The organism is Micromonospora coriariae (assembly GCF_900091455.1).
Lineage (GTDB): Bacteria > Actinomycetota > Actinomycetes > Mycobacteriales > Micromonosporaceae > Micromonospora > Micromonospora coriariae.
Map to the genome: position 1 here is coordinate 5,690,812 of NZ_LT607412.1, position 111,822 is coordinate 5,802,633.

A 111,822-nucleotide genomic window follows, 5' to 3' on the forward strand; every position below is an offset into this window, starting at 1 on the left:
TCCGGGTCGCCTCGTCGGTCGGGTCGCCGACGGTGAACTGCTTCGCCGCCTCGACGGCCAGCGCCACGACCTCGTCCTGCCGGGAGGCGGGCACCAGCATCCGGGGCCACGCGCCGCAGACCTGGCCGCCGTTGGCGAACGACATCATCACGCCGGTGGTGACCGCCTTCGGCAGGTCGGCATCGTCCAGGATGATGTTCGCGCCCTTGCCGCCCAACTCCAGCGCGACCCGCTTGACGGTCGCCGCGGCCACCGCGCCGATCCGCTGCCCGGCCCGGGTGGAGCCGGTGAAGGAGATCATGTCGATGTCCGGGTGGGCGGAGATGGCCTCGCCGACGACCGCGCCGGTGCCGTACACCACGTTGAACACGCCCGCCGGCACGCCGGCCTCGGCGGCGGCCTCGGCGAGGATCCGCGCGGTCAGCGGGGCGTTCTCGGACGGCTTGAACACCATCGTGTTCCCCGCGAGCAGCGCCGGCGCGAGCTTGGAGACGATCTGCTGCAGCGGGAAGTTCCACGGCGTGATCGCACCGACCACCCCGATCGGCTCGCGGACGATCAGCGAGTTGCCGACCTCCTCGGTCCAGGCGAAGTCGTCGGCGAGGGCGGCGACGGATTCGATCACGGCGGCCGGGAAAGCGACCTGGGCGGTCCGGGACATGCCGATCGGCGAGCCCATCTCGACGGTGATCGCCCCGGCGATCTCCTCCTGCCGGGCGGCGAGGCCGGCGCCGAGGCGGCGCAGCACGTCCGCCCGGTACTGCGGGGTGGTCGCCGCCCAGGCGGGGAAGGCCGCCCGGGCGGCGGCGACGGCCCGGTCGACGTCGGCGGCGGTGCCGGCCGGCGTCTCGGCGACGATGTCGCCGGTCGCCGGGTTCACGACGGGAAGGGTTCCGGCCGAGCCGGCGACGGTCTCGCCGCCGATCCAGTGGCCGGTGACGGTGTAGGTGGAAGGTGTCATGCACCGACCGTGGCACCGGCGCCGAGCCCCAACCAGGTGCGGTCTATCCAGGGTTTCGCGATCCCTGGCTGGGGCCGGGCCCGGTCAGAGCGCGAGGACGACGCGGCCGGCCGCGGTGCCGTTGTCCTGCCGGGACCAGGCGTCCGCGACCGAGGCGAACGGCACGATCTCGTGGTCGACGGTGAGCCGACCGGCGGCCGCGTGCCCGGCCACCACGGCCAGCGACGCCGCTCGCTGCTCGGTCGACAAACCGTTGTTGGTGTAGCCGATCAGCCGCAACGAGCCGCTGCGCAGCACCGCGGACTCGATCGGCGCTGTCGCGCCCGCGGCGCTGCCCAGGTTGACCAGGCGGCCACCCGGACGCAGCACCCGCAGCGCCGCCGCTGCCGGCACGCCGAAGACCGGATCGAGGACGAGGTCGATCGGACCGTCGGCGGCGTCGCGTAGCCGGCCGGCCATCGACGCGACGTCGTCATCCGGGAACAGCGGGACGGCGACCGCGGCGCCGAGCTCCTCGGCGCGGGCCCGCGCCGAGGCGGAGCGGGCCACCGCGATCACGCGCCGCGCCCCGCCGAGCAGGGCCAGCTGAACGGCCGCCTGGCCGACCACGCCGCCGGCGCCGAGCACGATGACCTGTTCACCGGGCGCCAGGTCGCCGGCGCCGGTCAGGGCCGCGTGCGCGGCGACCGCGGAGAGGCCCAGGGCGGCGAGCAGGGTCAGCGGTACGTCGGGTGGCAGCGCCACCACGTCGGCGGTGGGCACCGCGACAGTGGTCGCCATGCTGCCGTCGACTCCGGGCCGCATGCCGGCCGAGGTGCCGAACCAGACGGGGGTGCCGTCGGCGAGCCGGCCGACACCCTGCACGCCCGGCACGTACGGAGTCGCCGGCGTGCCGAAGTAACTGGTGCCGGTGGCGCAGAGCACGTCGAGCGGGGTGATCGGCACCGCCTCGACGGTGATCATCACCTCGCCGTCGGCCGGCACGGGGGCCGGCCGCTCGGCGATGATCGGCGGAGTGCCGCAGGCGGTGAGCTGGGCCGCGCGGATCACGTCGCGATGTCCGGGTAGGGCATCGCGAAGTGGGCCAGCCGAGCGCCGTAGGACTTCTGGTACTCCAGCGGCTCGGTGTTGTCCCGCTCGAAGAGGGCGATGAAGAGGGTCAGCGTCAGGAACGGGTGCGCACCCAACTCGAACAGCTTCACGTGGTCGTGGGCCGCCAGCGCCTCGCGCTCGACGTCGTCGAAGCGCAGCCAGGTGGTCGACTCACCGGTGTGGCAGTTGAGCACCGCGTTGGCACGTTCGGCCTCCCACCAGGCGACCAGCTCGCGCGGCTCGCGCCGGTAGCGCTCGACCAGCACCGGATCGCGGTCGACGGTGTAGAGGAACTTGTTCAGCAGGTACTTGCTCATGCCGCCGGCGCTCCGTTCGGGTACCAGGTGAAGTACGCCTCCATGGTGTGGAACAGATCGAGGGTGTCGACGTAGTCGGCCTTCACGCCGGCCCCGGCCACACCCATCATGAGCATGAAGTCCATGAAGCCGTGGGTGGCGTTACCCGGCGAGTGCAGGCTGTCCAGCGTGACCTCGCGCAGACACCCGTCGAGGTCCCCGTTGGCGATCCACTCGACCGCCCGCTGGTCGAACTCCGGGTCCGGGCCGTGCGGGCCGAACTGCCGGGGCCCGCCCAGCTCGAGCGAGAGGTGGCCGGTGCCGATGACGGCGACCCGCAGGTGCGACGGCCACGACTCGACGATCTCCCGGATCGCCGCGCCGAGCTGGACGAAGCGCTTCGGCTGCGGCAGGGGTGGCGCGAAGATGTTCGTGTAGATCGGCACGATCGGCAGGTCGGCCTCGGGCCGCAGCGTGATGATCGGGCAGGTGATGCTGTGGTCGATGCGCAGCTCGTTGCTGAACGCGAGGTCGAAGCCGGAGTCGAGCCCCGCGCGCAGGATGTGCGCGGACAGGTCCTCCTGGCCCTTGAGCAGCATGCGGGGCAGGCCGAACTCGCGCTCCTCGTTGTACCAGTTGGCGTCGTAGAAGGGCGCCTTGCCGACCAGGAACTGCGGCATGTTGTCCAGCCAGAGCTGGTGGAAGTGGTCGGAACCGACCATCACCAGCACGTCGGGCCGGGCCCGGGTCAGGGTCTCCCGGAACGCCAGGATCTTGCTGGTCCACTCGTCGGCGAACGGTGGCCGGTCCTCGCCCGTGGCCGTGCTGGCCCGGTAGTAGAAGGGGTGGTGGGTGGAGGCGATGACCGCGACGATGGAGGCCATTCCCACTCCTCTCGGGGGCTGAAAAAGGGGGGCTCAGGGTTCGTAGACGGCGTTGCGGTCGACGGTGCGGTAGATGTCCATGCCGAGCGGCCGGCGCCGCTCCTCGGCGAGGTGCCCGAGCAGCCCCGCCGCGCGGGCCAGCAGGGCGAAACCGCGCAACATCTCGACCGGGAGCCCGAGGTCGGCGAGCGCTGCGCCGCAGACCCCGGCGCCGTTGAGCGGCAGGGTCCGGCCGAGCACCTGCGGGTGTACGCGTCCGACCGCCTCGAACAGCCGCAGGTGCGGGCCGTGCAGGCCCTCCTCGGTGGCGATCCTGATCAGCACGGGGGTGCGCGGGTCCTGCTCCTTGTGCACGGGGTGCCCGAGCCCGGGGACCAGTCGACGCTCCTGCTTGGCCCGGGTGACGGCGTCCAGCGCCACGGCGTCGTAGTCGGTCACCTCGCCGGCCTGGGCGAGTGTGTCGGCGAGGAAGCGTCCACAGTCCTCGGTGACACCGAGGAAGCGCGAGCCGCCACCGAGCAGGCCGGCGGCGAGCGCGCCCTGCAGCGACTCCGGCGCGGACAAGTAGGTGAGTCGGGCGGCGATCGCCGTCGGGGTGAAGCCGTGGTCGGCGAGCGCCACCAGCACCGCCTCGAAGACCCGCACCTCGCCCGGGGTGGGTCGGCGGCCGGCGACCAGCCAGTACGCCAGCTCACCGAAGCCGACCTTGCCCATCAGGTCGGCGGCCAGATCCTGCCCGAGCAGCGAGATGGTGGTCGGGTCGGACGTGCCGATCCCGGTCGGGAAGCTCAGCTCTTCAGCCACGCGCGGATCTCCTCGCCGTGTTCGTCGAGCCCGGGCGGCGGCAGCTCGTACCGGGCGGGGGTGTCGGAGAAGGTGATGGGGTTGCGGACCCCCGGCACGTCGCCGACGGCGACCACCGGGTCGAGCCCCAGCTCCTGGGCGAGCGCCACGCCGCCGTCGATGGTGTTGATCGGTGCGCACGGTACGCCTGCGGCGAGCAGGTCGCGGAACCACTCGTCCTTGGTCCGCTTGGCGAGTCGTTCGACGAGCAGGGGTCGCAGCTGTTCGCGGTTGGCGGTGCGGTCCTGGTTGCGCCCGAAGCGCGGGTCGTCGGGAAGGTCGGGCAGGTCGAGCACCTGGCAGAGCTTGCGGAACTGCCCGTCGTTGCCGGCGATGACGATCAGCTCGCCGTCGGCCGTGGGCAGCGGCTCGTACGGGAAGAGGCTGGGGTGCGCGTTGCCCATCCGGAACGGGACGGTGCCACCCGCGACGTAGCCGCTGGAGTGGTTGACCAGGCCGGACAGCGCCGAGCTGAGCAGGTTGACCTCGACGTGCTGCCCCTTGCCGGTCGCGCCCCGGTGGTGCAGCGCGGCGAGGATGCCGATGCTCGCGTGCAGCCCGGCCATCACGTCGAACACGGAGATGCCGGCCCGGTACGGCGGGCCGTCCGGGTCGCCGGTGAGACTCATCAGGCCGGAGATCGCCTGCACCATCAGGTCGTAGCCGGGGAAGTCCGCTCCGGCGCCGGTGCCGAAACCGCTGATGCTCGCGTAGACGACCTTCTCGTTGCCGGCGGTGACGGTGTCGTAGTCCAGGCCGAAGCGGGCCAGGCCGCCGGGCCGGAAGTTCTCGATCATCACGTCGGCGCGGCGGGCGAGTTCCTGCGCGGCCGCCAGGTCGTCCGGCTTCTTGAGGTCGAGGGCGACCGACCGCTTGTTGCGGTTGATGCCGAGGTAGTACGTCGAGACGCCGTCGCGGGTGGGTGGCATCCAGGTGCGGGTGTCGTCGCCACCGGGACTCTCCACCTTGATCACCTGCGCGCCCAGATCGGCCAGGAGCATCGTGGCGTACGGCCCGGCGAGAATCCGGGAGAAGTCCGCGACGAGCAGGCCGGCCAGTGGCCCCGTCGAATGCTGCACCATGTTTCCGCCCGTTCTGCGGACACCTGTCCGCAGAAACCAGCTTGCGTTACCGATCGTGGGCTGTCAACGGTCAGTTCATCGCGCCGAAACACGTCCTTGACACGACTTCGTGACCGGGACCACACTGGCGCCACTCGGGCTGGCCGCACAGCGGACAACGGTCCGAACCCCTCGTACCCGGAAAGGAATGGGTGGCGATGAGCGCAACCTCCCGGCCGGTGATCTTCCGCAACGGCCTGGTTCTCACCATGGACGACGCACACACGGTGCTGCCGGGCGCCGACGTGCTGGTCATCGGCGACCGGATCGCGGAGGTCGGCGTCGGCCTCGCCGCCCCCGACGACGCCCTGGAGATCGACGCCGCCGGCGGCATCCTGATGCCGGGAATGGTCGACACCCACCGGCACATGTGGCAGACCGCCATGCGCGGGTACGGCGCCGACTGGACCCTGACGCAGTACTTCGTCTGGTACTACCTGGAATCCGGCAAGCTGTTCCGGCCCGAGGACGTGTACGCGGGCAACCTGCTCGCCGCGATCGAGGCGGTCGACGCGGGCGTCACCACCACCGTCGACTGGTCGCACGGCCTCCAGACACCCGAGCACGCCGACGCGGCCGTCGACGCCCTCGAGGCGGTCGACGGACGGTTCGTGCTCGCCTACGGCAACATCCAGCAGGGCCCGTGGGAGTGGGCCACCTCGCCGGAGTTCCGCGACTTCCACCGGCGCCGGATCGACGGCGGCAAGCTGGCCGGATTCCAGATGGCGTTCGACGTCACAGGCGATCCCGCCTTCCCCGAGCGCGCCGCCTTCGAGGTGGCCCGGGAGTTGGGCGCCGCGGTGACCACCCACGCCGGTGTCTGGGGCGCCACCAACGACGACGGCATCCGGCTGATGCACGAGCACGGCTTCATGAACCCGTCGACCGTCTACGTGCACGCGGCGACGCTCACCCACGACTCGTACAACCGGATCGCCGCCACCGGCGGCTCCGTCTCGGTCTCCACCGAGAGCGAGCAGAGCGCCGGGCAGGGCTACCCGCCCACCTGGCAACTGCGCCACCACGACATCCCGGTGTCGCTCTCCATGGACACCAGCGTCTGGTGGAGCGGCGATCTCTTCTCGGCGATGCGGACCACGCTCGGCGCCGACCGCTCCCGGGAGCACCTGGAGGCGCACGCCAAGCAGGACACCATCACCCACTGCCACCTGCGGGCCGAACAGGTCGTCGAGTGGGCCACCCGGGGCGGCGCCCGCGCGCTCGGCATGGACTCCACGATCGGCGCCCTCACCCCCGGCCGGCAGGCCGACATCGTCCTGATCAAGAACGACGCCTCGCCGGTGATGTTCCCGATCCTCAACCCGCACGGTCACGTCGTCTTCCAGGCCCAGCGCGGCGACGTGCACACCGTGCTGGTGGGCGGCCGGGTCGTCAAGCGGGACGGCCGGCTGGTCGGCGTCGACCTCGCCGCCGCTCGGGACAGGGTGGCGGCGACGATCGACCACCTCCGCGAGACCATGGGGGAGGAGGCGTGGCTGCGGGGCATGAACCCGGACGTCCCCGAGACCGCGATCCTGGAGAACCCGTACCAGTACACCGAGTGGGACGCCGGCTCGGCGCAATGGAAGCATTAGGACATGAGTGACAACGGAAGGGGCGCCGGGCCCGACTTCATCGAGGCTCTCGCCCGGGGTCTCGACGTCCTGCGCTCCTTCCGTCCGGCCTGCCCGTCGATGACGCTCAGTGAGATCGCCGCCGCCACCGGCCTGGCCCGGCCCACGGTCCGGCGCATCCTCATCACCCTCGAATCGCTGGGCTACGTCCGCGCGGTCGGCCGTGGCCACACCCTCACCCCGCGCGTTTTGGAACTGGGAATGGCGTACGTCAACGCGCTGAACATGTGGGACGTGGCCCGTCCGCACATGGAGAAGCTCGTCGCGCAGACCAACGAGTCCACCTCGATGGCCCAGCTCGACGGCAGCGACATCGTCTACGTCGCCCGCGTCGCCGTACCGAAGATCGTCACGCTCGCCGTGACCATCGGCACCCGCTTCCCGGCCCCCGCGACGTCGATGGGCAAGGTGCTGCTCGCGGGGCTGCCGCCGGAGACGCTGGCCGACGTGCTCGCCGAGCCGACCCGCTCCGGGATCACGCCCCGCTGGCAGCCCTCGCCCGGCGAGCTGGACGCCGTGCTGCGCGAGGTGCGCGCGAAGGGTTGGGCGCTCGCCGACCAGGATCTCGCACCGGGGATCCGGTCCGTCGCCACCGGAGTCCGCGATGGCGACGGCCGTGTTATCGCCGCGATCAACGTCACTGTGCACGCCGCCGAGACGTCGCTGGAGACTCTGGTGGACGAGCACCTGCCGCGGTTGCTGCGCGCCGCCGCCGACATCGGGCACGACTGGGCGTTGACCGCCGCGGTGCCGGTCACCACCGCCTGACCGGTCGGCCGGTCCGCTCGGTGCGCGACACCCCGACATCCGGCTGCAATCGGGCGGCCGATCGGACGCGTCGCCCCGGTGGTCACGAAATCCGGCGGCGCACCGTCAGAGGGGACAGATAGTCTTCCTGCGCGCGTCGTCGCCTCGGTACGTCGCGTCCCGCGCCTGGTAGGCGCGGCACCGCCGCCACCGCCCACCATTCGCCGGCTCAACCGACTTCAGGAGAGTTTGTGACCCAGCAATCTGTCGCGACATCGGACAAACTCGACGCCGCGGTGCTCAAGGTGGCGGGCGTCGTCGTCCTCGGCGCGATCATGTCGATCCTCGACGTGACGGTGGTCAGCGTCGCGCTGCCGAAGTTCCAGAGCGAGTTCGACGCGTCCTACGCCCGCGTCGCGTGGACGATGACCGCCTACACCCTCGCCCTGGCCACGGTGATCCCGCTGAGCGGGTGGGCAGCCGACCGGTTCGGCACCAAACGCCTCTACATGGTGGCGCTGGCCCTGTTCACGATCGGGTCCGGGCTCTGCGCAACCGCCGACACGATCGGCGAGCTCATCGGCTACCGCGTCCTGCAGGGCCTCGGCGGCGGCATGCTCATGCCGCTGGGCATGACCATCATGACCCGGGCCGCCGGGCCGCACCGGATCGGCCGGTTGATGGCGGTCCTCGGCATCCCGATGCTGCTCGGGCCGATCTGCGGCCCGATCCTGGGTGGCTGGCTGATCGACACCGCGAGCTGGCACTGGATCTTCCTGATCAACCTGCCGATCGGCGTGATCGCGTTGGTCTACGCGCAGCTGGCGCTTCCGAAGGACGCTCCCGAGCCGTCGGAGTCGTTCGACTTCATCGGCATGCTGATGCTCTCACCCGGGCTGGCGCTGTTCCTCTACGGCGTCTCGTCACTGCCGGAGACGGGCACCTTCGCCGAGACGAAGGTGTGGGCGCCCATGCTGGTCGGCGCCGCGCTGGTGGTGGCGTTCGTGCTCTACTCCTTCAAGCCTCGGCACCCGCTGCTCGACCTGCGGCTGTTCACCAACCGCAACCTGACAATCGCCTCGGTGACGCTGTTCGTGTTCATCATCGCGTTCATGGGCGCCGGCCTGCTGTTCCCGAGCTACTTCCTTCAGGTGCGCGGCGAGTCCACGCTGGCCGCCGGTCTGCTGATGGCACCGCAGGGCATCGGCGCGATGATCACCATGCCGATCGCCGGCACGCTGGCCGACCGGGTGCCCATCGGTCGCACGGTCCCGTTCGCGCTGGCGCTCATCGTCGTCGGGTTCTTCAGCTTCACCCAGGTCGACCCGCAGACCTCGTACTGGCTGCTCGGCGGGTCGTTGTTCGTGATGGGCCTCGGCATGGGCGGCACGATGATGCCGATCATGACGTCAGCGCTGCGGACGTTGCAGGCCCAGGACGTGGCGCGCGGCTCCACGCTTGTCAACATCCTTCAGCAGATCGGCGGGTCGATCGGCGCGGCGGTGATGTCGGTGATCCTCACCAACGAGCTGAACGGGTCCCGGCCGATCCCCGGCCTGGTGGACCCGAGCGGCAAGCCGGTCACCGAGGCCGGGTTGGCCATCGCCGCCCAGCAGCGGCCGGAGCTGCTCCAGCAGACGCCGGTGGACCCGTCGCTCATCGAGCGCGGGCTCGACTTCGCCGCCAAGTCGTTCGCCACCACGTTCTGGGTCGCGTTCGCGCTGGTGCTGCTCACCTTCATTCCGGCTGCCCTGCTGCCGCGTCGGCGCCAGCCGGCGCAGCCGCTCGACGAGCAGGGCGAGCTGGTCAAGGCGCCCGTCGTCATCCACTGAGCGACCCGCCCGCCGCGCCCGACGCCCTCGTGGCGGCGGGCGCGGCGGCGCGGTGTTCAGCGAAGCGGGCCGTCCCCGGGCCCGTTCGGGTCCTCGACCAGGTGGATCGCAGCCTCCTCGGCGCTGGCGGCACCTCCATCGATCCCGACGTCCCACGCCACCGAGTCGGGCTCCTCGTCCTCGCGGAGACCGTCGTCGTCGGCGACGAGACGGCCCGCCCGCGCCTCGCGCTCGTATCCCCGTCGGGTCAGCTCATCCTCGTCGTCGACGCTCTCCGCGTACGGGTCGGTGTCCGGTTCCTCCTCGGCGAGGAGCTGCTCCAGAGACTCGCCCGCCCGCTCCTCGGCCGGCGTGGTGCCGAACCGGTTCGCCGCCGTCCAGTGGTCCTCGGCGATGATGCCGGTGTCGAGGGGGTCGCCGACCCGGTCGTCGTCGAGGGTGTCGGAGGCGTCCAGGACCCCGTCGTCCTCGGCCACGTTCCACTCGTCGACGGAATCCATCCGTTCGGTCTGGCTCACGGCGGTCTCCTCTTTGTCACGGTGCAGCAAAGTGTTCAGCCTATGACCGTGCAACGCGCCCGTACGCCGAGGCCTGCCCGCTGTGACGAACGACCTCGGGACGCGCTGTGCCGGGGTGGGTCACCGCTTCAGCAGCTCCGCCACGGCGTCGGTGAATTCCACCGGCTGCTCGATGTGCGCGAAGTGCCCGCTTCGCTCCAGCGGCACCAGCCGCGAGTCCGGAAGCCCCGCGTTCAGCTGCTCGGCCAGCGGGGGCCGCAGGTGAAGTCGTAGTCCCGACGATCACCACGACGGGCACGGTGATCTCACCGAGGTTGTCCCGCACGTCGAAGGGCGTGGGGTCCTGCGCGCCGGCCGGCGTCGAACCAGATCCGGACGGCCGCCTGAAACGGGGCGAAGTCGTCCCGTCGACCCCAGAAGTCCGCGAAGTACACCGGCAGGGCGGCGCGCAGCGCGGCTCCCAACGACCCGTCGTCCGTCGCGCCGCTGAGCTGCGCGAAGGCGGCCGGGACCGCTGTCGCCTCCGGCCGGTCAGGGTGCCGCTGCGGGTAGGCGGCGAGGCCGGCCATGGCCTCGGCCCAGAACTCGGCGCCGGTGACGGGTGAGGTGTCGTACCGGGCGAGGCCGGCGATCTGGTCCTGGTGGGCGAGCACGTACCGCTGGGCGACGAAACCGCCGTGCGAGTGCCCGAGGAGGTACACCCTGGGTTCGCCGAGGTGCTCGACGACGGCGTGCAGGAACCGGACATACGTGTCGAGACGGTAATCGTCGGGTTGTCGAGCTGTCCCGACGGGAAGTTCGCTCGGTCGGGAACGTTTCTTCAGACCAGCGCGGGGACGGGGCGGAAGAGGATGAGTTGGCGTACCCGGCCCTCGCGCAGCACCTGCAACCACAGCGCCGCGGGTGGGCAGTGCTCCGGGGCGTCGGGCGGGCTGATCAGGTCGGTCTCCCAGATCAGCACCTCACCGCTGGCCACGACGTTGCGCAGCCGCTGCCGTACCCCTTCCATCAGATCCTTCGTCATGCCCCGGACCGCCAGGTCGGTGCCGCCGCGCAGGCCACCTGGCGCGAGCATCTCCGCGTCCGGCCACCAGCTCTCGCGCACCACCCGGTCGAAGTCGCCGCGCATCGCCGTTGTGACCATGTCGCGGCCCTCGCGCCACCGGGCGCCGCTGGACGCGGTGACGTCGACGTGCGCCGCGGCCGCCGACGCCCGCAGGCCGTCGGCGAGGGTGCGGCGGGCGTGGCTGAGCCGGCTGCGGACGGTGCCGTTTTGGCCGCGCCGTCGGCCGTTCGAGCCTACGGCGGACCCTTGTGCGACAGCCCGGGCTGCCTACCCGGTTGTCGGGCCGGCAGCCCGGGTGGCCCGGGCGCCGATCTCGCGGAGGTACGCGATCAGCTCCAGCGGCTCGTGCACCTCGATGTCGCAGCCGAGGGTCAGCAGGCGCCACGCCAGCCAGTCCAGGGTGTCGGCGTGACTGCGCAACCGGCAGGAGGTGGCGTCGATCGGCTCCAGGTCGACCGAGGCGCCACCGAGCGGGCCGGTCATCCGCTCGACCGGTGCGTGCAGGGTCACCACCGCCCGGTAGACCGGGGTCATTTCGAGCAGCTTCTCCGTCACGAACGCCGCGGCGTCGGGGGCCGGCAGGGGACGAGGTGCGACACGGGACCGGGTGGATCGCAGCTCGCCCATCCGGTCCACCCGGAAGATCCGCCAGTCGCCCCGGTCGTTGTCGTAGCCCACCAGATACCACCGGTGGCCCGCTGACACCAGTTTGTGCGGCTCGACAAGTCGCTCACCGGTCGCGCCGTCGCGCCGCCGGTAGGTGAACCGGAGCTGCTCGCGGTTGGTGACGGCGGCGGCCAGGGCGGTCAGCTGCTCGGGGTCGACCGTCGGCCGGCTCCAGGTGAGCAGCGGTTCGGTGGCAGCGCCCAGCGCGCCGACCCGGTGGCGCAGCCGGGACGGCAGCACCTGTTCGAGCTTTGCCAGGGCTCGTACCGAGGCGTCCTCGATCCCGGCGACCGCGTGACCGGCGGCGGTACGCAGACCAACCGCGATCGCCACCGCCTCCTCGTCGTCCAGCAGCAGCGGCGGCATCGCCTTGCCGGCGACGAGGCGGTATCCGCCGATCGCGCCCATCGTCGCCCGCACCGGGTAGCCCAGGTCGCGCAGCCGTTCCACATCCCGGCGGACGGTGCGCAGGCTGACGCCGAGCCGAGCGGCCAGCTCGCTGCCGGGCCACTCGCGCGGGGTCTGCAGCAGCGACAGCAGACCCAGCAGCCGGGCGGGGGTGTCGGACATGGCCCCAGGATGCCAGTGATGTGTGACAGAACCTGACCTATATGGGTCGTAGCGTGGCCGGCATGACGCCATTTCGCATCGACATCCCGCAATCGGACCTCGACGACCTGCGGGAGCGGCTCTCCCGGACCCGGTGGCCCCGCTCGTTGCCCGGCGCCGAGTGGAGCCGGGGGGTGCCGGTGGACTATCTGCGTGACCTGGCCGACCACTGGGCGACCGGTTACGACTGGCGGCTGCACGAGGCACGGCTGAACGAGTTCCCCCAGTTCGTCACCCGGATCGACGGGCTGGACGTGCACCTGCTGCACGTTCGCTCGCCGGAGCCGGACGCGCTGCCGTTGCTGCTGACGCACGGCTGGCCGAACTCGGTGGTCGAGTTCACCGAGCTGATCGGCCCGCTGACCGATCCGCGCGCCCACGGTGCGGACCCCGGGCAGGCCTTTCACGTGGTGGTGCCGTCGGTGCCCGGCTACGGCTTCTCGCAGGCGCCACCGGCCGGGTTCACGGTCGACCGGGTCGCCCGGATGTGGGCCGAGCTGATGCGCCGCCTCGGCTACGACCGGTACGGAACCCAGGGCGGCGACCTCGGTGCGTACATCGCGCCGGAGGTGGCGACCGTGGCGCCCGAGCAGGTCATTGGCGTACACATCGACGGGGGGTTCGGCTTCCCGACCGCGGCCGACGTGCCGGGCATGACCGAGGCGGAACGCGCCGAGTGGAACCAGATGCAGCGGTGGATGAGCGGCGGCGTGGACCATCACGCGCTGCTGCGGGCCGCGCCGATGACCCTCTCGTACGCCTGGAACGACTCACCCGTCGGGCTGCTGGCCTGGATGATGCAGAAATTCAAGGAGTTCACCATGACGGTCCCGACGCCGGAGCAGGCCATCGACCGGGACCACCTGCTCACCAACGTGAGCCTCTACTGGTTCACCGGCACGTCGGGGTCGTCCTCGTGGCCGATGTACGAGCGCCTCACGCTCGCCGCCGACGGCGGCTTCGCCTGGCCGAAGGGGCAGCAGCGGGTGCCGTCCGGCGTGTACGGCGGCGGGTCCGCGCTGATGCGGCGCCTCGCCGAGCGGCACAACACCATCGTCCACTGGCCGGAGGGCAACCCGGGTAGCCACTTCGTGGCGATGGATGAGCCGCTGGCGCACGCGGCGGACATGCGCGCCTTCTTCGGGAGCCTGCGATGACCAGCCTGAGCTGGGATCAGGTGTGTGCCCGGCGCCTGGACCGGCACCGCCTCTCCGCGCCGACGTCGGCCGCCGGGTTGGCGCCGGAGGCCGACACCGTCGCCGCTGTGGTGTCCACGATGTGCGGCGCACACGCCCAGGTCGCCTCCGCCGCCGAACTGTCGGTCGGGCTGCGGGTCCCGGGCGCCACCCGTGCGCTGGTGCGTCAGGCGCTGTGGATGGACCGGGCCCTGGTCAAGAGCCGCGGGCCGCGCGGCACAGTGCACCTGCTCGCCGCCGCCGACCTGCCGATGTGGACCGGCGCACTCTCCGCGCTGCCGGTCGCGTCGCATGAGCAGAGCCTGCTGACCCCCGGGCAGACCGAGCAGGTCCTCGCGGCCCTCGCCGACGCGCTGGCCGAGGCCGAGCTGACCACCGACGAGCTGACCGAGCAGGTGGTCGCCCGCACCGGCCCCTGGGCCGGCGAGCGGGTCATGGACGCCTTCCAGGACAAGTGGCCGCGCTGGATCTCCGCGATGACGGCCGCCACCCGGGGCGGGGTGATCTGCTTCGGCCCGAACCGGGGCCGCTCCACCACCCACACCAGCCCAACCCGCTGGCTGCCCGGGTTCGCGCCGATGGACGGCACGCCCGCGCTGGCCGAACTCGTCCGGCGCTACCTGTACGCGTACGGGCCGGCCACCCCCGCGCAGTTCGCCCGGTGGCTGTCGGCACCCGCGACCTGGGCGGCGACGCTGTTCGAGTCGCTGGACCTGGCACCCGTCACGGTGGAGGGCACACGGGCGTGGGTGGCGGCCGGCGACACCGACTTCCCGGACGACCGGCCGTCGGGGGTACGCCTGCTGCCCTACTTCGACGCGTACACGGTCGGCTGCCACCCGCGCGACCTGCTCTTCCCCGGAGCCGCCGCCGACCGGGCACTCGCCCGTGGGCAGGCCGGCAACTACCCGGTGCTGCTGGTCGACGGAACGGTCGCCGGGGTGTGGCACCAGCGTCGCTCCGGTCGCAGGATCCACGTGACGGTCGAGCCGTTGCGGACGCTCGGCGCCAGTCGGCTGCGGGCGCTGGAGGAGCAGGTCGAGCGGGTCGGTCAGGTCCTGGAGGGAACAGCGTCGCTGACCATCGGCCCGGTACAGGTCGGTCCGCACGCCTGAGCCGGGGCAGGATGGGGGCGTGGACATCGAGCCGGTCGACGCCGCGCCCCGGCGCGGGTTCCCCTGGGCGATGTTGCGGCAGCGCTGGCAGGATCTGACCTTCCTGCACTGGCCCGTCGCACCGGAGCTCGTCGCACCGCTGCTGCCGGCCGGGACCCGCCCGGACACCCTGGACGGGGTCAGTCACGTCGGGCTGATCGGCTTCCGGATGGTCGGGCTGGGCCTCGGCCGCGGGCCGGGAGTGCCCTACTTCGGCACCTTCTGGGAGACCAACGTCCGGCTCTACTCGGTCGACGACACCGGCCGGCGGGCCGTGGTGTTCCGGTCGCTCGACGCGTCCCGGCTGCTGCCGGTGCTCGTCGCCCGTGCGACGCTGCGGCTGCCGTACCTCTGGTCGTCGATGCGGTTGGACCGCGACGGTGACCGGCTCACCTACCGGTGCCGGCGTCGTTGGCCCGGCCCGGCCGGCGCGACGAGCCGCATGGTGGTCCGGGTGGGGGAGCGGATCGCCGACCCGACCCCGCTGGAGCATTTCGTCACAGCCCGCTGGGGGCTGCACACCCGGGCGTACCGGCGCACGCTGCACCTGCCGAACTGGCACCCGCGCTGGCCGCTGCACCGAGCCGAGCTGCTGCACCTGGACGACGAACTGGTCGCCGCCGCGGGGCTGCCGGCACCGACCGGGCCGCCGGTCAGCGTGCTGTATTCCCCCGGCGTTCCGGTCCAGTTCGGCCGGCCGGTCACCGTGGGCCGGCCCGGCTGACCGGCGACCGCCGATCTGCCGCGCCCGTCGGGCCACGCGGTGCCGCGCGTCAGTAGCGACCACCTTCCGGCGCGGGCAGCGTGTCGAGGTCGGCCAGGTCCTCGGCGCTGAGCCGCACGTCGCCCGCCGCGCAGTTGTCCACCAGGTACCTGGGGGTCTTGGTGCCGGGGATGGGGATGACGTACCGGCCCTGGGCGACCACCCACGCGAGCGCGACCTGCGCGGGGCTGACGCCGGCCCGGTCGGCGATCTCGCGGACCCGGCCGACGATGGCGAGGTTGGCCCGCAGTGCCTCCTGCTGGAAGCGCGGCAGGCCACGCCGGAAGTCGTCGGCGGGCAGATCCTCGAACGAGGTGAACCGGCCGGCGAGGAAGCCCCGGCCCAGCGGGGAGAACGGCAGGAAGGCGATGCCCTGCTCGGCGCAGTACGGCAGCACCTCAATCATCGGGTCGCGGGTCCACAGCGACAGCTCGGACTGCACCGACGCCACCGGGTGCACCGCCTGGGCCCGCGCGATCTGGGCCACCGTCACCTCGGACAGGCCGATCTGCCGCGCCTTGCCCGCCGCGACGGCCTCCGCCATCGCGCCCCAGGACTCCTCGATGGGCACCTCGGGGTCGACCCGGTGCAGCTGGTAGAGGTCGACGTGGTCGGTGCCGAGTCGGCGCAGGCTGTCGTCGATCGCCGAGCGGATGTGCTCGGGGCGCCCGTTGTTGCGCATGGTCGGCGAGTTGCCGGGGCCGCCGGTCGTGGAGGTGACCACCAGCCCGACCTTGGTCGCCAGGACGGCCCGCTCCCGGTGGCCGCCGGCCAGGGCCCGGCCGACCAGTTCCTCATTGGTGTACGGCCCGTACACGTCCGACGTGTCGATCACTGTGGCGCCCAGGTCGAGCGCCTGATGGATGACGGAGATCGACGTGTCGTCGTCGCGGGGGCCGGTGATGTCGTATCCGTGGCTCATGCCCATGCACCCGAGCCCGATGACGCCGACCTCGGGACCTGCACTGCCCAGCGTGGTGGTTCGCATGCGCCCCACGCTACGGCGGGCTCCAACGCTCCGGCGAGCGTGTGGCGGCACCCAGGTTCCAGATGCGGTCGCTTCACCTCCGGCCCGGGCCCCGGGTTCCGCCCGCAGGTCTCCGAGGACGGCTTCCCGTTCACCGCGGTGATCAGAATCGAGCCGGCGGCCCAGGTCATCCAGGCCGGTCTGCTCGACAAGGTGCACGTCGACCTCGTCCCGGTCCTGCTCGGAGACGGCATCCCGCTCTTCGCCGACCTGAAGATCGCGCCGCTCCAGCTGGGAGCGGGCCGATCGGCGTCGTCGAGGGCAACGGGGTCACCCACCTGGCCTACCGGGTACGCCCAGCAGCCTGAGCACCTCGGGGCCGACGCCGGTCGGCGCCGGCCCCGAGGCCCGGGCGCGGTGCCCCCACCGTGTCGGTGCGGTGTGCTGAGCTGTCCCGTATGGAGACTTCCCGATTTCTCGACTGCCTCGCTGACGACTTCGCCCGGCTGCGGGCTGTCGCGCCGACCAACCTCACCGCAGCGGTGCCCAGCTGCCCCGGCTGGAGTGTCGCCGACCTGACCCGCCACGTTGGCGAGGTCTATCTCCACAAGACCCTGGCCATCCGCGACGGCGCCGAGCCCCAGCCGTGGCCGCCGGCGGAGCTGGCGACCGAGGAGCCGCTGGCCCTGCTCGACCGGACGTACGCCGGGCTGCTGGCCGAGTTCGCTGCCCACGACCCCCACGACCCGGCCGGCTCCTGGTACGCGCCGGGCCAGACCGTGGGCTTCTGGATGCGGCGGATGGCGCAGGAGACCGTCATCCACCGCATTGACGCCGAGTTGGGCGTCGGTGTCCCGGTCGCGCCCGTCCCCGATGATCTCGCCGTCGACGGTATCGACGAGTTGCTCAAGGTGTTCGTGGAGTATTCGGCGGCCGAGTGGGCCGACGACTTCAACAAGATCCTGGCCGACGCGCCAAGCCGGACGTGCGCCGTCCGTACCGATGGGGCGGCGTGGACGGTGCGTACCGAGCCGGGGCTGTTCCGTGTGACCGACGGCGTGGCCGACGCCGCCGACGTGACCGTGACCGGCCCGCCCGCGGCGCTGCTGCGCTGGGCGTGGGGCAGGGACGTGCTCGGCGAGCCGGGCGGCGTCACCGTCGAGGGCCCGGTCGAGGCCTTGACGCCGATGCGCCGGTGCATCGTGACCGCGACCCAGTGAGCTGACCGCCGGCGTCGCGCCGCGACCACCATAGAATCGATGGCGTTCACTGCCATGGGTCGGCGGTGTCGCTGGTGACCAGCGCGGAGGGCGGTGCGGGAGATGGGACCGGACGAGCGGGAACGGCTGTTCGAGCGGGCGCGGGAGGCGTCGACGCGGCAGGACACCTGGGCGGAGGCGGACCGACTCTGGGTGCGGGTGATCGACGCCTACCGGCAAGCCGTGCGGGGCTCGGGCCGGGTGAGCCGCCGCGACCAGCAGCAGTTGGCCCGGGCGCTGTGGCGGCGTGGGATGCTGCTGTCGGCGCGTGGCAGGGCCGCCGACGGGATGGCGCCCGGCGGTGAGGCGGTCGCCCTCTTCGAGCGGGTGCACGACGCGGTGGCGGCCGAGGGTGGCGACGTGGCCGCTCCGGCGCGGGACGAGGCGCTCGCGGAGCTGATCACCGCGTTGGTGGACCTGGCGGAGGTCGCGTTCGCCGCCGGTCAGCCCGTCACCCGGTTGGAGCTGGTGGAGCGGGCCGTGGCCGTGGGTCTGCTCACCGTTGCGTCCCCGCCGTCCGCCGGGCCCCGGACCAGGGAGGCGATGGGCACCGCCTACCACAACCAGGCCGTCGCGTTGCTGCACCGGTCCGTCACGCGACCCGCCTCGGACGACTCCGTCCGGGAGGCGGCGCTGGCCGCGTCCCGGGCCTGCGAGCTGCGTCAGGGGCTGCTCGATCCGCTGCGCCCGTTGAGTCTGTGGGAGATGGCCAACACGTACGGGGTGTACGCGCAGTGCCTGGCGCTGATCCGGGATTTCGACCGCGCCGCGATGGTGCTGGGGCTCGGCAATCGGCTGGTGGAGCTGCTGGGGCCGGCCGGCGCGCAGCCCGCCCAGGCCCTGCGCGTGGCGGCCGAGATGGTGGCCCGGGAGAGGTCGGCGTCCGGCGTGACCGCCTCGCGCCGATGGGGGTGGCGGCGGCGCTGACCTCCCGCGCCCACGCGCCGCCCCGGATGAACAACGCCAGGTCGGCGATGTCGGGGTATCCCGTCGGTTGGTTACCCCGACATCGCTGATCCCGTGTCGATCACGCGCCACTTCGCCGGGGCGGGTCGCTCGCGAAGTCGATCCGCATGACCACCCGCCGCAGCGTGGGGTGGCTGACCTCCGCGAACCCGGCGTCCTCGAAGATCTGCCGGACCCCGACGTGCGCCTCACCCCAGGTGATCTGCTTGCCCGCCTCGGCGAGCATCGGGTACGCCTCCAGCGACCGCGCGCCGCGCTCCCGCGCGAAGTCGATCGCGGCGCGGGCGAGGGGATAGGTGAGGCCGCGACCCCGGTAGCCCTTGCGCACCACCAGGCAGGTCACCGCCCAGACATCGCGGTCGTCCTTGTCCTCGTCGCGGCCCAGCCAGGGGACCCGTTGGTTGCGCAGCTTCGGGTACGCCGTCCTCGGCTCGACCGCGACCCAGCCCACGGGCCGGTCGTCGAGGTACGCGACCAGCCCACTCGTGGTCGGGGCGTCCGGCTCGTCGCAGCCGGTCTGCTCCCGGAACCTCGCGATCCGCTCCTCCTGGGTGGAGGCCCGCCACAGCCAGCCGGAGACCTTGAACCACTGGCACTGGCACCGGCCCGCGTCGGCGGTGCCGAGGATGTCCTGGAGGTCGTCCCACGACGCCTCGTTGGCGGGCACGATCCGGAGGTCCCGGGCGGCGATCGGAGCACCGCTCAGGTCGGTCATGTCCCCTCTCCCCGGACGCTCGGCTTGATCATGCTTCCCGATTCTGCCCTGGGAGCGCCGCGACCGCGACCACCCCCGCCGAAGGCGTTATCCTGCGCCGGTGGAGGTCACGGCGGAGGGCGAGCGGCTGGCCGCCGACCTGGGCCGCTGGCTGGACGACCTGACCTTCGTCGACCTGGACACCGACGAGGTCACCACACGGCTGATCGACTCGGTGGTGCGGTGGGCCGAGGCCCAGGGCTGGCGGGTCTACCGGCGCGCGCCCAGCGTCCTGCCTCTGCCGCCGCCGCTGGAGCAGCGGCACTCGGTCCTCGACGTGGCGTGCGCCCGCCCCGGCGGCCCGCCGGTCGTCGTGGAGGTCGACCACAGCGACCGGGCGCGAACGGTGCGGAAACTGCGGGCGGAGGCGGACGCCGGCCGCATGCCGATCTGGGTGCGCTGGGGCGTCGGCCGTTTCACCGCGCCGCCACCGCCGGTGCGGATGGTGACCTTCGAGGTGACCCGGCGCGCCGGGCCGGCGGGGCGGGGTCGGCTGCACAGCCGGACCAGCGACCGCCCCGCGCCGGCGCACTCCGTCGGTGGCGGCACGGCGGACGCGCAGGCGCTGCCGATCCCGTTGACCGACCCTGAGCCTCCGGCCTGAGCGACCGGTTACGGACGCGGTAAGGGCACCAGAAGGGAATCGTAAGGGCGAGCCGGCACAGTTCTGGGTGTCACGGAGAGCACGACCGACAGCCAGGAGATTCCGATGCGCAAGCTCATCAACTCGACCTACATCACCCTCGACGGCGTCATCGACAACCCCATGTGGACGTCGCCGTACTTCGACGAGGAGGCCATGAGCCTCGCCGCCGAGCAGACCGAGGCCGCCGACGCGATGCTGATGGGTCGGGCCACCTACGACGGCATGTCCGTCGCCTGGCCGCGCATGGACGAGAGCGACCCGAACACCGGCGCGGCGTACTTCAACAACGTCAAGAAGTACGTGGCCTCGACCACCCTGACCGACCCCACCTGGAACAACACGGAGGTGCTCCAGGGCGACCTGGTCGAGGCGGTCACCAAGTTGAAGGCACAGGAGGGCAGGGACATCATCCAGTACGGCTTCGGCTCGGTCACCGCGGAGCTGATCCGGGCGGGGCTGGTGGACGAGGTGCGGTTCTGGATCCATCCCGTGCTCGAGGGCGGCTCCAGCCTGACGGCGCCGCTCAATGACTTCAAGGCGTCCTTCGACCTGGTCGACACGCGGGTGCACAAGAGCGGCGTGATCATCGCCTCGTACCGGCCGGAGACGGCCGCCTGACCACCGATCAGAGCTGAGCCCGGGCCTCGCCCGGGCTCAGCTTCGCGCCCTCGGTGAGCAGCGTGTCGAAGCGTTCCCGCCCGAGCGCGGCCCGTACCCGTTCGGTCACCCGGTCGATCTCGTCGCGTTCGGCGGGTGCGGCCGGGGCCCGGGCGGCCAGCCGGGCGGCGGCGGCCGCGCCCAGCAGCCGGGCGGCGACCTCCGGTGGGCGTACGGCCGAGGCCATCCCCTCCAGGGTGTAGACCGCGTCCCGTGCGGAGGCGATCGCCTCGGCGACGTCGAAGGCCTCGACGTGCAGGGCCAGCGCGGCGTCCGGGTCGCCGCCCTGCTCGATCGCGTAGCCCAGCTCGACCAGGATCAGGGGCAGGTACAGCGCGGGCTGCGTCTCGCCGCGTCCCTGCTCCACGATGTGCGTGAGGTGGGTGACGGCCAGGTCGAGCTTGCCGTCGCGGCGGGCGGCCAGCCCGAGGCTCATCTCCGCGAAGACAAGCGCACTGGGCACGGCCTGTTCCACCGCCAGCTGGTACGCGCGCTCGGCCAGCTCCCGGCCCTGCGCGTAGTCGCGGGTCTGCACAGCGAGCCAGGCCAGCCACGACAGCTCGGCGCACACCTGCGGCCACAGCGCCAGTTCTTCGGCCCAGCGCAGCCCCTCCCGGTGCAGGGCGGCGGCGCGTTCGTGCTCACCGCGCATCTCAGCCAGCCCGCCCACCCACTCGGTCGCCTGCAGCCGGCCCCACCGGTCTCCGAGGTCCGCGAACAGCGCGGCGCTGCGGGTTGCTGTGTACTCCAGCGTGGCCTGGTCCCCGTTGGCGTGCGCGATCATCGCCCGGGAGCTGAGTACCGCGGCCTCGATCCACGGGTCGGCGGAGGAGGTGGGCAGCAGCTCCGACGCCAGGGCCAGGTCACTGTGGCCGAGCACCGCGTGGGCCGCGAACCAGGCGCCGCGGCCGTCCGGGTCACCGGCCAGCGCGGCGCGTACACCGTCCCTGTCGATCGGGTCGCCCTGCAACAGCGCGAAGCCGACCCGCCAGGCCGCCGCGCGTGCCTCCTGCGCCGGGTCGCCGGGCACCGCCAGCGCCCGCCGCGCCTCGGTGAGTCGGCCGCGCAGATACCAGTACCAGCTCAGCGCGATGGCCAGTCGCAGCCCGCCGCCGTGGAGCAGCGCCGTCCGCAGGTTCGCCGTCTCCGCGTCGAGCAGCGCGAGCCACAGCTGCTGGTCGGCGCCGCGCAGCCGTGGGTCGGCGCGTTCGGCCAGCTCGGTGTAGTACGCGGCGTGCCGGGCGCGTACCTCGTCGCCGTCGGTCAGGCGGTCAAGGCAGAACGCGGCGACCGATTCGAGCAGCCGGTAGCGCGGCACCACGCCGGAGTCGTCCAGCACCACGAGCGACCGGTCCACCAGCCGGGCCAGCGCGTCCAGATCGGTGTGGCAGACCCGCTCGGCGGCCTCCGGGGTGCAGCCGTCACTGAACACCGCCAGCCGGGCGAGCACAGCCCGGTCGGTCTCGTCGAGCAGGTCCCAGCTCCAGCCGATCACCGCGGTGAGCGTCCGCTGTCGCGGCGGAACGTCCCGCTGCTGGGTGGTGAGCAGCCGGAACCGGTCGTCCAGCCGGTCCACCACGCCGCGCACACCGAGGGCGCGCACCCGGGTCGCCGCCAGCTCCAGCGCCAGCGGCAGGCCGTCGAGACGGCGGCAGAGCTGGGCCACCGCGGGAGCGGTCCGGTCGTCGAGGCGGAAGCCACGCTGCTGCGCGGCGGCGCGGGCGGCGAACAACCGGGCCGCCGCCGAGCGCCGGACCACATCCAGGTCGCCGTCCTCCGGCACGGCCAGCGGGGGTACCTCCCAGAGCAGTTCCCCGGTGAGGTTGAGCGGCTCCCGGCTGGTGGCGAGCACGCTCACCTCGGGCGCGTCGCGCAGTAACCGGGCCACCAGGTCGGCGACCGGCTCGATCACGTGCTCGCAGTTGTCCAGCACGAGCAGCAGGTGTCGGTGTCGTAGCGCGGCGACGAGCCGATCGGTGGGGGACAGGCTCGTACCGGCGGTCTCGCGGGTGTCCAGCGCACCCATTACCTGCTCGGCGACGCGCGGGTCACCGGCGGTCAGCGGCGCCAGCTCGACCAGGTGCACACCGTCCGGAAGGGCCTGGGTGCGGGCCGCCTCGGTGGCCAGCCGGGTCTTGCCGACGCCGCCCGGGCCGACCAGCGTGATCAGCCGCTGCCGCGGCAGGAGGCCCCGCAGCTCGGCCAGCGCCTCGGCCCGTCCGACCAGCTCATCGAGCTGGGCCGGCAGGCTGTTGCGGATGATCGCGGCCTTCGGCGGCGGGCTGAGACCGATGTCCTGTTCGAGGATCCTGCGGTGCAGGGCGACCAGTTCCGGCCCGGGGTCCAGGCCCAGCTCGTCGGCGAGCCGGTCGCGCAGCTCGGCGTAGCTGTCCAGCGCCTCGGACTGGCGGCCGGCCGCGTACAGGGCCCGTAGCTGCACCGCCCGCAGGCCCTCGCGCAGCGGGTGCCGCGCGACCAGCTCCGCCAGGTCGGCGGCGACCAGGTCGTGTTCGCCCCGGAGCACCCGAGCCTCGGCCAGCCGCTCGTGCACGGTGAGTCGCTGCTCGGCGAGCCGGGTCGCCTCCGCCCGAACGAACTCGGCGTCGGCCGTGTCGGCGTACGCGTCACCGCGCCACAGCGCGAGGGCCTCGGTCAGCCGCTCGACGTCGGTGCACCGGGCCAGCTCGTTGAACCGGTCGGCGTCGATCGCGCCGGCCCGCAGCAGGTACCCGGGGGGCCTGGACTCGATCATCTCGCGGGCACCCGGCTCGGCGTCGTTGAGCGCCTTGCGCAACTGCGACACCCGTACCTGAAGGGCGCCGGCGGGATTGGCGGGGGCGTCCTCGCCCCACAGGTCGTCGATGAGGCGGTCCGCCGAAACCACCTGGTTGCGGTTGGTGAGCAGGTCCGCCAGCAGCGCCCGTACCTTGGTGCCGGGCACCACGACCGGCTCGCCGGCGTCCGTGGTGACGGCGAGCGGTCCGAGCACCCCGAACTGCACGGCGGCCATCCTAGCCTCGGTAAGGTCACCTGAAGCCGACCGTAAGCGCCCCGGCGCATCGTGTGGTCATGGACATTCACCACGAAGAGCACGGCAGCGGCGAAGGCCGCCCGCTGGTGCTGATCCACGGCGCGCTCTCCGGCATCGGCACCTCGTTCGGCACGATCCTGCCGCTCCTGGCGAAGACCCGGCGGGTGATCGCGGTCGAGTTGCAGGCACACTGTCACACGCCGGATGTCGACCGTCCGCTGACCGTGGAGCACTTCGCCGCCGACGTGGTCGAGCTGCTCGACCGGCTCGGCGTCGCGCGGGCGGACGTGTTCGGCTGGAGCATGGGCGCGGCGGTGGCCCTGCGCCTGGGCACCGACCACTCCGCCCGGGTCGGCCGGCTGGTGCTCGCCTCGGTGAGCTTCGACGACGCGGGCCTGCATCCCGGGCTGCTCGACGGGATCCAGGACCTGCGACCCGAGCACCTGCACGGCTCGGAGTTCCACGAGGAGTACCTGCGGACCGCACCCGACCCGGCGGGCTGGGCCAATCTGGTCACGAAGATGAAGGTGCTGGACGCGAACCTCCCGCAGTGGACCCCGGAGCAGATCGCCGAGATGGCCGCGCCGACCATGATCGTGCTGGCCGACGCGGACATCGTCCAGCCCGAGCACGCGGTGCGGATGTTCCGGCTGCTCGGCGGGGCGGTTCCCGGTGACCTGACCGGTCTGCCGGCCTGCCGGCTGGCCATCCTGCCCGGCACCACCCACACGTCGATCCCGCAGCGCGCCAACTGGCTGGCGCCGATGATCGACGAGTTCCTGGACGTCATCTAGGCGGAAGATCAGCGCGTGGGTCGAGAGGCGATGGCTGCCGCGCAGAGCCAGGTCCCGACCGGGGTCCGTCCATTCTCACCCGCGCGGACCGAAGTTCGCCGTCCGCGGTCATAGCGTGCGGCCGATTTACCAGGTAGAAACATGCCTACCCCTACGTCTCGGCCCAACCCCCGACCGGAGGGGTCAGAGAGCGCTCTCACGGCCCCAGCTGCGCCGGAAGTACTGTCCGGCCAGCGGAGAGGACGAACCGCATGACAACCCAGCCCCGACGGGTGCGCCGGCGAACCGGTCGCACCCTCTTCCTCGTGTTCGTGCTGACCACCGCGGTCACGGCGACCAGCACCGCCGCCACCGCCGGCCGGCCGACGCACCGCGCCCCGGACTTCGGGCCCAACGTCACCATCTTCGACCCGAGCATGCCGGTCAGCGAGATCCAGCAGACGCTGGACGCGGCGCACGCCCGGCAGGTCGACAACGAGATGGGCACCGCGCGGCACGCCTACCTGTTCAAGCCGGGCACGTACGGGACGGGCGAGCAGCCGTTGCAGGCCAAGGTCGGCTACTACACCGAGGTGTCCGGCCTGGGCGCCTCGCCCACCGACGTCACAGTCAACGGCAAGATCGAGGTGTACAACCGCTGCCTGGCCGACGGCGGCACCGGCAACTGCCTCGCGCTTGTCAACTTCTGGCGCACCCTGTCCAACCTCTCGCTCACCATCAACGCGGCCGGCCAGGACGGCTGCCGGTCCTCGGCGAACTTCTGGGCGGTGTCCCAGGCGGTGTCCATGCGCCGCCTGAACATCAGCGGCGGCGGGCTGTCCCTGATGGACTACTGCACCGCCGGCCCGCAGTACGCCAGCGGCGGGTTCATCGCCGACTCGCGGCTGCCGGCCACCACCAACGGGTCCCAGCAGCAGTGGCTGACCCGCAACAGCGAGGTCGGCAGCTGGTCCAACGCGGTGTGGAACCAGGTCTTCGCGGGGGTCGAGGGCGCGCCGGACGACGCCTCCTTCCCGGACCCGCCCTACACGACGCTGGAGACCACCCCGCTGAGCCGGGAGAAGCCGTACCTCTTCGTCGACGGCAAGGGCCGGTACAACGTCCGGGTGCCGGCCGCCCAGCGCGACAGCCGGGGCGTCTCCTGGGCCGACGGCCTGACGCCGGGGCGGACCATCGGAATCGACGACTTCTTCATCGCCAAGCCGTCCGATCCGGTGCACGTCATCAACAGCCAGCTCGCGCGCGGCAAGCACCTGCTGCTCACCCCGGGCACGTACGACATCGCGCGCAGCATCGAGGTCCGGCGCGCCAATACGGTCGTGCTCGGCATCGGGCACGCCACGCTCACCGCGGTGAACGGCGCCATCCCGCTGGACGTCGCCGGTGTCCCCGGTGTCGTCGTCGCCGGCGTCACGATCGACGCCGGCCCGGTCGAGTCGCCGGTCCTGCTACGCGTGGGTCGGCAGCACGGCCGCAACGTCAGCACGCCGGGCGACCCGACGACGCTGTCCGACGTGTACTTCCGGGTCGGCGGCCCGCACATCGGCCGGGCGAACACGGCGCTGGAGGTCAACAGCGACAACGTGCTCATCGACCACACCTGGGTGTGGCGCGGCGACCACGGCGTCGAGGGCTTCACCGAGGGCGTCAACGGCGACACCGACCGCTGGCGGACCAACACCGGCCGCTACGGCGCGGTCATCAACGGCGACCACGTGACCGCGACCGGCCTGTTCGTCGAGCACTTCCAGCGGTACAACACCGTCTGGAACGGCGAGCACGGCACGACGATCCTCTACCAGAACGAGCTGCCGTACGACCCGCCGACGCAGGCAGACTGGATGCACGGCGCCGTCGAGGGCTGGGCCGGCTACAAGGTCGGCGACCGGGTGCGGCACCACACGCTGTACGGCGGCGGGGTCTACGTGTTCAACCAGAACAATCCGTCGATCCACACCGAGAACGGCTTCGAGGTCCCGGTCGCTCCGGGCGTACGGCTGCACCACATCATGACCGTCAACCTCAGCGCCGGCACGATCGACCACGTGGTCAACGGCGTCGGTGACGCGGCCGACATGACCAAGGTCGGCGCACCGGTCTACGTCACGCAGTACCCGGCTCCGTAGGTAGCTCGGGCGTATCGAACGGGGGCCGGAGCCGGCGCGGCTCCGGCCCCCGCCGTCTCGTCGTGTCGCGCCACTTTTCGACACTCGTCTACTTGCGACTCTTTGCCAAATAATTCCATCGATCAGTTGAAGTCTTGCGGGCCGACGACCGCTACTGCCACGATGACCGTCAATGCCTTCCGTCCCGAAGGAGTGGTCGTCATGGCGGTCTCCCGCCGCAGGTTCGTCACGTCGGTGATGGCGGGGTCCGCCCTCGCCGCCGCCTCCACCACCGAACTGCTCACCACCGTCGGCAGCCCGGCGCACGCCGCGAGTCCCCCCGGGGACGTCGTCGGCAAGGTGACGGTCGGCTACCAGGGCTGGTTCAGCTGCCCCGGCGACTCGGCGCCCATCGGCGGCTGGTGGCACTGGAGTCGCGACCGGTTCCAGCCGCCCTCGCCCGGCAACACCACAATCGTGTCCTGGCCGGACACCCGTGAGTACACGCACACGTACACCACCGCCTACCCCAACCTCGGCAACGGCTCGCCGGCCACCCTCTTCTCCTCGTACGACCAGCAGACCGTGGACACCCACTTCCGCTGGATGCAGGAGCATGGCTGCGACACCGCCGCGCTGCAACGGTTCAACCCGATGGGCGACGAGGGCCCGACCCGTGACGCGATGACACAGAAGGTGCGCTCCGCCGCCGAACGATACGGCCGCAGGTTCTACATCATGTACGACGTCACCGACTGGCTGACGTTCCAATCGGAGATCAAGACCGACTGGACGACGAAGATGGCGGCACACACCGCGTCCTCCGCGTACGCCCGGCAGAACGGCAAGCCTGTCGTCTGCATCTGGGGTTTCGGCTTCAGCGAGCCCAGCCGGCCCTTCACCCCGCCGCCCTGCCTGGAGGTCATCAACTGGTTCAAGGCGCAGGGCTGCTACGTCATCGGTGGCGTGCCCACCTGGTGGCGGCAGGGCATCGAGGACTCCCGCCCCGGCTTCCTCGACGTCTACCACGCGTTCAACGCGATCTCGCCGTGGATGGTCTACCGGACCACCACCCTGGAGGGCCTCGACTCGTACTACAACAACGTCAACATCGGCGACATGGCCGACTGCGCGGCGCGCGGCATCGACTACCTGCCCTGCGTGATGCCCGGTGACCTCGCCGGGGGACACCGCCGGCACGGCGACTTCTACTGGCGGCACATCTACAACATGGTCCGGCTCGGCTCCCAGGGCCTGTACGTGTCCATGTTCGACGAGTACAACGAGGGCAACCAGATCGCCAAGACGTCCGAAACCCAGGCCACCACCCCGGCCGGCGCGAACATCCGCGCGCTGGACGAGGACGGCGTGGCCTGCTCCTCCGACTACTACCTGCGGATCACCGCCGACGGTGGTCGGATGCTCAAGGGTCAGCTCGCCCTCACCCCGGTGCGTCCCACGCCACCGATGGTCGGTGGTCCGCCCCCGCCGACCGGTGGAAACCTGGCCGCCGGCCGTCCCACCTCGGCGAGCAGCCAGAACGGGCCGTACCCGGCGTCTAACGCGGTGGACTCCGACGCCGGCAGCTACTGGGAGAGCGGCAACGGCGCCTTCCCGCAGTGGTGGCAGGTCGACCTCGGCGCCAGTCACCAGGTCGGACGGCTCGTGGTGCGGCTGCCCGCCGGCTGGGGGGCGCGTACCCAGACCGTCACAGTCCTGGGCAGCGTCGACGGCAACTCCTTCGGCACCGTCGTCCCGGCCACCGGCTTCACCTTCGACCCGGCGACCGGCAACAGCGTCACCCGCACGCTGCCGGCCACCGCCGCCCGCTACGTCCGGCTCAGCATCAGCGGCAACACCGGCTGGCCGGCCGGCCAGCTCGCCCAGGTCGAGGTGTACGCCGCGACCACCACGCCGGACACCCCGCCGACCGTGCCGACCGGCCTCACCGTGACCGGTCGGACGGCCACCAGTGTGTCGTTGGCCTGGACGGCGTCCACCGACGACGCCGGGGTGAGCGGCTACCAGGTGCGCCAGAGCGGCACGGTCGTCGCCACCGTCACGGGCACCACGGCGACCGTGAGCGGGCTCAGCCCGTCCACCGGGTACAGCTTCACCGTCACGGCGCGGGACACCGCGGGCAACACCTCCACGCCGTCGAACGCGGTCACGGTCACCACGGACGCGCCGGCCAACGCGGACCTCGCCCGTGGCCGACCCACCGCCGAGAGCAGCCACACCCAGAGCTACGGGTCGGGCAACGTGGTCGACGGCGACCCGAACAGCTACTGGGAGAGCGTCAACAGTGCCTTTCCACAGTGGGTGCAGGTCGACCTTGGCGCGACACGCACGGTCGGGCGGGTGGTGCTCAAGCTGCCGCCGGCGGCGGCCTGGGCGACCCGAACGCAGACCCTCGCGGTGCAGGGGAGCGCCGACGGCGTCAGCTTCGGCACGCTGGTCGCGGCGGCCGGGCGTACCTTCAACCCGGCCACCGGCAACCAGGTGACGCTCACCTTCACCGCCGCGCAGACCCGTCACCTGCGGATCACCGTCACGGGCAACACCGGCTGGCCGGCCGGGCAACTGGCGGCGCTGGAGGTGTACGCGAGCTGACCGCGCGGGCGGGCGGCCATCGGAGAGACCCGGTGGCCGCCCCGGTCGGGACCGGGTCAGCCCGACGGCTGCCGCATCCGGCGCACGTCGTCCGCCGGGTGGATGGTGCGCACCGGGTCCGGCACCGGCCCGCGCCGCCGCCACTCGCGCGGGTAGCCGAGCGAAACCTCCTCGAAGCGCACCCCGTCGTGGAACGTCGTACGGGGAATGTGCAGGTGCCCGTAGACCACTGTGGACGCGCCGAAGCGCAGGTGCCAGTCCCGGGTGCGCACGGTGCCGCACCACTGGGCGAACTGCGGAAACCACAGCACGTCGGTGGGTGCGCGTACCAGCGGGTAGTGGTTGACCAGCACGGTCGGCAGGGCCCTGTCCCGCTCGGCCAGCCGGCGCTCGGTCTCGGCGACCCGGGCCTCGCACCACGCCTCCCGGCTCGGGTAGGGGTCGGGGTGCAGCAGAGCCTCGTCGGTGCACACCACCCCGGCCTCGTACGCCAGGTCCAGCGACTGCTGCTTGGTGCTCGCCTCGGGCACCCGGAACGTGTAGTCGTACAGCACGAAGAGCGGGGCGATCGTGGCCGGACCACCCTCGCCGTCCCACACCGGGTACGGATCCTCCGGCGTGACGACCCCCAGGCGCCGACACAGCCGCACCAACTCGCGGTAGCGCTCCGCGCCGCGCAGCCGCACCGGGTCGTCGGGCGGTGTCCACAGTTCGTGGTTGCCCGGCGCCCAGACCACCCGCGCGAACCGGCTGCTCAGCAGCCCGAGCGCCCACTCGATGTCGGCGTACCGCTCGGCCACGTCGCCGGCGACGAGCAGCCAGTCACCGTCGTTGCCCGGGCGCAGCTCGCGCACGAACGAGCGATTTTCGGGATAGCCGATGTGCAGGTCGCTGACGGCCCGCAGCCGGGGCGGAAGGCTCACGCCCCGAGGCTAGGGCGTGTGTCAAAGCCCCTGCCCAGCCCCGGGGCGTACCGGGCGGCGGGGGCGGTCAGCAGAACCAGCCGTCCTGCACCCAGCCGCGCCGGTTGATGTGCCCGTAGGCGAAGCCGTAGATGTAACCGCCGCTGCGGGGACCCTCGACCAGGAAGGTCTGGCCCTGGTAGAGAGTGCCCATCCAGGCCCCGTTGGGCTGGGTGCGGACGAACAGGTCGCTGGCGCACACCGTCTCCCGCTGGCCGATGGTGCCGTTGGCGGCCTGCGCCGGGGCCGGCGCGGCGCCCAGGGCGGCCGTCGTCGCCCCGATGGCCAACGCGGCGACCCCGGTGCGGATCCGTCGAGGCATGCCCATCTCCCGTACGCCGAAACTTTCCTACCGGCGACCGTAACGGCGAGGTCGATAAATGTCGATGGAGTCGGCCGCCCAGCCGGGCCCGCGACCTTAGCCCGGGGCCAACGTGTGGGCCGGCATATCCGGCGATCGGGCGGGAAAGCGCTGACGTCCGATAGCCCGAAAGCGGAGCAGGAGAAGAACATGCCTTTCATCACCGTGGGTACGGAGAACTCCGCGCCCATCGACCTGTACTACGAGGATCACGGATCCGGTCAGCCGGTGGTGCTGATCCACGGCTTCCCGTTCAACGGGGCGACCTGGGAGAAGGAGACCACGGCGCTGCTCAACGCCGGATACCGGACGATCACCTACGATCGCCGCGGCAACGGCAACTCAGCCCAGCCGGCGTTCGGGTACGACTACAACACCTTCGCCGCGGACCTCGACATCCTGATGAACGAGCTGGACCTGCGCGACGCGATCCTGGTGGGTCACTCGATGGGCACCGGCGAGGTGGTCCGCTACCTGGGCAACTACGGCTCGCAGCGGGTGAGCAAGGCGGTGCTGCTCAGCCCGCTGCAACCAATGCTGGCCAAGGCCCAGGACAACCCCGAGGGCGTCGACAGGGGCCTCTTCCAGGGGTTCCAGCAGGCCATCATCAAGGACCGCTTCGCCTACCTGACCCAGTTCTGCGACGCGTTCTTCAACTACAGCGAGAACAAGGGCAAGCTGGTCAGCGAGGAGGCGTACCACGCGCACTGGCAGATCGGCACGATGGCTTCCGGCAAGGCCACCCACGACTCCGTGACCGCCTGGCAGGAGGACTTCCGGCCCGACCTGCCGAAGATCGACGTGCCGGTCCTGATCATCCAGGGCGACAAGGACAACGTGCTGCCCTTCCCGGTGACCGGCCAGCGGCTCGCGCCGATGCTGCCCACCAGCCAGCTCATCACGCTCAAGGGCGCGCCGCACGGCATCCCGTGGACCCACGCCGACGACATCAACAAGGCGGTGTTGAACTTCATCAAGCAACCGGCCAAGGCTCGGGCCTGATCCGTACCGGCATCTGATCGGACGCCAGCGCGGTGATCCCGCCGCCACACCCGGCCCACGCAGGCCCTCGGGCTCGCGTGGGCCGGGTGGCGTCGACGGTCAGGCTCGGCGGGCCACCACCGCGCCGTTGGCGCCGGGGGCGTCGAACGGCACCGTGCGGACGTCCACGAAGCCGGCGTCGGCGAGCCAGGCGGCGTACTCGGCGCCCGAATAGTTCCGGCCGCCCTCGGTCTCGACCAGCATGTTCATGCCCATCAGGGCCGCTTCCGGCGGCCCGGTGCGCTCATCGTTGAGCAGCAGCTCGCAGACGACGACCGCCCCGCCGGGCGGAAGCGCCGCGTGGCACCGGGCCAGCAACGCACGATTCGTCGGCTCGTCCCAGTCGTGCAGGATCATGCTGAGCAGGATGACGTCGTGCCCTCCCGGCAGCGCCGGGTCGGCGAGGAAGTCGCCGGGCAGCGTGCCGATCCGCTCAGTCAGGCCGGCCGCCGCGATCCGCTCCTCGGCCCGCGCACAGACGTGCGGCAGGTCCAGGACGGTCGCCCGCAGTCCGGGCAGGCGGCGGCAGAACTCGATCGGAAACGCCCCGGCGCCGCCGCCCACGTCGAGCAGCCGGTGATGCGCGGAGAAGTCGTACGCGTCGGCCAGCGCGCCGGCGGTGAAGCTGGACGTGGAGTACATGGCGTCCCAGAACTGCGCCAGCATCTCCGGATCGGTGGTGTCGAACATCGACTGCTGGGTCTGCGGGTCCCAGGTCAGCGGCCGGTCGGTGCGCAGCGCCTCCCCGATGCGGTGCCAGGGCAGGTAGGTACGCAGGTCGGAGTAGCGGACCTGGGCTCCGAAGTAGTACGGGCGACCCTCGACCAGGAACTGCTCGGCCAGGGCCGAGTTGCGGTAGCCGTCGCCGGCCTTCTCCAGCAGGCCGAGCGAGGCGCTCGCGGCCAGCAGCAGGTCCGCCGGACGGTCGGCCAGCCCGAACTCGGCGGCCGCCTGCTCGACGGTCACCGTCCGGCCGCCGGCGAGTCGGGTGAACAGGCCGAGTTCGACGCCGACCGCGAGGGTCTTGAACCCCCAGACGCCGGCCACCAGGCGCATGAGGTGAGTCGGAGTGATCATGGCCACATGAGATCACACGAAGGTCCGTCCACCATGGGCGGTCGACGACCGATCAGCGCGGCGCCCCTGGTCGCGGTCAGCGCACTTCGGCACGGCTAGCGGGTTCGGCGGGCCAACCGCCGGCTGGCCCAGTGCGCGCCGAGGCTCACCACCGTGCTGCCGATCGCCATCCCGACCAGCACCAGGGCCGCCCCGACGGCCCACAACCCACTGTCGTCGGACGACAACGCCCCCCACGACCAGGCCGCCGTGAAGGCCACCGTCATCACCGGCGCCACCAACCACGGGCTCAGCCGCGTGCCGGCGAGGACGGCGAGCAGCGCGAGGGTCAACACGCAGCCGATCACCTGCCACGGCTCGTACGGGCCGCTGCGCGAACCGGTCTGCGCGTCGACGTCGTACTCGGTGTCCCAGCCCAACCAGAGCAGCCACGCCCCGGCCGTGGCCACCGCCAGGAACAGAGCCCCGAGCTGTGCGCGCGTACCCCTCGTCACTGTCATCCGGGGATCATCCCCCGCGGTGACGCGGTTCGGGAATGGGCGGCGGTGCCGCCGACAGGTGCCCACGTCGCGCCGCCCGTCGCGCCGACGCTGCTGGCTCGGCCGCCACGGACAGCGGCCGGTCGCACTCAGGGCTGGACGCGGGCGAGGAAGTCGCGGACCAGCCGTACCACCTCGTCGAGGTGCGTCTCGAGCAGCCAGTGGCCACCGTCGAGCAGGTGCAGGTCGGCGTCGGGCAGGTCCCGCAGGTAGGCGTGTGCCGCGCCCGCCGGCATGTAGCCGTCGTGCGGTCCCCACACGATCAGGGTGGGTGGCCGGTGGGTCCGCAGGTACTCCTGCTGGCGGGGGAACCACGCGACGGTGCTGCCCTGGTCCGCGAGGAGCCGCAGCCAGGCGTCGCGTCGCCGCGGATCCGCGACCAGCGCCCCGGAGAGCCGCCACAGGTCCGGGCTCACCCGGTCGACCAGCCGGTCCGGCAGCTCGCCCAGGAACTCGCGCCGGAAGCCCTCCTCGTTGATCGCGGCGGCCAGCTGGTCCCGGCCCTCGTCGGTCGGCTCGCGCCAGAACCGTTTGAGCGGCTCGTACTTGGACCCGTGCTGGTCGGGGTAGATGTCGCCGTTCTGGATGATGAGACCCGCGACCCGCTCCGGCGCGGCCATCGCCAGGCGCAACCCGAACTGGCTGCCGTAGTCCTGAAGGTAGATCACGTAGCGGGTCAGCCCCAGCGTCCCGGTGAACCGCCGGAGCATGTCGGCGTACGCGTCGAAGGTGTACGCGAACCGGCCTGGATCGGGCGTGTCGCTGTAGCCGAAGCCGGGGTGGTCGGGCGCGATGCACCGCCACCGGTCGGCCAGCGCGGGCAGCAGGTGGCGGAACTGGAACGACGACGACGGGTAGCCGTGCGGCAGCAGCACCACCGGCGCGTCGGTGGCGCCGGCCTCCCGGTAGAAGATCGTGATGCCGTCGACCGCGACCGTCCGGTGGCGCACAGCGGTCTCGGCCATGGCGTCTCCTCAACCACGAGTGGGCGGACCCCTCGACGGTGCCAGAAGCGGTGGCGGATCGCTGCCGAATCCGACCGCCCCGCCCCACCGGTTCACGCCGTCGGCGGGGGACCGGTCGAGTCGCGGACGACCAGCAGGTGCCCCGTGGAGCGCCGTCGGGGACGCGTCGAGCGGGGCTTGAGTGCGAGGCTGAGCGCCGTACGACCCATCTCGGTCATCGGCAGCCGGATGGTGGTGAGGCTGGGCGCGAGGTCGGCCGCCACGGAGACGTCGTCGAAGCCGACGACCGACATCCGTCCGGGCACCGGGATGCGGCGGGACCGCAGCGCCGACAGCACCCCCATCGCCATCGCGTCGTTGAGCGCGATGATCGCGGTCGTGTCCGGGTGCTCGTTCAGGATCTGCTCGGTGACCGCCCGCCCGCCGCCCCGGGTGAAGTCGCCGTGCACGACGGCGAGGTCGGCCGGGGTCATCCCGCGCTGCCGCAGTGCCGACGAGACGCCGGCGAGCCGGTCGGCGACCGTGGTGAGACCGGCGCTGCCCGCGGCGACAGTGATCCGCCGATGGCCGAGATCGATCAGGTGGTGGGCGAGCGCGTTGCCGCCGGCCTCGTTGTCCGGCAGGACGGCGTCGACGCCGAGCGCGTGCCGTCCGATCGCGGCGACGCGGCCGCCGTGCGCCTGGAACGCCGTCAGTTCGGCCCGGGCCTCGGCCTCCACCCGGGGGTCGTCGTACCCCGAACCGCTGATCAGGATGATGCCGACCCGCTGGGCGATGAGGTGGCGGAGCTGTTGCAGCTCGTAGTCGGGGTCCCGGCCGGACTGGCAGATCTGCACCAGCAGCCCCTGCTCGGCGGCGAGCTGGATGACCCCGCCGGCGATCTCGGAGAAGTAGGGGTCGTCGACCTGGTGGACGATCAGGCCCACGGTGGAGCTGGCGCCGCCGGCGAGCGTGCGCGCGTACGGGTTGGCGACGTACCCCAGCTCGCTGGCGACCCGGCGAACCCGGTCGGCCACCTCGGCGCTGACCCCGTCGCGGCCGGCCAGTGCTCGTGAGGCGGTCGCCAGCGAGACGTCGGCGCGTTCGGCCACGTCGACGAGGCGCGGCCGCTGGCCAGCCCTGGGCATCCGCGACTCCCCGAAAACATCCATGTCACCCGATCTATTGCCAGTGACGCTGATCGAAGCCTAGGGTACGTAAGCGCTTACGTAAGCGCTTACGTAGCCGGCACCGGCGTGCCGTGAAATGAGGTGAACGCGATGTCCAGGGCCAGACGAGCCGCTGTCGCCACCGTCTCCCTCCTGGCGATCGGCGCACTCACCGGCGCGGGGGCGCCCCCGGCGCAGGCGGACCGGCACGGCCCGTCCGACGTCCACCCCGCCCTGCGAGCGCACCTGGTCGCCGCCTACGACTTCGACCACCCGGTGCCGGGCGACCCCGCGCTCGAGCGCGACCAGGGCCGCTCCGGCACCGAGATCGAGCTGGTCAACGGCGGTGCGGCCATGCGGGTGCGGGACCACGCCTACCAAGGCAGCGGCAACGCGGTGCAGACCCGGCAGGTCGACCCGGCGGTGGCCGGCAACGACGACTGGAAGGCCGGCACCTGGTCGGCCAGCGGGGTGCGCACCCTCCGCGCCTTCAGCGCGACCGCGGGCACCACAGTGATGGGCTGGTTCAAGCTGGAGATGGACAGCCCACTGCCCAACTCCACCACCGCCGACCCGAACGACCGGTACAACGCCATCGGCCTGGCCGGGGTGCTGACCGGCGACTCCGACGGCCACGGCGTCCGGGCCCTGCTCGAGCTGATCGACGTCAACGGTGAGCTACGCCTCGTCGCGCTCGGGCGGCGCCTCGACGGCGGCAACTCGCAGACGTTCGCGGCGAGCCAGGACTGGCGGGACCTGCTGCCGGCGGGGGAGTGGGTGCACCTCGCCGCCACCTTCGACTTCGGCACCGGCGCCCTCGCCCTCTACCGCAACGGCGAACCGGTCAGCGGCTTCTACACCCGCACGGACGACCCGTGGCTCGTGTCCGGGCCGGGCCCGCACGTGACCACGGCCTCCGACCCCCGGGGCATCAAGATCGGTGGAAGCTTCCCCCAGGACACGGTGGAGCGGAACCCGTGTGACTGCCGCATGGACGGCCTGATGTTCCTCGACAGCGTGGTCTCCGCGAGCGATGTGCGGAGGCAGTACCGCCACCTGGCCCGCTGACCACCCTCGGCACCGTCCCACCGAGAAGGAGACACGTGTGCTCATCCTCCACGACAGCGCCCGTAGGATCCGCAGATCCGTGTTGACGGCCGGCGTCACCGCCGTCGTGCTGATCCTGTCCACCGTGCTCGCGACGCCCGCCCGGGCCGCCGCCGGCGCGGTCTACGACCCGGTCCCCGAGATGCCGATCCAGTCCCGGCTCGGGCTGGTCCTGAGCGAGTACGCCAGCTTCCCGCAGTCGCAGCCGAACCCGGCCCCGACCGATCAGCGGCTCATGCGTACCGCCCGGATCAACACCATCATGGAGGTGCCCGACGGCTCCGGCCGGCGCGCGGTGCCCGACCTGAACGGCAGCCTCTACCTGGTCGAAGGCGGCGTGCCGCACGTCTACCTCGACGTGGCCGCGACCTTCGCACCGCAGTTCTTCTCCGGCCGTGGCCTGGGCCAGGGCTTCGGGTACGTCGCCTTCCACCCCGACTTCGGCGCCAACGGCCGGATCTACACCATCCACACCGAGCAGGCGTCGGCGACGACCATCCCACCGGACTACGCCCAGGCCGGCACGATCTACCACGGTGTCATCACCGAGTGGACGGCGACCGACCCGAGCGCAGACACGTTCGCCGGCACCCGCCGAGAGGTGCTGCGCATCGGCTTCGGCGGCCAGGTGCACGGCATCCAGGAGATCAACTTCAATCCCACCGCGAAGCGCCACGATCCCGACTACGGGCTGCTGTACCTGGCGGTCGGCGACGGCGGACTGGGCGTGCGCAACACCGACCCGCAGAACCTGGGCATGCCGCACGGCAAGTTGCTGCGGATCGACCCGCGGGGCACCAATTCCGCCAACGGGCGGTACGGCATCCCCGCGACGAACCCGTTCGTCGGCCGCGCGGGCGCGCTCGGCGAGATCTACGCCGTGGGCTTCCGCGACCCGCACCGCTTCAGCTGGGACCGGGCCACCGGTCGGATGTACCTCGGGCACATCGGTGAGCATGCCATCGAGGCCATCTACGAGGTCCGCGCCGGCGACAACTTCGGCTGGAGCGAGCGCGAGGGATCCTTCGTCTTCGACAAGGCGGCCACCAGCCCCTGCGACCGGCTCTTCCCGCTGCCCGCCGACGACGACCGGTACGGATACACGTACCCGGTCGCCGCGTACGACCACGACCCCGCCGCGGACTGGAACTGCACAGCGGACGTCGGCGTCGCGGTGGCCGGCGGGTTCGTCTACCGGGGACGCGCGGTGCCGGCGCTGCGCGGCAAGTACGTGTTCGGCGACCTGGTCGACGGCCGGGTGCTCTACACCGAGGCGAACGAGATGCGCCGCGGGCGGGGTCTGGCGCCGATCCACCAGCTCGCCCTGTTCGACGCGGCGGGCGCCCCGGTCCGGATGCGGGACCTCTCCGGGCCCGGCGCGCCCGGTGACCCCAACCGTGTCGACCTGCGCTTCGGTACCGACGCCGCCGGTGAGCTCTATGTGCTCGCCAAGGCCAACGGAAAGATCTGGAAGGTCACCGGCACCCGGGTCTTCGCCAGCGGTGACGTCGGGAACACCACCCTGCGCCGCACCTCGGGGGCATCGAACTGGGCGCCGGTGACCCCGGCCAAGTGGCAGTTCACCGACGACCAGGTCATCCTCGCCGAGGCCGGGGTCAGCCGGCCGGGCCCGCGCCGGCCGTTCGAGTACGCCGTGCTGACCGCCGGGCCGGCCTGGTCGTCGGTCGAGGTCGAGGCGCGGGTACGGCTCGACACGCCGGTCGAGGTCACCAACCGGGACGTGATCATCGTCTTCGGCTGGCGCTCGGACACGGAGTTCTACTACGCCCACCTCTCCACCGACAACACGATCTATCCGCACAACGGCATCTTCAAGGTCGACAACGCCGACCGGGAACGCATCGACCACCAGTGGAACGGCCGGTCGCGCGGCGCCAACCCGGCGATCACCGACGCCGACTGGCATCGCGTACGGGTCGTGCACCTGCCGGCGACCGGCGAGATCGCGGTCTATGTGGACGGGCGACGGGATCCGCTGATGACCGCGAAGGACAGCACGTTCGGCTCCGGGCGGGTGGGCTTCGGCTCGTTCGACAACGTGGGCCGACTGCGAAACCTGACCGTCACCGGCACACCGGCCTGAACCGGTCACGGTGGGAGTGATCAACTCTGGGTCGGCGATGTCGGGGTGTCAGAGTGCCGGCGATGCCCCGATGTCGCCGATCTGGAGTGGATCACCGCCGGTATCGGCCCGGAACGCCGAGCCGGCCCGGAGAGTGCCATCCGGTTCGTAGAATCGCTGCCATGCCCCAGATCGTCGAGTTGCTGGCCTCGCCCGTGCACCGCTTCGTGGGCCGGCCCGCCGACGGCCCGGCGCCGGCCCCGCCCGGTGAGCTGGTCGACGTGGTGCGGATCCGGGCCGGCCTCGGCATCGTCGGCGACCGGTACTTCGGCCAGCCGGCACATCGCGACGCCAGCGTGACGGTGATCGCCCAGGAGTCGCTGCCACCGGGCATCGGTCTGGCGGAGGTCCGCCGCAACGTCCTCACCACCGGCATCGCCGTGGACGAGCTGATCGGCAAGGTGCTGGTGCTGGACTCCGGCGACGGCCCGGTAAGCCTGCGGGTGAACCGGGCCGCCCGGCCCTGCGCCTGGATGGACGTCACGGTCGGCCCGGGTGCGTGGAAGGCGCTGCGCACCACCGGAGGCATCCGCTGCACACCGCTCAACGACGGGGTGCTGCGCATCGGCCCGATCGCCGTCACCGTCGAGCGGGCGTCCCCGTCATAGCGTCGGCTGAGGACGAGCCAGGTCCCATGCGCCGGGCAGGACGGTCCACAGTGTAGAGGTGGATCGGGCCGTCGTGGCCGCCGGCCGGGCGGAGTGAGGCCGCGGTACCCGTCGGTTAGGCTCGGCCCGTTCGGGCCTTGGGGAGGGCAGATGGCGGCGGATCCGGTCAGCGGCGATTTCACCCGCATGTTGGACGCGACAATGCAGGCGTTGGGGGCGGTCAGCGCACCGGCCGCCGGTGCCGACGGAGAGCCGGCCGAGCCGCCGGCCGGCGAGGCCGCGGACGGTCAGGTCCGCGCCGAACTGGGCCCGGACGGTCGGCTGCGCTCGCTCTGGGTGGAGCCCCGGCTGATGCGGCTCGGTTCGGAGGAGTTGACCGAGCACATCACCACTGCCGTCAACGCGGCGATCGACGCCATGCGGGGCGCCACGACGCCGCCACAGGCCGGCGACCTGTCGCAGCTGCGGGAGCAGTTGGCGGAGGTCCGGGACTCGGCGGTGCCGCGGCTCGGGTCGTTCCTGGCGGCGCTGACCGAGGCGCAGGACCGGCTGGCCCGGGGTGGCCCGCGATGAGTGGCAACGGGTTCGAGGTGGAGCCGCAGACGATGCGCGACGCCGGCGCGACGGTCTCCGACCTCGCGGGCCGCTTCCTCGACGAGTTGGACGGCTTCGAGGCGCAGATGACCGGTTACGGCGAGCCGTGGGGCGCCGACGACATCGGCTCGCTGATCGGGGTCGCCTACACCGAGGTCGCCGCGTACGTCTTCGACTGCCTCGGGCTCGCGGCGGAGGAGATCGGCTCGGCCGGTGGCGATCTGAGCTCGATGGCCGACGCGTACGACCGGGTCGACGAGGACGGCGCGGGCACGATGCGCTCGCTGGCCGGCGGGCTGGGGTAGCGCGATGGGCCTGCAGTTGCCTGGTGAGCTGGTCACCGCGCTCGGCTGGATCGGCTACACCTGGCCGGAGGGCGACGAGGAGAAGCTCTTCGAGATGGGCCAGGCGTGGATCGAGTTCGCCGGCCGGATCGGCGCCACGGCCGGCGAGGCGGACGCCGGCGCGGCCCAGGTGTGGTCGCAGAACCTCGGCCCGGCGGTGCAGGCGTTCCAGGGCTGGTGGACAGGTGAGCAGCACGGGCCGCTGGTGCTCCGGGACGGCGCCCAGGCGGCCGTCATCCTCGGCGCCGGCCTGATCGTCTGTGCGGTGATCGTCCTGGCGTTGAAGATCCAGCTGATCGTGCAGCTGGCCATCCTCGCGTTTCAGGTGGCGCAGGCGATCGTGACCGCGGTGGCCACCTTCGGGGCCTCGCTGGCCGAGATCCCGATCTTCCAGATGATCACTCGGGAGATCGTGGGTCTGCTGATCGACCAGGTCATCGGGCAGCTGCTCGATGCCTAGCAAGCCGAGGAGGGCGCGCGGCGCCGCCGCGAAGCCGGCCGCCGGCAAGATCGTCCGCAAGGCGGTCCAGAAACTGGACAAGCCCATCGTCCGGGTCACCGGGCCCGATCACAGCCTGCCCACGAAGGTAATCCAGGTTCAACGCAGGGACTTCCACGCGACCTCGCAGTTCCGGCGCAAGATGGCGGCGCTGAAGAAGCTCAGCGACGAGGGCAAGCTCTACAAGGCCACCAACCCCGTCGAGCGGGACAAGAACCTCACCGACGGCTACAAGGAGCGGATCCGGCAGAAGATCTGGGACAAGTACTGGCCGCACGACAAGGATCTGGCCAATCGGCTCAGCGAGCGGCTCAGCAGCTACCACCCGGACCACGTATGGGAACTGCAGCTCGGCGGGCCGGACACCGTCGACAACCTCAAGCTGCTGCATGGTAGAACCAACACGGACATCGGTTCGCAGATCTGGGGGCAGATCCAGACCTTGCCGGACGGGACCCCGATCCGAATAGAGGTGGTGGATTGACCCCCGAGCTGCACCAGCTCATCGAGGAGCTGCGGGCCGACCTGGCCGAGGACCAGCCGGCGAGCCTGGGGTACGCCCAGTTCGGCGACGGCGCGGCCACCGATGCCGTGCCGGCGGACCTCCCGGCCGACCTGCGGGATCTCCTGCTGGTGGCCGACGGGCTGCGCGCCGGCCGGATCGAGCTGGCGTCCACGTCCACCCTCGCCGGCATCCAGTACCACCTGGACTACGCGCCGGACTTCTCGGCCATCCCGGAGGACCGGGCGGGCTGGCTGGTGATCGGCACCCGCAGCGACGAGCCGATCTTCATGGATCGGGGCACCGGCGCCATCTGGTACTTCCCGCCGACCGGCACCGAGTGGTTCATGGCGGACGCATTCGAGGAGCTCGCCCCGGACCTGGATTCCTTCGTGCACTACTACCTGCTCGGCCCGGGCTACGCCGACCTGACCCCCGCCGACGACCGGTGGTACGCCTTCCTCGACGAGCAGGGCCTGCTCGACGACGAGGAGGACGACGAGTCCGACGGCGACGCCGACGCGAGGGACGGGCGGTGACCGTCACCCGCGAGGAGTTGGTCGCGCTGTGGGGCGAGCGGGGCGTCATCTACTTCCCGGACCAGCGCTTCGAGGCGATCCTCGGCCCGTTGGGGCCGGAGGTGTTCCCGCCGTACGGCGCCCTGCCGGTCGAGGTGCCGATCCTGTTCACGGTCGACGTTTCGGCACCCGACGTGGAGCTCTTCTCCACCCTGCGCATCGAGGTGGGCGACGAGGCGCCGCGCGCGTACATCGTGCTGGGCAGTTCGCCCGAGGACCCGATGTTGCTGTTCTGCCTGGATGCGGCGACCGGCGAGGTGGTGCTGCTGGATCTCCAGACGCCGAACCTGGAGACCGTCAACAGCAGCTTCGCGGCGTTCGTGGAGTTCCTGTACCGGCTGGGCCAGCTCATCGCCACCGACCCGGGCGGGCGGGAGCGGGCGGCCCGCGCCGCGCGGATCCGCGCCGGCCTGCGGGAGGTCGATCCGGCGGCGTTCGCCGAGTCGGAGTCCTGGTGGAACCTGGCGTTCGACGAACTGGAGTCCACGTCCTGAACTGGTCGCGTCGGCGATCACCCGGCCTGCGGGTCAGACCGGGCTGATGTGCGCGGCGAGCACCCGCCAGCCGTGCGGGTCGTCATGGATCCAGGTCCGGGTGTATCGCAGGCGAGCCGCGAACGGCCTGCCGTCGAACACTCCGGCCACCCGGCCGAGGAAGAACGTCACGCCGGTCGACCCGGCGACGAGCAGGTCCAGCTCCTCCTCGACCAGTTCCTCGATGACCGAGGTCCGGTCCCGGTGCGCGGTCAGGTCGTCCCGTTTGCTGTGCTTGTCGCCGTCCGGGCCGATGGCGATCAACTGGTCGACGAGCAACTGGTCGAGAGCCGCCACGTCGCCGGCCCGCTGCGCCGCCTGCAGGGTGCGCTCGGCATCGAGCAGTTCCGCCTCGCGTTCGCTGTCCGGCATGGTGCCGTCCTCCTGATCGGGGTCCACCCGGCGCCACCATCCACCCGGGCTGTCCGCATTGTGGCAGCCGGCGCGGCCCGAACGGGTGCGGATCGGCCCGCGGCGGGTCGCACCCGGGCGGCGGGCCTGTGTCGCCGAGGCGGTCGTGCGGGAGATCCTGGCGGTCGTCCCGGCCGGCTGCGCGACCTGCTGCACCACCCCAGCCCGGACGACGACACCTGCACGCTGGCCGTACGCGTGCTGCCCTGAGCCGCCCGGCTCACAGGCCCAGCCGGAGCCGCACCACCGTTCCCTCCGGCTCGGTCAGCACGGCGACCTCGTCGCAGACCTGCTCTACGATCGCCAGCCCCCGCCCCCGTACCGCGTCGGCCGGCGGCATGTCCCGGCCGAACGCCCGCACCGGCGGCCCCTGGTCGATGACGTCGCAGAACAACTGGTCCGCCTCGGCCCACAGCCGGACCCGGCCACCGCCGGTGGTGTGCTGCAACGTGTTGGTGGCGAGCTCACTGACGGCCAAGGTCAGCAGCTCCACGCGGTGTGGCGGCAGACCCCGCGCCAGGGCCGCGGCGCAGACGAACGCGCGCAGCGCTCGCAGGTCGGTCGCCACGTGGTACGCCATCGATTCCGGGGCGTGGGCGGACGCCGAATGCTCGGCCACGACCCGGGTCTCCCGCCGGCCGGCCGCCATCAGCCGGCCAACCGCGGGTCGTCGGCGGGCGGGCGCAGCAGGGTGCCGACGCCTGTGACGTCCAGCACTGCGGCGACCGGCCCGCTGGCGTTGACCGCGTACAACCGCCGACCGGCCGCGCGGGCGATCTGGTGGGCGGTCACCAGGCCGTGCAGACCGGTGGAGTCGAGGAAGCGCAACCCGCCCACGTCGACCACGACCACGGGCGCGCCGCGGACCGCCGCGGACAGCACGGTGGTCAGTTCCTCCTGCGTGGCCAGGTCGCACTCGCCGGACAGCGTGACGACGATCCGGCCGGGTGCCGTGGACGTCCGGGCCTCGAAGTGCGGCATCGGGCAGCAGCACCTTCCTCGTCGTGACAGCCGTTGTCGGCACATCATGTCACCCTCCGGTCTGCCGCCAGCGTCCTCCGTTCGGCGGCGTTGCGCGGCTGCCGTCCCGATCCGCCGGCGGGCCCACACCTCGTCCGGGGCGGCCCGGGGGCAGGGTCACGGGGCAGGCCTTCTCCGCATGCCCGGTGGACCAGGCGGTCACTACGGGCGGATGTCCAGGGCGCCGATCAGGTCGTCGCGCAGCGTGAACCGGTACCGCAGCTCGACCGGGCTGCCGGGAAAATCGCCCGACACCCGGGCGAGGACCAGGTACGAGTCGCCCGCCTGCGGCGTGACCGTCACCGGCTCAGCGGAGTAGGAGTAGGCCGCCATCGTCCGCTGGCGCCAGGCGCGGATCGCGGCCCGTCCCTCGTGCAGCCGATCCTCGTCGGCCACGCTCGCGGTGTCCGCGAAGCAGGAGACGAAGCCCTCCAGGTCGCCGTCGTCGACGGCCCGGAAGTACCGGTCGATCACCTCGGGCAGGTCGACCGCCATCTGCTCCTCCTGCGGCATGGGCCACCGTCGGGCAGCCGAGTTCCCCGTCCGACCTCACGGTACGAGACGGTCCCGGTGCCGCGCGGCCAACCGACGGAACCGGCCGTCGGCTCGTCGGCTGGCCGCCAGGGGGCGGGCGCGGGTCAGGGCTTGCGGCCGACGGCGCAGTAGCCGTCCAGGTCGGCCGGCGGGCCGTCCTGCTCGGGCCGCCAGTGGGTGAACGGCACAAGGCCGGGTTCGACCAGCTCCAGGCCGTCGAAGAACCGGGCGATCCGCTCCGGGCTGCGCAGGTGGTACGGCAGCGCGCCGCTCTCGTTGTACTGCCGGTGCGACTCGACGACCGCCGCGCTGGTGTCGGTGCCGTCGGACAGCGCCAGGTAGCTGCCGGACGGGACCGCGTCGAGCAGCGCGCGGATGATGGCGACCGCCTCGTCGTCGTCGCCGACGTGGCCCATCACCCCGAACAGCAGGACCGCGACCGGCTGGCTGAGGTCGAGGTGCTCGTCGGCCTGCCGGAGCACCGCCTGCGGGTCGTGCAGGTCGGCGTGGATGTACCGGGTCAGCCCTTCCGGGCTGCCGACCAGCAGCGCCCGCGCGTGGGCCAGCACCATCGGGTCGTTGTCGACGTAGACGACCCGGCTCTGCGGGTTGACCCGCTGGGCAACCTGGTGGGTGTTGTCGGCGGTGGGCAGTCCGGTGCCGACGTCGAGGAACTGCCGGATCCCGGCCTCGCCGGCGAGGAAGCGCACCGCGCGGGACAGGAACGCCCGGGACTCACGTGCCGTCTCGATCATCGCGGGAAAGAGTTCGCGGACCTGCTCGCCGGCCAGCCGGTCGACCTCGAAGTTGTCCTTGCCGCCGAGCCAGTAGTTCCAGATCCGGGCGGAGTGCGGGACGCTTGTGTCGATCTTGGTGCCGTCGGTGGCCGGGGGAGGGGCGGTTTCTGCCACGGGCGTCCTTCCGCTGAGGGATGGGGGAAGACACAGAGGACACTCATGCTCGCACAGCCCTGCCGTCCACAAAACGGACACCCATGCCGTCCGGACGCACCGGGACCGGTCCCGGGTTTGCCGCCGGTCCGCCCGGGTAGCCACGCGTCTTCCGGAACGAAGGGCGGGGGCATGGCTGAGCTGGCGTTCGTCGACAAGGTTGCGGCACGGGCGGGTGTCCCGCCCGAGCAGGCGCGACCGCTGACCGAGGCGGTTCTGCGTACCCTCACCGAGCGGCTCAGCGGTGGCGAGGCCGCCGCGCTGGCCCCCCACCTCGCCGCGGAGTTGAGCCCGCTGCTGGTGAAGGTCGCCGAGGCGCCGGAGGCGTTCGGATACGACGAGTTCCTGCGGCGTGTCGCCGAGCGTGCGGGGATCGACCGGCCGACCGCCGAGCGAGGCTCTCGGGCCGTGCTGCAGACGATGCACCGGGTGGTCGGGCACCGCGAGTTCGAGGATGCCCTGTCCCAGCTCCCGGCGGACCTGAAGGAACTGGCCCAGCCGCTGCCGCAGGGCCCCTGACCGGCGCCCCGGCCAGCCCGGGGCGTGTGGCGTCGCACGGCGGGCTCGCCGGTGCGTTGGCGCCGCACAGAACGCCCGATGCGAAGGTGCCCCGGCCTACCGCCGCCCGCGCCGGGCGGGCCCACCAGCACGGTTGCCGGGTTTGCGGGCCCCGGTGCCGGATCTGCGCGCCGGACCGGCGGTCCGGCGGGTCGAGGTGGCCGTGCCACGCGCGGCGGGCTGGCGGCGGGCCGCCACCAGCACGACGGCGGCCACCACCACGACGATCAGGGCTGGCACCAGCCAGGGTGGCCACCCGCCCCCTCGTGTCTCTTCCGTGGCGCCGGCCGGGGCGCTCGCCGGGACACCCGTCGTGCCCGCGTCGGCGCTCGCGCCGGCCACGCCGGGGCTCGCCGACGGGGTGCCCTCGATGAGGGCGAGCAGGGCCGGCGCCGGCCCGTCCGTGGGCGGCGTCCAACCGGCCGGCGCCGCCGTGCTGGCCCCCTGGTAGTCGAAGGTGACGGTGCCACGCACTGCCTCGCCGTCCGAGGCGACGGAGAGGTAACTGGCGGTGTATCGCCCCTTCGCCGGCCAGTGCGCGACGGACACCATGGCCGGGAAACCGGTGTGGTACAACCGCGGCTCGAAGACTCCGTTGACCATGAAGTACTCCTGAACCGGCTTGTCCAGCCGCTTCGGCTCGCCGTACGACCAGCCGCTGTCCACCCGGGACCCGCTCGGCCCGGTGACTGTGAAGTGGGCGTTGGAGGCTGGCTTCTCGGTGAAGTACAACCCCAGCTGTGTCAGTGGCTCGCGGACCACTGTGCCGGTCAGCGGGGCGGACGTCGCCAACTGGCCGTGCGCGGACGCCGGAGCGGCGGGCAGCAGCAGTGACACCGCCAGGGCCGCCACCAGCGCCGCCACCGCTCGGCTCCAGACGTGACGGGCAGTGACCAGCCTCGATCGCATCCGTTCATCATGGTCATTTCCCCGCCGCCGAACAAGACGTAGAGTTCTCCTCCCCGACGATCAGTTCGACACCCGTCCCCCGCGTCGTTCGGAGTCCGCCCGTGTTCCTCCGTACCCCCGGTTCCCGCGTTCCCGTCGTCCTCGCCGTCGTCCTCGTCACCGCCCTGCTCGCCACCGGTTGCGGGCAGGACGACGACCCGTCCGTGGCCAACCCCTCGACGCCGCCGACGGCCGCCGCGCCGGGCAGCGCCACGACGGCGCCCACCTCGTCGGGCAGTCCCACACCCAGCCCCAGCGCCAGCACACCGGCCGTGGACCGGCAGATCACCGTGACGATCGCGAAGCGGCGGATCGACCCGCCCACCGGGCGGGTCACCGTGGGTAAGGGCGAGCTGGTCCAGATCACTGTCACCTCGGACGTCTCCGACGAGCTGCACGTGCACGGCTACGACCTGGGCGCCCGGCTTCCGGCCGGCACGCCCGGGTCGGTGGAGTTCCGCGCCGACAAGACCGGACTGTTCGAGGTGGAGACGCACGAGTCCGAGCTGGTGCTGTTCCAGCTCGTCGTCCGCTGAGCGCCATGACCGGCGCCCCGGCGGTGCTGGCGCACGGCGTCGGCGGCCGCCAGGACCTGCCGATCACACTGCCGCAGCTCGTCGTCGCCGCGGCCCTGACCCTGGTCGTCACGTTCCTCGCGCTGGGCCTGCTGTGGCGCGAGCCGCGACTCGACCGGGACGCGACCGGCGGACGGCCGGTGCCGGAGCGGCTGGCCCGGATCGTCGACGCGCCCGCGTTCCGGTGGGCACTGCGCGGGCTGGGTCTGCTCGCCGCCGGCTGGTTCTGCGTGGGCCTGCTGGGTGGGCCGGACACCCCGGACAACCCGACGGCCGGTGCGCTCTACGTGCTGCTCTGGGTCGGGCTGGTGCCCGTGTCGCTGCTGCTCGGCCCCGTCTGGCGGGCGATCAACCCGCTGCGTACCCTGCATCTGCTCGCCGCGCTGGTGGCGCGCCGGGACCCGGAGCGCGGCCTCCGCGAGCTGCCGGCGGGCCTGGGGCTCTGGCCGGCGGCTGTCGCCCTGTTCGGGTTCGTCTGGCTGGAGCTGGTCGCACCCGACCGGGCCACGCTGCCGGTCATCACCGCCTGGCTCGGCGGGTACGCCGTGGTCATGCTGGCCGGGGCGGCGCTGTTCGGCGCGGGCTGGTTCGACCGGGCCGACCCGTTCGAGGTGTACAGCGGGCTCGTCGGCCACCTCGCCCCGGTCGGCCGGGCGGCGGACGACGTGCTCGTGTGGCGCAACCCGCTCGACGGGATCGCCGGGCTGCGGCCCCGCCCCGGGCTGGTCGCCGTGGTGATCGTGCTGCTCGGCTCGACCATGTTCGACAGCCTGTCCAACGCGCCGGCCTGGCTACGCTTCACCCAGGAGTACGGCCTGCCCCCGGTGGTCACCGGCAGCGCCGGGCTGCTCCTGGTCATCGCCGCCGTCGCAGTGGCGTACCTCGCCGCCACCGGAGCGGCGACCCGGATCGGCCGCGCCGGACCCGCCGAGGTGCCCGGGCTGCCCGGCGAACTCGCCCACTCGATCGTGCCGATCGCGGTGGGCTACCTGGTGGCCCACTACTACTCGCTGCTGATCCTGGAGGGCCAGCGCACCGTCGCGCTGCTCTCCGACCCCCTGGACACCGGCGCGAACTGGCTCGGCACCGCCGGCTGGGAACCGCACACCGGCCTGGTCACCCCGTCCGGGGTGGCCACCCTCCAGATCACCGTCATCATCCTCGGGCACCTGCTCGGCACGCTGCTCGCCCACGACCGCGCCCTGTACCTGTTCCCCCGCGCCCGGGCGGTGGTCGGCCAGCTCCCGCTGCTGGCGCTGATGGTCGCCTACACCGTCGCCGGCCTGCTGCTGCTCTACGCCGGGTAGGTGCACCGGGGGACCCGCATCGGAGGCGCCGAGGTTCACCGGTGAGGATGGGGCGTGGATTCGGATCTTCGGCGCTACCTCGACGAGCTGGTCGACGGCGCCCGCGACGTGCTCGGCGACGACCTGGTGGGCGCGTACGCGGCCGGCTCGGTGGGGCTCGGCGCGTACCAGGCCGGCCGCAGCGACGTGGACGTGGCGCTGCTCTGCGCCGGGCCGCTGACCGAGGCCGACAAACTGGCGCTGGTGGCGCGGCTGCGGCACGAGGCGCTGCCCTGCCCGGCACGCGGGCTGGAGCTCGTCGCCTACCGGCGGGAGGTGGCCGCCTCCGGCAGTCCCGAGCCCGGCTTCGAGGTCGAGCTGAACACCGGCTCCGAGATGCCGTTCCGGTGCACCCTCGACCCCGCCGACCGCCCGGCGGCCGACGGCCGGTTCTGGTACGGACTCGACCGCAGCATCCTGCACCAGAGCGGGCTGCCGCTGCTCGGGCCGCCGGCGGGGGAGGTCTTCGCCGACCTGGCCCCGGCCGACCTGCGCCGGCTGCTGATCGAGGCGCTGTCGTGGTGGCTGGCCCTGCCGACGCCGCCGGACGACCAACCCGCGCCCGGCGCGGAGGACGCGGTGCTCGGCGCCTGCCGGTCCCTGGTACGCCACCGCGACGGCGTCTGGCTGTCCAAGGCCGCGGCAGGGCAGCGTTTGATCGACGCCGGTGACCCGGCCGAGGTGATCGGCCGGTCCCTCGCCGCGCGGCACGCTGGGCCGCCGCCCACCGGCGCCCAGGCGCGTGCCTTCCAGCACCGGGTCCGCGCCGAGATCGCCGGCCAGCCGACTAGCGGACCGGGCGGGCGTGGAGCGAGGCGAAGAGCAGGTTGAGACCCTCGGTCATCGTCGGGTGGGTGATGACCGCGTCCCGCAGTGCGGTCCACGGCATCCCGGCGAGCATGGCCAGCTGCACCGAGGTGATCACCTCACCGGCTTCGGCGCCGAGCAGCGCCGCGCCGAGGATCTGGTCGGTCCCGGCGTCGACCACCGCCTTCCACGTTCCCTCGGTCTGGCGCAGGGTGCGGGCCCGGGGGATCGCGGCGACCGGCAGGTGGGCGACCTGGACGTCGTACCCGGCCCGGCGCGCCTCGGTTTCGGTGACACCGACCCGGGCCAGCTCCGGGGTGGTGAAGACGGTGTACGGGATGAGCCGACCGGCGGTGCTGCGCAGCTCACCCGCCAGGTTCGCCCGGATGATCCGGTAGTCGTCGAGCGAGGCGTGGGTGAACTGCGGGGTGCCGGCGACGTCCCCCGCCGCCCAGGTCCGTTCGGCGCTGGTTTGCAGGTACTCGTCGACCGCCACGAAGCCGCGGTCGTTCAGCCGCACGCCGGCGGCGTCCAGGCCGAGGCCGTCCGTGACCGGCTCCCGGCCGACCGCGACCAGCACGTCGTCGCCGGTCACCAGGCTGCCGTCGTCCAGCGTCACCCGGACCGTGCCGTCGGCGTTGCGGTCGACCCGGGCGACCGTCATGCCGGCGCGCACGTCGATGCCGTCGTCGAGCAGGATCCGCAGCACCGCGTCGCCGACGTCGGGATCCTCGCGGGTGAGCAGCCGCGGGCCACCTTCGATCAGGGTCACCGCACTGCCGAACGACGCGAACATCTGCGCGAACTCCACCCCGACGGTGCCACCCCCGAGCACCACCAGTCGGGCCGGCAGCCGGTCCAGGTGCAGCAGGGTGTCACTGGTCAGCACCGAGGCCTCGGCCATCCCGGGGACCGGCGGCAGGTGTGGGCGGGTACCGGTATTGATCACCACGTCGGCGCCGCGCAGGATTCGTTCGCCGCCGTCGGCCAGCGCCACCCGTACGGTCCGGGGGCCGACGAACCGGGCCTCCCCGATCACCAGGTGCAGGCCGGAGTCGAGGAACTGCTGCCGGTTGGCGGCCACCATCCCCTCGACGACGTCCTGCTTGTGGGCGCGCAGCAGGTCCACGTCGACCCGGCCGCCCTCGACCACCAGGCCGAGCGCGGCCGCGCCGCGTAGCTGGCGGGCCGCCCGCGCGCTCGTCACCAGCGCCTTGGTCGGGATGCACGCGACGTTGATGCAGCTGCCGCCGATCATGCCGCGTTCGACCATCGCCACCCGCCGGCCAGACCGGGCGAGGTCCATGCTCAACGTCTTGCCGGCCTTGCCGCCACCCACGACGAGCAGGTCGAACTCCTCCGGTCGGTCGGTCACCGGGTGCTCCTCTCGGTCGCCGGGCCGGTGCCGCCGCCGGTGCAACGGCGGCCAGACCAGCCTGTCAGCTCCGATGCACCATCGGCCCCGTTCCGAGCAGAACCGCGACCTCCGCGCCGGGCCCGCCGCGAGCTCAGTGCCGGGCGGCGCCGTTCTCGCTGACCGGCTGCCCGAAGGGCAGGAACGGCACGGGCGTCGGTTCGGCGGTGTCGCCGGGTCGCGTGAAGGTCGGGTCGGCGTCGCCGGTGGGTCCCTCCGCGGCGGCCGTACGGTCGGCAGCCGCTGCCGGCTCGTCCGTGGTGGACGGGGTGCCGCCCGGTTCCGCACCGGACTGGTCGCCACCGGGCCGGTCCACGCGCTCGCCGTGCCGACCGGCGCTCGGCCGCTCACCACCCACCGGCTCCACGTCGGTCCGCTCGGCACCCGGCCGCTCGACGCTGGAGCGGGTGCCCACCATCGGGTACTCGGCGGTCTCCGTACCGCCCGCGGCGGCGGCCATGACGGCGGCGGCGGCCAGGTCGGCCACCCGCTTCGCCTCCCGCTGCACCCGGGCGCGGACGTCCTTGGCGTGCCGCTCGGCGGAGTCTCCGGCGCGCCGGGCCTCGTCCAGCCGAGCGCTCTCGGCGGTGAGGTCCCGACGGACCTCGCCCAGCCGCTGCTGCACCCGGGACAGCTCGTTCTCCAGGGTCTCGCCCTCCTCGCGCACCTCGGCGAGCTGCTGCTGGGCGGCCTCCAACTCGGCGTGCAGCTGGGCCGACTCCTGCCGGCGCTCCTCGATCTCCTTCTGCAGGGCGGCGAGTTGCTCCTGGTGGGTGGCGGCCTGCTCGTCGGCCCGGTTGCGCAGGTCGGTCACGTGCTGCTGCGCCTCGGCCAGCAGCGCGGCGATCTGCTGCTCGGTCGCGCTGCGCTGCTCGGCCAGCTCCCGCTCGGCGGCCGCCTGCTGCTCTGCGATCTCCTGCTCGGCGGCGCTCCGGCGGTCGTTGACGTCGCGTTCGATGCCGGCCTGCCACTGGGCCAGCTCCTGCTGGCTCTTGGCCCGGGCCGCCTGGAGCTCCTGCTGGATCTGGGTGCGGGCCGACTTCATCAGTGCGTCGGCGGCGACCCGGGTCTGGTTGAGCTGCTGCGCGCTCTGTTCGGTGATCCGCTTCGCCTCGTTCTGGGCGCGCTCGTGCGCGGCCTCACCGTCGGCGCGCAGCTGCTCCGCGTGCTCCCGGATCGCGGTCAGCTCGGCCTCGGCCACGCTGCGCCGCTCCTCGTGCGCCTGCTCCTGCTCGGCCCGCCGCGCCGCCAGCTCCTCCGCCAGATCCTGGCGCGCCTGCGCGGTCCGCTCGCGGGCGTCGGCGAGGATCCGCTCCGCCTCGGCGCGCAGCTCGTTGGCCAGGTCCGTGGCGGAATCGTTGATCATGGCGGCCTGCTTCTCCGCGAGGGCCAGGATCTCGCCGACCATCGGGCCCAGATCCTGGAACGAAGCGCGGTCCACCTGCACCGGCTGGTCGCGCAGCTCGGCCAGCTCGGCGCGCAGCCGCTGCACCTCGGCGGTCAACTCACGGACCCGGACGGCGGAGCGCCCATGCTCTCCGCTCAGCATCGCGATCTGACCGTCGAGCTGCTCCAGGTGCCGGTCGACCTGGCGTTTGTCGTAGCCGCGCAGCGTGAGCTCGAAGCTCGGCCGCGAGGCCGCGTCGTCGCGTGCTGCGAGCGGCTCAGCGCCGATGGACATGCACCATCCTCCGTACGATCGGGGCGCCAGGGCCGGCGGTCTACCGCCCCGCGGGCCGTGAGTGTGGCGCAACGCTACCGCCGAGGCGGCCCGGTGCGAAGTCCCGCCCCGTCTCTGTCCGGCCGGCCCTCCCTTCCTCGGTCGATCATGGAGTCGTGGTGCCCGGAAGACCCTGATCCGCGGCTCTTGTGATCCACCACAACTCCATGATCGACGCGGTGGGAGGGGGTCAGCGGCGGCGGGCTACCAGGACCGCGTCGTGCAGGGTGATGTTCTTGCCGTCCGGGTCGGTGGCTGGGCGGGGACGCGCCTCGGCGGTGCGCACCTCCCACTGGGCCGGGTCCAGTGCGGCGGCCACGTCCTCGGCGGTGTACATCATGTCCGGCAGGTGCATCCGGTGCGCCGACGTCCACAGGTCCGACGGGTGGTGCCCGACGATCAGCAGGGTGCCGCCGGGCGCCACAGCGGCGGCCAGCCGGGCGAACAGCTCCCGCCGCTGCGCCGGTGGCAGGTGCATGAACTGCGCGGACACCAGGTCGTACGCCTCCTCGGCGGGCGGCTTCTCGCGCAGGTCGGCGTGCGTCCACTCGATGCGCTCGCCGACGCCGGCAGCGTCGGCGTGCCCGGCGGCCCTGCTCAGCGCGGTGGTGGAGATGTCCACCGCCGTCACCCGCCAGCCGCGTTCGGCCAGCCACACCGCGTCGGCGCCCTCGCCGCTGCCCACGTCGAGCGCCCGGCCCGGGACCAGATCGGTGGCCTCGGTGACCAGCTGCGGGTTCGGCCGGCCGCTCCACACCGCCGGCCGGGACCGGTAGCGCTCCTCCCACGCCGGCTCCTCGAAGGCCGTCGCGAGGACCTGCCGGTACGCGGTCACCGCGTCGCGGGTCTCCTCGGCGATCAGGTCGGCGTTGATCGCCGCCCCGGCGGTGAGGCCGGCCGCGGCGGACGCGATGACCTGGCCGCGGACGTCGGCCACGTTGCCGGCCACCCACACGCCCGGGACGGTCGTCGCCCCGGTGGCGTCGGCCGGGATCTGGGTGCCGATCACGTGCCCGCCCATCGTCACCTCCTCCGGAGCCAGACCCAGCCCCACCAGCATTCCGGCGCGGGCCACCGGTCGCGCCGTCACCACCACGGCGTCGAGCGCCACCACCCGGCCGGAGGCGAGCCGGACGCCGGTCAGCGCATCGCCGGTGACCTCCAGCCCGGCCACCGGCCCGGGCACCACGGCGATGCTCCGGGCGGCGAGCCGCTCGGCGGTCTCCTCGTCCGGCGCCGGGGCGTCGTGCAGCAGGAGCAGCACGTCCGAACTCCACTGCCGCCACATCTCGGCCTGGTGCACGGCCAGTGGACCGGTGGCGAGCACGCCGATCCGCCGGTCCTGGACCTCCCACCCGTGGCAGTACGGGCAGTGCAGCACGTCGCGCCCCCACCGCTGCGCCACCCCGGGCACGTCGGGCAGCTCGTCGGTGAGCCCGGTGGCCACCAGCAGCCGACGGGCCCGCACCTCGCGCCCGTCGTCGAGGCCGAGGTGGAACCCGTCGTCGTCCCGGGTGACCGCCTCGACCCGCCCGTCCAGGAACTTCCCGCCGTACCCGGCCACCTCGGCACGCCCGGCGGCGAGCAGCTCGGCCGGAGGCGTTCCCTCCCGTGCCAGGTAGTTGTGCACATGGCCGGCCGGCGCGTTGCGCGGCTCGCCAGAGTCGATCACCAGCACCGACCGTCGGGCCCGGCTCAGCGCCAGGGCTCCGCTGAGCCCCGCCGCGCCACCGCCCACCACCACCACGTCATATGTCTCGTCCACCGGAATCTCCCCTTGCTCGTCGGCTGAGCCCACCATCCGCCGACACCGGCCAGGTGGCAACTATCCTTGCCGTTATGGCAAACGACGACAGTGCGGCGCTGGCCGCGGTCGGCCCACGGTTGCGTGCCCTGCGCCACCAGCGGGGTACGACGCTGGCCCAACTCGCCGAGCTGACCGGCATCTCGGTGAGCACCCTGTCCCGGCTGGAATCCGGTAGCCGCCGGCCGACCCTCGAGCTGCTGCTCCCGCTGGCCCGCGCCTACCAGGTGCCGCTGGACGAGCTGGTGGACGCCCCGGCCACCGGCGACCCGCGAGTGCACCCCAAGCCGATCGTCCAGCACGGCGTGACGTTCCTGCCGTTGACCCGCCGACCGGGTGGCGTGCAGGCGTTCAAGCAGATCCTCCCGCCCAACACCCCCACCGGGGAGCACACCCAGCAGACCCATGAGGGGTACGAGTGGATCTACGTGCTCTCCGGCCGCCTGCGCCTGCTGCTCGGAGAGCACGACCTGACGCTCACCCCGGGCGAGGTGGCCGAGTTCGACACCCGAGTCCCGCACCGGGTTTACAACCCCGGCCCCGGCACCACCGAGGTCCTCAACCTCTTCGGGCCGCAGGGGGAGCGGCTGCACGTCCGCGCCCGTCCTGCCGCGTCCGACAGGGGATAGGGCCTTGGCGGGTCACCCGGGAGGGCGGGCTACCTTACCTGCGGTGCTTCGAAGCGCGTGACCGGAGGAGTCGATGCTCAGATGACGGCAGAGCGACCGATGCCCACACAGGACGACGTGCTCGGGTATTTCAACACGCTGTCCAACTGGGGACGGTGGGGCGACGACGACCAGCTCGGGACGCTGAACCACATCACCGACGACGTCCGGCTGGCGGCGGCGCGGGCCGTGCGGCACGGCAGGAGCGTGTCCTGCGCATGGGAGGTCGCCGCACCGGGAGACATGGAGCGGTCGACGACGACGTGCCCGTGCACCGCCGACATGCCGGGTGCGGAGAACATGCCGCCCGCCTTCCACGCCGACCGGCGCTGGGGCTTCTCGTCCGAGCGGCTCGGCATCTCGTTCCACGGCAACACCCTCACCCACCTCGACTCGCCGTGCCACATCTTCTGGGACGGCACGATGTACAACGGGCGGTCGCACTCGTTGGTCGACGCCGCAACGGGCTCGGCGTGGGCAGCCGTCACGGCGGCCGCGAACGGGATCGTCACGCGTGGTGTCCTGCTCGACGTCGCGGCGGCCCGCGACGTGGCGTGGTTGGAGCCGGGGCAGGGGGTGTCTCCCGACGATCTCGAGGAGGCCGAGCGTCGCCAGGGTGTCCAGGTGCGACCCGGCGACGCGGTACTCCTGCGGACCGGCTACGGGCGCTTCCGGCACGAGAACGGCGCGGCCCACGGTTTCACGCAGGCCGGCTGGCACGCGTCCTGCCTGCCGTGGCTGCAAGAACGGGGGGTGGCGCTGATCGGCGCTGACACCCCCCAGGACGTTCAGCCGTCGGGGTACGACGACGTGTTGATGCCGGTCCACGCCGTGAGCCTCGTCGCGATGGGTCTGTGGCTGCTCGACAACTGCGACCTGGAGGCCTGCGCGACAACGGCTGCCGAGCTCGACCAGTGGGACTTCCAGCTCGCAGTCGCGCCGGTCCGCTTCGCCGGTACGTCCGGCAGCCCGGTCAACCCGATCGCCACATTCTGACCGCTCGCCGTCTTGCGCCTGGCGCGTCTGATCGTGGTTGAGGGCGGGGAGCCGGCGTGCGTCTCCGGTCATCGGACCGGTGCTGTGCGTACCTCGGTGAGGTGTTTGGTGATGCGTAGCAGCACCTGGTCCGGTGGCCCGGCGACGAAGGCCGCCGTGTCGGCGAGCGCGGCGATCAAGGGCAGTCCACGGCCGCCGACGGTGAGCGGGGCGGGGAGTTCAGCGTCGAGTCCGGCGCCATCGGGGGCACGGCCGCGGTTGCCGACCTCGAGCAGGCAGACGTCGTTCTCGATGATGATGGTGATGTCGACTGTGCTGTCCGGGTCGGCGTGCACCACCGCGTTGGCGCATGCTTCGGTGATCAGGACGGCCAGGTGGCCACGGGAGTCCTCGGCGGCGTCGGTGAGGTTCAGCAGGGTGGTGAGTACCTGGCGGGCGCGGGTCACCGAGGACGGTTGTCGCGGGAGTGACAGCGTCATGGCCACGCGCATCGCGCAGTTCCTCCTCAGCCCGTGCGTGACCGCGCCGGACTCGTGTGTCACACCCAGGGGCGGGACGCTCCCGTAGTGATCGGCACTACCCGGGGTCTGCTGAGGTGAAACGGGTGAGGGTGCCCGGCACAGGTCCCGGGCGCTCAGCGGGGCGCGGCGATCGGCGGTGTGGACGGCCCGAAGGTGGTCAGGAACCGGTCCCGGAAGGTGTCCATCGGCCATACCGGCGCCCCCGGACCGGGCCGCAGGCCGTCCTGCCACCCCCAGCCCGCCACCCGGTCCAGCACGGCCGGATCGTGGGCGACGATGGTGATCGGCACGTCCCGGCTGGCGCCCTCGCCGGTGACCACCGGGGCGGGCTGGTGGTCGCCGAGGAAGACCAGCACCAGGTCGTCGTCCCCGTAGGTCCGCACGTAGGAGATCAGGGTCTCCAGCGAGTACGCGATGGCCTTGCGGTACCCGCCGCGAATCTGGCCGGCGTTCCGGTCGTCGGCGTCGCCGCTGTCCTCGTCGACCGCGGAGCTGTGGTAGATCGAGCCGTCGCCCACCTCGTCCCACCCGATCATCTCGGGCACCGCCGTCCACGGCGAGTGACTGGAGATCAGCGGGATCTCCGCCATCAGCGGGCGGTCCGCGCCGGCCCGGATCCGCCGCTGGAAGAACGACAACGTGTACTGGTCGGGCATCGGGGCGTAGCTGAACTTCGGTCCCCGGTAGCCGAGCGCCTCCGTGTCGTAGTAGCGGTCGTAGTCGAAGAACCCCTGCTCCGGCCACGGTTGGGTGGCCGCCGGCAACACGCCGACGGTCTGCCAGCCGGCCCGGCGGAACGCGCCGTTGAGGGTGAGCCGGTCGCTGGCCAGCAGGGTGCGGTGTCGCCGCTCGTTGTCCGTCCACAGGCCGGACAGCAGCGTGTCGTGCGCCAACCAGCTGCCGCCGCCGAAGGTGGGGGAGGTGAGGAAGCCACTGCGGGCGTGGTACCCGGCCGTGCGCAGCCGCTCCGTTCCGGCGTCCAGCACCGCGTTGACCTGCGGCGCCAGCTCCGGGTCCTCCACCGCGTCGCGCCCGTAGCTCTCCACGAACGCGACGATGACGTCCTTGCCGCGCAGCCCCGTCAGCAGTTGGTCGCCCGGGGTGTCGCGGAACGGGTCGGCGTTGATCTGCGCACCGAACGCCTCCCGGTCGTGCAGCCGCGCGTCCACCTGGGTCGCGTGGGCGCCGACCAGCGCGGTGGTTCCGGCGTCGGCCACCGGCACACCCGGTACGACGCGCACCCCGACGACGGCACAGGCCACCCACGCGACGGTCAGCGCGGCCACCGCCCGGGTCGCCACCCGCTCGTGCCGGACCAGCAGCGACGCCAACCGCCGCAGCGCCAGCGTGAGCACCACCAGCAGCGCGCCGACCAGCAACAGGATGCCGACCGCCGCGCCGACCGCGCCGGCCCGACCGGCCGAGTCACGGACGAAACCGAACGCGTCGTCCAGCAGCAGCCAGTCCAGCACCAGGTCGAACGGCCGGTCGAGAGCCGTACGGAAGCCCAGGTCGGCGAGCTTCACGATGGCGAGCAGGCCGAGCAGCGGCCCGACCACGGCCACCGCCACCCGCCGGGTCCGCGCCGGCAGGGCCAGCAGCAGCGCGGCGACGAGCAGCCCCTCCAGCGGGATGCGCAGGAAGGCGCCCGGCGTGAGCAGGCCGAGCCGGTCCGGGCCGACCAGCACGGCGAACACCAGCAGCACCGCCAGCGCGCTGCCCACCCCGCCCGCCACCCGCCGCGCCGGGCCGCGCCCGGCCGCGGCGGACACCCCGGGAGTACGCGCCGACACCCCGCCCGGGGCAGGGGGGCGCGAACGGAACCGGCCGGCGAGCCGGCGTACCCGGGCGGAAAAGGTCATCAGAGCCTCCAGTCGGAGTGGACCGTACCGCCCGAGCGGGCCGCCATCGCCCGCGCGGGAGCGGGCACCGGCAGCATGGGCGGCAGCGCCACCGTGGACGGCGCGACCACCGGCAGCAGAGTCGGCAGCGCCACCGGCCCGGAAACCGGGGCGGGCACCGGCGGCGCGTTCCGCACCGGCGCGGGCGGCATCGGGAGGGCCCGCCGGGACACCGGTCGGCGCCGCCACAACCACGCCACGTCCCGGCCGAACGACTCGACCAGCAGCGCCAACGCCACCACCAGCACCAGCGTGGTCCACGGATCGGGCAGCACCCCCGCCGCGGCCACCGCCAGCAGCACCCCCTGCGCCGCGGCCACCACCTTGCGCCAGAACCGCGGCGGCAGTGACCCGCCCAGCCAGGGCAGCACCGCGCTCGCCGCGACGAACGCGTACCGCATCACGCCGATGGCCAGCACCCAGTCGCCGGCGACCGGCGCGACGTGCACGCTGAGCACCAGGATCAGGAACGCGTCGACCTCCATGTCGAAGCGGGCGCCGAGCGCACTAACCGTGCCGGTGTGCCGCGCCACCTGCCCGTCCACCGCGTCCAGCAGCAACGCCACCGCGCTCACCGCGACCAGCAACCCCACCGGCGCGGTCCGGCCGAACGAGTCCGCCACCAGCGCGGTGACCGCGCCGACCAGGACGGCCCGGGTCAGCGTCACCCGGTCGGCCGGTCCCAGGCGGGACGCACCGGCCCGGTGCAGGCCCCGGCTCAACGCGAGGCAGGTGACCACCGCGTAGCCGGTACCGACCAGCCAGCCTGCGCCATCCAGCCCCACCGTTGCGGCCAGCACCGCCAACACGACCAGTTGCGCGCTCAGCCCGATCATCGGACCACTTCGAACCGTGGGCACCGTACCTCCGTGTTTATGATCGACGACCCCGACAGGGAACACGGAAAACGTGGCCGTTCGGTTCGGCCGGGAGCAAAGGTGAGGTGCGCGACGGTGATCCGCGAGGCGTACGCCTGCTGGGTGCGTGAGCCCGGCGCGGCGGAGATCCGGCCGGTGTCGTTGCCCGTCCCGGGCCCCGACGAGGTGCTGGTCCGAGCGCGCTACTCGGGGGTCAGCCGGGGCACCGAGACGCTGGTCTTCACCGGCCGGGTGCCCGCCGACCAGCACGCCGCGATGCGCGCGCCCTTCCAGGAGGGCGACTTCCCGGGCCCGGTGAAGTACGGCTACCTCAGCGTCGGGGTGGTCGAGCAGGGCCCACCGGAGCTGCTCGGGCGCACGGTCTTCTGCCTGCACCCGCACCAGAGCGCGTACGTCGTGCCGGCCACCGCGGTGGTGCCGGTGCCCGACGACGTGCCGCCCGCCCGCGCGGTGCTCGCCGGCACGGTGGAGACCGCCGTGAACGCGCTGTGGGACGCGGCGCCGCTGGTCGGCGACCGGGTCAGCGTGGTCGGCGCGGGCATGGTGGGCTGCTGCGTCGCGGCGTTGCTCGCCCGCTTTCCCGGCGTGCGGGTCGAACTGGTCGACACCGACGCCCGCCGCGCCGGGGTGGCGGGCGCGCTCGGCGTGGGATTCGCCCAACCGGCCGACGCGGCCGGCGACCGGGACCTGGTCGTGCACGCCAGCGCCACCGCCGACGGTCTGCAACGCTCGCTGGACCTGCTCGCGCCGGAGGGTACGGTGATCGAGCTGAGCTGGTACGGCGACCGCCCGGTGCAGGTGTCGCTCGGTGGGGCGTTCCACTCGGGGCGGCTGACCGTGCGCAGCAGCCAGGTCGGCATGGTCGCGCCCGTACGGCGGGGGCGGCGCAGCTACACCGACCGGCTGGCGCTCGCCCTGGACCTGCTCGACGATCCGGCCTTCGACGCGCTGATCACCGGCGCGTCCCAGTTCGAGGAGCTGCCCGACGTCCTCGCTCGACTGAGCACGGGTGACCTTGCCGCGCTCTGCCACCTCATCACCTACGACGACGGGGAGTGACCGTGTTCAGCGTGACCGTTCGGGATCACATGATGATCGCCCACAGTTTCCGGGGCGAGGTGTTCGGCCCGGCCCAGCGCCTGCACGGCGCGACCTTCGTGGTGGACGCGACGTTCCGCCGGCCCGACCTGGACGCCGACGGCATCGTGGTCGACATCGGCCTGGCCACCGAGCAGCTGCGCGCCGTGGTCGGCGAGCTGTCCTACCGCAACCTCGACGACGAGCCGGCGTTCGCCGGGGTGAACACCACCACCGAGGTGCTGGCCCGCACCGTCGCCGACCGGCTCGCCGAGCGGGTGCACGCCGGTGAGCTGGGCGACGGGGCGCGCGAGCTGGTCGGCATCACGGTCACCCTGCACGAGTCGCACGTCGCCTGGGCCAGTTACGAGCGGGCGCTGTGATCGTGGCGGGCCGGGCGACGCCGGTCGACCGGCCCGCTACGCCCGGCCGTGCGGTGCATGTCGTCCTACCCGGTGACATCGACGATCCGGCCACGCCCAGCGGCGGCAACTTCTACGACCGGCGAATCTGCGCGGGGCTCGGCGGGCGGGGCTGGTCGGTGCACGAACATTCGCTGCCCGGCGCCTGGCCGCACCCCGACCCGGCCGAGCGGGCGGAGCTGGCCCGCCTGCTGGCCACCACGCCGGATGACGCAGTGGTGCTGCTCGACGGCCTGATCGCCTCGACCGTTCCGGACCTGCTCGCCCCGCACGCCCGGCGGCTGCGCCTGGTCGTCCTGGTGCACCTGCCGCTGGACGACGAGGCCGAGGCCCGCGCGCTGGCCACCGCCCGGGCGGTCGTCACCACCAGCGAGTGGACGCGCCGCCGGCTGCTGGACCGGCACCCGCTGCCGCCCGACCGGGTCCGGGCCGCGCCGCCGGGGGTGACGCCCGCTCCGGCGGCGCCCGGCTCGGTCGCCGGCAGCCGGCTGCTCTGCGTGGCGGCCGTCACCCACCACAAGGGACACGACGTTCTCGTGGACGCGCTGTCCACGCTCGCCGGGCTGTCGTGGACGCTGGTCTGCGCCGGCACGCTCGCCCGGGAGCCGGAGCTGGTGCACCGGCTGCGTGAGCGGCTCGCCGGGGCGGGCGTCGCCGATCGGGTCCGGCTGGCCGGCCCGTTGACCGGCGCCGCGCTGGACGCCGCGTATGCCGCCGCCGACCTGCTGGTGCTGCCGTCGCGGGGCGAGACGTACGGGATGGTCGTCACCGAGGCCCTGGCCCGAGGCGTGCCGGTGCTGGGAACCGAGGTGGGCGGCCTGTCGGAGGCGCTCGGTCGGGCCCCCGGCGGTGACCGATCCGGGCTGCTGGTTCCGCCGGACGACCCGGCCGCGCTGGCCGGCGCGCTGACCCGCTGGCTGGGCGACGACACGCTGCGCGCCCGGCTGCGGCGTGCCGCTCTGGCCCGGCGGGACACCCTGACCGACTGGCCGGTGACCACGGCGCTGCTGGCAGCCGTGCTGGAGGAGGTGGCGGCATGACCGTCGAGGAGACCCTGTCGTTCGCCGACTGGCTGCGGCTGCGCGAGCCCGCCGACGCGGCGGCCCGCGCCGAGGACCTGGTGGACGTGGTCCGTACCCGGCTGGCCGGCGAGGCTCCGACAGTGATCCACGACCTGGGCAGCGGCACCGGCTCGATGAGCCGCTGGCTGGCGGCCCGGCTGCCCGGACCCCAGCACTGGGTGCTGCACGACCGGGACGCCGACCTGCTGGCCCGGGCCGCCGAGGGCATGACCGGGGTCACCGCCGCCGACGGCGCACCGGTCACGGTCAGCACCCGGTGCGGCGACCTCACCCGACTGAGCGCCGCCGACCTGGCCGACGGCGCGCTGGTCACCGCGTCCGCACTGCTGGACATGCTGACCGCCGAGGAGGTCGAGCGGGTCGTCGCCGCCTGCGCCGACGCGGGTCGGCCCACACTGTTCGCGATCTCGGTCACCGGGCGGGTCCGGCTCACCCCGGCCGACCCGTTGGACACGCTGGTCGAGGCCGCGTTCAACGACCACCAGCGGCGTACCGTCGACGGCCGGCGGCTGCTCGGCCCGGACGCCGTCGCCGCCACCGCCGCCGCGTTCGCCCGCCGGGGCGTCCCGGTCCTGGAGCGGCCCAGCCCGTGGCTGCTCGGCCCGGACCAGGCCGACCTGACCGCCGAGTGGTTCCGGGGCTGGCTGGGCGCGGCCTGCGACGAGCGCCCGGAACTGGCCGGCCCGGCCCGGGCGTACGCCCAGCGCCGGCTCACCGACGCGGCCGCCGGGCGGCTCGGCGTGCACGTCGAGCACCGGGATCTCCTGGCCGGCGGATGAACCGCTCGCGCCCTGGATACGTGCACTAGGTCAAGTGGACGATCTTCAGAGAGGACCGGCGCCGATGTTCTGGGCCTGGGCACGAGTGGTCGGCGGGGTGGGTCTGCTCGCCACCCTGCTGTGGCAGGTGGGCGGCGGCCCGTTCCTCGCCGGGGTGCGGCTGATCGACGCGCCGGCGTTGGCCGCGGCGCTGCTCATCGGCGTGCTGACCACGGTCTGTGCGGCCTGGCGGTGGAGCCTGGTCGCTGGCGGCCTGGGCGTGCGGCTGCCCCTGACGACCGCTGTGGCGCACTGCTACCGGGCGGTGTTCCTCAACGCCACCCTGCCCGGCGGTGTGCTCGGCGACGTGCACCGGGCGGTACGGCACGGCCGGGACGCCGGTGACGTCAGCCGGGGCATCCGCGCGGTGGTCTGGGAACGTGCCGCTGGCCAGGTGGTTCTGGTGGCCGTCGCGCTGGTGGTGCTGGCCGCCTTCCCGTCGCCGGTACAGCCGTACCTGCCGGCCGCCGTCGCGTTGCTGGTCGCCGCTGGGCTGGCGGCCGTGCTGCTGGCGCGGGTCCTGCCGCGGGCCGGCCGGTCGCGCTGGGCTCGAGGACTGCGCACCGCCGTGGCGGACGTCCGGGCCGGCCTGCTGGCCCGGCGGACCTGGTTCGGCGTGCTGGTCGCCTCCACCGTGATGGTCGCCGGTCACCTGGCGACCTTCCTGGTGGCGGCGCGTACCGCCGGCTCCGACGCCCCGCTGTCCCGGCTGCTTCCGTTGACCCTGCTCGCGCTGCTGGCCATGGGCCTGCCGCTGAACATCGCCGGATTCGGGCCGCGCGAGGGAGTGGCCGCCTGGGTGTTCGGGGCGGCCGGCCTCACCGCGGCCGAGGGGATCGCCACCGCCACCGTCTACGGTGGGCTGGTGCTGGTGGCCAGCCTGCCGGGTGCCGCCGTGCTGCTCGCCCGGCGTGCTCGGACTCCGGCTCCCGGTCGGGAAGCCGCCTCCGGTAGCGGCTGTTGAGCCGGTTGTGAGACGGTACGCGCCACCGCAGGTGGTGGCGCCGGACAAAGGAGTCCCATGCCCGAAGCATTGCCGGTCGCCACGGTCCGTACGCAGGTCACGGTGCCGCTGACCTTCCCCGACGGCTACGCCACGACCGCCCGGGTGTTCACGTTCAAGGGTCTGGTGGACGGCCGGGAGCACCTCGCCCTCGGCCTCGGCGACTGGGCCGGCGCCCTGGACCGGCTCGCCTCCGACGGCGAGCCGGCACTGGTCCGTCCGCACAGCGAGTGCCTGACCGGTGACGTGTTCGGCAGCCAGCGCTGCGACTGCGGTCCACAGTTGCGCGAGGCGGTGCAGCGGATCGCCGAGAGCGGCGGTTTCCTGCTCTACCTGCGCCAGGAGGGCCGGGGCATCGGCCTGTACGCCAAGCTCGACGCGTACGCCCTGCAGGACGCCGGGCTGGACACGTACGAGGCCAACGTCGCGCTCGGCCGGGGCGAGGACGAGCGGGACTACACCGCCGCCGCGCAGATGCTGGCCACCCTGGGCGTGCCCCGGATCCGGCTGCTCAGCAACAACCCGGACAAGGCCGAGCAGTTGACCCGCCTGGGTGTGGCGGTCGCCGAGCGGGTACCCACCGGCATCTTCCTGTCGCCGGCCAATGCCGACTACCTGGCGGCGAAGGCGGCCAAGGCCGCGGAGACCGAGGCGGAGTCGGCGGACGCGGCGCCGGCTGGGCGTACCCCCGATCGGCCCGTCGCCCCATGAGCTGCCGGCCGGCGCTGGCGCGGCCGTACGTGCTGCTGAGCTGCGCCACCTCGATCGACGGGTACATCGACGACGCCTCCGACCAGCGGCTGCTGCTGTCCAACGCGGACGATCTGGACCGGGTCGACGCGGTCCGGGCCAGCTGCGACGCGATCCTGGTCGGCGCCGGGACCGTCCGCCGCGACGATCCCCGGCTGCTGGTGCGTTCGGCCGGGCGGCGGGCCGAGCGGGTGGCCGGCGGGCGGCCCGCCTCGCCCATCAAGGTCACCCTGACCGCCCGGGGTGATCTCGACCCGACGGCTCGGTTCTTCACCGCGGGCGACGCTACCCGGCTCGTCTACTGCGCCAGCGACGTGCTGGAGAAGACCCGGGAACGGCTCGGCCGGCTGGCCACAGTGGTGGACGCGGGCGAGCCGGTCGACCCCGGATGGCTGCTGGCCGACCTGGCCGCCCGGGGCGTACGGCGGTTGATGGTGGAGGGGGGCGGGACTGTGCACGCCCAGTTCCTCACCGCCGGCCTCGCCGACGAGCTGCACCTGGTGGTCGCCCCGTTCTTCGTCGGCGACGGCCGGGCGCCCCGGTTCGTCGGCGAGGGCCGCTTCCCCTGGCACCCGGGCCGCCGGGCCCGGCTGGCCGAGACCCGCCAGATCGGCGACGTGGTCCTGCTCCGCTACGCCCTCTCCGACCGCTGCGGCGAGACCTGACCTCGACCTCGACGGCGCCGCGACGTGTCCCTGGGTCGGTGGCACCCGGACCGACCTGACGACCTGCGCTCGGACCTGTGGCGGAGTGCGGCAAACGACCGAGTGATCAGCGGGTCGGTGCCGGCTGCGTACCATGCGGGGCTGGGTTCCCCTCGTCGTGGCGGAGGTATCGGGTAGATGGCAGGCCAGCACGAGGGCTTCGCCCTCGGCGTCGACCTCGGCACGTCCAACACGGTCGCGGTACTGCGCTGGCCGGACGGGCGGACCCGTCCGCTGCTGATGGACGGTCAGCCGGTCAGTCCGTCCGCCGTGTACGCCGACCCGGACGGCACGCTGCACGCCGGTTGGGACGCGCGGCGGCTGGCGCAGGCCGATCCGGCCCGGTTCGAGGCGAACCCGAAGCGTCGGGTGGACGAGCCGGGCGTGCTGCTCGGGGACCGCTCGTACCCACCGGCCGAGCTGCTCGCCGCGGTGCTGGCGGCGGTCGCGCGGGCCGCGGTGGGCACTGTCGGCTTCCTGCCCCCGGCCGTGGTCACCTGCCCGGCGGCCTGGGACGCGACCCGCCGTCAGGTGCTCGGCGACGCCCTCATGCGGGCCGGCTGGCCGCAGGCGGCCGAGCACACCCTCGCCGGGCCGACGCCGCCGGGCACCCGGTTGCTGCGCGAGCCGGTGGCGGCCGCCCGCTACTACACCCAGGTGCTGCACCGGCCGGTGCCGGTCGGCGGCGCGATAGCGGTGTTCGACTTCGGCGGCGGGACGCTCGACGTCGCGGTGCTGCGCAACGAGGGCGCCGACCCGTGGGGTGACTCCGGCTTCAGCGTGGTGGCCGACGGTGGCCTGCCGGATCTCGGTGGCCTGGATCTCGACGCCGCGCTGGTGCAGCGGGTCGGCGAGCTGGTCGGCGACCGGCACGCCGCGCAGTGGGCCCGGCTGATCCACCCGACCGACCCGGCGCAGCGCCGCGACCAGGTCCGGCTCTGGGACGAGGTCCGGGGCGCCAAGGAGACGCTGTCCCGCTCGATGGTGGCGCCGGTCGCCGTACCCGGCGTGGCCGAGGCGGTGCGGCTGACCCGGGCGGACGTCGAACGGGTGGCCACGCCGTTGCTGCGCCGCGCGGTCGAGCGGGCCCGGGAGGTGATCGCCGCCGCCGGGCTCAGCCCCGACCAGCTCGCCGGGCTGTTCCTGGTCGGTGGGTCGTCGCGGATCCCGTTGGTGGCGCGGATGCTGCACGCCGAGCTGGGAGTGGCGCCGACGGTGCTGGACCAGCCGGAGCTGCCGGTGGCCGAGGGAGCGCTGACCGACCTGCCACTGCGCCGGCAACTGTCCGCCCCGGCCTACGCCGGACCGCCGCTCGCCCCGCCCGCCCCGGCGGGAGCACCCGCGCCGCCGGCGCCGATCTCACCTGCCGTACCGACTGTCCCCGCCGCAGCCGGTTCGACCGCGCCGACCGTTCCGGCCGCAGCCGGTTCCACAGCGCCGACGGTGCCGTCGCAGCACGGGCCGGTGTCGACCCTGCCTGCCGGGTCGTCCGGGCCGGGGGCGCCGACGCCGGCCGTGCCAGGGCCGGCGAACGTACCGGCCACCCTGGTCAACGGCTCCAACGCCACCCCGCCGCCGACGCCCACCTCCGCCCTGGGGACGCGCTGGCGGCGGGCCCGCTGGGTGGTGCTCGGCGCGGTGCTCGCCCTGGCCGGGGCGGCCACCGCGGGGACGCTCTATTTCCTCCGCGACCGCTACCCGGACCTGGAGTTCCGACCGCTCACTGAGCTGTCCCGGCCACATGCCGGCGCCGAGCGGCCGAGCGGCATGTGGACGGCGGTGCTCGAGGATCGCGCCTACCTCGGGTACCCGCTGCCGGACAAACGGCTGGAGGTGGTCGCCGTCGACACCGGCACCGGCGACGAGCTGTGGCGCAAGCAGACCAATATCACCGCCGACGACTGGACGGGGCTGGTGGCCCTCCCGGGGGCGGTCGCGGTCATCGCCGACGCGCCGGGCGACAGCACCCCGCGCCAGCTGGCCGTCCTCGACGGTCGTTTGGGCGCGCAGCGCTGGAACCGCGCGATCCGTGGCGACGACAGCGTGTACTTCGCCGACGGCGTGGCGGTGCTGGTGGACCGGGCCGGCGGTCGACTGGTCGGCCTGCGCCTGAGCGACGGCCACGAGACGTGGACCAAGCCCAACCCCCGCGACCAGTACGACGGCCGCCGCACCGTCGTCCGACCGGTGGGCACCGATGAGGCCGCCGGCGGGCCGGCCTTTTTCGACGGCACGCCACGGAACCCGTGGGCGAGCAAGGGGCGGCAACTCGTGCAGATCGGTGCGGACCGGTCGGCGCGGTTGCTCGACATGGCCTCCGGCTCGGTGCTGCGCCAGTGGGGCAACGTGGCGGACCTCGACGACCTGGTGGTGGCGCACGAGGACCGGCTCTACGTGGCCGCCAACGACGGCGGGTACCAGCTGCTGGCGTACGACCTGAACTCCGACGCCACGCCGGTGGTGCTCTACCGGGCCGGGAACGACCAGCGCCGGCCGAAGGACCTGGTGGCCTGCGGTGAGCGGCGGGCCTGCCTGCTGGAGGTGCCGAACAGCGAGGCCGAGCGCACCGAGGTGGTGGCGGCGACCGAGGGCAGGAGCCCGGTTCGGTGGGCGGCGCCGGGCGTGACAGGCCTGGTTCCGCTCGGCACCCAGCTGCTCGCCCAGCGGGAGAGCCCGGAATCCACAGTCAGCCTCTTCGACGCCGACGGCAAGCGGGTGCTGCGGGAGCACCGCGGCGTGGCGGTCCGCCTCGACGAGGGCAACCTGCTGCTCTTCGCCAAGGCGCCCAGCACGGTGGCGGACAACCGCGTCCTGGCCGGTGTGTGGGCCGAGTCGGGCGAGGTCGACCCGCTGGGCGAGCTCGAGGACGTCCGCAGCGCGTCCTGCTCATGGAACACCCGGGTGATCGCCTGCGGCGCGGACAAGGACTTCGTCCTGTACAGCTTCGTCGACGACTGAGCCTCGGTGGCCGGCCGGCCTCGGCGGGGTCAGGCCCGGACGATGTTCGTACCGTCGACCCGGACCGGGATCTCGGTGAGCCCGCGCGTGGCGGGGCCGGCGAGGCGGGTGCCGTCGCTGGCCGAGAAGGTGGAGTTGTGCGCGGGGCAGGTGATCACCCCGTCGCGGGGTGCGCCGACCCGCGCGCCCTGGTGCGGGCAGGTCGTGTCGTACGCGGCGAAGGCGCCGGCCTCGGGCTGGACCACCAGCACACCGTTGACGACCGTGCCGCCGCCGACCGGCACGTCGCCGGTTTTGACCAGCACGGTGCCGGGTGCGGCGGCCGCCTGACCGCCGGGGGAGTCAACGGCGCCGCAGGCGCTCAACAGTCCGGCCGCGCCGACCGCACCGGCCCCGCTCAGCAGCGCTCGCCTGCTCAGGCACCAGCGGTCGTCGCGGAGGAACTCCTGCCCGTCGTACACCGTCGTCACCTCTCCGTCGGCGGACCGGACCGCCGTCGTCCGGGCGCGGTCGCCGGTGTCGGCGGTGGCGCACCCGGACCGGTCCGGTGGCTCGCCGGGCCAGCCTGCCCCACCCGGCTGGGCACGCGGTGCGAGCCAGCTGAATGATGGCTGGGCGCACGTCCGCCGACGCCGACGCGCCCGCCGCCGGGACTGCCCGTACGATGCTGCGGTGATTCTTCGGGGTACGGTCCGGGCCGATCGTCCGCTGGTGGTGCTCGCCGTCGAGGAGGAGGCCCGGTACCTCCCGCCGGAACTGCCGGTGCTGCTCACCGGGATGGGCAAGGTGAACGCCGCCAGCGCGGTGGCGGCCGTGCTGGCCGCCGGCCCGCGCCCCGCCCTGCTGCTGAACCTGGGCACGGCGGGGGCGTTGCGCACCGGCTGGACCGGCATCCACGAGGTCGCCACGGTGCTCCAGCACGACCTGGACACCGCCCTGCTGCGCACGCTCACCGGCCAGACGTACGGCGCGCCGCTGCCGCTGGCCGCCGAGGGCGCGGTCCTGGCCACCGGGGACACGTTCGTGGCCGACGACGCCGCGCGGGACCGGTTGGCGCAGCGCGCGGACCTGGTCGACATGGAGGGGTACGCGATCGCGTGGGCCGCCAACCAGGCTGGCGTACCGTGCCGGCTGGTCAAGCAGGTCAGCGACGAGGCGGGGGATGGCGCCGCCCGGACGTGGCGGGAGTCGGTGGACGCCTGCGCCCGAGACCTCGCCGACTGGGCGGGGCGGCACCTCGACTGACTGTCGCGGGTCAGTCGCCGCCTTGCCATGGTCGCAGCCCTGGCGTGGTCTCCCGGAGCAGCCAGGCTACTCGCCGCCACGGCACGACCGCGGACACCAGCAGGGTGAACAGGACGCGGCCGAGCACGAACAGCGTCGGGCCGGCGTCCTCCGAGGATTATCGGCGGCACCGGCGCGGCCCGTCCCCGGATCGACGATTCCGCCGACCCTGGCCACCAGCGCGACCGGGCCGTCCGCCCGGCACCTCGCCGGACGGTCGCGGGTCAGGCGTCGGTTCGCCGCCACTCCAGCCCCGGCTTGGTCTCCCGGCCGGCGCCGGGGGTCAGGATGTGACCGGCCAGCCCGACCGCCACGACCACTGTGACCAGCAGCGGCGGCCAGCCGCCGGCCCACGGCAGCACCAGCAGCGCCGGAAGCTGCCAGGCCAACCGCCGCCACGGCACGTTGTTGGTCACCAACCAGGTGAACAGGATGCGCCCGAGCACGAACAGCAGCGGACCGCCGACGATCAGCATGAGCCACCGCACCGGCGTCTCTCCGGTCGGCTGGGCGGCGACCAGGTCGAACGACGCCGCTGTGCCGACCACGCCGGCCAGCATCACCAGATGGGTGTACGGAGCCAGCCGGGACGCCTGCCTCGCCTCGGCCCCGGCCAACAGGAACTGGCCGGCCCGGAAGACGTAGATCTGCCAGAGCAGCAGCATGATGGTGAAGGCGCAGAGGAGGGCGGTGAGCCGGAAGAGGTCGAACTGTGTCCGGCTGACCTCCAGGGTGGGCACCAGGATGATGTCGCCGAGGGCCAGGATGATGAACTGCTGGTACCGCTCGGCCAGGTGCCCGGTGGTCCGGTCGTACTGCTCGATGGGCACCTGACCCAGCCAGGGCGTCGGGTACCGGACCGCCGCGGAGATCAGGTCGATCGCAATCGCCACGGCCCAGAGTGTCCAGTCCGGCGCGCCGGTCACCGCCCCGGTGATCCAGAAGACGCCGGAGACCACGAACCAGAACAGGAACCGCGTGGCCCGTCTCTTGGCCGCCTGGTGCCGCTGCCTGTGCAACGAGGTGATCAGGACGACGCCGCGCACCACGTGTGTGGTGACGTACGCGATCGCGAAGACCATCGCGTGCCCGGCCGAGAGCATCGGCAGGGCCGCCGCCATCCCCACCGACCCCACCATGGCGACCATCAGGATGACCTGGATCGGGCGCTGATCCGGGTCGTAGAACTCGGTAGTGGTCGAGGTGACCGACCAGGTCCACCAGATGGCCGTCAGCGTCAGCAGCACCGCCGCGGCGCCGGTCCAGGATTCACGTTCGGCGATCAGCTTCGAGACCAGGGCGAGGGCGGCCACGAAAACCACGTCGAAGAGCAGCTCCAGCAGGGTGGCCCGGGCCGATCCGTCCGTGCGGCGTACCAGCGCCGCAGTGCCTCCGGTGGTCATGCCCGGCCTCCCGCCGCGTCCTTCGAGGATTATCGGCGGCGCCGGCGTGGCCCGTCCCCGGATCGACGATTCCCGCCGACCCCTGGTCATCCGCGCGACCGGGCGTGGTTGCCATGGCGACAGCCGCCGGGCGATGCTTGACAGCATCCACATATCTCGATCTCTTCGGAGGTTCGGATGCGCCGCAGCCCGCTCGTCGCCCTCGTCCTGACCGCACTCCTGCTCGTCGCGCCCGGCGCGGCGCAGGCCGCCGTCCCCGACCGGGCCGCCGCCGCGCCCGCCGCCGAGCCGGTGGCCGCGCTGGCCGGCGTACGTACACCCGGCACCGCCTGGGGCCTCGATCCCGCCACCGGCCGGATGACCATCACCGTCGACGACACCGTGGCTCCCGCCCAGGTGGCGGCGCTGGGGGCGGTGGCCGACCGGGCCGGCGCGCTGCTGCGCCGGGAACCCGGAACGCTGCGCACCCTGATCGCCGCCGGACAGGGCATCTACGGCGGTGGCAGCCGGTGCTCGCTCGGCGCGAACGTGCGCAGCGGCAGCACCTACTACGTGATCACCGCCGGGCACTGCACCACCGTCTCCAGCGCCTGGTACGCCGACAGCGCGCAGACCACCGTGCTCGGCACCCGTGCCGCCACCAGCTTTCCCAGCAACGACTACGGCCTGATCCGCTACACCGGCCGGATCGCCCATCCCAGCGCGGTCTACACCTACCCCGGACTGCTGACGATCTACGGCGCCGGCAGCGTGTACGTCGGTCAGGCGGTGTGCCGCAGCGGCGCCACCACCGGGGTGCGGTGCGGCACCGTCACCGGCCTCAACCAGACCGTCAACTACGCCGGCGGCAACGTGGTCTCCGGCCTGATCCGCACAAACATCTGCGCGGAGCCGGGGGACAGCGGCGGGCCGCTCTACGTGGCCGCCACCGGCACCATCATCGGCATCCTCTCCGGTGGCAGCGGCAACTGCACCTCCGGCGGCACCACCTACTACCAGCCGATCGGGGAGGTGCTGGCCGCGTACGGGCTGACGCTGCCCTGACCCTCGTCGGGACGGGTTGCTCGTCCCGCGCGACGCGCCTAGGCTCGGCGCACCCCGAACCCTCGCCCGGAGGACGTGTGCCGACCCCCGACGCCCGACCCGACCCCGCGACCACCCCGGCCGGTTCCCCGTCGATCGAGGTCGCCACGGTGGGGGAGACAATGGTGGTGCTCTGCCCCGCGCCGGGCGAACCGCTGGAGCACGCCGAGCGTGTCGCCGTCTCGGTCGGCGGCGCGGAGTCCAACGTGGCCGGCTACCTCGCCCGGCTCGGGCACCGGGCGGCCTGGGTCAGCCGGGTCGGCGACGATCCGTTCGGCCGGGCCGTCGTCCGACACGTCGCCGCCGCCGGCGTCCGGGTGGATCTGGTGACCGTGGATCCCGCGGCCCCCACCGGGCTGTACGTCAAGGACCCGGGTCCGGCGGCGACCGAGGTGCACTACTACCGGGCCGGCTCGGCCGCCTCCCGAATGGACCCCGGCACCTTGGCAGACCAGCGGCTGGCCGGCGCCCGGGTGCTGCACCTGTCCGGGATCACCCCCGCGCTCTCCGCCCCCTGTCGAGCACTGGCCGAGCACGCGGTGACCGACCGGCCGCTGCCGGGGGCGCTGGTCAGCTTCGACGTCAATCACCGGGCCCGGCTCTGGCCGGCCGACCGGGCCGCGCCGGTTCTGCGCGACCTGGCCGACCGCAGTGACCTGGTCTTTGTCGGTCAGGACGAGGCGGACGCCCTGTGGGGCACCGCCGACCCGATGGCGGTGCGCCGGCTGCTGCCGAGGCCGGAGACGGTGGTGGTCAAGGACGGCGCGGTGGGGGCCACCGCCCTGGGCCGCGACGCCGAGTCGGTCTTCGTCCCGGCGCCCCGGGTGGCGGTGGTGGAGCCGGTCGGCGCCGGAGACGCGTTCGCCGCCGGCTACCTCGCCGGGCTGCTGCGCGGCCTCGACACCGTACGCCGGCTGCGTCTCGGGCACCTGGTCGCGGCCCAGGCGCTGGGCAGCAGCGGCGACAACGCCCCGGTGCCACCGTGGGCGTGGTTCGACCAGCTGCTCGACGCCCCCGTCGAGGCCTGGTCGCCGCTGGACCTGCTCTCCCGCGATCTCGGATGGAATGGATCATGATTACCACTGATTTCGACGATGTGTTCGGCACGGCCCGGGTGATGGCGATCCTGCGCGGCCTGCCGGTGGCGGAGACCGTGCGGCTCGCCGGCCGCGCCTGGGACCTCGGCATCGACGTGGTGGAGGTGCCGGTGGCGACCGCCGACGCGGTGCCGGCGCTGCGCGCGGCCGTCGAGGCGGGCGCCGAGCGCGGCCGGATCGTCGGCGCCGGCACCGTGCTCGACGTGGAGCAGGTCGCGGCGGCGGCCGACGCCGGGGCCGCGTTCACCGTCGCGCCCGGCCTGGATCTCGCGGTCGCCGACGCCGCTGCCGCGCGTGGCCTGCCGCACCTGCCGGGCGTGGCCACGCCGACCGAGGCGCAGCAGGCGTTGCGACACGGCCTCACCTGGCTCAAGGCGTTCCCCGCCATCTCCCTCGGGCCGGCCTGGTTCCGGGCGGTCGCCGGCCCGCTGCCGCAGCTGCGGTTCGTTGCCACCGGCGGCCTCGATGCGGGCAACGCCGGTGCGTTCCTCGACGCCGGCGTGCGGGTGGTGGCGGTCGGCTCGGCGCTGGCCGACCCCGACCAGCTGGATCGGCTGTCCGAGCTGGTCACCCGCGCGGTGCCCGCCCGCTGATCCGGGTCGCCGCACGGCGTCAGGTGGTGGCCGCCGGCCGGTCGAGGAAGAGCAGCCGGGCGCGCTTCTCCGGCAGGTCGATCAGCGGGCCGGGTCGGAAACCGGTGCGCACGAACCGGTCGATGCCCTTGTCGTTGCGGGCGTCCGGCTCCATGACGACCCGCAGCCGGCCCGGGTCCGCGAGGACGAAATCCAGAATCGCGCCGAACAGGGTGCCCGTGAAGCCGCGCTCGACCGCCACCGGTGGCCCGATCAGCAGGTGCACGCCGACGTCACCGGGTCGCACGTTGTAGCGCTCGCCGACCGGGTCGGCCTCGGGCTGGTAGGTCTGCGCCAACGCCACCGGCACGCCGTCGCGGTGCACCAGGTACGCGTGGTGGGTGGCCAGCGAGTCCAGGTACGCGTAGATCTCGTGCACCCGCTCACGGCTCGCGTCGCGCATGCCCCAGAACCGGGCCCGCTCCTGGGTGACCCAGGCGTGCAGCAGGTCGACGTCCTGGTCGGGCCGCACCGGCCGGATGGTCACCACGCCGAAACCGGGAATGTTCCGCCGGTAGTGGTGCGGGCCGGTGGTCGTCGCGTCAGTGCTCATCTCGCTCCTCGGTGAGCTGCTCCCAGTCCGTGGTCACCGGCAACAGCTCCCCGGCCAGCCAGGCTGGGCTCTGGTCGACGTGGTGGGGGTCGCCAGGCACCCCGCAGGCGCCCAGCGGGACCACCCAGCGGCTGTCCTCCCGCCGGGCCAGGTCCCAGACGAAACGCGCGGCCGGACCCCGGAAGCACCGGTGGGTCACCCCGGGCACGCTGGAGGTCGCCAGCACGCAGTCGTGGTCGCCGGCCAGGCGGGGGCCGGGGCCGCCGTCCGGGTCGGGCAGCGCCCGCCACGGCGCCAGCCGGTGCAGGTCCCCCCAACACACCTGCCCGTCCGCGGCGCCGGCGACCTCCTCGGTCGCCGCGCGGACCAGTGCCGCCACGTCCAGGCCGGCCACCCGGGCCTTGCCGAGCAGGTGCTCCAGCGCGTAGCCGACCCGCGGCGTCAGCGCCAACCAGGGCGCGAACACCTCCGGGTACGCCGGCGGCTCGGCCAGCGCGGCCAGGGCCGGGTGGGCGGCGAGCCGGCGTACGACGGCCTCCCGCAGGATGGCGAAGTCCGCGGCGTCGGTGCTGTCGGCGGCCATCCGCCGGTCCCAGCCCAGCAGCCGTTCACGCAGAGCGTCGGCGTCCGGACCGAGCCCGGTCATCCCGGCCAGGAGCGCCAGCAGCGGGCCGGCCGACGCCAGGTACGTGTCGGTGTGCACGGCGGCCAGCCGCTCGGCCGTCCAGTCGCGGCCGGCGTCGAGCAGCTCGGCGATCCGGTGGGCCCGGTGCGGCGGGGCGAACTCGACCCCCAGCGGTGCGGCCAACCCCCGCTCGTTGGCCATCACCGCGCGGCCAGCCACCTCGGCCCGGGGCAGCGGCGCGTACCAGCCACGCCAGGCGTACTCGGCCCGCCAGGCCGGGACCACCCCCCTGCCGTTCTCCGGATCCCGTACCGGCACCGCGCCGGCGACCCGGTGCAGCAGCCCGCCGGCGGTGTCCGCGGCCTGCACCACGTTGACCGGCTCCACCCAGTGCCGCAGCGCCCGGTCCACGTCCGCCACGCTCCGGGCGCGCAGCAGCTCCGGCAACGCCGCGAAGCCGAGTTCGGCGCGGACCCGGGGTGGGTAGCGCAGGCTGATGGCGATGAACTCTTCCGGCCCGCCGGCGATCACCGGGCCCCGCTCGGTCTCCACCACCTCGACCTCGACCGGGTCCACCCCGGCCACCTCGATCGTCTCGACGTGGGTGTGTGCCGGACGCCAGCCGTCCGGGCCGAACGCCTCGACCACCGGGCCCCGCCGGCGCAGCCGCTCGGCGTACAGGTCCTGGTAGTCGGCCATCGCGTTGGTGATCGCCCAGGCCACCGCGCCGGTGTGCGCGAAGTGCCCGATGCCCGGCACGCCCGGCATCGCCAGCCCGACCACGTCGTACTCCGGGCAGGCCAACCGGATCTGCTGGTAGACGCCGGGATCCTCGATGAACCGGTGCGGGTCGCCGGCGAGCAGCGCGGCCCCGGTGCCGGTCCGTTCGGCCGCGAGCAGCCATCCGTTGCTGCCGGCGACCGCCGGCCCGTCGGTGGCGAACAGGTCCCGCGCGTCCGGGCCGAGCCGGCGCGCCACGTGCTCGCGCCAGAGCTTGCTGGGGAACCCCGCGAAGAGGATGTGGTGACCCAGCCAGATCGCCAGCGGTGTCCACGGCTGCCACCGGCCCGGACTCAGCCCGGCGGCGGAGAACTCGGGTGCCCGGGCCGCCCCGGCGGCGAGGCCGGCGTTCACCCCGGCCACGTACGCGCCCACCCAGGCGGCGGTCGCCGGGTCGAGCGCGGCGTGGCAGCGACGGGCGGTGTCGTCGAGCCGGACCTGCCGGGCGAACCGGTCCCAGCCGAGCGCGTCAGCGCCCAGGAAGGAGGCGCTGGTCCCCTGCGCCCGGTGCCGTTCCACCTCGATCTGCCAGGCCCGGTCGTACGCGGTCACCCGGCCCTGCGCCGTCGCCAGGGCGAGCGGGTCGTCGGCCCGCAGGTGCGGCACACCCCACCGGTCGCGGAACCGCTCCGCGCTCACGCCGGCTCCGGGGCGGGCACGGTGGCCCGGCGCCGGGCGGCGGGGATGACCAGCGGGGTGCCGGTCTCCGGGTCGTCGATCACCCGGCAGGGCAGCCCGAACACCTCGGCCACCAGGTCCGCGGTGACCACCGAGGCCGGCTCGCCGGCGGCCACCACCCGCCCGTCGCGCATGGCGATGAGGTGGGTGGCGTAGCGGGCGGCGTGGTTGAGGTCGTGCAGCACCGCGACCAGCGTGCGCCCCTGCTCCTCGTGCAGCCGGGCACAGAGGTCCAGGATCTCGATCTGGTGGGCGATGTCGAGGTAGGTGGTCGGCTCGTCGAGCAGCAGCAGCGGGGTCTGCTGGGCCAGCGCCATGGCGATCCAGACCCGTTGCCGCTGCCCGCCGGAGAGCTCGTCCACCGGCCGGTCGGCGAGGTCGGCGACCCCGGTGGCGGCCATCGACTCCTCGACGACCCGCCCGTCCTCCCGGGACCACTGCCGCAGCAGCCCCTGGTGCGGGTACCGGCCCCGGGCCACCAGTTCGGCGACGCTGATGCCGTCCGGCGCGATCGACGTCTGCGGCAGCAGGCCGAGCGTGCGGGCCACCTTCCGGGCGGGCATGTCGTGGATGTCCCGCCCGTCCAGCAGCACCGCGCCGGTGGTCGGACGCAGCATCCGGGACAGGGCACGCAGCAGGGTCGTCTTGCCGCAGGCGTTCGGGCCGATGATCACCGTGAAGGACCGGTCGGGCACCGCCACTGTCAGGTCCTCGGCGATGGTGCGCCGATCGTAGGCGAGGGTCAGCGCGGTGCCGCCGAGCCGTGAACTGCCGGGGTGCATGGGTGCTCCTTCGAAGGCGTCGCGGGTGTTCACAGCCGACCTGCCCGGCGTTCCATGGCCAGCAGCCAGACCAGGTAGCCGCCGCCGATCACCCCGGTCACCACACCGACCGGAAGCTGGTGCCCGGTGAAGGCCCGCTGGGCCAGCAGGTCGGCACCGACCAGCAGCGCCGCGCCGACCGCCATCGAGGGCACCAGGTTCGGTCCGGGCGCGCGGGTCAGCCGCTTCGCCACGTGCGGCGCGACCAGCGCCACGAAGGACACCGGCCCGGCGGCGGCCGCCGCGAACGAGACCAGCAGCACCGCGGCGGCGAGCAGCGCCAGGCGCAGCCGGCGCACCGGCACGCCGAGGGCGCTGGCCGTGTCGTCGCCCAGTTCCATCATCCGCAGTGCCGGGGCGCAGCCGATGAGCACCAGCGGCGCCAGCACGGCCAGGACGGCGAGCAGCGGCCCGGCGTTGGCCCAGCCCCGCCCGTCCAGGCTGCCGGTGAGCCAGAGCACGGCGCGGGCGGCGTCCATCAGTGGCGCCCGGGTCAGCAGATAGCCGTTGACGCCGGTGAGGATCGCGGCGACGCCGATGCCGACCAGGATCAGCCGGTAGCCGTGCACCCCGCGCCGCCAGGCGAGCGCGTAGATCAGCAGGCCGGTACCGAGCCCGCCGGCCACCGCCGCGCCGGCCAGTGCCAGGCTGCTGCCGCCGAGAACGACCACCACCAGCGCGCCGGTCGCCGCGCCCTGGGTGAAGCCGAGCACGTCGGGGCTGCCCAGCGGGTTGCGTACCAGTGACTGGAACACGGTGCCGGCCAGCGCCAGCGCCGCGCCGACCAGCAGGGCGGTGACCAGCCGGGGCAGCCGCAACTCGCCGACGATGAACTGCTCGGCCGGGGTGCCGCCGCCGGTCAGCGTGCGCAGCACGTCGGCCGCGCCCATCGGGTAGTCGCCGCTGCCCAGGGCGACCAGGCCCAACCCGGCGGCGAGCAGCGCGGCACCGGAGCCGACGACCAGCGCGCGGGGGCGGAAGCGCAGCGAGAGCCCGCCCGGAGTACGGAGGATGGTCATGGGTGGGCCACCCGTCCGCGGGTGACCAGCCAGAGGAAGAGGGGACCGCCCAGCACTGCGGTGACCATGCCGACCTGGAGTTCACCCGGCCGGCCCAGCACCCGGCCCAACACGTCGGCGCCGAGCAGCAGCACCGGCGCGAGCACCGCGCAGTACGGCAGCAGCCAGCGCAGGTCGGGGCCGGTCAGGGCGCGGACCAGGTGCGGCACCAGCAGCCCGACGAAGACGATCGGCCCGCAGGCGGCGGTCGCCGCGCCGCAGAGCAGGGTGACCGCGACGATCACGGTGGCCCGGATCAGCGCGGGTCGGGCGCCCAGGGCGCGCGCGGCGTCGTCGCCGAGCGCGAGGGCGTTCAGCGGGCGGGCGGCGCCGAGCGCGACCAGCAGGCCGACCAGGATGAACGGCAGCACCCGGGTCACGGTCGTGGAGTCCGCGCTGGCCAGTGAGCCGACCGTCCAGAACCGCAGCCGCTCCAGCGAGGCGGTGTCCAGCAGCATCACAGCGCTCACGTACGAGAAGAGGGTGGCGTTCAGCGCCGCGCCGGCCAGCGCGAGGCGGGCCGGGGTGGCCCCGCGCCCGCCACCCACGGCGTAGACCAGCGCGGTGACCACCGCCGCGCCGAGCAGCGCGAACCAGACGTACCCGCCGATGGCCGTGACGCCCAGGAACGCGGCGGCGGAGGCGACGGCGGCGGAGGCGCCGGCGTTGATGCCGAGCAGACCGGGGTCGGCCAGCGGGTTGCGGGTGAGGGCCTGCATCACCGCGCCGGCGACCCCGAGCGCCGCGCCGGCGATCAGCCCGAGCAGGGTGCGCGGCAGGCGCATCCGGTGCACCACGGCGTACTCGGTGGCGTCGCGGTGCAGCAACCCGGACCAGACGTCGCCGAGTGACATGGACTTCGCGCCGACCGCGATGCTGAGCAGCAGGACCACGCCGAGCAGCGCCACGGCGCCGATCAGGCCTGCGGCGCGGGCCGCGTCGCGACCGCGTCGCACCGGCGGTGGTCCGGGGGGTGGTGCCGCCAGACCGACCGGCACGCGTGGTGCCGGTCTGGTGGCGGAGGGTGTGGCGTCCAGTGTGGGCTCCGGGGTGTGGCGACACGACGTACCGCTGTTGACAACGAACGAGGTTAGGCTAACCTAACCCCGCTGTCCTGGTCGACCCGGCCGTCCCCTGATCGAAAGACAACACCATGCCCGATGCCCTGTCCGCCCGTCGCCTCTCCCGTCGCGGTCTGCTGGCCGCCGGTGGCGCCGCCACGCTGGCCACCCTGCTCGCCGGCTGCGGCAAGGACGACGCCGCGAAGCCCGCCGCCAGCAACGGAAACGGCCCCTGGTCGTTCACCGACGACCGCAACCAGAAGGTCGAGGCGGCCGCTCGTCCGACCCGCGTGGTGGCCTTCACGGGGGTCGCGGCGGCGCTGATCGATTTCGGTCTCGACAAGCAGGTCGTTGGCGTGTTCGGCGAGACCAAGCGCGCCGACGGCACGGCCGAACCGCAGGCCGGCGACCTGAACATCGAGACCGTGGAGATCCTCGGCAACGTGTGGGGCGAGTTCAGCCTGGAGAAGTACGCGGCGCTGCGCCCCGAACTGCTGGTCACGCACATGTACGACCCGGACGCCCTCTGGTACGTGCCGGACGAGAGCAAGGCCAAGATCCTGCCGCTCGCGCCGAGCGTGGCGATCACCACCGCCCGGGTGCCGATGACCAAGCCCATCGAGCGGTACGCCGCGCTGGCCGAGTCGCTCGGCGCGGACCTGTCCGCGAAGAAGGTCACCGACGCGAAGGCCCGCTTCGAGGCCGGTGCCGAGGCGGTCCGCCAGGCCGTCAAGGCCAACCCGGGGATCAAGGTCATGGCCTGCTCCGGCAGCCCCGACCTGTTCTACGTCTCCAACCCCAAGGTGAGCACCGACCTGATGTACTTCGCCGAGCTGGGAGTGGACATCGTGGTCCCCACCAAGCTCGAAGCCGGCGACTACTTCGAGGCGCTGAGCTGGGAGAACGCCGGCAAGTTCCCGGCCGACCTGATCCTGCTGGACAACCGCAGCACCGCCTTGCAGCCCAAGGACCTCACCGCCAAGCCCACCTGGCAGCAGCTGCCGGCGGTCAAGGCCAACCAGGTGACCCCGTGGGACACTGTGCCCCGCTTCTCGTACGCCGGCTCCGCGCCGCTGCTGGAGAACCTCGCCACCGCCATCCGGAACGCGAAGAAGATCAGCTGACGCCGTGACCGCCTGACCGGCGACCCATTCGAAGGCAGCACCGCCCCCGGCGCTCGAGCGCGCCGGGGGAGGGTTCCGGCTGCCCATCGTCGAGAACGTGGAGGACATCCGTGACCCTGCCGACGTACCCCGTCGAGACCACCGCGCCGCCGTCGGCGCCGGCCACCGTGCCGGCCGTCGCGCGGGCACAGCTGCTGCACGGCGACTCGGTCGAGCAGTACCGGCGGACACTCGCCGACGGCGTCGACCGGATCGCCCGCCGGGTGGCCACCGTGGACCGGCCCGGCACCGGGATCAGCCCCGCCGAACTGGCTCCCGTGGTCGACCGCGTCGACCTGGACCGGCCACTGGGCGACGCGGGCGCCGCGCTGGACGAACTGGAGGACGTCTACCTGCGCGACGCCGTCTGGTTCCACCACCCCCGCTACCTTGCCCACCTCAACTGCCCGGTGGCCATCCCGGCGCTGCTCGGCGAGGCGATGCTCACCGCCGTGAACTCCTCCCTGGACACCTGGGACCAGAGCGCCGGGGCCACCCTCATCGAACGGCGTCTGATCGACTGGACCGCCGCGCGGGTCGGCCTCGGCCCCACCGCCGACGGTGTCTTCACCAGCGGGGGAAGCCAGTCCAACCTCCACGCGCTGCTGCTGGCCCGGGAGGAGGCGTGCGCCGCCGCGACCACCCCGGCGGCCCGCGCCGACCTGCTGCCCCGGCTGCGTGTCCTCACCTCCGCCGCCGGTCACTTCAGCGTGCAGAAGTCCGCCAAGCTGCTCGGCCTGGCCCCGGACGCGGTGATCGCGGTGCCCACCGACCCGCAGCGGCGGATCCGCCCGGCCGCCGTCCGCGCCGAGATCGCCCGGTGCCGGCAGGACGGGCTGGTGGTCATGGCGGTCGTCGGCACCGCCGGCACCACCGACTTCGGCTCCATCGACCCGATCGCCGACCTGGCCGACGTCTGCGCGGCAGCCGGCGTGTGGCTGCACGTCGACGCCGCGTACGGCTGCGGTCTGCTGGTCTCGCGGACCCGGCGGCACCTGCTCGACGGCATCGAGCGGGCCGACTCGGTGACCGTCGACTACCACAAGTCGTTCTTCCAGCCGGTCAGCTCCAGCGCGCTGCTGGTGCGCGACCGGCGGGTGCTGCGGCACGCCACCTACCACGCCGACTACCTCAACCCGGCGCGGATGGTGGAGCAGCGGATCCCCAACCAGGTCGACAAGAGCCTGCAGACCACCCGTCGCTTCGACGCGCTGAAGCTCTGGCTGACCCTGCGGGTGATGGGCCCGGACGCGCTCGGCGCGCTCTTCGACGAGGTGGTCGACCGGGCCGCCGACGCCTGGGAGCTGGTCAGCGAGGATCCCCGCTTCGAGGTCGTGGCCCGCTCCGAGCTGAGCACGGTGGTCTTCCGCTACCTGCCCATCGGCCCGGGCCGGGAGCTGGCCGACGCGGCCAACCTGCACGCCCGGGAGGCGCTGGCCGCCACCGGCGCCGCGGTCGTCGCCGGAACCCGGGTGGACGGGCGGCACTTCCTGAAGTTCACCCTGCTGAACCCGGCCACCACTCTCGACGACGTCGGCCACGTGCTCGAACTGATCGCCACCCACGCCGGCCGGTACGTGCACGACCGTACCGCCGCCGACCTGACCTGCCACGTCGGCTGATGCCGGCGAACCCGCGCCTGGAGGGCCGGATGTCCACCCACGACTTCATCGCCATCGGGCTGGGCCCGTACAACCTGGGTCTGGCCTGCCTCACCGCGCCGATCGAGGAGCTGGACGGGGTGTTCCTGGAGGCCCGGCCGAGCCTGGCCTGGCACCCCGGCATGCTGCTGGAGTCGGCCCGGTTGCAGACCCCGTTCATCGCCGACCTGGTCAGCCTCGCCGACCCCACCTCGGCGTACTCCTTCCTCAACTACCTCAAGGAGATCGGCCGGCTCTACCCGTTCTACATCCGGGAGAGCTTCTACCCACTGCGCAGCGAGTACGACGCGTACTGCCGGTGGGCGGCGGCGAAGCTGCCGAACCTGCGCTTCGGCCAGGCGGTCACCACCGTGGAGTACGACCCGGCCGACGAGCGGTACGTGGTGCGGGCGGACACCGGCGCGGGGGAGAGCGTCGAGTACCGCGCCCGGCACCTGGTGCTCGGCACCGGCACCCCGCCGCACCTGCCGCCCGCCGTCGCCGGGCTGCCCCGCGACGCGGTGCACAACTCGCGTTACCTGGAGCACCGGGACGCGCTGCGCACCAAGCGCAGCATCACAGTGGTGGGCAGCGGGCAGTCCGCCGCCGAGATCTACCACGACCTGCTCGGCGACCTCGGCCGGTACGGCTACCAACTGAACTGGGTCACCCGCTCGCCGCGGTTCTTCCCCCTCGAATACACCAGGCTCACCCTCGAGATGACCTCACCGGACTACGTGGACTACTTCCACGTGCTGCCCGAGGCCACCCGCTACCGGCTGGAGTCCGAGCAGAAGGGGCTGTTCAAGGGGATCAACGCCGACCTGATCAACGACATCTTCGACCTGCTCTACGCGCACAGCGTCGATGGGCCGGTGAACACCCGGCTGCTCACCAACACCGAGCTGACCAGCGCCGACCACCACGACGGGGCGTACACGCTGGGGTTGCGCCAGGTGGAACAGGAGCGCGACTTCACCCTGCGGACCGAGGGCCTGGTGCTGGCGACCGGCTACCGCTACCGGGTGCCGGAGTTCCTCACGCCGGTGCGCGACCGGATCCGCTGGGACGCGCACGGCCGCTTCGACGTGGCCCGCAACTACAGCATCGACCACACCGGCCGGGGCATCTTCCTGCAGAACGCGGGCACCCACACGCACAGCATCACCTCACCGGACCTGGGCATGGGGGCGTACCGCAACTCGTGGATCATCCGGGAGCTGCTCGGCCGGGAGCACTATCCGATCGAGAAGAGCATCACCTTCCAGGAGTTCGGCGCGCCCGCCGGGGTGGCGTCGTGACCGTCGTCTTCACCCGCATCGACGACGGGCTCGGTGAGTTCGCGCTGCGTACCCTCGACCCGGACGCCGACGCCGCGCTGCTGCACGCCTGGGTGACCCACCCGAAGGCGGCGTTCTGGCTGATGCAGGACGCCGACCCGTCCGGGGTGGCCGAGGAGTACCGGCGGATCGCCGCCCACCCGCACCACGACGCGTACCTCGGCCTGTGCGACGGGCGTCCCGCCTTCCTGGCCGAACGCTACGACCCGGCGCGCGTCGAGCTGGTCGGCCGGTACGACGCCCAGCCCGGCGACGTGGGCATGCACTTTCTCTGCGCACCCACCGACACCCCGGTGCACGGCTTCACCCGAGCGGTGATCACCACCGTCATGGCCTGGCTCTTCGCCGACCCGGCGACCCGCCGCGTTGTGGTCGAGCCGGACGTGCGCAACACCGCCGTGCACGCGCTGAACGCCGCCGTCGGTTTCGAGGTCGTCGGCGCCATCGCCAAGCCCGAGAAGGAGGCGCTGCTGAGCGTCTGCACCCGGGCCCGCTTCCGCGCCGCGACCGACCGGGCCGCCACCGACCGCGCTGCCGCCACCCGAACCGAAGGAGCCCCGGCGTGACCGCCACCGCCGTCCCCACCCAGTCGTCCCCCGCTGCCGCGTCGGCCGCCGTCGACCCGGTCGGGCATCTCACCCCGCAGCGCTGGGCCCGGGCCAACCGGCTGCTGGTCCGCAAGGCGCTCGCCGAGTTCGCCCACGAACGCCTGATCACCCCGGAGCCCGTCCCGGCCAGCACCGACGACCGGCAGTGGTACGAGGTCCGCAGCGACGACGGCGCGGTCACCTACCGGTTCGCAGCGCGGGTACTCGCCCTGGCGCACTGGCAGATCGACGCGGACAGCATCACCCGGCACCGCGACGTGGTCGCGCTGCCGCCCGACGCGGTCGACCTCATCGTCGAGCTGCGCGACACGCTCGGGCTCTCCGCGCGGGTGCTCCCGGTCTACCTGGAGGAGATCACCTCCACCCTCGCCGGCACCGCGTACAAGCTGGCCCGACCCGCGCCGAGCGCCGCCGAGCTGGCCGGCGCGGACTTCCAGACCATCGAGACGTCGATGACCGAGGGCCACCCCTGCTTCGTGGCCAACAACGGCCGGCTCGGCTTCGGCGTCGACGAGTACCACAGGTACGCCCCGGAGGCCGCCGCGCCGGTCCGGCTGGAGTGGCTGGCCGCGCACCGGGACCACTCGACGTTCAGCAGCGCCGCCGACCTCGACTACGACACGCTGATCGAGAGCGAGCTGGACGCCGACACCCGGACCCGGTTCGCCACCACGATGGCCGACCTCGGGCTGGATCTCGCCGACTACCACCTGATTCCCGCGCACCCGTGGCAGTGGTGGAACAAGCTGGCGGTCACCTTCGCCGGCGAGCTGGCCGAGCGTCGGCTGGTGCACCTCGGCCCCGGGTCCGACCAGCATCTCGCACAGCAGTCCATCCGCACGTTCTTCAACGTCACCGAGCCGGGCCGACACTACGTGAAGACCGCCCTTTCGGTGTTGAACATGGGCTTCATGCGGGGACTGTCGGCCGCGTACATGGCGGCCACCCCGGCCATCAACGACTGGCTGGCCGAGCTGATCGCGGGCGACGAGGTGCTGTCCGGCACCGGGCTGACGATCATCCGGGAGCGGGCCGCGGTGGGCTACCGGCACCGGCAGTACGAGGCGGCCACCGACCGCACCTCCCCGTACCGCAAGATGCTCGCCGCGCTGTGGCGGGAGAGCCCGGTGCCCGGCCTCGCGCCGGGCCGGCGACTGACCACCATGGCCGCGCTGCTGCACGTGGACGACGAGGGCGGCTCGCTGGCGGCGGAGCTGATCGCCCGGTCCGGGCTGGCCCCCGAGGTGTGGCTGCGCCGCTACCTGGACGGCTACCTGACCCCGCTGCTGCACAGCTTCTACGCCCACGATCTGGCCTTCATGCCGCACGGCGAGAACGTCATCCTGGTCCTCGACGAGCGGAACACCGTCGAGCGGGTGATCTTCAAGGACATCGCCGAGGAGATCGCGGTGATGAGCACCGAGGTCGAGCTGCCGCCCGCGGTGGAGCGGATCCGGGTCGAGGTGCCCGACGACACCAAACTGCTGAGCATATTCACCGACGTGGTCGACTGCTTCCTGCGCCACCTCAACGCGGTGCTGGTCGAGGCCGGAGTGCTGGCCGAGGAGACCTTCTGGCGTACGGTCGCGGCGTGCGCCGCCGACTACCTGGACCGGGTGCCGCACCTGGCCGAGAGGGCCCGCCGCTACGACCTGTTCGCCCCGGAGTTCGCGCTGTCCTGCCTCAACCGGCTGCAACTGCGCGACAACCAGCAGATGATCGACCTGGCCGACCCGTCGGCCGCCCTCCAGTTCGTCGGCACGCTGACCAATCCGCTGGCCCGCTACGCGCCGGCCCGGTGACAGCGGGGCGCGCTCCGGCCGGGTCGGCGAGGCGGACATCCGGCCGGAGCGCGACCGCGAGACGCTCGCGTATGCGCCCAACGCTGTGACGCCGTCTGCTTCGGGCTGCTCGCCTGGGCCCTGGTCGGGCTCGGCCGGCTCAGCTCGTCGTGAGGCGGCGGGTGGTGCCGTCGCCGACGGCTCGGAGCTTGTCCGGGTTGGCGACGTTGTGAATGGTGGTGATGCGGCCGTCCGCGTCGATGTCGAAGGTGACGGTGGCGATCACCCGGCCCGCACCGCTGAACACCACGCCCGGCCCGTTGTTGATCTCGACCAGGGCGGCGCGCATGTCGTCGGGCCGGACTCCCTGGTAGGTGACGGTGCCGATGGCCGCGAACCAGGCGGCGACCGTCTCCGCGCCCACGATCGGGCGCAGGGCCTGGCGGACCTTGCCGCCGCCGTCGGTCCACAACGTGACGTCCGGCGACAGCAGCTCCAGCAGGGTGTTGATGTCCCCGCCGCTCGCGGCGGCGAGGAACCGCTCGGTGACCCCGCGCTGCTGCGACCGGTCAGCGGTGAAGCGTGGTCGCCGGGCGTGCACGTGCTCCCGAGCACGGTGCGCGGCCTGGCGCACGGCGGCCTCGGAGCGTTCCACCGCCGCCGCGATCTCGGCATGGCTGAAGTCGAAGACCTCCCTCAGGACGAACACCGCGCGTTCGAGCGGACTGAGCGTTTCCAGCACCACCAGCATCGCCATCGACACCGACTCGGCGTCGGTGACGGCGTCCGCGGTGTCACCATCGGTCAGGACAGGCTCGGGAAGCCACGGCCCCACGTAGGTCTCGCGTTGGTGCTGGCTGGAGCGCAGACGCTGCAACGCCAGATTCGAGACGATGCGTGCCAGGTACGCCTTGGGGTCGGCCACCTGGGCGCGGTCGGCCCCGGACCACCTGATCCACGCGTCCTGGACGGCGTCCTCGGCGTCGGCCGCGGAGCCGAGGATGCGGTAGGCGACCGAGAACAGCAGGTTGCGATGGCGGTGAAAGACTTCCTGGTCGGCGTCCGACTGCGGGCGGGTCACCGCGCGTCCCGGAGGCGGGTGAAGCGACCACCGCGCGGCCAGAACGCGCCGGAGGACGGCAGCTTCACCATGCGGCGGTACGTCGGCCAGGGGGATGCGCTCACAGTCTCCTTGTACCAGACCGCCGCGCGGCCGGTCAGACACACCCGGCGGGGGCTGTCGTCGGGGTGGGTGAACTGCACGACCGCGTCACGCCGTCCGAGGCTCACCGGGGTGTGGTAGTACCCGAACCGGAACGGCCGGGGCCGCCTGCCGTCCAGCGCGCGGGCGATCGACACCGCCGCGTGCACGCCGGTCGGCATTCCGCTCTGGCAGGTGCCGTGCATGACGCCGTAGCCCTGCCGGATCGCGGCCGCGTCGCCGATCGCGTACACGTCCGGGTGCGACACCGACCGCAGTGTGGCGTCGGTGACGACGCGACCGCCGTCGTCGACGGTCAGGCCCGCGGCGGTCGCCAGCGGTGACACCCGCGTACCGCCGGTCCACAGGACGACGTCGGCCGCGATGGGCGTCTCGCCGGCCAGCTCGACCGAATCGGGCAGCACCTTCGTCACCGCCGTACCGCAGCGCACCCGGACACCGAGACGATCGAGCGCCGCCCGCAGATAGGCCCGGGCCCTGGGGTTCAGGGTGGCGCCCGGTTCCCGCCGGCCCACCAGGACGACGTTCAGCTCCGGGTACCGCTCGGCGATCTCCGCGGCCGACTCGACCCCGGTCAGCCCACTGCCGACGACCACCACCGTGCCGTCGGCGAGCGGCGCCAGCCGGTCGGCCAGCGACGCCGCGTCGTCGGCGCTGTCCAAGGTGTACGCGTGTTCCTCGACCCCCGGCACCAGCGCCGTGTCGGCCACGCTGCCCAAGCCGTACACCAGCGTGTCGTAGTGCAGCACCCGGCTGTCGTCGATCCGGACGGTCTTCGCGTGCGCGTCCACCGCGGTGACCCAGCCGCGGACGAACTGCGCGCCCGTGTCGGCCAGGAGCGCCGGGATGTCCATCTCGCGCAGGTGCTGCCCGGTCGCCACCATGTGCAGCCGCAACCGTTCGGTGAACCGCTCCTGCGCGTTCACCAGGGTCACCTGCACGTCGGCGCGCCGCCTGGTGCGGGCGGCGAGCTGGATCGCGGCGGCCATGCCCGCGTATCCCGCGCCCAGGATCAGCACGCGGTGGGTGGTGGCCGTGCCGGCTTGGTGCGATGTGCTCATCGTCTGGCCTCTCTCGTTGGGTGACGACCACGAGATGCGCGTCGCCCGACGATTCGTGACATGGGTTGGTGTGACGCCCGGCACAGCGGATGCCGGGCGCCCGCGCCCACTACCCTCGTCGCCATGAGTCGACCTGCCGGTGCGGTCCGGCTTTCGCTGTGGCGGGACCGCACGTTCGGCACGTACTGGATCGCGCAGTCGCTCTCCGCGGCCGGCGACTCGTTCGCGTACCTCGCGGTGCCGCTGCTGGTGCTCCAGGCGACCGGGTCGGTGGCCCGGATGGGCCTGCTCACCGCCGTCGCGGGCGCGGCGTCGGTCGTCGCCGGCATCTTCGGCGGTGTGCTGGTCGACCGGTACGACCGGCGGACCCTGATGATCGTGACGGACCTCGCCCGCCTCGTGCTCTACGCCCTGGTGCCACTGGCCTGGCTCGCCGGGCCGCAGGTCTGGCTGCTCTTCGTCGTCCTGCCGATCTGCGAGGCGGCCGGGATGGTGTTCCAGGTCGCCGCTGTGACCGCGGTCCGCAACCTGGTCGACCGGGACCGGATCACCGAGGCCAACGGTCGGTTGCAGGCGACGTACGCGGCAGCGGCCGTGCTCGGGCCGTTGCTCGCCGGCGTGGTGTCGGCCCGGTTCGGTCCGGCGGTGGCGATCGCCGTCAACGCGGCGAGCTTCGCGATCTCCACGGTGGGCCTGTGGTTGATCCGGCTGCGACCCGCCCAGCCCGACGACGCCGCCCCGGTGACCCGGCAGCGACCGCTGGTCGAGTTCCTGGCCGGGGCGCGGTTCCTGTGGCGCCAACCCGTGCTCCGCGCGCTGACCGTGCTGCTGTCGGTCTTCATCTTCCTGACCTACGGCTTCACCGACGTGCTGATCTACCACGTCACGCATGACCTGGGCGGCTCCGAGGGCACTGTCGGCACGGTGCTCGGCCTGGCGGCGGTGGGCACCATCGCCGGGGCGCTCCTGGTGGCCCCGCTGCGCCGCCGACGCGGCTTCGGCGTCACCTGGATCGGCGCGCACGCGATCTGCGGTTTCGCCGTGGCGGGCGTCGGCCTCGCGACGACGGTGCCGACGGTCACCGCGCTCACCGCCGTGTACCTGTGCTGCCTGAGCGTGGGCGGGATCTGCTCGATGTCCCTGCGCCAGGAGATCACTCCCGATCATCTGCTCGGCCGGGTCACCTCGGCGTTCTGGAGCACCCACTACGCCCTCGGACCGGCCGGTGCGGTCGCGCTGACCTGGGCCGCCGCCCGGTACGGCGTCGCTGCGGTCGCCGTCGTGGCGGGGGCGGGATGTCTGCTGGTCGCGATCGGTGGCCTGTTCACGCCGATCCGCCGAGCCGGCTCGGAGCCGACACTCCCGCAAGAACTCCAGCCTGCGCCAGCCGGCGGAACCGTTGTTGGTTGAGACCCTGTCGAGTTGATGTCGTCAACGATTCAGTCAGGCGCGGGAGAGCGGTGAGTCGTCCACGACATCAGCTCGAAAGGCTTCGAGCGGCATCCCGGCCGGCCGCCGAGGAGGGCCGAGACCCGGTCAGAACTCCTGGTAGATGACGTGCAGACCGACCCGGCCGAGGGTGGGGTGACGGAACGACGAACTCCCGAATCCGCACCGGAGCAGGCTACGCGCGGTCAGTCCGTGCCGAGCGCGGCGAGTTCCGCATCGAGCAGGGCCGCCAGCTGGGCATGTCGGCCCGGATGGCTGCGCGCGGTCATGCCCCGGCTCGGCATCTCCACCGTCATCAGCAGGTACAGGTGCAACCGGTAGAGACCGAGTCGGCGGCGGGCCGCGGCGTCCAGCACCAAGGGCTCGGGGGCCGCGGCACGGTAGCCGCGCAGCAGCGGATGTTCCGGCTCGTCCTCCACCCGCCGGTAGAGCAGCGGCGAGACCAGATCCAGCAGCGGATCGCCGTGCAGGAACCGTTCGCCGTCCACCAGTCCGCTCAGCCGTAGCCGGCCGTCCGGGCCGGGCGCGGTCAGCACGTTGCCGTCCCAGCAGTCGAAATGCAGCAGCGCGGGGCGACGCACCTCGTCCAGCGCGCCGGCGTGCCGCCCGACCAGCGTGCGCAACCGGTCCGGGGTGACCGGCAGCCGGACGTCCCAGTCGGCGGCGTCGGCGAGGAGCGCGTCGAGCATCGCCGTGAACGCCGCCGACCAGGTCGCCCCGCTGGCCCGCTCGCCCTCGTAGCCGAACCGGTCGCCCGTGACCCGGTGCACAGCGGCGAGGGCAGCGCCGAGGTCGTACCGCGCCGGGCCGTCGTCGATTGTCGCCCCGGCCTCGGCCAACTCGTACAGTGACCGGCCGGGCAGCATTCCGGTGACCAGCCACTCGCCGTACGCCGGGTCGGTGCCGTGGTGCAGCACCGGAGGCACGGGCACCTCCGGGGCCTGCTCGGCGACCAGCCGGAAGTACCGGGCCTCGGCCGCGCAGAGCCCGCGCTCGTAGCGCAGCAGCGGCGTACCTGCCGGCGGGGCCAGCTTCAACACCACCCGGCGGTCGTCGGCGAGCAGGATCCACCAGACCGTGGCGTAGCCGCCGCCGGTCAGCGGGCCGCAGTCACGTACCCGTGTGTGCGGGCCGAACGACGCGCGGACCAGGTACGTCACGTCGTCAGTCGTGAGCGGACGCTGTGTCGGGCTCGCCACGGTCACGAGCGGACGTCACCCTGACGCGGGCGGGGCGCCGCCCCGGCTTTGTCCCGTGCGGATCGCGGGGCGGGGCCGGCGGTGTCCCGGCGGATCAGCTCGGCGGGGAGCACCTCGACCCGCGGCGCCGGCGCCTCCGCGCCGAGCACCAGGGACATCGCGCGGACCCCCATGTCGACCAGCGGCAGCCGCACGGTGGTCAACGCCGGAGTCACGTCCCGGGCGATCGGCATGTCGTCGAAGCCCACCACGGAGACCCGCTGCGGCACGGCCAGCGAGCGCGACCGCAGGGTGGCGAGCGCGCCGATCGCCATCGAGTCGTTGAGCGCCACGATCGCGGTCAGCTCCGGGTCGGCGTCGAGCAGCCGGGCCGTGGCCTCGGCGCCGCCGTCGCGGTCGAACTCGGCGTACCGGATCCGCCGCTCGGGCAGGTCGCGGCCCTGCTCGGTCAGGGCCTGCCGGAGCCCGGCGAGCCGGTCCGTGGTGGTGGTGAGGATGCGCGGGCCGGCCACCACGCCGATCGCCCGGTGGCCCAGCTCGCACAGCTCCCGCCCGGCGAGGTAGCCGCCGGCCCGGTTGTCCGGCATCACCGCGTCGCCGGAGTGCTCGTGTCGGCCGATCACCGCGACCCGGCCGCCGGTCGCCTCGTACGCGGCGAGCTTCTCGTTGAGCTGCCGGGTGAACGCGTCGTCGTGGTAGCCGGAACCGGCCAGGATCAGTGCCGCCACCTGGTGGCCGCGCAGCAGCTCCACGTACTCCAACTCGCGGTCCGGGTCCCGGTAGCTGTTGCAGATCATCAGCAGCCGGCCCTTGTCGGTGGCGACGCGTTGCAGCCCACGGGTGATCTCGGCGAAATACGGGTCGGAGACGTCGTGCACGATCACGCCCACCGCGCTGCGGTGCGAGCGGGCCAGCAGCTGGGCGTGCGCGTTCGGCACGTACTGCAACTCGGCGACGGCGGCGAGCACCCGCTCGCGCAGCTCGTCGGTGACGGGCTTACTGCTGCCGTTGATCACTCGGGAGGCGGTGGCGGGCGAGACGCCCGCGCGTCGCGCCACGTCGGACAGGGTCGCCATGGCCCGCCCCCTCGGTCTGTTGACGGCGTTTCGCCGTGCCGGCTAGCGTCACGGTACCGCAGAGAAAGCCCTTTCCCGCAGGGAGGCCGGCCGTGTCCGAACGCTTCGCCGCCCCGCTGCCCGGCGGGATCGGGGTGTCCCGACTGCGCGTCTACGACACCGTGGCCTCGGACGGCCTGGTCGGCGGCACCCCGCACGTGCACCTGTGCTGCACCGAGGGGTACGTGGTGACCGACGGCGAGGGCGTGGTGCAGACCCTGACCACCGCCGGCTTCCGGGAGACGCCGCTGCGGCCGGGTGCTGTGGTCTGGTTCGAGCCGGGCACCGTGCACCGCCTGGTCAACGGCGGCGGGCTGACCATTGTGGTGCTCATGCAGAACAGCGGCCTGCCCGAGGCCGGCGACGCGGTGCTGACCTTCCCACCCGAGGTGCTGGCCGACCCGGCCGCGTACGCCGCGGCGGCGGCGTTGCCCGACGGGGGAGCGCCGGGCGCGGACGTGCACGCCGCGTACCGCCGGCGGGATCTGGCGGTGACCGGCTTTCAGGCGCTGCGCTCCGGCGGGCCGATGGCGCTGGCCGCGTTCCACGCCGCCGCGATCGCGCTGCGCCAGCCGTTGGTGACACGGTGGCGGCAGCGGTGGGAGGACGGCGCGGGCCGTGCCGCCGCCGACACCGCCGCGCAGCTCGACGCCCTCAAGCGGGGGGATCCCGGGCACCTGGGTGACGCCGGGGTGTACGCGGTGGACGAGCCGGTCGAGCGCGGCCGGTTGGGTATGTGCGGCCTCCTCGACACCTACCCGGCCAGCAGCTGAACATCCGGTATGGACTGTCGCGCGGCTGCGGTTGAGCCGGTCGCAGGGGCGGAAGAAACAGATCGAGGAAAGGCCTTGCCCGGGGTGAGGGTGCCGCCTACGCTCCAGGAAAGCGTTTGCCTGATACGCCGACCGGCCCGGTGCGCGGGTGTCGTGCCGGGTCCCGAGGAGGTTCCGCGTGACCGAGAACGCTCTGGACACGGCGGGCCAGCAGGCCGCCGCCGCGAGGGCGGCCGGTGCACCCGCCGCATCGGCGGCGACCGGGTCGACCGACGCCGGTCAGCCGTCCGCAGTGGTCGGACCGCCACCGGGGACCGGCGGCCGACCGTCACGACCGACGCTCGGCCGCCGTGCGCTGGCCCTCGCCGACTCGCTCTGGCGCCCGGCGCTGGTGCTGGCGGCGTTCTTCGCCGCCTGGTGGTTCGTCGCCGCCCGGGAGTACGTGCCCAACTATCTGGTGCCGACCCCCGGCCAGGTCTGGACCACGATGACCGAGCAGTGGTCGGAGCTGGTTCGGCACACCATGGTCACCCTCTACGAGACGGTGCTCGGCTTCGTACTGGCCGCCGCGCTGGGGCTGGCCGCCGCGGTCGCCATCGCATACTCGCGCACCCTGGACAAGGCGCTCTACCCGATCGTCCTGTTCGCACAGGTCATTCCAAAGATCGCCATCGCACCACTGCTTGTGGTCTGGTTCGGCCTCGGCCTCACCCCGAAGATCATCCTGGCGGTCCTCATCGCGTTCTTCCCGGTGGTCATCTCCGGCGTGGCAGGGCTGCGCTCCACCGACCCGGAGCTGCTCGACCTCGCCGCCACGATGGGCGCCGGGCCCTGGCGCACCTTCCGCAAGATCCGCTTTCCGAACGCGTTGCCACATCTGATGGCCGGCCTCAAGGTGGCGGTCACTCTCGCGGTGGTCGGCGCCGTGGTCGGTGAGTTCGTCGGCGCCAGCGAAGGGCTCGGCTACGTCCTGTTGCTGGCCAACGGCAACCTCGACGCCCCGCTCCTGTTCGCCGATCTGATCCTGATGTCCGCCATCGGCATCGTCCTGTTCGTCCTGGTCGAGATCGCCGAGGCACTGCTCATTCCCTGGCACGCCAGCCGTCGGGCCGGCGTACCGCTCACCACCTCCTGACCGACCCCATCACGGAGGCACCGATGAAACGCACCGCCACCACCATCCTGGCCACCGTCGCCCTGCTGTTCGCCGCCACCGGCTGCGGCGGGGACGACTCCTCCGACGGCGGCACCGGCGCCGACGGCAAGAAAGAGGTCACCCTCACCCTCAACTGGGTGCCCTACGGCGAGCACGCCCCGTTCTACTACGGGCTCCAGAAGGGCTTCTTCTCCGCCGAGGGCATCGACCTGAAGATCCTGCCCGGCAACGGCTCCGGCAACACCGTCAAGCAGGTCGCCCAGAAGCAGACCGACTTCGGCTGGGCGGACAGCCCGGTGCTGCTCAAGTCGGTGGCCAGCGGGATGCCGGTGCGCAGCCTGGGCGCGTACCTGGAGAAGGGCCCGTCCTCGGTGGAGTTCTTCACGGAGGAGAACATCAAGACCCCGGCCGACCTCAAGGGCAAGACCGTCGGCGGCACCCCCGGCGACGCCCTCTACGCGACCTTCCCGGCCTGGCTGGAGAAGAACGGCCTCAAGAAGGACGACGTCAAGGTCGTCAACGTGGACGCCGCCGGCAAGATCGCTGCACTGGCCGAGGGCAGGGTCGACGCCATCATGGGCTTCTTCCACGACCAGGCACCCACCATCGAGAGCAAGACCGGCAAGAAGGTCGACGTGCTGCTCTTCGCCGACTACGGCATGAACCTGCTCGGCACCGGCCTGATCGCCAACACCCAGACCCTCCAGAAGGACCCGGAGCTGGCCCGCAAGTTCGTCCGGGCCACCCAGAAGTCCTGGGCCGAGGCCGCCCGCGACCCGGCCGGCGCGGTGAGCGCGATGACCGCCCTCGCCGAGAACGAGCCCGCACCCGAGGTGCTCACCAAGCAGCTCACCCTCAACCTGCCGCTGATCGGCGCCGACGGCCCGCCCGGCGTGAACACCGAAGCCCAGTGGACCGAGACCATCGACCTGATGTCCCGCTACGCGGAGCTGAAGGACCCGGGCGCACCCAACGCGTACTGGGACGCCTCGTACGCGGCCCAGGGGTGACCCGGTGACCGCCGCGCCGGCCCAGGCCGGCACCGCCATCGGCATGTCCGGTCTGACCGTCCGGTTCAGCTCGCGGCGGTCGCAGACCACCGCGCTGGACGACGTGTCGCTGGACATCCAGCCGGGGGAGTTCGTCACCATCGTCGGTCCGTCCGGCTGCGGCAAGTCCACCCTGCTGAAGATCATCGCCGGGCTGGTCCGGCCGACCAGCGGCACGGTGTCGCTGCTGGACCGCCCGGTACGCGGCCCGCAGAAGGAGATCGGCTTCGTCTTCCAGAAGGCCGCACTGCTGGAGTGGCGCGGGGCGCGGGGCAACATCCTGCTCCAGGCCGAGATGCGCGGCATGGACCGGGCGCACGCGGCCCGCCGGGCGGACGAGCTGATCGAGATGACCGGCCTGACCGGCTTCGAGAAGGCGCTGCCGCACGAGCTCTCCGGCGGCATGCAGCAGCGGGTGGCGCTCTGCCGCGCGCTGCTGCACTCCCCGCCGGTGCTCCTGATGGACGAGCCGTTCGGTGCCCTGGACGCGCTGACCCGCGAGCAGATGAACGCCGAGCTGCACCGGATCTGGCGGGAGACCGGCACCACTGTGGTGCTGGTGACCCACTCCATCGCCGAGGCGGTCTTCCTCGGCACCCGGGTCGTGGTGATGAGCGCCCGGCCCGGCCGGATCATCCGCACCTTCCCGGTCGAGCTGCCGGCGCACCGGGACTACGCACAGGTGATGTCGGATCCCCGCTTCGACCGGCTCGCCACCGACCTGCGCGGGTTGCTCGGCAGCGCGGCCGCCAACCACTGAGCCCGCATCGGCACGACCAGCACGACGGAAGGAACATCATGACCCGCAGGTCGATCGGCATCATCGTCAACGGAGTGACCGGAAGGATGGGCTACCGGCAGCACCTCGTCCGCTCGCTGCTGGCCATCCGCGAGTCCGGCGGCGTGACGTTGGCCGACGGCACGACCATCTGGCCGGAACCGGTCCTGGTCGGGCGCAACGAGACGAAGCTCCGCGAGCTCGCCGAGCGGCACGGGCTGCCCGACTGGACCACCGACCTGACCTCGGCGCTGGCCCGGAACGACGTCGAGATCTACTTCGACGCCCAGGTCACCCAGCAGCGGGAGAAGGCGATCCGGCAGGCCATCGAGGCCGGCAAGCACATCTACACGGAGAAGCCCCTCGCTGAGGACACCGCGGGCGCGCTCGACCTGGCCCGCGCCGCCGACGCTGCCGGGGTACGCACCGGTGTCGTGCAGGACAAGCTCTTCCTGCCCGGGCTGCGCAAGCTCAAGCGGCTCATCGATGGCGGCTTCTTCGGCCGGATCCTGTCGGTGCGCGGCGAGTTCGGCTACTGGGTCTTCGAGGGCGACTGGCAGCCGGCCCAGCGCCCGTCCTGGAACTACCGGGCCGAGGACGGCGGCGGCATCACTGTCGACATGTTCCCGCACTGGCACTACGTGCTGGAGGAGCTGTTCGGCCGGGTCAACGCCGTCTCCTGCGTGACCGCCACCCACGTGCCCGAGCGGGTCGACGAGGACGGCCGCACCTACCCCGCCACCGCCGACGACGCCGCGTACGGCATCTTCGAGCTCGACGGTGGGGTGATCGCGCAGCTCAACTCGTCCTGGTGCGTGCGGGTGTACCGCGACGAGTTGGTGGAGTTCCAGGTCGACGGCACCGAGGGCAGCGCGGTGGCCGGGCTGCGCCGCTGCCGGGTGCAGCACCGGGCGGTCACCCCGAAGCCGGTGTGGAACCCGGACCTGCCGGTCACCGAGGACTTCCGGGCGCAGTGGACCGAGGTGCCCGACAACGAGGAGTTCGACAACGGCTTCAAGGTGCAGTGGGAGGCGTTCCTGCGGCACGTCGTGGCCGGTGAGCCGTTCCGCTGGGACTTCCTGGCCGGCGCACGCGGCGTGCAGCTCGCCGAGTTGGGGCTGCGCTCGGCCCGCGAGGGCGTCCGGGTCGAGGTGCCGGAGCTGACCTCATGACGCCCGAGGTGGTGCTGCCCGGGGGGCGGCGGCACCGGCTGGCCGGAGGGAGCGGGTTCCCCCGCCCCGCCGCCCCGGCGGCCAGCCGGATCGCGTACGCCGCCGCGCACGTCGTGGCCGACCCGAGCGCGGAGAACGTGCCGGGCGCCCCGGCGGCGGTGGACTGGGAGACCACCCTCGCGTTCCGCCGGCACCTCTGGTCGTACGGCCTGGGGGTCGCCGAGGCGATGGACACCGCCCAGCGGGGGATGGGGCTGGACTACCCGGCCACCCGTGAGTTGATCCGGCGTAGCGCCGCCGAGGCCCGCGCTGTGGGCGGGCGGATCGTCGCCGGGGTCGGCACCGATCAGCTGCCGGCCGGCCCGGCCACCCTGACGTCGGTCACCGCGGCCTACCGGGAGCAGCTCGACGACGTCCGCGCCGCCGGGGCCCGGCCGGTGCTGATGTGCAGCCGGCACCTGGCCGCCGTGGCCCGCGGCCCGGAGGACTACCTGCGGGTGTACGACGATCTGCTGACCGTCGCGCAGGAGCCGGTGGTGCTGCACTGGCTGGGCCCGATGTTCGACCCGGCGCTGACCGGCTACTGGGGTGCGCTGGACCTGGACCTGGCCACCGACACGGTGGTCGAGCTGATCAAGGCGCACGAGTCCAAGGTGGACGGGATCAAGGTGTCGCTGCTGGACGCCGGGCGGGAGGTCGCGCTGCGCCGCCGGCTGCCGGCCGGGGTACGGCTCTACACCGGCGACGACTTCCACTACCCGGAGTTGATCCGGGGTGACGAGATGGGTCACTCGGACGCGCTGCTCGGGGTGTTCGCGGCCATCGCGCCGGCCGCCGCCGCCGCGCTGGCCGCCCTGGACCGGGGCGACCTGGCAGCGTACGACGAGATCCTCGCGCCGACGGTGCCACTGGCCCGGCACCTGTTCGCGGCGCCGACCTGGCACTACAAGACGGGGATCGTGTTCCTGGCCTGGCTGTCCGGGCATCAGGACCACTTCACCATGGTCGGCGGCGCGCAGTCCGGCCGGTCGCCGGCCCACCTGGCCACCCTGCTCACCCTGGCCGACGCCGCCGGGCTGCTGCCCGACGCCGACCTGGCCGCCGCCCGCGCCCGGGCGTTGTTCACAGTGGCAGGGGTAGCGCAATGAGTGGGTTGGCGCGTTTCTCGTTCAACCAGGCCACCGCCCAGCACTGGCCGTTGCCTGAGGTGGTGGCCGGTTGCGTCGCGGCCGGCGTGCCCGGCATCGGGCTGTGGCGGGAGCCGGTCGCCGAGTACGGGCTGGCCCGCTCGGCGAAGCTGGTCCGCGACGCCGGCCTCGCCGTCACCTCGCTGTGCCGGGGCGGGTTCTTCCAGGCCGACGACTGGCGGGCGGACAACCTGCGGGCCATCGAGGAGGCGGCCACGCTGGGCGCCCCCGAGCTGGTGCTGGTCTCCGGGGGGCTGCCGGGGGGCAGCCGGGACATCGACGGCGCCCGGCGCCGGGTCGCCGACGCGATCGGCGAGCTGGCCCCACACGCGGCGGCGGCCGGCGTACGGCTGGCCATCGAGCCGCTGCACCCGATGTTCTGCGCCGACCGCTGCGTGATCGCCACCCTCGGCCAGGCGTTGGACATCGCCGAGCGCTTCGACACGGCGGTGGTGGGTGTGGTCGTGGACGCGTACCACGTCTGGTGGGACGACACCGTGTACGCGCAGATCGACCGGGCCGGCCCGTGGATCGCCGCGTTCCAGGTCTGCGACTGGGTGACTCCGCTGCCGGAGGGGGTGCTGCTCGGTCGGGCCCTGCCGGGCGACGGCTGCATCGAGCTGCGCCGGCTGCGCGAGGCGGTGGACGCGGCCGGTTATGTGGGCCCGATCGAGGTGGAGGTCTTCTCCGCCGAGGTGTGGGCGCGTCCGGGTGCGGAGGTGCTCGACGCCGCGATCGCCGGCTACCTGCGCCACGTTGTCTGACATTCCCGAACGGCGCTGGCCGGCTGCGGTCGGCGCCTGGCTGGGTATCGGCACCGCGCCGGCAACGCTGGTGCTCGGCGCGGCGATGGCCGCCCGGCACGGCGGCGCGGTGCCGGTGGCCGGGCTGCTGGTCGGCGGGGCGCTGATGGCGGCGCTGCTCTGGGGGCAGGGCCGGATCGGGCTGCGCCGGCCGCTCGGCGACGGCGGTACGTTGACCGCTGTGCTGCCCGCGTATCTGGGGAACACCTCGCGGATGCTGCTGGCGGCGGTGCTGGCCTTGTCGATGGTCGGCTGGAACGGGTTCAACGTCGGGCTCGGCGGTGCCTCCCTGGCGGCGCTGACACACCTGCCCGGCTGGGTAGGGCCGGCGTTGCTGGAGGTCGCGGTCCTCGTCGTCTCCTGGGCGCCGGCCCGGTTCGGCAACCGGGTCGCGGTGCTCACCACGCTCAGCGCGGTGGTGCTGGTCGGCTGGTGCCTGACGGTGCTGCCGCCGCCGGGCGCGCCGGTCCGCCTCGCCGCCGGTGGGCTCGCCGACGCCGCCGCGCTGATCGGGTACGCGGCCGTGTTCGCGCTGCGCGCGCCGGACTTCAGCGTGGGCCTCGCCCGGCGGCGGGACCTGGCCTGGTGCGTGGGGCTGCTGATCGGGCCGGCGCTGCTCGGGGTGCTCGCCGGTGCCGGCCTGTGGCTGCGGACCGGCTCGGCCGACGTGGTCGCGTTGCTCGCCGCCGGCTCGGGGCTGGCCGCGTACGCGAACCTGTTCGTCGCGGTGGCGGTCTTCGCCGCGGCGCTGACCACCACGTACTCCGGTTCCCTGGCGTTGCGTGGCCTGGCTCCCCGCCTGCCGGCGCGGGCGGCGATGCTGCTCGTCGCGGTGCTCGGCGGGGTGCTGGCGGTGGCGCGGTTCGACCGTCTGGTGCTGCCCTGGCTGACCCTGCTGGCCGCCGCGTTGCCGGTGCTTGTGGTGCCGATGGCCGTGGAGGCCACGGCCCGTCGGCGCGGTCGTGTCCCGCGTACCGTGCCGGCCTGGTGCTGGGTGCCGCCGGCGCTGCTCGCGGTGGCCTGCACGCTCGCCGGGGTGGGCGTCGCCCCGCTGCTCGGGCTGGCCCTGGCCGGGGCGTGCACAGTGCTCTGGCGGCGTCGAGGAGTCGCGACCTAGCGGCTGAGCCTTGACCTCGGCCGTGCGGCCGCCGTCCTCCGGACGCCGGCCCGGCCGATGGGTTCGCCGTTTTCGATCAAGGTATTGACGGCACGCTACCTACCGCGCGTACGGTGATCTTGCCAGTGTCGGCGTTCCGTAAAACCGCGCAAATCCTCGATCGACAGTCGTGGACCTGGGTGGGGGAGCGCTCCCAATGGCGGGTCGCGATCAATGACAGACGCTCCACAAGGGAGCAACCGAGAGGAGCCTCGTGGCTACAGGCACGAGCGGAAACAGGCTGCGAAGACTAGCGATACCGTCGCTTGTCGTCGCCCTGGTCACCGGCGTCACCGGCGTTGCGGGATCAGCGTCGGCCGCCCCTGCGGGATCACCGGGTAACGGCGGCAGTGCCGCCGGTTACTTCACCGCCGGGTCCGACAAGAAGGTCACCCTGACCGACGGGGCCGACCGCCGACCCGGCGGTAACCGCGCGGCCACCCCGAAGGCGGCCGTCGACGAGACGGGCTCCGGCATGTACGTCGTCGAACTGGTCGAGGACCCGTTGACCACGTACACCGGTGGGGTGTCCGGCCTGGCACGGACCCGCCCCGCGGCCGGCAACCGGCTGGACGTGACGTCGGCACCGTCGCAGGCGTACCGCCGGCACCTCGACACGCAGCGGGCCGCCGTCGCCGCCGCGGCCGGCGTCAAGGCCAACGCCGTCTACACCACAGCCTTCAACGGGTTCTCGGCGAAGCTGACCGCCCAGCAGGTGAGCACGTTGCGCGCGGACAAGCGCGTCCGCGCCGTCACCGCCTCGCGGGCCCTCGGCACTCCCTCGGCGCCGCCCCTCCCGACCACGGCGACCGCCGCCAACCCGACGCCCGCCACCCCCAGTGGCGCGGACCAGTCGGCGCCGACGGACCTCGCCGGCCGGCCGGCCAAGCCCGGCCCCGGCACGGGCGCGGGTATGGTGATCGGCGTCCTGGACACCGGCATCTGGCCGGAGAGCGCGTCGTTCGCCAAGAAGATGCCCGCCCCCGCCACCTGGCACGGCACCTGCCAGACCGGGGTTGCCTTCGTGGCCGAGCACTGCAACGGCAAGATCGTCGGTGCCCGCTACTTCGCCGACACCTGGCTCGCCGGCGGCGGCTCGGTGCCCGAGGGTGAGCTGCTCTCTCCCCGCGACATGGCCGGGCACGGTACGCACACCGCGTCCACGGCGGCCGGTCTGCCGATCCCGAACGTCACCATCGACGGTCGGCGTTTCGGTCCCGTCTCCGGGGTGGCGCCGGACGCCCAGATCGCCGTCTACAAGGTGCTCTGGAACGGCATGGGCTTCGACGCCGACATCATCGCCGGCATCGACGCGGCCGTCGCTGACGGCGTGCAGGTGCTGAACTTCTCGATCGGCTCCGATCTCGGCGATTGGGAGGCCAACACCCCTATCGGCGTGGCGTTCCTCAACGCCTCGCTGGCCGGGGTCTTCGTGGCGGCGTCGGCCGGCAACACCGGCATCGTGAGCGGCGCTATCAGCAACGCGGCACCCTGGGTGACAACGGTCGGCGCGGCGGTGACCAGGCTCGACGAGGCCACCGCCAAGCTGGGCGACGGCACGAAGCTGGTCGGCGGCTCGCTGGACGCCCTGCCCGGCGGTGGCGCACGGCCGCTGGTCTTCGGTGAGGAGGCCGGATCGCCGGACCTGGGTGCGGTCTACTGCGAACCGGGCAGCCTCGACCCGGACAAGATCAAGGGCAAGGTGGTCGCCTGCGCGCTGTCCGACATGTTCGGCTCGGCCGCCGAGATCAAGGCCAAGGGCGGGGCGGCGATGATGGTGTTCGACCCGGTCGGCAACTACCGGATCAACTCCATCTTCAACTTCCCGGTGGTCTACCTGCCGACCGAGAAGCAGGCCGGCACGCTGTTCAACTACCTGATGCGCCACCCCAACGACGCGACAGTGACGTTGCGCACCGGCGGTGACGGCTCCAGCGTCCCCGGCGTACCCAGCGTCGCGGACTTCTCCTCCACCGGCCCGGACAAGGTCACCCTCGGCGTCCTGAAACCAGACCTGGTCGCGCCGGGATCGGACATCATCGCCGCGGTCTCACCGGCGGGCAACTTCGGGCGGCAGTACGACGCGTACTCGGGCACCTCGATGGCCTCGCCGTACGTGGCCGGCGCGGCGGCGATCCTGCGGGCCACGCACCCGGACTGGTCACCTGGCGCGGTCGCGTCGGCGCTGCGTACCACCGCCACCGACACCGTCGGCACCAGCAGCCCTCTCGACCAGGGCAGCGGATTCATCAACCTGGCCGGGGCCACCGACCCCGGACTGGTCATCGAGCCCACCGCGGCGGACCTGGTCGCCTTCAGCGAGACGGCCGTGCCGGACGGCAAGGAACTCAACCTGCCGGCCATCTCGTTGCGCGAGTACGACGGGACCCGTCCGGTGACACTCACCCGCACCCTGACCAATGTGGGCAAGGCGCGGGAAACCTACCGCTCTTCGGTATCCGGGCTGGACGGCATGAAGGTCACCGTGACGCCGGCCTCGGTGACGCTGGCACCCGGCAAGTCCGCGACGGTCACCATCACGTTGGGTCGGGGCAGCGCGCCCTGGGACCGGTACGTGACCGGGTCGATCACCTGGCGCGGCAAGGCGCACAGCGCCCGGATCCCGGTCGCCGCCCGTCCGTGGGGCATCACGCCCCGACCGTACGGTGACGACGGGGAGGAATTCGGCCGGATGACCAACGGCGCGTTCGGCTCGATCCAGCCTGGCTTCACCGGACCACTCGCCGGTCGCAGCACCGGTTACACGCCGATGCAGCGGAAGTCGTACTCGATGCCAGCTGGCGTCTACGGCGGCGTGTTCGACCCGAGCGCCACCGGAGTGAAGAAGGTCGACTTCACCGTGCCGGCGAACACCGCCGGCATCATCGTCGAGGCCAACACCGACGACCCGAACACGAACCTCGACCTCTACCTGTACAAGGGCGACACCCTCATCTACAGCAGTGACAGGTTCTGGACCAGCGCGGAGCAGGCGTACAAGTTCCTGCCCGAGCCGGGGCGCTACACCGCGTACGTGTTCGCGCAGTTCCCCGGTGGTCCGGTCGTCGACTTCCAGTTCGGTCATGCCATCGTCGGCCGAAACGCGAAGTATCCGGGCGCCACGCTGACGCTTCCCTCCACGGCGCAGCGTGGTGCGACGCACGGGTTCACGCTGAAGCCGAACAAGCCGCTGGCCGAGGGTGACTTCTGGGCGTACACCGAGTACAGCACCAACGGCACTGTGGTCCCCGGCAACCTCGTCTACACCCAACAGAGTTCCTGGCAGTAACCGTTCAACCGGGCGTGGGCCGGTGCCGATGTGCACCGACCCACGCCCGGCACCACCGCTCAGGTGGTGGTCGGCCGGCCGGCACGGCCGCTGACGAGGCAAGCTGTATCGCGGGACACGCATCGTCCATGAGCTTGTTCGCACGGGCTGCTGGTCGATGGTCGGGTGGATCCCCTGTGTGGCCTGCGAAGGCTGTGGTGTCCTGGTCGCCTCCCGGACGGACGACTGCAGGGTGGCCCAGGAGACGCGCTTCTGCCCAGCGATGGTTGACCGGGTGGCGTGTGACGATGAGTCGGACCGCGCCACGGATCCTTTCGCGCTGATCGCCGACTGGGACAGCCCCGCGCCCGACACCAGACGATACGGCTGGGTGCCCCAACCGATCCGCCCTCGTCCCGAACTCGTCGCGACCCGCTGGGGCGGACGAGGTCTGAAGGAGCAACTTTTTCGAGATGACCCGCCGGCCTGACCAGCCGGCCGACGTCGGGCCTCGCTGGTCGGCGTCAGGGGCACCGAAGCTGTCACGCCATCAGAGACGCTTCCAGGTCGCGGCGGGTGAGGGCGGCGCGGAGTTGTAGCGCCTCGGCCGCCAGATTCTCACGACCGCCCTGCTCGCGGTCGATGGCGCAGACCACTGTCTCCACCTGCGCGCCGATGGACCGTAGCTGCGCGCACGATGCCAGTAGTGCGCCTCCCGTGGTGACGACGTCCTCGATCAGCACGACACGCCGCCCGTTCACCGGAGCACCCTCGGCGGCCTTGTTGGTGCCGTACTCCTTGGCGCATCTGCTCAGCCTCGCATCTCGCCTGGATCAACAGCCCGGAGGTTTGGATCGCGGCGGCCGTGGTCCCGCCTTCAGGGAAGGGGGTACGCAGTGAGATGGTCGGCGAGTTGCTTCGGGTGGCTGAGCGGCACCGCGTGGCCGCCGTCAATCTCGTCCGGGACGACGCCGAGCCGGTCGGCGGCAACCCTACGTTGGAAGTCCGCCGGGAAGAACCGGTCCTCGCGTGCGAGGAGCACCTTCGTCGGCACGTCTGGCCAGGCGTCCAGGGGCCACGGCTCGTTGCCCTCCGCGCTGACCTGGTCCCGGTTGTGTGCCGGTGCCTCCGCGACGACCTCGGCCGGGACACCGTTGTAGAACTGCTGCTCCTCACTGAGCCCCTCGGCGCCGCGGTAACTGGTGTTGGCCCACCAGTCACCGGGCCTCTCACCGGGCTTGGGGACCATCGGTGTGAGCAGGACGAGCAGCCGCACCGGCAGCTTGTCGGCAATGAGCGGCGCGGTGAACGCACCGTACGAGTGCCCGACGACCACCAGGTCTCTCCGGTCACCGATCGCGTCGACGACCGTCTGGCAGAACTCGGCGAACCCCGCGGATGTGTCCTCGATCGGCAGTTCCGGTACCACCACGTCGTGGCCGCGGCTGATCAGCTCGGGGACAAGGAGATGCCAGTCCCAGGCGCTGCCCCCGCCGCCGTGGATCAGAACGAATGTCGCCATGCCCCGAAGCCTCACACACGGGTATGACACGCGCCTCTGTCGATGACGATGCTCTGGATACGGACGACGAAAGCGCTTCGGGACAGTCAAATCGAGGTTGAGGTCAGTAGGGTGCCGTCGATGGGGTACCGGCCACCCTGGAGGTAGTGCTCCGCGTGGCTCAGGTGACATCTACCGATTTCGAAGGAAGCCCGGCATGAGCAGCCCACGCGAAACTTTCCTCCGACTGGTGAACGGTGTTTGCGACGGTCCATACGAGGACTTGGCCGACCTGTACGCCGAACAGACCCATGTCACACATCCGTTCCACCCGCTCAAGCCGCCGCCGCTGCGTAGCCGCAACGAGCTGCAGGAGCACTTCACCGCGCCGCCTCCGGTCGCCCGGACGCTGGTCCGTAAGCCAGTCGACGTGACGATTCATGAGACTGTGGACCCGGAGGTGATTGTCGCCGAGTTTGCCTATCAGGGGCGGGTAGCCGAGACAGGTGAGGCGTTCACGGTGCCATGCGTCTTCGTGATGCGTATCCGCAATGGGCTCATCATCGAGTCCCGAGATTACATCGACCCCATCGCCAGCGCGCGGGCTTGGGGTCAACTCGACAGCCTCTTGACCGCGCTCCGTCCGCAAAAGAGCGCCACCATCGAGGGCGCAGCCCGACCCTGATTCGCGCCCGACGTCCTGCGCACACATCTGCCGCGCCGAGTGCGCTGGTATTGAAGCCGCCTTTCGCACTGTCGATGTCCCTGGCCGATTTCGCGAGCATCAGGTTCGCGATCTCTCCCGCCTGGGAGCTCGTCGTGAGCCTGCGCGTCCTGCGCGATCCGGGCGCGCACGCCGTACACCTGCCCTGGGTGACTCGGCACCGAGCCGCGGTGCTCGCCGCACCCGACCTGCGTGACCTGCGCAACCTGGTGATCGCGCCCGATCACAAGCTGCCAGGCTTCCTCGCGCCAGCCCCGCACCCGCCCGTCGCCGAGCCCGAGGCCGAGGCCGAGTTCGCCGCGGTGCGGCAGACATCGGCGGCGATCGTGCGCCAGGAACTGGAGACGGTGTAAGGCGACCGGCTGCCGGCGAGGTGACGCGCTCCTCGGCGACTGATGACTGCGCCGAGGAACTCCGGGATCTGGGAGATCCGCTTGGTAGCGCCGGCGGGCGGGACGCTCCCGCCCGCCGGCGACCGGGGTCAGGTGACAGTGATGGTCAGGTTGATCGAGCGGGTCTCCCCGCTGGTGTAGGTGGTCGTCACCCGGGCGGTGAAGGTCCCCTTGCGGGGATAGGCATGGGTGGTCGACCGTAGTGTCGCTCCGTGCCTGACAGCGCTGTTGTCGCCGAAGTCCCACGCGTAGTCGGTGATGCTCTGCCCGGACGGCGCCGTCGCGGTGGCGGTGAGCGTGGTGGTCAGCGGCGCGGTGCCGCGGGTCGGGTTGGCGGCCAGGGACAGCGTCCCGCCCGGCTCCTGCTTGACCCCGGCGCCGTTGAACCGCAGCCAGTCCAGGGCGAGCAGGTCCGGGGTGCCACCGACCTGGGCGGCGTTGACGAACTTCGCGTACAGGGTGGTCGTGCCGGTGGGCGAGCCGGTCCGCCGTCAATAGGCGCTAGGTAAGCGGTTTCCTGCCCTGGCCCGTCCGGGTGCCGTCAGACCAGCGGCACCTGCGTCGACCGGCCGCTGTCACCGGCCGCGCGGGCGGCCTCGGGCGCGGTGATCGGCACCGCGACGATCCGGCTCGGCAGCACCGGAGCGTCCCGCCCGGTGCCCCGCCGGCCGTCACCGCCGGTGGACTGCTCGTGGTAGTCCTGCTCGACGTTGACCGACCAGACGTCGTGGGCGCTGCCGGTGGCGATGTTCTCCGCAGTCAGCATGGCGGTCAGCATCGAGTGGTCCTGGTTGTTGTAGCGGTGCATGCCGTTGCGTCCCACCGGGTGCACGTTGGGCACCTCCTCGGCCAGCCAGGCCCGGATCACGTCCACGTTGTGCTGGTAGCGCTCGTCGTACACCGGGTACGCCTTCGGCATTCGCACCACGTAGCCGGCCTCCACCACGCCGGGCCGGGCCAGTCCCAGGCGTTCCAACTCCGCGGTCGCCAGCGCCACCAGATCACCATCGGGGGTACGCCACATCTCGTCGTCCTCGAAGACGAAGTACTCCAGGCCCAGGCAGGTGCGGCCGTCCTTGACCAGATAGGGCGACCAGGAGCCGAAGTTCTGGATGCGGCCCACCCGCACACCCGGGTCGTGCACGTAGATCCAGTTGTCCGGGAACGAGAACTCGGCCGGCACCACCAGCGCGACGGTCAGGAAGTCGCGGTAGCGCAGGTCGGCGGCGCAGGCCAGCACCTCCGGCGGCGGCGCCGGGCGTAACGCGGTCACCAGCTCCGAGATCGGCATCGACGAGATCACGTGGTCGGCGGCCTCGGTGCGCTGCCCGCCCACCCCGTTGACCGTCACGCTGACCGCCCGCCGTCGCTGCGGGTCGCGGTGCACCGCGGTGACCCAGGTGCCGGTCGACACCTCACCGCCGCGGTGGCGGACCTGCTCGGCGCAGCGCTCCCACATCATCCCCGGCCCGTACTTCGGGTACTGGAACTGCTCGATCAGGCTGGTCACGTCCGTGCGGTACCGCCGGGGCAGCACGGCGTTGCGGATGGCCTTCGCCAGCGACAGGTTCTTGATCCGCTGCGCGGCCCAGTCGGCCTGCAGCCGATCGGCCGGCATTCCCCACACCTTCTCCGTGTACGTCTTGAAGAAGATCGAGTACAGCCGCCAGCCGAACCTGGCCGACACCCAGCCCTCGAAGTGCGACTGGTCCCGGGGCGGGCGCAGCCGGGCCCGGGCGTACGAGCCCAGGCAGCGCGCCGCCTCCGGCAGCCCCAGGTTGCGCAGCGCGTTCGCCGCGCTGAGTGGGTAGTTGAACAGCGCACCCCGGTAGAAGATCCGGCTCATCCGAGGGCGGGTCAGGAAGTCCTCGTCCGGCAGGATCTCGTGCCAGAACGCCTCCACCCGGGGCACCTTGGTGAAGAACCGGTGCCCGCCGATGTCGAAACGCCACCCGTCGCGCTCCACGGTCCGGCTGATCCCGCCGACCACCTCGTCGGCCTCGAACACCCGGACCGGCAGGCCGTGCCGGAGCAGTTCGTACGCCGCAGTGAGGCCCGCCGGCCCCGCACCGATGACCACCGTGCTGTGCTGCTCGCTCATGCCGTCGCGCTCCCTGCTCACCGCTGTGGTTGAGGCGCGGCGCGTACCCGTTCTGCGGCGGACTTCACCCGCGCGATCGCACCGATATGTGCCGGTTTCGGCTCCGGCGGCGCGCGCGGCGGCGTACAACGGGAAGGGTGGCGCCGCCGGGTGGAGGGTGGGCCGGGGCGAACCGGGGGAGCGGGGCGGATGCGCCGGTGGCGGAGCGGCCGGGGGCGCGCGACGGCGCTCGCCGCCCGGCTGGCAGCGGTGGCCCGGACCGGTGCACGGCTGGCCCGTCGGGTGCCGGCGCCCTGGCCGTACCTGCTCGGCCTGTTCCTCGGCGCGAAGGTGCTGCTCACCCTGGTCGGGCTCCTGGCCCTGCACGCCTGGGACGGCATCCCCGGCGCGCCGCCGGCCGACGAGACGTTGATGTGGACGCAGCAGCGGGAGGTCTCCGGGCAGCGGTGGATCTCCTTCTGGTTCGCCTGGGACGCGCTGCTCTACCTACGACTGAGCGAACTGCCGCTGACCGGGCCGTGGCGGGACTTCGGCTTCCCGCTGCTCTACCCGTTCCTGGCCCGGCCGGTCGGCGTGCTGCTCGGCGGCGACAACGCGCTGGCCCTGCTGCTGATCAGCAACGTCGCGTTCCTGCTGGCCCTCTGGTACGGCTACCGACTGGCCGAGCTGCTGCTCGGCGACCCGGACAGTGCCCGCCGGTTCACCCGCTACCTGGTGCTGCTGCCCACCGCGTTCCTGTTCCAGGCCGCGCTGACCGAGTCGCTCTTCGTCTGCCTCGCGCTGGCCGCGTTCTACCACGCGGAGCGCCGCCAGTGGCTGCTGGTCGGCGTGCTCGGCTACTTCCTGGCGATGAGCCGGTCGGTCGGCCTGCTCGTCGTGCTGCCGCTGGCCCTGGTGCTGCTCCGCCAGCACGACTGGCGGCTCGGCCCGCGCGCCCTGCTCGGTTACCTGCGGATCGGCTGGCCGTTGCTGCTGCTGCCCGCCGGGTGGTTCACTTTCATGGCGTTCTGCCGCTGGCGGGGCGGGGACTGGTTCGCCTACCAGCACGCCCAGCAGGTCGGCTGGGGGATCAAGGTGCAGAATCCGGTGCCGGTGCTGTTGGACGGGCTGGCCGGAGAGCCCCGCGACGCCGCCCGGGTCTGGTTCGCCGTGGCCGTGCTGGCCGTGTTGATCGCCGGGTTCCGCCGACGGGAGCTGCCGTACCTGGTGTACGGCGTGCTCATGGTGCTGGTGCCGCTGTCGATGGGCCCGGCGGTCTACAAGAGTCTGCTGCGCTACCTGCTCGCCGCCTTCCCGGTCGCCCTGGTGCTGGCCCGCTGGGCACGCCGCGCCACCGTCGACGTGTGGCTGACCGCTGCCCTCGCCCTGGTGCAGGGCGCGCTGTTCGTGCTCTGGCTCAGCTACTGGACCCACACGATCATTTGATCGCGGGCGTCGCCGCGACCCGGAGCGGACCGGACCGGCGGGCCTGTGCGAACCTGCTCTCCGACGAGTCCGAACCGCACCCCGTGGAGGCCCGGTGTTCGCCCTGCCGCTGACCGAGGAGGCCGAGCTGCGCCCGCTGGACCCGTGGCGGGCCGAGGAGTTCCTCGCCAACCTGGACCGGGCCCGCGAACACATCCAACCCTGGGTGTCGCCGTCCTTCGTCGCCACCGACCTGCCGTCGGCCCGGGCGGTGCTCCAGCGGTACGCCGACCGCTGGGCCCGCGACGCCGGCGGCATCTGGGGCGTGTGGTGGCGCGGCACGCTGGTCGGCGGGGTCATGTTCGTGTCGTTCGACGCGGCGCTGCGCGTATGCGAGGTGGGCTGCTGGGTCGAGCCTTCCGCGCAGGGCCGGGGCCTGGTCGCGCCGGCGGTCCGCCGGATCGTCGACTGGGCGGTCCGCGAGCGCGGCATCCAGCGGGTGGAGTGGCGTACCAACGCCGACAACGCCCGCAGCATCGCGCTCGCCCGCCGTCTCGGCCTGCGCCACGACGGCACGCTGCGGCAGGTCTACCCGGGTCCGCACGGGCGGATCGACCTCGAAATCTGGTCGGTGCTGGCCGACGAGTGGCTGGCCCGGCCAGCCGTTCCGCACCCCACCGTCCACTGACGACGGCGGGTTCTGTCGTACCCGGGCGGCACCATTCATCCATGGCCGTCCCCGCGCTCACCCCGCACCCCGATCCGCCGCGCTCCGTGCCGCTGCGCGAGGCGCGCACCCGGTTCAGCCAGCTCGTCGCGCTGGCCGAGCTGACCGACGTGGTCACCGTCGTCACCCGCGACGGCGATCACCGCCCGGTCGCCGCGATCGTCCCGGCCGCTGCCGCCCGCAGTGGCGCACAGGCCCGCGCCGACGCCGACCGGCTCGCCGCGGTCACCGCCGGCTGGGCCCGTCGCCTCGACGAGCAGCACCGGCGCAGCAGTCACCGGCACGCCGCCGAGCTCGGTGCCGTCCGCGCGGCACTGGCCGAGGCGTGGGCCGAGCTGGACCGCCGCGTCGTCCCGGGCAGTGACCCGGCACTGGCCCGGCTGCGCGCCGCACACACCGACCTGCTCGCCGGCTGAGCCGTCCCCGTCGGGCCCGCCCGGCGGACGACGGAGGCACCGCCACAAGGTGTCAGCCGGTTGCCGGGTAGGCGTGCGTCTCGGTCGCCTTGACCGCCACCCAGACCTGCTGGCCGGGGATCAGCCGCAGCTGGGCGGCGGCGGCCGGGGTGACGTCCGCGGCCACCCCGATCGGCCCGTCCAGCTGCACCCGCACGTTGTCGCCGTGCCGCTGGACGCCGGCCACGGTGCCCGCCCAGGTGTTGCGCGGGCTGCCCTCCGGTCGGCCCGGGTGCAGGGCCACCGCCGCCGGGCGGAAGGCGACGAACGCCTCCCCGTCCAGACGGTCGGCGACGGTGAGGGTCAGCTCCGGTGCGACCCGCACCGCGTGCCCCTCGGCCCGCCCCCGATAGAGGTTCAGCCCGACCAGGCGGGCCACGTAGTCGGTGCGCGGGCGGGCCGTGACGCTGGGGCCGTCGCCCTCCTGCACCACCCGTCCGCCCTCCACTATGACCAGGCGGTCCGCCAGCGCCAGCGCGTCCAGCGGGTCGTGGGTGACCAGCACCGTCGCCCCCGGATGCGCGGACAGATGGCGGTGCAGCTCCGCGCGGGTGTCCAGCCGGGTGCGGGCGTCCAGCGCGGCGAGCGGCTCGTCCAGCAGCAACAACGACGGCGTGACGGCCAGCGCGCGGGCCAGCGCCACCCGCTGCGCCTGCCCGCCGGAGAGCTGCCGGGGCCGGCGGTGCGCCTGCCCGGCCAGCCCCACCCGACCGAGCCAGTCCCGAGCGGTGGCCCGCGCCGCCCGACGGTCGACGCCGTGCCGGCGCGGCCCGAAGGCCACGTTGTCCAGTGCGCTGAGGTGCGGAAAGAGCAGGTAGTCCTGGAAGACAACGCCGATCGGCCGGCGTTCGGTGGGCACCCAGCGCCGGCTCGCCGGCCGGTCCAGGTCGGCGCCGTCGAGCGTGACGTGCCCGGCGGTGAGCGGGTGCAGCCCGGCAAGCGCGCGCAGCGCGGTGGTCTTGCCGGCGCCGTTCGGCCCGAGCAGCGCGACCACCTCGCCGGGTGCGACCCGCAGCGGCACCTCCAGCCGGAAGGCGCCCCGGTCGACGACGAGCCGGGCGTCGAGCAGTGGCGCGGTCACGGGCTGGTCATCCAGCGGTCGCGGAGCGCGGCCAGGATGACCACCGAGACGGTGAGCAGCACCAGGCTGAGCACGATCGCGGACTCCAGATCGGTCTCCAGCGCCAGGTAGACGGCGAGTGGCATGGTCTGCGTCCGGCCGGGATAGTTGCCGGCGAAGGTGATGGTGGCGCCGAACTCGCCGAGCGCCCGGGCCCAGCAGAGCACCGCGCCGGCGGCCAGCCCCGGTGCCACCAGCGGCAGCGTGACGTGGGTGAAGGTGGTCCAGCGGCCCGCACCCAGCGTCGCGGCGGCCTCCTCGTAGCGGTGGTCGGCGGCCCGCAGCGCACCCTCCACGGCGATCACCAGGAACGGCATGGCGACGAACGACTCGGCCAGCACGACACCCGCGGTGGTGAACGGA

General features: G+C 72.8%; 110 protein-coding genes (2 of these 110 cut by a window edge). 62 read left to right on the forward strand and 48 right to left on the reverse strand.

Going from position 1 to position 111,822, the window contains the following annotated elements:
- From GA0070607_RS26340 to GA0070607_RS26365, 6 genes are all read right to left on the reverse strand, one after another.
- Nucleotides 1-961 carry the 5' portion of an aldehyde dehydrogenase family protein gene (locus tag GA0070607_RS26340; RefSeq protein WP_089020594.1) on the reverse strand. The gene continues 464 nt to the left of window position 1, outside the view, so the window shows 961 of its 1,425 coding nt (coding positions 1-961); its start codon is at nt 959-961; its stop codon lies off the left edge, out of view.
- A gap of 84 nt (nt 962-1,045) precedes the next feature.
- On the reverse strand, nt 1,046-2,011 hold the full coding sequence (locus GA0070607_RS26345; protein WP_197701171.1) for a quinone oxidoreductase family protein: 966 nt from the start codon (nt 2,009-2,011) through the stop codon (nt 1,046-1,048).
- Nucleotides 2,008-2,370, reverse strand: coding sequence for a hypothetical protein (locus tag GA0070607_RS26350; protein WP_089020595.1), 363 nt, complete (start codon nt 2,368-2,370; stop codon nt 2,008-2,010). Before GA0070607_RS26350 ends, GA0070607_RS26345 begins: the two co-directional genes overlap by 4 nt.
- Nucleotides 2,367-3,233: a DODA-type extradiol aromatic ring-opening family dioxygenase gene (locus tag GA0070607_RS26355; protein ID WP_089020596.1), complete on the reverse strand. Its 867-nt coding sequence runs from the start codon at nt 3,231-3,233 to the stop codon at nt 2,367-2,369. The genes GA0070607_RS26350 and GA0070607_RS26355 overlap by 4 nt, the downstream gene beginning before the upstream one ends.
- A gap of 33 nt (nt 3,234-3,266) precedes the next feature.
- On the reverse strand, nt 3,267-4,037 hold the full coding sequence (locus GA0070607_RS26360) for a citryl-CoA lyase (RefSeq protein WP_089020597.1): 771 nt from the start codon (nt 4,035-4,037) through the stop codon (nt 3,267-3,269).
- Nucleotides 4,022-5,158: a CaiB/BaiF CoA transferase family protein gene (locus GA0070607_RS26365; protein ID WP_089020598.1), complete on the reverse strand. Its 1,137-nt coding sequence runs from the start codon at nt 5,156-5,158 to the stop codon at nt 4,022-4,024. Before GA0070607_RS26365 ends, GA0070607_RS26360 begins: the two co-directional genes overlap by 16 nt.
- A gap of 197 nt (nt 5,159-5,355) precedes the next feature.
- On the opposite strand from GA0070607_RS26365, the gene GA0070607_RS26370 reads away from it, so the two are divergent.
- The 3 genes from GA0070607_RS26370 (at nt 5,356) to GA0070607_RS26380 (ending at nt 9,410) form a co-directional block, all read left to right on the forward strand.
- The gene (locus tag GA0070607_RS26370; RefSeq protein WP_089020599.1) at nt 5,356-6,792 is read left to right on the forward strand and encodes an amidohydrolase family protein; all 1,437 of its coding nucleotides are present in this window, start codon (nt 5,356-5,358) and stop codon (nt 6,790-6,792) included.
- A 3-nt stretch (nt 6,793-6,795) separates the two neighbouring features.
- Nucleotides 6,796-7,599: an IclR family transcriptional regulator domain-containing protein gene (locus GA0070607_RS26375; RefSeq protein WP_089020600.1), complete on the forward strand. Its 804-nt coding sequence runs from the start codon at nt 6,796-6,798 to the stop codon at nt 7,597-7,599.
- Nucleotides 7,600-7,829: 230 nt separating this feature from the next.
- Complete coding sequence (locus tag GA0070607_RS26380; RefSeq protein ID WP_089020601.1) at nt 7,830-9,410, forward strand: DHA2 family efflux MFS transporter permease subunit; 1,581 nt, start codon at nt 7,830-7,832, stop codon at nt 9,408-9,410.
- A gap of 56 nt (nt 9,411-9,466) precedes the next feature.
- Here GA0070607_RS26380 and GA0070607_RS26385 read toward each other — a convergent pair whose 3' ends face one another.
- The 4 genes from GA0070607_RS26385 to GA0070607_RS26400 form a co-directional block, all read right to left on the reverse strand.
- A complete protein-coding gene (locus GA0070607_RS26385) occupies nt 9,467-9,928 on the reverse strand; it encodes a DUF5709 domain-containing protein (RefSeq protein ID WP_089020602.1) in 462 nt (153 codons plus the stop codon).
- Nucleotides 9,929-10,233: 305 nt separating this feature from the next.
- Entirely contained in the window at nt 10,234-10,821 is a 588-nt protein-coding gene (locus tag GA0070607_RS26390) for an alpha/beta fold hydrolase (RefSeq protein ID WP_157743271.1), read from the reverse strand.
- Complete coding sequence (locus GA0070607_RS26395; protein WP_197701172.1) at nt 10,749-11,072, reverse strand: hypothetical protein; 324 nt, start codon at nt 11,070-11,072, stop codon at nt 10,749-10,751. The genes GA0070607_RS26390 and GA0070607_RS26395 overlap by 73 nt, the downstream gene beginning before the upstream one ends.
- Nucleotides 11,073-11,261: 189 nt before the next feature.
- Nucleotides 11,262-12,230: a helix-turn-helix transcriptional regulator gene (locus GA0070607_RS26400; protein ID WP_089020604.1), complete on the reverse strand. Its 969-nt coding sequence runs from the start codon at nt 12,228-12,230 to the stop codon at nt 11,262-11,264.
- 62 nt (nt 12,231-12,292) lie between these two features.
- Here GA0070607_RS26400 and GA0070607_RS26405 point away from each other — a divergent pair, with 62 nt between their 5' ends.
- Genes GA0070607_RS26405 through GA0070607_RS26415 form a run of 3 tightly spaced genes read left to right on the forward strand, consistent with a single transcriptional unit; the run spans nt 12,293 to nt 15,343 of the window.
- Nucleotides 12,293-13,426: an epoxide hydrolase family protein gene (locus tag GA0070607_RS26405; RefSeq protein ID WP_089022113.1), complete on the forward strand. Its 1,134-nt coding sequence runs from the start codon at nt 12,293-12,295 to the stop codon at nt 13,424-13,426.
- Complete coding sequence (locus tag GA0070607_RS26410) at nt 13,423-14,580, forward strand: winged helix DNA-binding domain-containing protein (protein ID WP_157743272.1); 1,158 nt, start codon at nt 13,423-13,425, stop codon at nt 14,578-14,580. The genes GA0070607_RS26405 and GA0070607_RS26410 overlap by 4 nt, the downstream gene beginning before the upstream one ends.
- A 19-nt stretch (nt 14,581-14,599) precedes the next feature.
- Complete coding sequence (locus GA0070607_RS26415) at nt 14,600-15,343, forward strand: YqjF family protein (protein WP_089020605.1); 744 nt, start codon at nt 14,600-14,602, stop codon at nt 15,341-15,343.
- 49 nt (nt 15,344-15,392) lie between these two features.
- Here the strand turns inward: GA0070607_RS26415 and GA0070607_RS26420 are convergent, their stop codons facing one another.
- A complete protein-coding gene (locus GA0070607_RS26420) occupies nt 15,393-16,370 on the reverse strand; it encodes an aldo/keto reductase (RefSeq protein WP_089020606.1) in 978 nt (325 codons plus the stop codon).
- Nucleotides 16,371-16,807: 437 nt separating this feature from the next.
- Between GA0070607_RS26420 and GA0070607_RS26425 the strand changes: the two genes are divergently transcribed.
- Together GA0070607_RS26425 and GA0070607_RS26430 are read left to right on the forward strand one after the other, a co-directional pair.
- The gene (locus GA0070607_RS26425; RefSeq protein WP_089020607.1) at nt 16,808-17,569 is read left to right on the forward strand and encodes a maleylpyruvate isomerase family mycothiol-dependent enzyme; all 762 of its coding nucleotides are present in this window, start codon (nt 16,808-16,810) and stop codon (nt 17,567-17,569) included.
- Nucleotides 17,570-17,671: 102 nt separating this feature from the next.
- Nucleotides 17,672-18,535 (forward strand): hypothetical protein, encoded by an 864-nt coding sequence (locus tag GA0070607_RS26430; RefSeq protein WP_157743273.1) that lies wholly within the window; start codon nt 17,672-17,674, stop codon nt 18,533-18,535.
- A 100-nt stretch (nt 18,536-18,635) separates the two neighbouring features.
- Here GA0070607_RS26430 and GA0070607_RS26435 read toward each other — a convergent pair whose 3' ends face one another.
- Nucleotides 18,636-19,289, reverse strand: coding sequence for a GNAT family N-acetyltransferase (locus GA0070607_RS26435; RefSeq protein WP_089020609.1), 654 nt, complete (start codon nt 19,287-19,289; stop codon nt 18,636-18,638).
- 100 nt (nt 19,290-19,389) lie between these two features.
- Between GA0070607_RS26435 and GA0070607_RS26440 the strand changes: the two genes are divergently transcribed.
- Entirely contained in the window at nt 19,390-19,932 is a 543-nt protein-coding gene (locus tag GA0070607_RS26440; RefSeq protein ID WP_089020610.1) for a hypothetical protein, read from the forward strand.
- 105 nt (nt 19,933-20,037) lie between these two features.
- On the forward strand, nt 20,038-20,592 hold the full coding sequence (locus GA0070607_RS26445) for a dihydrofolate reductase family protein (RefSeq protein ID WP_089020611.1): 555 nt from the start codon (nt 20,038-20,040) through the stop codon (nt 20,590-20,592).
- 7 nt (nt 20,593-20,599) lie between these two features.
- Here the strand turns inward: GA0070607_RS26445 and GA0070607_RS26450 are convergent, their stop codons facing one another.
- On the reverse strand, nt 20,600-23,641 hold the full coding sequence (locus GA0070607_RS26450; protein WP_231930384.1) for a BTAD domain-containing putative transcriptional regulator: 3,042 nt from the start codon (nt 23,639-23,641) through the stop codon (nt 20,600-20,602).
- Nucleotides 23,642-23,700: 59 nt separating this feature from the next.
- Here GA0070607_RS26450 and GA0070607_RS26455 point away from each other — a divergent pair, with 59 nt between their 5' ends.
- The 3 genes from GA0070607_RS26455 to GA0070607_RS26465 all read left to right on the forward strand — a co-directional run bounded on the left by GA0070607_RS26455 (nt 23,701) and on the right by GA0070607_RS26465 (nt 29,174).
- Entirely contained in the window at nt 23,701-24,456 is a 756-nt protein-coding gene (locus GA0070607_RS26455) for an alpha/beta fold hydrolase (protein ID WP_089020612.1), read from the forward strand.
- Between the two features lie 251 nt (nt 24,457-24,707).
- Nucleotides 24,708-26,582 carry an adenylyl cyclase gene (locus tag GA0070607_RS26460; RefSeq protein WP_089020613.1) on the forward strand — a complete coding sequence of 625 codons (1,875 nt, stop codon included), beginning with the start codon at nt 24,708-24,710 and terminating at the stop codon, nt 26,580-26,582.
- 201 nt (nt 26,583-26,783) lie between these two features.
- The gene (locus GA0070607_RS26465) at nt 26,784-29,174 is read left to right on the forward strand and encodes a galactose-binding domain-containing protein (RefSeq protein WP_089022115.1); all 2,391 of its coding nucleotides are present in this window, start codon (nt 26,784-26,786) and stop codon (nt 29,172-29,174) included.
- Between the two features lie 56 nt (nt 29,175-29,230).
- On the opposite strand, the gene GA0070607_RS26470 is transcribed toward GA0070607_RS26465, so the two are convergent.
- Nucleotides 29,231-30,097 carry a metallophosphoesterase family protein gene (locus tag GA0070607_RS26470; protein ID WP_089020614.1) on the reverse strand — a complete coding sequence of 289 codons (867 nt, stop codon included), beginning with the start codon at nt 30,095-30,097 and terminating at the stop codon, nt 29,231-29,233.
- Nucleotides 30,098-30,164: 67 nt separating this feature from the next.
- Entirely contained in the window at nt 30,165-30,458 is a 294-nt protein-coding gene (locus tag GA0070607_RS26475; protein WP_231930385.1) for a hypothetical protein, read from the reverse strand.
- A 189-nt stretch (nt 30,459-30,647) separates the two neighbouring features.
- Between GA0070607_RS26475 and GA0070607_RS26480 the strand changes: the two genes are divergently transcribed.
- Complete coding sequence (locus tag GA0070607_RS26480) at nt 30,648-31,499, forward strand: alpha/beta fold hydrolase (protein WP_089020615.1); 852 nt, start codon at nt 30,648-30,650, stop codon at nt 31,497-31,499.
- A 99-nt stretch (nt 31,500-31,598) separates the two neighbouring features.
- Here GA0070607_RS26480 and GA0070607_RS26485 read toward each other — a convergent pair whose 3' ends face one another.
- From GA0070607_RS26485 to GA0070607_RS26500, 4 genes are all read right to left on the reverse strand, one after another.
- A complete protein-coding gene (locus GA0070607_RS26485; RefSeq protein ID WP_089022117.1) occupies nt 31,599-32,615 on the reverse strand; it encodes a methyltransferase in 1,017 nt (338 codons plus the stop codon).
- Between the two features lie 95 nt (nt 32,616-32,710).
- Nucleotides 32,711-33,115 carry a hypothetical protein gene (locus tag GA0070607_RS26490; protein ID WP_089020616.1) on the reverse strand — a complete coding sequence of 135 codons (405 nt, stop codon included), beginning with the start codon at nt 33,113-33,115 and terminating at the stop codon, nt 32,711-32,713.
- A gap of 128 nt (nt 33,116-33,243) precedes the next feature.
- Nucleotides 33,244-34,119: an alpha/beta fold hydrolase gene (locus GA0070607_RS26495; RefSeq protein ID WP_089020617.1), complete on the reverse strand. Its 876-nt coding sequence runs from the start codon at nt 34,117-34,119 to the stop codon at nt 33,244-33,246.
- A gap of 92 nt (nt 34,120-34,211) precedes the next feature.
- Entirely contained in the window at nt 34,212-35,246 is a 1,035-nt protein-coding gene (locus GA0070607_RS26500; protein ID WP_089020618.1) for a LacI family DNA-binding transcriptional regulator, read from the reverse strand.
- A 132-nt stretch (nt 35,247-35,378) separates the two neighbouring features.
- On the opposite strand from GA0070607_RS26500, the gene GA0070607_RS26505 reads away from it, so the two are divergent.
- The 9 genes from GA0070607_RS26505 to GA0070607_RS26545 all read left to right on the forward strand — a co-directional run bounded on the left by GA0070607_RS26505 (nt 35,379) and on the right by GA0070607_RS26545 (nt 42,136).
- Complete coding sequence (locus GA0070607_RS26505; RefSeq protein ID WP_089020619.1) at nt 35,379-36,335, forward strand: LamG-like jellyroll fold domain-containing protein; 957 nt, start codon at nt 35,379-35,381, stop codon at nt 36,333-36,335.
- 79 nt (nt 36,336-36,414) lie between these two features.
- A complete protein-coding gene (locus GA0070607_RS26510; protein WP_231930386.1) occupies nt 36,415-38,478 on the forward strand; it encodes a PQQ-dependent sugar dehydrogenase in 2,064 nt (687 codons plus the stop codon).
- Nucleotides 38,479-38,639: 161 nt separating this feature from the next.
- A complete protein-coding gene (locus GA0070607_RS26515) occupies nt 38,640-39,125 on the forward strand; it encodes a molybdenum cofactor biosysynthesis protein (protein ID WP_089020620.1) in 486 nt (161 codons plus the stop codon).
- A 150-nt stretch (nt 39,126-39,275) separates the two neighbouring features.
- Nucleotides 39,276-39,698: a YbaB/EbfC family nucleoid-associated protein gene (locus GA0070607_RS26520; RefSeq protein WP_089020621.1), complete on the forward strand. Its 423-nt coding sequence runs from the start codon at nt 39,276-39,278 to the stop codon at nt 39,696-39,698.
- Complete coding sequence (locus GA0070607_RS26525) at nt 39,695-40,024, forward strand: hypothetical protein (protein WP_089020622.1); 330 nt, start codon at nt 39,695-39,697, stop codon at nt 40,022-40,024. The genes GA0070607_RS26520 and GA0070607_RS26525 overlap by 4 nt, the downstream gene beginning before the upstream one ends.
- Before the next feature lie 4 nt (nt 40,025-40,028).
- A complete protein-coding gene (locus GA0070607_RS26530) occupies nt 40,029-40,523 on the forward strand; it encodes a WXG100-like domain-containing protein (RefSeq protein WP_089020623.1) in 495 nt (164 codons plus the stop codon).
- Nucleotides 40,516-41,046 carry an endonuclease gene (locus GA0070607_RS26535; protein ID WP_089020624.1) on the forward strand — a complete coding sequence of 177 codons (531 nt, stop codon included), beginning with the start codon at nt 40,516-40,518 and terminating at the stop codon, nt 41,044-41,046. Before GA0070607_RS26530 ends, GA0070607_RS26535 begins: the two co-directional genes overlap by 8 nt.
- Entirely contained in the window at nt 41,043-41,603 is a 561-nt protein-coding gene (locus GA0070607_RS26540; protein WP_089020625.1) for an SUKH-4 family immunity protein, read from the forward strand. Before GA0070607_RS26535 ends, GA0070607_RS26540 begins: the two co-directional genes overlap by 4 nt.
- Nucleotides 41,600-42,136 carry an SUKH-4 family immunity protein gene (locus GA0070607_RS26545; protein WP_089020626.1) on the forward strand — a complete coding sequence of 179 codons (537 nt, stop codon included), beginning with the start codon at nt 41,600-41,602 and terminating at the stop codon, nt 42,134-42,136. The genes GA0070607_RS26540 and GA0070607_RS26545 overlap by 4 nt, the downstream gene beginning before the upstream one ends.
- A gap of 33 nt (nt 42,137-42,169) precedes the next feature.
- Here GA0070607_RS26545 and GA0070607_RS26550 read toward each other — a convergent pair whose 3' ends face one another.
- From GA0070607_RS26550 to GA0070607_RS26570, 5 genes are all read right to left on the reverse strand, one after another.
- Complete coding sequence (locus tag GA0070607_RS26550; protein ID WP_231930387.1) at nt 42,170-42,574, reverse strand: nuclear transport factor 2 family protein; 405 nt, start codon at nt 42,572-42,574, stop codon at nt 42,170-42,172.
- Between the two features lie 232 nt (nt 42,575-42,806).
- Entirely contained in the window at nt 42,807-43,235 is a 429-nt protein-coding gene (locus GA0070607_RS26555) for an ATP-binding protein (RefSeq protein ID WP_089020627.1), read from the reverse strand.
- Complete coding sequence (locus GA0070607_RS26560; RefSeq protein ID WP_089020628.1) at nt 43,235-43,567, reverse strand: STAS domain-containing protein; 333 nt, start codon at nt 43,565-43,567, stop codon at nt 43,235-43,237. The genes GA0070607_RS26555 and GA0070607_RS26560 overlap by 1 nt, the downstream gene beginning before the upstream one ends.
- A 201-nt stretch (nt 43,568-43,768) precedes the next feature.
- Nucleotides 43,769-44,119, reverse strand: coding sequence for a nuclear transport factor 2 family protein (locus GA0070607_RS26565; protein WP_089020629.1), 351 nt, complete (start codon nt 44,117-44,119; stop codon nt 43,769-43,771).
- Between the two features lie 125 nt (nt 44,120-44,244).
- Nucleotides 44,245-45,051, reverse strand: a complete 807-nt coding sequence (locus GA0070607_RS26570) for an SAM-dependent methyltransferase (RefSeq protein ID WP_089020630.1) — start codon at nt 45,049-45,051, stop codon at nt 44,245-44,247.
- A gap of 171 nt (nt 45,052-45,222) precedes the next feature.
- On the opposite strand from GA0070607_RS26570, the gene GA0070607_RS26575 reads away from it, so the two are divergent.
- Nucleotides 45,223-45,609, forward strand: a complete 387-nt coding sequence (locus GA0070607_RS26575) for a DUF2267 domain-containing protein (RefSeq protein ID WP_089020631.1) — start codon at nt 45,223-45,225, stop codon at nt 45,607-45,609.
- A 96-nt stretch (nt 45,610-45,705) separates the two neighbouring features.
- Here GA0070607_RS26575 and GA0070607_RS33070 read toward each other — a convergent pair whose 3' ends face one another.
- Nucleotides 45,706-46,557: a copper resistance protein CopC gene (locus tag GA0070607_RS33070; protein ID WP_197701173.1), complete on the reverse strand. Its 852-nt coding sequence runs from the start codon at nt 46,555-46,557 to the stop codon at nt 45,706-45,708.
- 101 nt (nt 46,558-46,658) lie between these two features.
- On the opposite strand from GA0070607_RS33070, the gene GA0070607_RS26585 reads away from it, so the two are divergent.
- Genes GA0070607_RS26585 through GA0070607_RS26595 form a run of 3 tightly spaced genes read left to right on the forward strand, consistent with a single transcriptional unit; the run spans nt 46,659 to nt 49,348 of the window.
- Nucleotides 46,659-47,132, forward strand: a complete 474-nt coding sequence (locus GA0070607_RS26585) for a cupredoxin domain-containing protein (protein ID WP_089020632.1) — start codon at nt 46,659-46,661, stop codon at nt 47,130-47,132.
- A gap of 5 nt (nt 47,133-47,137) precedes the next feature.
- Nucleotides 47,138-48,478: a hypothetical protein gene (locus tag GA0070607_RS26590; RefSeq protein WP_089020633.1), complete on the forward strand. Its 1,341-nt coding sequence runs from the start codon at nt 47,138-47,140 to the stop codon at nt 48,476-48,478.
- Between the two features lie 54 nt (nt 48,479-48,532).
- Entirely contained in the window at nt 48,533-49,348 is an 816-nt protein-coding gene (locus tag GA0070607_RS26595; RefSeq protein ID WP_089020634.1) for a nucleotidyltransferase, read from the forward strand.
- On the opposite strand, the gene GA0070607_RS26600 is transcribed toward GA0070607_RS26595, so the two are convergent.
- The 3 genes from GA0070607_RS26600 to GA0070607_RS26610 all read right to left on the reverse strand — a co-directional run bounded on the left by GA0070607_RS26600 (nt 49,305) and on the right by GA0070607_RS26610 (nt 54,223).
- Entirely contained in the window at nt 49,305-50,699 is a 1,395-nt protein-coding gene (locus GA0070607_RS26600) for a dihydrolipoyl dehydrogenase family protein (protein WP_089020635.1), read from the reverse strand. The two genes, GA0070607_RS26595 and GA0070607_RS26600, sit on opposite strands and share 44 nt — an antisense overlap.
- A 133-nt stretch (nt 50,700-50,832) precedes the next feature.
- Nucleotides 50,833-52,419 carry a coiled-coil domain-containing protein gene (locus GA0070607_RS26605; RefSeq protein ID WP_089020636.1) on the reverse strand — a complete coding sequence of 529 codons (1,587 nt, stop codon included), beginning with the start codon at nt 52,417-52,419 and terminating at the stop codon, nt 50,833-50,835.
- Between the two features lie 229 nt (nt 52,420-52,648).
- The gene (locus GA0070607_RS26610; protein ID WP_172899114.1) at nt 52,649-54,223 is read right to left on the reverse strand and encodes a bifunctional NAD(P)/FAD-dependent oxidoreductase/class I SAM-dependent methyltransferase; all 1,575 of its coding nucleotides are present in this window, start codon (nt 54,221-54,223) and stop codon (nt 52,649-52,651) included.
- 74 nt (nt 54,224-54,297) lie between these two features.
- Between GA0070607_RS26610 and GA0070607_RS26615 the strand changes: the two genes are divergently transcribed.
- Nucleotides 54,298-54,891, forward strand: coding sequence for a helix-turn-helix domain-containing protein (locus GA0070607_RS26615; RefSeq protein ID WP_089020638.1), 594 nt, complete (start codon nt 54,298-54,300; stop codon nt 54,889-54,891).
- An 81-nt stretch (nt 54,892-54,972) separates the two neighbouring features.
- Nucleotides 54,973-55,926 carry a cyclase family protein gene (locus tag GA0070607_RS26620; RefSeq protein WP_231930388.1) on the forward strand — a complete coding sequence of 318 codons (954 nt, stop codon included), beginning with the start codon at nt 54,973-54,975 and terminating at the stop codon, nt 55,924-55,926.
- A 68-nt stretch (nt 55,927-55,994) separates the two neighbouring features.
- Here GA0070607_RS26620 and GA0070607_RS26625 read toward each other — a convergent pair whose 3' ends face one another.
- From GA0070607_RS26625 to GA0070607_RS26635, 3 genes are all read right to left on the reverse strand, one after another.
- Nucleotides 55,995-56,417, reverse strand: coding sequence for an ATP-binding protein (locus tag GA0070607_RS26625; protein ID WP_157743274.1), 423 nt, complete (start codon nt 56,415-56,417; stop codon nt 55,995-55,997).
- A 143-nt stretch (nt 56,418-56,560) separates the two neighbouring features.
- A complete protein-coding gene (locus GA0070607_RS26630) occupies nt 56,561-58,309 on the reverse strand; it encodes a sulfatase-like hydrolase/transferase (protein ID WP_089020641.1) in 1,749 nt (582 codons plus the stop codon).
- The gene (locus tag GA0070607_RS26635) at nt 58,309-59,184 is read right to left on the reverse strand and encodes a CDP-alcohol phosphatidyltransferase family protein (protein ID WP_089020642.1); all 876 of its coding nucleotides are present in this window, start codon (nt 59,182-59,184) and stop codon (nt 58,309-58,311) included. The genes GA0070607_RS26630 and GA0070607_RS26635 overlap by 1 nt, the downstream gene beginning before the upstream one ends.
- Nucleotides 59,185-59,301: 117 nt before the next feature.
- On the opposite strand from GA0070607_RS26635, the gene GA0070607_RS26640 reads away from it, so the two are divergent.
- The 8 genes from GA0070607_RS26640 (at nt 59,302) to GA0070607_RS33890 (ending at nt 68,040) form a co-directional block, all read left to right on the forward strand.
- Nucleotides 59,302-60,285: a zinc-dependent alcohol dehydrogenase gene (locus GA0070607_RS26640; RefSeq protein WP_089020643.1), complete on the forward strand. Its 984-nt coding sequence runs from the start codon at nt 59,302-59,304 to the stop codon at nt 60,283-60,285.
- A 2-nt stretch (nt 60,286-60,287) separates the two neighbouring features.
- Nucleotides 60,288-60,686, forward strand: a complete 399-nt coding sequence (locus tag GA0070607_RS26645; protein ID WP_089022120.1) for a 6-pyruvoyl trahydropterin synthase family protein — start codon at nt 60,288-60,290, stop codon at nt 60,684-60,686.
- 2 nt (nt 60,687-60,688) lie between these two features.
- On the forward strand, nt 60,689-61,765 hold the full coding sequence (locus GA0070607_RS26650) for a glycosyltransferase family 4 protein (protein ID WP_089022121.1): 1,077 nt from the start codon (nt 60,689-60,691) through the stop codon (nt 61,763-61,765).
- Entirely contained in the window at nt 61,762-62,586 is an 825-nt protein-coding gene (locus tag GA0070607_RS26655) for a class I SAM-dependent methyltransferase (RefSeq protein WP_089020644.1), read from the forward strand. The genes GA0070607_RS26650 and GA0070607_RS26655 overlap by 4 nt, the downstream gene beginning before the upstream one ends.
- A 64-nt stretch (nt 62,587-62,650) precedes the next feature.
- The gene (locus GA0070607_RS26660; RefSeq protein ID WP_089020645.1) at nt 62,651-63,589 is read left to right on the forward strand and encodes a lysylphosphatidylglycerol synthase transmembrane domain-containing protein; all 939 of its coding nucleotides are present in this window, start codon (nt 62,651-62,653) and stop codon (nt 63,587-63,589) included.
- Nucleotides 63,590-63,646: 57 nt separating this feature from the next.
- A complete protein-coding gene (locus GA0070607_RS26665) occupies nt 63,647-64,339 on the forward strand; it encodes a GTP cyclohydrolase II (RefSeq protein ID WP_089020646.1) in 693 nt (230 codons plus the stop codon).
- The gene (locus tag GA0070607_RS26670; RefSeq protein WP_089020647.1) at nt 64,336-65,043 is read left to right on the forward strand and encodes a RibD family protein; all 708 of its coding nucleotides are present in this window, start codon (nt 64,336-64,338) and stop codon (nt 65,041-65,043) included. The genes GA0070607_RS26665 and GA0070607_RS26670 overlap by 4 nt, the downstream gene beginning before the upstream one ends.
- A gap of 177 nt (nt 65,044-65,220) precedes the next feature.
- Nucleotides 65,221-68,040 carry an Hsp70 family protein gene (locus GA0070607_RS33890; protein ID WP_089020648.1) on the forward strand — a complete coding sequence of 940 codons (2,820 nt, stop codon included), beginning with the start codon at nt 65,221-65,223 and terminating at the stop codon, nt 68,038-68,040.
- A 29-nt stretch (nt 68,041-68,069) separates the two neighbouring features.
- On the opposite strand, the gene GA0070607_RS26680 is transcribed toward GA0070607_RS33890, so the two are convergent.
- On the reverse strand, nt 68,070-68,510 hold the full coding sequence (locus GA0070607_RS26680) for a Rieske (2Fe-2S) protein (protein WP_197701174.1): 441 nt from the start codon (nt 68,508-68,510) through the stop codon (nt 68,070-68,072).
- Nucleotides 68,511-68,712: 202 nt separating this feature from the next.
- On the opposite strand from GA0070607_RS26680, the gene GA0070607_RS26685 reads away from it, so the two are divergent.
- Nucleotides 68,713-69,285 (forward strand): nucleosidase, encoded by a 573-nt coding sequence (locus GA0070607_RS26685; protein WP_089020649.1) that lies wholly within the window; start codon nt 68,713-68,715, stop codon nt 69,283-69,285.
- 263 nt (nt 69,286-69,548) lie between these two features.
- On the opposite strand, the gene GA0070607_RS26690 is transcribed toward GA0070607_RS26685, so the two are convergent.
- A complete protein-coding gene (locus GA0070607_RS26690; RefSeq protein ID WP_157743275.1) occupies nt 69,549-70,727 on the reverse strand; it encodes a low temperature requirement protein A in 1,179 nt (392 codons plus the stop codon).
- Between the two features lie 177 nt (nt 70,728-70,904).
- On the opposite strand from GA0070607_RS26690, the gene GA0070607_RS26695 reads away from it, so the two are divergent.
- The 3 genes from GA0070607_RS26695 (at nt 70,905) to GA0070607_RS26705 (ending at nt 73,500) form a co-directional block, all read left to right on the forward strand.
- Nucleotides 70,905-71,771: a S1 family peptidase gene (locus GA0070607_RS26695; protein ID WP_089020651.1), complete on the forward strand. Its 867-nt coding sequence runs from the start codon at nt 70,905-70,907 to the stop codon at nt 71,769-71,771.
- 77 nt (nt 71,772-71,848) lie between these two features.
- Nucleotides 71,849-72,886, forward strand: coding sequence for a sugar kinase (locus GA0070607_RS26700; RefSeq protein ID WP_089020652.1), 1,038 nt, complete (start codon nt 71,849-71,851; stop codon nt 72,884-72,886).
- Entirely contained in the window at nt 72,883-73,500 is a 618-nt protein-coding gene (locus GA0070607_RS26705; protein WP_089020653.1) for a bifunctional 4-hydroxy-2-oxoglutarate aldolase/2-dehydro-3-deoxy-phosphogluconate aldolase, read from the forward strand. The genes GA0070607_RS26700 and GA0070607_RS26705 overlap by 4 nt, the downstream gene beginning before the upstream one ends.
- Nucleotides 73,501-73,519: 19 nt before the next feature.
- Here GA0070607_RS26705 and GA0070607_RS26710 read toward each other — a convergent pair whose 3' ends face one another.
- Genes GA0070607_RS26710 through GA0070607_RS26730 form a run of 5 tightly spaced genes read right to left on the reverse strand, consistent with a single transcriptional unit; the run spans nt 73,520 to nt 78,962 of the window.
- A complete protein-coding gene (locus GA0070607_RS26710) occupies nt 73,520-74,092 on the reverse strand; it encodes a GNAT family N-acetyltransferase (RefSeq protein ID WP_089020654.1) in 573 nt (190 codons plus the stop codon).
- Nucleotides 74,082-76,136, reverse strand: coding sequence for a penicillin acylase family protein (locus GA0070607_RS26715; protein WP_089020655.1), 2,055 nt, complete (start codon nt 76,134-76,136; stop codon nt 74,082-74,084). The genes GA0070607_RS26710 and GA0070607_RS26715 overlap by 11 nt, the downstream gene beginning before the upstream one ends.
- Nucleotides 76,133-76,957 (reverse strand): ABC transporter ATP-binding protein, encoded by an 825-nt coding sequence (locus tag GA0070607_RS26720; protein WP_089020656.1) that lies wholly within the window; start codon nt 76,955-76,957, stop codon nt 76,133-76,135. Before GA0070607_RS26720 ends, GA0070607_RS26715 begins: the two co-directional genes overlap by 4 nt.
- 29 nt (nt 76,958-76,986) lie before the next feature.
- The gene (locus GA0070607_RS26725) at nt 76,987-78,015 is read right to left on the reverse strand and encodes a FecCD family ABC transporter permease (RefSeq protein ID WP_089020657.1); all 1,029 of its coding nucleotides are present in this window, start codon (nt 78,013-78,015) and stop codon (nt 76,987-76,989) included.
- Nucleotides 78,012-78,962, reverse strand: coding sequence for a FecCD family ABC transporter permease (locus GA0070607_RS26730; protein WP_089022123.1), 951 nt, complete (start codon nt 78,960-78,962; stop codon nt 78,012-78,014). The genes GA0070607_RS26725 and GA0070607_RS26730 overlap by 4 nt, the downstream gene beginning before the upstream one ends.
- A gap of 245 nt (nt 78,963-79,207) precedes the next feature.
- Here GA0070607_RS26730 and GA0070607_RS26735 point away from each other — a divergent pair, with 245 nt between their 5' ends.
- The 5 genes from GA0070607_RS26735 (at nt 79,208) to GA0070607_RS26755 (ending at nt 85,668) form a co-directional block, all read left to right on the forward strand.
- A complete protein-coding gene (locus GA0070607_RS26735; protein ID WP_089020658.1) occupies nt 79,208-80,239 on the forward strand; it encodes an ABC transporter substrate-binding protein in 1,032 nt (343 codons plus the stop codon).
- 110 nt (nt 80,240-80,349) lie between these two features.
- Nucleotides 80,350-81,900 carry a pyridoxal phosphate-dependent decarboxylase family protein gene (locus GA0070607_RS26740; protein ID WP_408630851.1) on the forward strand — a complete coding sequence of 517 codons (1,551 nt, stop codon included), beginning with the start codon at nt 80,350-80,352 and terminating at the stop codon, nt 81,898-81,900.
- Nucleotides 81,901-81,929: 29 nt separating this feature from the next.
- Nucleotides 81,930-83,219, forward strand: a complete 1,290-nt coding sequence (locus GA0070607_RS26745; RefSeq protein ID WP_089022125.1) for a lysine N(6)-hydroxylase/L-ornithine N(5)-oxygenase family protein — start codon at nt 81,930-81,932, stop codon at nt 83,217-83,219.
- Nucleotides 83,216-83,824 carry a GNAT family N-acetyltransferase gene (locus GA0070607_RS26750; RefSeq protein ID WP_089020659.1) on the forward strand — a complete coding sequence of 203 codons (609 nt, stop codon included), beginning with the start codon at nt 83,216-83,218 and terminating at the stop codon, nt 83,822-83,824. Before GA0070607_RS26745 ends, GA0070607_RS26750 begins: the two co-directional genes overlap by 4 nt.
- A complete protein-coding gene (locus tag GA0070607_RS26755) occupies nt 83,821-85,668 on the forward strand; it encodes an IucA/IucC family protein (protein ID WP_089020660.1) in 1,848 nt (615 codons plus the stop codon). The genes GA0070607_RS26750 and GA0070607_RS26755 overlap by 4 nt, the downstream gene beginning before the upstream one ends.
- Before the next feature lie 139 nt (nt 85,669-85,807).
- On the opposite strand, the gene GA0070607_RS26760 is transcribed toward GA0070607_RS26755, so the two are convergent.
- A complete protein-coding gene (locus GA0070607_RS26760; RefSeq protein ID WP_089020661.1) occupies nt 85,808-86,728 on the reverse strand; it encodes an RNA polymerase sigma-70 factor in 921 nt (306 codons plus the stop codon).
- Nucleotides 86,725-87,930, reverse strand: coding sequence for an NAD(P)/FAD-dependent oxidoreductase (locus tag GA0070607_RS26765; RefSeq protein ID WP_089020662.1), 1,206 nt, complete (start codon nt 87,928-87,930; stop codon nt 86,725-86,727). Before GA0070607_RS26765 ends, GA0070607_RS26760 begins: the two co-directional genes overlap by 4 nt.
- A 123-nt stretch (nt 87,931-88,053) precedes the next feature.
- Between GA0070607_RS26765 and GA0070607_RS26770 the strand changes: the two genes are divergently transcribed.
- Nucleotides 88,054-89,340 (forward strand): MFS transporter, encoded by a 1,287-nt coding sequence (locus tag GA0070607_RS26770; RefSeq protein WP_089020663.1) that lies wholly within the window; start codon nt 88,054-88,056, stop codon nt 89,338-89,340.
- 224 nt (nt 89,341-89,564) lie between these two features.
- Here GA0070607_RS26770 and GA0070607_RS26775 read toward each other — a convergent pair whose 3' ends face one another.
- Nucleotides 89,565-90,578, reverse strand: a complete 1,014-nt coding sequence (locus tag GA0070607_RS26775) for a phosphotransferase family protein (RefSeq protein WP_089022126.1) — start codon at nt 90,576-90,578, stop codon at nt 89,565-89,567.
- A 2-nt stretch (nt 90,579-90,580) separates the two neighbouring features.
- Entirely contained in the window at nt 90,581-91,654 is a 1,074-nt protein-coding gene (locus GA0070607_RS26780) for a LacI family DNA-binding transcriptional regulator (protein ID WP_089020664.1), read from the reverse strand.
- Between the two features lie 92 nt (nt 91,655-91,746).
- Between GA0070607_RS26780 and GA0070607_RS26785 the strand changes: the two genes are divergently transcribed.
- The 9 genes from GA0070607_RS26785 (at nt 91,747) to GA0070607_RS33895 (ending at nt 103,056) form a co-directional block, all read left to right on the forward strand.
- Complete coding sequence (locus GA0070607_RS26785; RefSeq protein WP_089020665.1) at nt 91,747-92,466, forward strand: cupin domain-containing protein; 720 nt, start codon at nt 91,747-91,749, stop codon at nt 92,464-92,466.
- Between the two features lie 178 nt (nt 92,467-92,644).
- Nucleotides 92,645-93,601 (forward strand): ABC transporter permease, encoded by a 957-nt coding sequence (locus tag GA0070607_RS26790; protein ID WP_197701175.1) that lies wholly within the window; start codon nt 92,645-92,647, stop codon nt 93,599-93,601.
- 23 nt (nt 93,602-93,624) lie between these two features.
- The gene (locus GA0070607_RS26795) at nt 93,625-94,632 is read left to right on the forward strand and encodes an ABC transporter substrate-binding protein (RefSeq protein ID WP_089020666.1); all 1,008 of its coding nucleotides are present in this window, start codon (nt 93,625-93,627) and stop codon (nt 94,630-94,632) included.
- A gap of 43 nt (nt 94,633-94,675) precedes the next feature.
- Entirely contained in the window at nt 94,676-95,431 is a 756-nt protein-coding gene (locus GA0070607_RS26800; protein ID WP_408630923.1) for an ABC transporter ATP-binding protein, read from the forward strand.
- 38 nt (nt 95,432-95,469) lie between these two features.
- Nucleotides 95,470-96,621, forward strand: a complete 1,152-nt coding sequence (locus tag GA0070607_RS26805) for a Gfo/Idh/MocA family protein (protein WP_089020668.1) — start codon at nt 95,470-95,472, stop codon at nt 96,619-96,621.
- Entirely contained in the window at nt 96,618-97,769 is a 1,152-nt protein-coding gene (locus GA0070607_RS26810; RefSeq protein WP_089020669.1) for a dihydrodipicolinate synthase family protein, read from the forward strand. Before GA0070607_RS26805 ends, GA0070607_RS26810 begins: the two co-directional genes overlap by 4 nt.
- On the forward strand, nt 97,766-98,572 hold the full coding sequence (locus GA0070607_RS26815) for a sugar phosphate isomerase/epimerase family protein (RefSeq protein WP_089020670.1): 807 nt from the start codon (nt 97,766-97,768) through the stop codon (nt 98,570-98,572). The genes GA0070607_RS26810 and GA0070607_RS26815 overlap by 4 nt, the downstream gene beginning before the upstream one ends.
- On the forward strand, nt 98,565-99,728 hold the full coding sequence (locus tag GA0070607_RS26820) for an SLC5/6 family protein (RefSeq protein WP_089020671.1): 1,164 nt from the start codon (nt 98,565-98,567) through the stop codon (nt 99,726-99,728). Before GA0070607_RS26815 ends, GA0070607_RS26820 begins: the two co-directional genes overlap by 8 nt.
- Nucleotides 99,729-99,981: 253 nt before the next feature.
- Nucleotides 99,982-103,056 (forward strand): S8 family serine peptidase, encoded by a 3,075-nt coding sequence (locus GA0070607_RS33895; protein WP_089020672.1) that lies wholly within the window; start codon nt 99,982-99,984, stop codon nt 103,054-103,056.
- A gap of 521 nt (nt 103,057-103,577) precedes the next feature.
- On the opposite strand, the gene GA0070607_RS26835 is transcribed toward GA0070607_RS33895, so the two are convergent.
- Together GA0070607_RS26835 and GA0070607_RS26840 are read right to left on the reverse strand one after the other, a co-directional pair.
- A complete protein-coding gene (locus GA0070607_RS26835; RefSeq protein WP_231930397.1) occupies nt 103,578-103,796 on the reverse strand; it encodes a phosphoribosyltransferase family protein in 219 nt (72 codons plus the stop codon).
- Nucleotides 103,797-103,912: 116 nt separating this feature from the next.
- Nucleotides 103,913-104,557: an alpha/beta fold hydrolase gene (locus GA0070607_RS26840; protein WP_089020673.1), complete on the reverse strand. Its 645-nt coding sequence runs from the start codon at nt 104,555-104,557 to the stop codon at nt 103,913-103,915.
- Between the two features lie 196 nt (nt 104,558-104,753).
- Here GA0070607_RS26840 and GA0070607_RS26845 point away from each other — a divergent pair, with 196 nt between their 5' ends.
- Together GA0070607_RS26845 and GA0070607_RS26850 are read left to right on the forward strand one after the other, a co-directional pair.
- Nucleotides 104,754-105,221, forward strand: coding sequence for a nuclear transport factor 2 family protein (locus GA0070607_RS26845; RefSeq protein ID WP_089020674.1), 468 nt, complete (start codon nt 104,754-104,756; stop codon nt 105,219-105,221).
- Between the two features lie 134 nt (nt 105,222-105,355).
- A complete protein-coding gene (locus tag GA0070607_RS26850; RefSeq protein ID WP_157743276.1) occupies nt 105,356-105,613 on the forward strand; it encodes a hypothetical protein in 258 nt (85 codons plus the stop codon).
- 128 nt (nt 105,614-105,741) lie between these two features.
- On the opposite strand, the gene GA0070607_RS33650 is transcribed toward GA0070607_RS26850, so the two are convergent.
- The gene (locus GA0070607_RS33650) at nt 105,742-105,999 is read right to left on the reverse strand and encodes a PKD domain-containing protein (RefSeq protein WP_331716460.1); all 258 of its coding nucleotides are present in this window, start codon (nt 105,997-105,999) and stop codon (nt 105,742-105,744) included.
- On the opposite strand from GA0070607_RS33650, the gene GA0070607_RS33655 reads away from it, so the two are divergent.
- On the forward strand, nt 105,911-106,150 hold the full coding sequence (locus tag GA0070607_RS33655; protein WP_231930399.1) for a hypothetical protein: 240 nt from the start codon (nt 105,911-105,913) through the stop codon (nt 106,148-106,150). The two genes, GA0070607_RS33650 and GA0070607_RS33655, sit on opposite strands and share 89 nt — an antisense overlap.
- A gap of 43 nt (nt 106,151-106,193) precedes the next feature.
- Here the strand turns inward: GA0070607_RS33655 and GA0070607_RS26860 are convergent, their stop codons facing one another.
- On the reverse strand, nt 106,194-107,753 hold the full coding sequence (locus GA0070607_RS26860; RefSeq protein WP_089020676.1) for an NAD(P)/FAD-dependent oxidoreductase: 1,560 nt from the start codon (nt 107,751-107,753) through the stop codon (nt 106,194-106,196).
- Nucleotides 107,754-107,942: 189 nt separating this feature from the next.
- On the opposite strand from GA0070607_RS26860, the gene GA0070607_RS26865 reads away from it, so the two are divergent.
- The 3 genes from GA0070607_RS26865 to GA0070607_RS26875 all read left to right on the forward strand — a co-directional run bounded on the left by GA0070607_RS26865 (nt 107,943) and on the right by GA0070607_RS26875 (nt 110,300).
- The gene (locus tag GA0070607_RS26865; RefSeq protein ID WP_231930401.1) at nt 107,943-109,178 is read left to right on the forward strand and encodes a hypothetical protein; all 1,236 of its coding nucleotides are present in this window, start codon (nt 107,943-107,945) and stop codon (nt 109,176-109,178) included.
- Nucleotides 109,179-109,272: 94 nt separating this feature from the next.
- Nucleotides 109,273-109,845, forward strand: coding sequence for a GNAT family N-acetyltransferase (locus GA0070607_RS26870; protein WP_089020677.1), 573 nt, complete (start codon nt 109,273-109,275; stop codon nt 109,843-109,845).
- Nucleotides 109,846-109,886: 41 nt separating this feature from the next.
- Nucleotides 109,887-110,300: a hypothetical protein gene (locus tag GA0070607_RS26875; RefSeq protein WP_089020678.1), complete on the forward strand. Its 414-nt coding sequence runs from the start codon at nt 109,887-109,889 to the stop codon at nt 110,298-110,300.
- A 52-nt stretch (nt 110,301-110,352) separates the two neighbouring features.
- Here the strand turns inward: GA0070607_RS26875 and GA0070607_RS26880 are convergent, their stop codons facing one another.
- Both GA0070607_RS26880 and GA0070607_RS26885 read right to left on the reverse strand, forming a co-directional pair.
- Entirely contained in the window at nt 110,353-111,420 is a 1,068-nt protein-coding gene (locus GA0070607_RS26880) for an ABC transporter ATP-binding protein (RefSeq protein ID WP_089020679.1), read from the reverse strand.
- Nucleotides 111,417-111,822, reverse strand: partial view of an ABC transporter permease gene (locus GA0070607_RS26885; RefSeq protein WP_172899115.1) — the end only. It continues 410 nt past the right edge of the window; 406 of the gene's 816 nt are visible here — the last part of the coding sequence; its start codon lies beyond the right edge, outside the window; its stop codon occupies nt 111,417-111,419. The genes GA0070607_RS26880 and GA0070607_RS26885 overlap by 4 nt, the downstream gene beginning before the upstream one ends.

What these genes read in the sequence shown, in the direction of transcription:
- GA0070607_RS26350 (WP_089020595.1), bottom strand. Translation starts at nt 2,370, where the DNA reads ATGAGCAAGTACCTGCTGAACAAGTTCCTCTACACCGTCGACCGCGAT.
- GA0070607_RS26355 (WP_089020596.1), bottom strand. Translation starts at nt 3,233, where the DNA reads ATGGCCTCCATCGTCGCGGTCATCGCCTCCACCCACCACCCCTTCTAC.
- GA0070607_RS26365 (WP_089020598.1), bottom strand. Translation starts at nt 5,158, where the DNA reads ATGGTGCAGCATTCGACGGGGCCACTGGCCGGCCTGCTCGTCGCGGAC.
- GA0070607_RS26370 (WP_089020599.1), top strand. Translation starts at nt 5,356, where the DNA reads ATGAGCGCAACCTCCCGGCCGGTGATCTTCCGCAACGGCCTGGTTCTC.
- GA0070607_RS26375 (WP_089020600.1), top strand. Translation starts at nt 6,796, where the DNA reads ATGAGTGACAACGGAAGGGGCGCCGGGCCCGACTTCATCGAGGCTCTC.
- GA0070607_RS26395 (WP_197701172.1), bottom strand. Translation starts at nt 11,072, where the DNA reads ATGGTCACAACGGCGATGCGCGGCGACTTCGACCGGGTGGTGCGCGAG.
- GA0070607_RS26400 (WP_089020604.1), bottom strand. Translation starts at nt 12,230, where the DNA reads ATGTCCGACACCCCCGCCCGGCTGCTGGGTCTGCTGTCGCTGCTGCAG.
- GA0070607_RS26405 (WP_089022113.1), top strand. Translation starts at nt 12,293, where the DNA reads ATGACGCCATTTCGCATCGACATCCCGCAATCGGACCTCGACGACCTG.
- GA0070607_RS26410 (WP_157743272.1), top strand. Translation starts at nt 13,423, where the DNA reads ATGACCAGCCTGAGCTGGGATCAGGTGTGTGCCCGGCGCCTGGACCGG.
- GA0070607_RS26420 (WP_089020606.1), bottom strand. Translation starts at nt 16,370, where the DNA reads ATGCGAACCACCACGCTGGGCAGTGCAGGTCCCGAGGTCGGCGTCATC.
- GA0070607_RS26425 (WP_089020607.1), top strand. Translation starts at nt 16,808, where the DNA reads ATGGAGACTTCCCGATTTCTCGACTGCCTCGCTGACGACTTCGCCCGG.
- GA0070607_RS26430 (WP_157743273.1), top strand. Translation starts at nt 17,672, where the DNA reads ATGGGACCGGACGAGCGGGAACGGCTGTTCGAGCGGGCGCGGGAGGCG.
- GA0070607_RS26435 (WP_089020609.1), bottom strand. Translation starts at nt 19,289, where the DNA reads ATGACCGACCTGAGCGGTGCTCCGATCGCCGCCCGGGACCTCCGGATC.
- GA0070607_RS26445 (WP_089020611.1), top strand. Translation starts at nt 20,038, where the DNA reads ATGCGCAAGCTCATCAACTCGACCTACATCACCCTCGACGGCGTCATC.
- GA0070607_RS26450 (WP_231930384.1), bottom strand. Translation starts at nt 23,641, where the DNA reads ATGGCCGCCGTGCAGTTCGGGGTGCTCGGACCGCTCGCCGTCACCACG.
- GA0070607_RS26455 (WP_089020612.1), top strand. Translation starts at nt 23,701, where the DNA reads ATGGACATTCACCACGAAGAGCACGGCAGCGGCGAAGGCCGCCCGCTG.
- GA0070607_RS26460 (WP_089020613.1), top strand. Translation starts at nt 24,708, where the DNA reads ATGACAACCCAGCCCCGACGGGTGCGCCGGCGAACCGGTCGCACCCTC.
- GA0070607_RS26465 (WP_089022115.1), top strand. Translation starts at nt 26,784, where the DNA reads ATGGCGGTCTCCCGCCGCAGGTTCGTCACGTCGGTGATGGCGGGGTCC.
- GA0070607_RS26475 (WP_231930385.1), bottom strand. Translation starts at nt 30,458, where the DNA reads ATGCCTCGACGGATCCGCACCGGGGTCGCCGCGTTGGCCATCGGGGCG.
- GA0070607_RS26480 (WP_089020615.1), top strand. Translation starts at nt 30,648, where the DNA reads ATGCCTTTCATCACCGTGGGTACGGAGAACTCCGCGCCCATCGACCTG.
- GA0070607_RS26485 (WP_089022117.1), bottom strand. Translation starts at nt 32,615, where the DNA reads ATGATCACTCCGACTCACCTCATGCGCCTGGTGGCCGGCGTCTGGGGG.
- GA0070607_RS26490 (WP_089020616.1), bottom strand. Translation starts at nt 33,115, where the DNA reads ATGACAGTGACGAGGGGTACGCGCGCACAGCTCGGGGCTCTGTTCCTG.
- GA0070607_RS26495 (WP_089020617.1), bottom strand. Translation starts at nt 34,119, where the DNA reads ATGGCCGAGACCGCTGTGCGCCACCGGACGGTCGCGGTCGACGGCATC.
- GA0070607_RS26500 (WP_089020618.1), bottom strand. Translation starts at nt 35,246, where the DNA reads ATGCCCAGGGCTGGCCAGCGGCCGCGCCTCGTCGACGTGGCCGAACGC.
- GA0070607_RS26505 (WP_089020619.1), top strand. Translation starts at nt 35,379, where the DNA reads ATGTCCAGGGCCAGACGAGCCGCTGTCGCCACCGTCTCCCTCCTGGCG.
- GA0070607_RS26515 (WP_089020620.1), top strand. Translation starts at nt 38,640, where the DNA reads ATGCCCCAGATCGTCGAGTTGCTGGCCTCGCCCGTGCACCGCTTCGTG.
- GA0070607_RS26520 (WP_089020621.1), top strand. Translation starts at nt 39,276, where the DNA reads ATGGCGGCGGATCCGGTCAGCGGCGATTTCACCCGCATGTTGGACGCG.
- GA0070607_RS26525 (WP_089020622.1), top strand. Translation starts at nt 39,695, where the DNA reads ATGAGTGGCAACGGGTTCGAGGTGGAGCCGCAGACGATGCGCGACGCC.
- GA0070607_RS26530 (WP_089020623.1), top strand. Translation starts at nt 40,029, where the DNA reads ATGGGCCTGCAGTTGCCTGGTGAGCTGGTCACCGCGCTCGGCTGGATC.
- GA0070607_RS26535 (WP_089020624.1), top strand. Translation starts at nt 40,516, where the DNA reads ATGCCTAGCAAGCCGAGGAGGGCGCGCGGCGCCGCCGCGAAGCCGGCC.
- GA0070607_RS26555 (WP_089020627.1), bottom strand. Translation starts at nt 43,235, where the DNA reads ATGGCGGCCGGCCGGCGGGAGACCCGGGTCGTGGCCGAGCATTCGGCG.
- GA0070607_RS26560 (WP_089020628.1), bottom strand. Translation starts at nt 43,567, where the DNA reads ATGCCGCACTTCGAGGCCCGGACGTCCACGGCACCCGGCCGGATCGTC.
- GA0070607_RS26565 (WP_089020629.1), bottom strand. Translation starts at nt 44,119, where the DNA reads ATGCCGCAGGAGGAGCAGATGGCGGTCGACCTGCCCGAGGTGATCGAC.
- GA0070607_RS26575 (WP_089020631.1), top strand. Translation starts at nt 45,223, where the DNA reads ATGGCTGAGCTGGCGTTCGTCGACAAGGTTGCGGCACGGGCGGGTGTC.
- GA0070607_RS33070 (WP_197701173.1), bottom strand. Translation starts at nt 46,557, where the DNA reads ATGCGATCGAGGCTGGTCACTGCCCGTCACGTCTGGAGCCGAGCGGTG.
- GA0070607_RS26590 (WP_089020633.1), top strand. Translation starts at nt 47,138, where the DNA reads ATGACCGGCGCCCCGGCGGTGCTGGCGCACGGCGTCGGCGGCCGCCAG.
- GA0070607_RS26605 (WP_089020636.1), bottom strand. Translation starts at nt 52,419, where the DNA reads ATGTCCATCGGCGCTGAGCCGCTCGCAGCACGCGACGACGCGGCCTCG.
- GA0070607_RS26615 (WP_089020638.1), top strand. Translation starts at nt 54,298, where the DNA reads ATGGCAAACGACGACAGTGCGGCGCTGGCCGCGGTCGGCCCACGGTTG.
- GA0070607_RS26620 (WP_231930388.1), top strand. Translation starts at nt 54,973, where the DNA reads ATGACGGCAGAGCGACCGATGCCCACACAGGACGACGTGCTCGGGTAT.
- GA0070607_RS26625 (WP_157743274.1), bottom strand. Translation starts at nt 56,417, where the DNA reads ATGCGCGTGGCCATGACGCTGTCACTCCCGCGACAACCGTCCTCGGTG.
- GA0070607_RS26630 (WP_089020641.1), bottom strand. Translation starts at nt 58,309, where the DNA reads ATGACCTTTTCCGCCCGGGTACGCCGGCTCGCCGGCCGGTTCCGTTCG.
- GA0070607_RS26635 (WP_089020642.1), bottom strand. Translation starts at nt 59,184, where the DNA reads ATGATCGGGCTGAGCGCGCAACTGGTCGTGTTGGCGGTGCTGGCCGCA.
- GA0070607_RS26655 (WP_089020644.1), top strand. Translation starts at nt 61,762, where the DNA reads ATGACCGTCGAGGAGACCCTGTCGTTCGCCGACTGGCTGCGGCTGCGC.
- GA0070607_RS26660 (WP_089020645.1), top strand. Translation starts at nt 62,651, where the DNA reads ATGTTCTGGGCCTGGGCACGAGTGGTCGGCGGGGTGGGTCTGCTCGCC.
- GA0070607_RS26665 (WP_089020646.1), top strand. Translation starts at nt 63,647, where the DNA reads ATGCCCGAAGCATTGCCGGTCGCCACGGTCCGTACGCAGGTCACGGTG.
- GA0070607_RS26670 (WP_089020647.1), top strand. Translation starts at nt 64,336, where the DNA reads ATGAGCTGCCGGCCGGCGCTGGCGCGGCCGTACGTGCTGCTGAGCTGC.
- GA0070607_RS33890 (WP_089020648.1), top strand. Translation starts at nt 65,221, where the DNA reads ATGGCAGGCCAGCACGAGGGCTTCGCCCTCGGCGTCGACCTCGGCACG.
- GA0070607_RS26690 (WP_157743275.1), bottom strand. Translation starts at nt 70,727, where the DNA reads ATGACCACCGGAGGCACTGCGGCGCTGGTACGCCGCACGGACGGATCG.
- GA0070607_RS26695 (WP_089020651.1), top strand. Translation starts at nt 70,905, where the DNA reads ATGCGCCGCAGCCCGCTCGTCGCCCTCGTCCTGACCGCACTCCTGCTC.
- GA0070607_RS26705 (WP_089020653.1), top strand. Translation starts at nt 72,883, where the DNA reads ATGATTACCACTGATTTCGACGATGTGTTCGGCACGGCCCGGGTGATG.
- GA0070607_RS26710 (WP_089020654.1), bottom strand. Translation starts at nt 74,092, where the DNA reads ATGAGCACTGACGCGACGACCACCGGCCCGCACCACTACCGGCGGAAC.
- GA0070607_RS26720 (WP_089020656.1), bottom strand. Translation starts at nt 76,957, where the DNA reads ATGCACCCCGGCAGTTCACGGCTCGGCGGCACCGCGCTGACCCTCGCC.
- GA0070607_RS26725 (WP_089020657.1), bottom strand. Translation starts at nt 78,015, where the DNA reads ATGACCATCCTCCGTACTCCGGGCGGGCTCTCGCTGCGCTTCCGCCCC.
- GA0070607_RS26735 (WP_089020658.1), top strand. Translation starts at nt 79,208, where the DNA reads ATGCCCGATGCCCTGTCCGCCCGTCGCCTCTCCCGTCGCGGTCTGCTG.
- GA0070607_RS26745 (WP_089022125.1), top strand. Translation starts at nt 81,930, where the DNA reads ATGTCCACCCACGACTTCATCGCCATCGGGCTGGGCCCGTACAACCTG.
- GA0070607_RS26765 (WP_089020662.1), bottom strand. Translation starts at nt 87,930, where the DNA reads ATGAGCACATCGCACCAAGCCGGCACGGCCACCACCCACCGCGTGCTG.
- GA0070607_RS26770 (WP_089020663.1), top strand. Translation starts at nt 88,054, where the DNA reads ATGAGTCGACCTGCCGGTGCGGTCCGGCTTTCGCTGTGGCGGGACCGC.
- GA0070607_RS26780 (WP_089020664.1), bottom strand. Translation starts at nt 91,654, where the DNA reads ATGGCGACCCTGTCCGACGTGGCGCGACGCGCGGGCGTCTCGCCCGCC.
- GA0070607_RS26795 (WP_089020666.1), top strand. Translation starts at nt 93,625, where the DNA reads ATGAAACGCACCGCCACCACCATCCTGGCCACCGTCGCCCTGCTGTTC.
- GA0070607_RS26800 (WP_408630923.1), top strand. Translation starts at nt 94,676, where the DNA reads ATGTCCGGTCTGACCGTCCGGTTCAGCTCGCGGCGGTCGCAGACCACC.
- GA0070607_RS26805 (WP_089020668.1), top strand. Translation starts at nt 95,470, where the DNA reads ATGACCCGCAGGTCGATCGGCATCATCGTCAACGGAGTGACCGGAAGG.
- GA0070607_RS26810 (WP_089020669.1), top strand. Translation starts at nt 96,618, where the DNA reads ATGACGCCCGAGGTGGTGCTGCCCGGGGGGCGGCGGCACCGGCTGGCC.
- GA0070607_RS26815 (WP_089020670.1), top strand. Translation starts at nt 97,766, where the DNA reads ATGAGTGGGTTGGCGCGTTTCTCGTTCAACCAGGCCACCGCCCAGCAC.
- GA0070607_RS26840 (WP_089020673.1), bottom strand. Translation starts at nt 104,557, where the DNA reads ATGGCGACATTCGTTCTGATCCACGGCGGCGGGGGCAGCGCCTGGGAC.
- GA0070607_RS26845 (WP_089020674.1), top strand. Translation starts at nt 104,754, where the DNA reads ATGAGCAGCCCACGCGAAACTTTCCTCCGACTGGTGAACGGTGTTTGC.
- GA0070607_RS33655 (WP_231930399.1), top strand. Translation starts at nt 105,911, where the DNA reads ATGCTCTGCCCGGACGGCGCCGTCGCGGTGGCGGTGAGCGTGGTGGTC.
- GA0070607_RS26860 (WP_089020676.1), bottom strand. Translation starts at nt 107,753, where the DNA reads ATGAGCGAGCAGCACAGCACGGTGGTCATCGGTGCGGGGCCGGCGGGC.
- GA0070607_RS26865 (WP_231930401.1), top strand. Translation starts at nt 107,943, where the DNA reads ATGCGCCGGTGGCGGAGCGGCCGGGGGCGCGCGACGGCGCTCGCCGCC.
- GA0070607_RS26875 (WP_089020678.1), top strand. Translation starts at nt 109,887, where the DNA reads ATGGCCGTCCCCGCGCTCACCCCGCACCCCGATCCGCCGCGCTCCGTG.